Consider the following 115343-nt stretch of genomic DNA (forward strand, 5'->3'; position numbering starts at 1 on the left):
CAACCGTAGCCGCAAAAGATTCCCGTCCCTCTTCCAGGTGCCTGCCGAATGCATCCTCATTTTCAATCGCCAGATATTCCACATATCTGTAATCAAAATATGACAGGAGATTGGCAGTACCGAAGCGCTCGTGCCTTCCGCCCGAGTGGATGGGCAGAACGGGGTTCTCCTCCACTTCCCCCAGCTGATTGACATAGTGTATGATATGATCGAATTTCACCATTCCAGTCACCTCTTTTTTTAACTATATCATAATAACACGCCTGCTCCACGAAATATACTGAAGCGAAAAACAGCCCCTTCCGAATCAGAAGGGGCTGTCCTGCTCTATGCTTTTATAACGTCCGGCCCGGCATCTTCCATCTGATCCCGCTCTTTTTCACGTACTTCTTTTGTGACGATGCGCCCGCCTGAATCCATATCGAAGAAATGGCCTTTATTCATATCGAAGGCGAATTTCACAACATCCCCCGGATGGAGTTCGTTCCTCGCATCGACACGGGAGATGAACTCCTGGTCTTCCAGTTCGGAGTAGAGCATGATTTCGGAACCGAGCAGTTCACTCACTTTGACTTCTGCGTTGAATGCAGAGGCGAGTGCCGATTCCACGAACACGGCCTCTTCCCTGATATCCTCCGGCCGGATGCCGAATTTCAAGGCTTTGTTGTCGTATCCTTCATCGATGAGCATGCGGCGCTTCGCTTCCGGAATGGTGATTTCCGTATTTCCGATCACAAGCTTCCCGTCTTTGATTTCAGCGTCAAAGATGTTCATGGCCGGCGAGCCGATGAACTGTGCCACAAATACATTTTCCGGGAAATCATAAACTTCCTTGGGCGTGCCCACCTGCATGATGTCCCCCTGGTTCATGACGACGATCCTGGTCGCCATGGTGAGGGCTTCCGTCTGGTCATGAGTGACATAGATCGTCGTCGTTTTCAGACGTTTGTGCAGCTTGGTGATTTCCGCGCGCATCTGAACCCTGAGTTTGGCATCAAGGTTGGAGAGCGGCTCATCCATCAGGAAGACATTCGCTTCGCGGACGATTGCACGTCCCAGCGCGACACGCTGCCGCTGTCCGCCGGACAGCGCTTTCGGTTTCCTGTCCAGAAAGTCTGTCAGACCGAGGATTTCAGCCGCTTTCTCCACCCGCTCTTTGATTTCCGGCTTCGGTGTCTTCCTGAGTTTGAGTCCGAAAGCCATATTATCGTACACGCTCATATGCGGATAGAGTGCATAGTTCTGAAATACCATTGCGATATCCCTGTTTTTCGGCTCCACATCGTTCATCCGTTTGTCATCGATGTAAAAATCGCCGTCAGTAATATCCTCGAGTCCTGCAATCATGCGGAGAGTCGTGGATTTACCGCACCCCGAGGGCCCGACGAGCACGATGAATTCACCGTCATGTATTTCCAGATTGAAGTCGTGTACGACCGCTGGACCCTTATCATACGTCTTCTTTATGCTATCGAGTTTCATTTCAGCCATTAGACCACTCCTCTAAGCCCACCACATATCGGCCGGCTCTTCTTTTATGATTACACCCTGCAGGTTCCGGACCGCTGTCTGAAATCCTTCTTCAATGGACATCAGCCCGTCTTCATGTTCTATGGAGACAACATGGTCGTATCCGTACGTCCTGAGCGCACTCATCATGTTTGTCCATTCATCCATGCTGTGGCCGAGGCCGACACTTCTGAATGTCCAGCTCCTGTCCTTAATCTTACCATACGGGTTCATATCCAGATATCCGTGCATATTCAGATTTTCCGGGTCGATGTAAGTATCCTTGGCATGGAAATGATGGATTGCACCCTCACGGCCGAGTATTTTGATGGCCACCACAGGGTCGATCCCCTGCCACCACATGTGACTTGGATCGAGATTCGCTCCGATGTAGGTGTTTGTCCTTCTCCTGAGCTCAAGCATCGTATGCGGTGAATGCACCAGGAAGCCGCCGTGCAGTTCCAGTCCGATTTTCACGTCGTGCGCTTCAGCCAGTTCAGCAATTTCCTTCCAGTATGGCACGAGACGGTTCTCCCACTGCCATTCCTTGATTTCGGAATACTCTTGTGGCCATGGGGTCACGGGCCAGTTCACTGAAGTGTCCGTTTCGTTTCCGGCCGGTGTACCGCTGAACGCATTGACCACCGGGACGCCCATCATGGCAGCCAGTTCAATCGTCTTCCTGAGCACTTCATCAGATTCTTTCCTGAATGCATCATCCGGCGAAATCGGGTTGCCGTGGCAGCTGAATCCACTGATTGAAAGCCCCCGCTTTTCAAATTCGGATAAATATTCACTGCGCGCCTCTTCGGAGCCGAGCAGTTTGTCCACATTACAGTGGGCACTGCCCGGGTAGCCGCCTGTCCCCACTTCCACTGCATCAAGCCCCGATGCCTTCACATAATCCAGCATCTCCAGAAATTCCATGTTTTGGAACAATGGATTAAAAACTCCCAGTTTCATGTATTAAACCTCCTATAGTCTTACACTGCGCTGTTCTTGTGAACTTTTGTATATCGCTTCAATGATTTTCGACACTTCCATCGCTTCATGTGACTTCACCCGCAGCGGAGTGCCGTTTTTCACTGCAGATATGAAATCCTGCGCCTGCAGTCTGCTGTATGGTTCATCGACCTTTATATAGTCGATGCGCATCGTCGTCATCAGGTCTTCATCCGCCTGGTTGACTTTCATATCAAAAACATCGAGGCCGGCATCGACACCAGAGATGCTTATATGATTCTCATCCTCGGGTATATTCGCAGCCCAGCTCGTTTCAAACAGCATCGATGCACCGTTGTCGAAACGGATGAATGCACTCACATGGTCCTCGACTTCAAATGTATCCCTGTTGAAATGTCCCCATTCGTTCACCGTATTCGTCCTGCTGAGATGATTGTATGTGGAACTGGACACTTCCACCGGTTTCACATCCCCCATGAGATACATCGCCAGATCCAGCAGATGGCAGCCGTAATCGATCAGTGCCCCTCCGCCCTGAAGTTCCTGGTTGGTGAATACGCCCCATCCCGGGACTTTACGGCGTCTAAGGCCTTTGACACGCACAACGATCGGAGCGCCGATGATGCCCCTCTCAATAATCTTTTTAGAGGCGATTGCCTCCTTCATGAAACGGTAGTGATAGGCGATATGCAGTTTGACACCATTGCGCTGCTCCGCTTCGATCATCCGGCGGCACTCCTCGGCCGTAAGGGCCATCGGTTTTTCGCAGAGGACGTGCTTTCCGTGGTTCATCGCATCGATGCTGATAGGCGCATGAAATTTATTCGGCGTGCAGATCACCACCGCATCGACGTGCGGGTACATATCTTCGATGGCCGTGTAAACTCCGGGTATTCCGAGTTCTTCCGCCACCTTCACCGCCCGTTCCCGGTCGATGTCCTGCACCGCTGTTATTTCGACTTCATCCAGTGTTCGGAAAGTCGGGATGTGACGGCCGGTCGCAATACCGCCGACACCGATGAAACCCAGTCTTACTCTTGACATCTACAACACCTGTTCCCCAGTAACAATTTTATCTTTCCTGTCCGATTCGAATGCGTCCAGTATGATGCGCACAGAATTTTTAGCATCCGCCGCCGTCACAGGGACACGTTCTCCGCCTTTAAGAGCCGAGATGAAGCGGTCCATGACCTGTGATGACTTGCTCTGTCCGGCATCATCATTCGTCTGGATGCCGCCGTAGTTCTCTTTCAGCACTTCACCGTCCGTCCCTGTAAAGATGAATGAATGCCTGTCATCATTGAGCAGCCGGAGTACACCTTTCTCCCCGTATATCACAGTCGAGTTATCCTCTGCTCCGTAGAACGACCAGCTCGCCTGCAGTGTGCCGATGATTCCGGATTCCGTGCGCAGTACACACACCGCATTGTCATCGACATCCGAGAAGTCTTTGGCCTTTTTGGAAATCATGCCGCCGACCTCTGTCACCTCTTCACCCAGCAGGAATCTGATCAGATCGGCTTTATGCACTCCGAGGTCCCCCATCGCGCCCATGGCCGCCTGATTCTCCTTGAAGAACCAGCTGTCCCTGCCGTCGACGCTCCATCCTTCAGGTCCCCCGTGGCCGAAAGTCGTACGGAAAGAATAAATTTCACCCAGTCTGCCGGAAGCAATCCATTCCTTCGCCACTTCATGCTCTTTGACAAAGCGCTGGTTGTGGCCGACCATGAGCTGCCCCGCCGAACGCTCCTCAGCTTCGATCATCGCATCCATCTCTGAAAGCGTCACACCCATCGGCTTCTCGCAAAGCACATGCTTGCCCGCTTCAAGCGCCGCAATCGCAATTTCGGCGTGCATATGGTTCGGGGTGCATACACTGACCGCATCCACATTTTCGTCGGCAAGGAGCTCCCGGTAATCTTCATAGGCGGCACCGCCATGCAGCACCTTCTGCTCCTCTGCACGCGAATACACCCTGTCACAGAAAGCGACAAGTCTGACATCTACGTTTCCACTGTATTCCGCGATGTGGCGTTTAACACCGATACTGCCACATCCGATGATTCCGACATTAATCATTATGATTCTCCTTTATATCCTCTAGTGGTTGATAATTTCCATAATAGTGGCGCGTTCCTTTGGACGATCCGACCCACTCCACACCATTTTGTATGACCTTCTGCACATTTTCATCATAGTAGGTCGGATGCGTTTCATGTCCCGGGCGGAAATAGAAAATCTTGCCGTTGCCGCGCTTGAAAGTACAGGCGCTTCTGAACACTTCTCCGCCCTCAAACCAGCTGAGCATGATCAGTTCATCCGGAGCCGGAATATCAAAGTGCTCCCCGTACATCTCCTCTTCGGGCAGCTCAAAATACTCCCCCAGCCCAGAGGCAATCGGATGCGCAGGATCCACTATCCAGATCCGTTCCTTCTCATTCGCCTCACGCCACTTAAGGTCGCATGAAGTACCCATGAGCAGCTTGAATGGTTTGGAAAAATGCGCCGAATGGAGCACCACAAGCCCCATGCCCCGAAGGACACGCTGGCGGACCCTTTCCGCAACCTCATCCGACACCTCATCATGTGCCTTATGCCCCCACCATACCAGGACATCCGTCCTATCCAGTACTTCATCAGTAAGACCGTGCTCCTCATCATCCAGCGTAGCCGTTGTCACCTCATGCCCGTTCAGGAAAGAGGCAATCTGCGCATGGATGCCGTCAGGATAGACCCCGCGCACCACGTCAGATTCCTTCTCATGCCTATACTCGTTCCATACCGTCACTTTCATCAGGCATCCTCCTTTTAGTAGATTGACGTTCGATAATCGAAGTCGGGATAATGATATTCTTCTTCAGTTTGTCAGGGTTTCTTATTAAATCGATAATTTCGTTTCCGGCTTCCCTGCCAAGTTCACCCGGGAATATATCCACAGTCGTCTGGGGCGGAGAAGCGAATTCAGTCAAAGGCGAGTCGTTGAATGTGACCGTGGCAACATCCTCAGGTATTCTATAGCCCCCCTGGTACAGCTCTGATACGACCCTTGCATTAACCACACCATCCAGTGTAAGGATTACGTCAGGGCTTCCACCGGAAAAAATCTCCTCCAACACCTTTCTCACAGAGTTGGAATCATTCCGGCACTTCAATATCCTTCCTTCGGGACTGACCCCCCTTTTTTCAAGAGCTCTGGAAAAACCTTTTATCCTGTCTTTTGCAACTGCAAATATATCATTATCTGTAATCATTCTTATATCGCTGTATCCTTCATCCAAAAGATAATCAGTAATCATGTGTGATGCATAGACATTATCATTATCCACGTATATGGCATCCTGAGAGTTCGAAATATCCTTCCCTATGACGACATAGGGGAAATTGATTTCCGTCAGATATTTGGCAACTGGATCTCCCTCTTTTGAATAAAGCAATATGAAGCCATCGACTTGTCTTGAGTTGATCATATCCTTTATTTCGCCGAAAAGATCTTCATCATCATTCGCAGATGTCATAAGTGTTGAAAAACCTTCTTTGCGGCATGCTTCGGACACACCGTAGTTGACTTCGGCAAAGAATGGATTCAATACAGCTTCATGGACTGCACTTTTGATAATCAGTCCGATGGTAAAGGAACGGTTCGTCACCAGATTCCTCGCCGCAATATTGGGTGAGTAACCCATGCTATCCATTATTTTCCTGATGCGTCTTTTAGTATCCATACTTATTCCTTGATGATCTTTGACAACTCGTGAAACTGTCGATGGGGAAACACCTGCTGCTTTTGCCACATCTTTGATTGTCACCATAAACTCACCCCGTCTAACCTTTAGTCGAGCCGGACATCAACCCTGAAATCAGATACCTCTGCAGGAACAGGAACACAATTGCAATCGGCACGGCAATCAGTATCGAGCCGGCAGCAAATCTTGTAAATGTATTTGCAAACTGATCGTTCACCATATTGTAAAGCCCCAGGGCCAGCGTAAAATTTTCCGGGCTCCTGAGTACAATACGCGGCAGTATGAAGTCCATGAACGGAGCCATGAAATTGAACAGTGCCACGACTGCTATGATAGGTTTCGCAAGCGGTATCATAATTGTGAAGAATATACGGAAATGCCCCGCTCCATCCATCTTCGCGGATTCGTCGAGCTCACGGGGAATTGTATCAAAATATCCTTTGACAAGGAAAGCATTCATTGGTATCGACCCGCCTACATAGACAAGTACGAGACCCCAGAGCGAGTCCAGCAGGCCTATGGTATTCAAAAGAATATAGATTGCCACCATAGCCATCAGCACCGGAAACATCTGAAGTATGAGGAATGCGTATAAGCCGTATCGCCTTCCGACAAACCTGTACCTGGAAAATGCATAAGCAGTCAGCGTCACGAATACTACTGAGAAAAATGAAGATGCAGCCGCGACTATAAGCGTGTTTTTATACCATGTCAGATACATGCTCTGAGGATCTGTGAACAGCCATTTATAATGTACGAACGACCAGTTTTCCGGAATCATCTGTGCACCATACAGGTTACTGCCCGGGTTAAGTGAAATTCCAAACGTCCAGAGCAGTGGATAGACAATGACAACAAACATAATGAATAAAATAGCGTACATAGTTATCATTTTGACAATGTTCTTCTGTTTTCTATTCATCAAACCTGCCCCTCCTCTTTCACTGATCTCGTACGGCTGAACTGGAATGCCGCAATCGAGGCGACTATGAGACCTATTATGATGGATATCGCTGCAGCCATGTTGAAGTTCTGAGTCTCAAATGTCAGTTTGTATACCCATGAAATCAATATATCCGTCCCTCCGGCGTTCTGACCGCGTATCGCCGGTCCACCGGCGTTGAACAGATAGATGATATTGAAGTTGTTAAAGTTCCCCGCATATTGCATGATGAGCAGCGGAGCTGTTGCAAACATTATATGGGGAAACGTAATGTTTGAAAATTTCTGCCAGCTGGAAGCTCCGTCTATATCCGCCGCTTCGTACCAGTCATTGGAAATACTCTGCAGTACACCGGTGAACAACGCAAACACAAACGGGAAACCGAGCCAGGTCTGTATCAGAATCAATGCAACCTTTGCCCAGAATGGGTCAGACAGCCATGGTATTGTCAGTCCGAACAACGGCTGCAGTATATCATTATTAATCGCCCCGAACTGGTTATTGAACAGCGCTGAAAATATAAGTATCGTTACAAACGCCGGCACTGCCCATGGCAGAATCAGAATCGTTCTGATGAACCTTTTGAATTTGATCAAAGGGTGGTTTACGATGATGGCCAGCAGCAATGCCAAAGCAATCTGGAGTGTTGTGGCGACCAGCGTCCAAATGATTGTCCATGTGAATACGCTGAAGAATGTATTCCGCCACATGTCCACTTCTATCAGTGCTTTGAAATTTTCAAAACCTACATAGTCCAGAACGTTCCTTGGAGGTGCGTTATACAGGTTATAGTTCGTAAATGCCAGGAAAAACATGTAGAGGAGCGGAAATACTACCAGAAAGATAAGCAGAAATAATCCCGGCCCTACAATGAGATAAGGGAAACTCTTATCCCAGGAATCCCTGAAACGCTGCATCAGCGTTCTGAAATCACCACTGTTGATCAGTTTTGCATCTCTGTACGCATCGATTATATTGACCGTATAGAATAAGACTGCGATCGCTGCAACAAGCAGGGAAATGATTCCCTGTGCAAGCAGAATTCTTGAGTCATCCACTCTCGGAATTTCCCCCAGCGTGAAAAGCCCCCAAAAACCAATGTTCAGGAAGTTATAAAATACTGCAAAAAACGAGATAAAAAGAATAAAGAGAACACCAGCTTTGATGTATCTCTTATTGTATAATTGACCGAGCCCGGGAAGGATGGACAGGGCTGCGGCCAGCTTAGGGTTCTTCATCATCCATTCCTCCTAAAATTTCATAGGTTTATTCTTCATCTTCAGACCCCTGCCCACCTGAGGCTGCTTCAATATCTGATTCAATTTGTGCCTTCGCTTCTTCCAGAACTTCCTCAGGATCATCTCCATTGGATATGAAAATCAGGGCGTCACCCATGGGCTCCCACACTTGTGCCATTTCGGGAATATTCGGCATCGGATTTGCACTTTCCGCCTGATCGCTAAATACTGTCAGTAACTCATTTGAGTTTTCCACATCAGAACGCGGTACAGTTTCCTGAAGCCCTTCAGTGACGAGCGAACTGTTCTCCTGGTTTGTCATGAACTTCAAAAGGTCCTTGGACCAGTATTCTTCCTCAGTATATTCTGAAATCATCCATCCTTTTACTCCCATGAACGGTGTCATCATCTCGCCTTCAAGTTCAGGCAGGGTTGCAGTACCAAGAGAATCCCCTAACGCTTCGGAGTAGTCCGATAACTTCCATGGTCCTGTAAGTGCCACAGCACCTTTTCCATCAGTGAAAAGACCGTCGAGAACATCACCTGTGATATTTTCGCTCAGATAGCCCGCTTCAAACCATTCCTGCATGCGTGTGGCCTGTTCAACCACCCCTTCATTTGCTACCTGCAGATCATCTGCATTATAAGTTGCATCCTCATTTTGGCTGAAGATCTGTTCATCACCGGAGAATAGGAGTGGATATGCAAAATAGAAGTTCGTCGCTTCCATCAGTAAACCATATTCATTATTCGCTGCATCTGTATGTTCCTCCATGATTGCTTCCAAATCTTCGATGGTCTCCGGAGCTTCATCCACAATATCCTTATTGTAGTAGAGTGAAGCGGCTTCAACTGCGAATGGGACGCCCATAAGAGAGCCTTCGTAAGTAAATGCTTCTATTGCGTTATCATTAAATGCTTCCAGGTCGAATTCTTCAGGATCGAGTTCCATGCCAAGACCCTGAAGATAGGCGCTGCCGATCATGTCATGCGGCTGCTGATAAAGGTCCGGCCCCTGTCCTGCCGGAGCATCCAGCGACAGCTGTTCCAACTGATCAGTCATCCCCACTTCTGTGTATTCAACTTTAATCCCGGTTTCCTCTTCATATTTCTCGAAGATTTCACCGTATGTAGCTACTTGATTTTCGCCATCAAGCCATACTGAGAGTGACTCCGGTTTCTCAGGTTCATTGCCCTCTTCTGAATTTTCTCCCCCACCTTCGGCTGAGTCCCCTTCCTCCAACGACTCCGGACGATCCGGCCCGCAAGCCGCAAGTACAAAAACAAGTGACAGTACCAGTACTAAAAACCAGTTGAATTTCTTCATTCTTTTTCCTCCTTTGTTTGTAAGCGGTATCATATACACCTTAATGATAAAGCGATTACACAGAGTAGTCAAGAACTTTTTGCAAACGATTGCATAAAATACTGTACAGTATGGGCAATTGTTTAGATGATTATTATCTCTCTTATTGTTATTGTTATTGCAAACGATTGCGCCAGAGTGTTCACTCCTCCATTTTATCATTCAATTAAAAAACCCGAATTCCAAGTGTCATGGATTTCGGGTCATTATTTACGCCTTCATTCAGATTTCTCTTTTTGTTCCCTGCTGTAATGCTTCAGTATTTCCCGCGCAAAGTCGTTCATATCCCCGACGTACTCGAATGTGCCTTTCAGCACCGGATATATGTTTTTGATACCGGCTTCACCGAGGGTGGATACTATGAATGATATGACGTTCAGCTTCCTCAGTTTGAATACTGTACCGAACAGTGTCGCCAGCTGGCTGAGGTACTCCTTCGATTTCATCCCTGTGTTATCCGTCTTTTTGGCCTTGTTGATGTAATCTGCGGCCCTGGGTATCGCCCTGCCGATTGTTTCGCCATCTTCGGGAGAGACTTCGAAATGTGCTTCTGTCATCTCCTCTATGGAGCGATATGCTCTCTGGAGAATGATATCCTTCAATCCCGGTGATAATAGTTTAGACGCAAGGGTATTGAGCCTTTTATTCAAAAATTTCTCCATGTACTCTGCACTGCCTGCTCTCCTTGCGAACTCCTTGTCCTTCGCTTCGAATATCGGCTGCAGGGCTGCTTTGAGCCCTTCGATGCCGAAATTGTCCCTGACGCTGACGAAATGGTAATTGAGCGGCTGGGCGAGGTGTTTTTTGAAGGTGACATGCAGCTCCGTGTCCTTGTCATGCATGAGCATCTCCTGCCCCCTCGCTCCTGATACGTCGACCAGTGTGTCGGATTTGCTGTAGACGAAGGTGATCCCCGTCTTCCTTTTTGCAAGGAAGCGGATGATTGCCTCATCCGCTTCCCTGATTTTTGATGAGAATACATACAGGACATGGCTGAGATCTGCTTTGCGGATCAGTTTCTTATATTGTTTCGGAGAGTATTCCGTCGTACCGACACCGGGGAAATCGAGAATCTGCCCCCGTTTTCCGTATTTATGGGAAGAGATTGTACGCGTGGCATCGGTCCGGGTGGAAATGTGTGTATCGGCCCCGGCCAGTGCATTGACCAGTGCGCTTTTCCCGGCGTCTACCTGGCCCATCACTCCGATGCGGTAGTCGATCGTGCCCTCGATATACTTATGGAAAGCCTTGACCAGCGGATGTCCTCCGGACATAACACTCACCTCTCTAGTTAAATAGTCTCTTCATTTTTCTTACCCATGTAATAGCTTATCAGGAGCCCTGCGATGAATACGGTGATCGTGGTCAGCCAGGTCAATGGCGTCGCCGGCATCCCCGGATAGATTGCAAAGACGGATCCAAGGACCAGACCGAGTATCGCCGCGTACGTCAGATATGTGTAATGGCGCAGCATATACTGGATGATCCGGCTCGCCACTAGCAACCCGGCCAGGATTCCAAGCCCCGCAGCAAACAGCACAGGCAGCACAGCGAGGTTCAGCGATGTCAGTTCGCTCAGTGAATAGATGATGATGGAGTACGAACCGAGAAGCAGAAGGACGAGTGAGCCTGAAATCCCCGGCAGCAGCATCGTTGCAGATCCGAGCATCCCGCTGAAGAACAGTTTGATGAGGAGCGGTGCTGTAATCGATATCTCCTCTATCGGCACTTCTTCCGCCCGCAGCATCCCCATGATGAAGAGCCCCGCAACAGCAAGGACGACAAGCATATAATGGGGCGCTCTGAACTCCACTTTATAATTGGATATCCGAAGCATCATCGGGACGACGCCCAGGATCAGTCCGATGAAGAACCAGTGCACTGCCATCGTGTGGTTTCTGAGCAGGTAATCGATAAGCGATGACATCGTCAGTATCGCCACTCCCATGCCGATGACAAGCGGAATCAGATAGAGCACGGCATTTTTCCAGTGTTTGGAGACGACTCTGCTGACCGCCCCCAGGAACTGGTCATAGATGCCGAGCAGCAGCGCCATCGTACCGCTGCTCACGCCGGGGATGAGTTCACATATCCCCATCAGGAAACCTTTAAATATATTTACCCATTTCAACATGTTTTAATTTACCTTCCATTTTCACGTAGTCTATTACCATACGATTGTAGCATAATTTTCGTTTCTCTTCGTCCACCGCAGGGGGCCCGGTTTGATAATACGTTTTCATATTGTTATAACTAATCTAACAGATAAATCGATGGGAGATACTGATATGAGAGACCTTGGTATATATTTTGGAACATTCGCACCGTGCCATGTCGGACATTTTGAACAGATCGTGCGTGCCAAACGTGAAAACAGGCATGCGCTCGTCATCGTCAGCGGATATGAAGGAGACCGCGGCAATACATACGGAATGTCACTGGATAACAGGGTAAAGGCGATGCGACAGCTGCTGCGGAATGATGAAAACGTATCGGTCATCAAGCTGGATGAAACGGATATCCCGAGATACCCCCACGGCTGGGAGCCATGGCTGGAAATGCTTGCAGAGAAGATTTCCCAAGGTTTCGATGGGCTGGATTTCAAGGTGGGGAAAATGACCTATTATGTTGGCGAGGAGGAGTATATCGATCCTCTCCGTAATTTCTTTGATGAGAAATGGAGCGGAATCGATACGCGTATAACCATGGTCGACCGTAAGATCCTCGGCATCAGCGGGACAAGCATACGGGAAGAGCCCATATTGAACTGGGATTATGTCACCCGGCCGTTCAGACGGTTTTTCGTGCAGAATGTGCTGGTACTTGGCGCGCCGGCTACGGGAAAATCATCACTGGTCCAGGACCTTGCCCGCAGATATTCCACCAGCTATTCCACAGAGTATGCAAAGGAATACCGCGCTGCACAGCATGTCGCCGCCGATGAACTGGATGTCAAGGATCTTCATGCAGTGGGCATCGGACAGTTCGAGAATAACAAAAGGAATATCCACTCCCCCGGTACACGAAAAGTATTCTTTGCGGATACAGATGTGATGATGACGAAAATCTACATGAAGATGCACGCTGTAGGTGATGAATTCCATCAGTTGAAGTCGGTATTCGACTACTTCATAGATCTTCAGAACTGGTCCCTCGTCCTCGTGCTGCCGCCCCGGGAGAATGACAAGAGTGAATATTCCGCAACCATGCACCAGATGATTCTGGAAGAACTCGAACTTCAGGGGCTGAAGTATGTCACCCATACACTCGAAGGGGAATCCTACAGGGATCAGTACCAGGAGGCTCACAGCCTCGTGGATGAGATTCTCAAAGACGGCAAGGACAATTGAATGAAAACGCATTTATTTGTAAAATTACACAATTGAAGCTGTCACCTCCATATATTGATGGAAAATACAGAAAACTTTGTTATCATAGTTACCATCTATTTAATGGAGGAAGATTTCATGGAACAAAAACTGTTGCTTACACCAGGCCCGACGCCCATTCCGCCCGAGGTTTCAAGCCGTATGGCCGAGGGCATGATCGGTCACCGCTCCAATGACTTCAATAAGCTGATGGAAAGTATCCAGCCCGGATTGAAAACCATACTCGGCACAAAAAACCCTGTTGCCATCCTTTCTTCAAGCGGTACAAGTGCACTTGAAGCTGCGATGGTGAACCTCGTCAGGCCGGACGAATCCATTGTCATCATAGTGAGTGGTTCATTCGGCGACCGCTTCAGGAATATTGCAAAAACATACCCTTTCGATGTCCATGTGTACGACGTCGAATGGGGACAAGCGGCAGATCCGGAAAAATTCGAAGAATTTCTGAACACAAAAGAAAATGTCAAAGCAGTCTTCTCACAGTCATGCGAAACCTCGACAGCGGTAATCCATCCGCTCAATGCACTCGGCGAAGCCGTTAAATCCTATAACAGCGAAACGCTGTTCGTCGTCGACGGTGTCAGCATCGTCGGAGGCATGAAATTCGATATGGAGCAGGATAATATCGATTGTCTTGTAACAGGCAGCCAGAAAGCACTGATGCTTCCGCCGGGACTCGCATTTGTTGCGATGAATGATACAGCGAGGCAGAAGGCGGCTGACAATGAACTGCCCCGCTTCTATCTCGATATCAACCGGTATTTCAAAGCACTGGAAGACCACTCTACGCCATTCACACCTGCAGTCTCCCTGATCCAGGGGCTTGAGAGGGTACTGGAAATCTATCACGAGGAAGGCGTTGAAAATGTATTCGAACGCCACAGAAACATGCAGGATATGCTCCGGGCCGGCCTCAGGGCACTGGGCCTCACGATGCTGGTGGCCGATGAATATGCCTCCCCGACCGTCACAGCTTTCCAATCGGGTGAAGATGAGCTGAAAGTCATCAAGGATCAGCTTAAAAGTGAGCATCAGATCACGATCGCCGGCGGGCAGAAGGAACTCAAGGGCAAAATACTCCGCATCGGGCACATGGGTTACATGTTCCCCCACGATATGATCCGGGTGCTCGCCGCAATCGAAGCGATACTCAGCGATTACAGGAATGAAAATTACTATGGCAGGGCAGTCGCTGCCGCACAGGAGGCGTATTATGGAAAACTATAGAATACTCGTGCTCGACCCTGTAAGCGAAGACGGCATCAAGGAACTCCTCGACCATCCCAATTATGATGTGGATGTAAACACCGGGCTCAGTGAAGAGGAGATTCTGGAAACGGTCCACGAATACCATGCACTGATCGTCAGGAGCCAGACGACCGTAACTGAAGAAATCATCAGATATGCGAGACAGCTCAAAGTCATCGCACGTGCCGGTGTCGGTGTGGACAACATCGATATCGATGCTGCAACGAAGCATGGTGTCATAGTCATAAATGCACCTGACGGCAATACGATCAGTGCGACTGAACATACGATGGCCATGATGCTGTCACTCACACGGGACATCCCCGCTGCACACAAAGAACTTTCAGAAGGTAAATGGAACAGAAAAGGACACAAGGGAACGGAAATGTACGGCAAGACGCTCGGCATCATCGGCGTCGGGAAAATCGGATTGGGTGTGGCCAAACGCGCGCAGAGTTTCGGCATGAGAATCATTGCCTTCGACCCTTATCTGTCGGACGATAAAGCACAGGAAGCGGAAATCGAGAAGATGGAAGTGGATGAAATTGCCGCCCGGGCGGATTTCCTTACCGTCCACACTCCCCTTACCCCCCAGACGAAAGGGATTGTGGGCGAAGACTTCTTCGGCAGGACGAAACCGGGTCTGAAAATCGTCAACGTTGCCCGCGGCGGAATCATCGACGAAGATGCACTGCTCAAAGCCCTGGACGGGGGCAGGGCGGACGGGGCGGCCCTTGATGTCTTCGAAGAGGAGCCGCCCACAGATATGAAACTGCTGAACCATCCGAAAGTGGTGGTCACACCGCACCTCGGCGCTTCCACAGTGGAAGCACAGGAGAAAGTCGCCATCAGCGTTTCCCGGGAAATAATCGACATCCTTGAAAACAACACAATTGTCCATGCCGTCAACGCTCCGCGCATCAGCGAGAATATCAATAAAGAACTCAAGCCGTATATCAACATTTCAAGCCACATGGGGGAAGTCGGCATCCAGCTGATGAACCGTCCCCCTTCCGAAATCAAGCTTAAATACCACGGGGAGCTTGCAATCGATGATACGAGCATGCTGACACGCTCATTCGTCTCCAGCATGCTCAAACCCCACCTCGGGGAGAACGTCAATATCATCAACGCACTCTACCTGCTCCAGGAACAGGATGTCGTCTATAAAGTTGAAAAGAAGGGAAAGGCCCACGGATACAGCAACTATCTGGAGGCAGAACTGATCAATGAGGATGAAACCCTTGTGCTCGGCGCAAGTGTGCTGAACGGCTACGGGGAACGCATAGTCAAGATTAATGAGTTCCAGGTGGACATCAAACCAACGAAACACCTCCTGTTCATAGACCATCAGGACCGGCCGGGTATCATTGGAGAGATGGGCATCACACTTGGTACCCACAAAGTCAACATTGCGAGCATGCAGCTCGGCAGGCACGACGAAGGGGGCAATGCACTCCTTTCCCTCTCACTTGACCAGGGCGTGAACGATGAAGCGATGGAGGAATTGAGCAAAATCAAAGGTTTTAACGGCCTGAAGCAGGTCGACCTGTCATAAACATAAAAACCATCACAATCATTTGTGATGGTTTTTTAGTATGATTTCTTCGGTTTCCAAAACGGACTCTACCATATTTGTCACACCAAGCGTTTCAAAGTCCGGAATGATTTCCTCGCCGGTCAATCCGGTCAGAGTGGCGATGAAATCCGCACCGATTGCCTCAGCGCAGTAGAAATCAGCAATGGAATCTCCGATGATGAAAATTTTCTCTTTGGATACATTTCTTTTATCGACCGCGTCTTCGAAATGCGTTTCATCATGGCCATAAAGACTCCACAGATAACTGTATGGATGTGGTTTTGCCAGGGAAACATCAACACCTTCCACTCCTTCCGCCGCAAGGACCTCAGACGCCGTGGAAACTCTGTTGCTCCTGAAAATATCCATGAGGCCATGCTGGTGGAAAGGAATCAGTGTTTCCTGTCTCGGCCTGCCGGTGGCCACTCCGATCTCCACACCTGCTTCAATGAGCCGTTTCAGCATGGCTTTGATATCCTCCGGGGGACGGATCCATTCCTCATCATTGATGAAGCCTTTCTTTCCTTCCTCTTCAGCCTCCATACCGGTCGATGTTTTGACATCAGCGCTTCCAAGATACCATTCCTGGTACTTGTACTGGCCGGTCGTCCATACAGGGCCATGCATATCGAATACTTCAGGATCTGAAAGCCCGATTCTGCGGCGGGCATATTCAATCAGCTCCGTATAGATCGTATCTTTCGTATAGTTCCCCTCTTTCAGGAAATCCACAACATGGCTGTAGTCCACTTCCACATCACCCAGCATCTCGCCGACTGTGTAGATATCGGAAATGTCCACATTATCCACGTTGATGCTGGAATATTTGATCAAATTTATATAGAGGACGGAAAATGTGACAAAGAGCATATCCCAGTTGGAATTGAGCCCCATTTTCTTGAACCTTTCAAGCACTTCATCATTGCTGAAGATGGATGCCCGTATGCCGTCTATCTCCTCATCTGTATAATCAATCTTAAACTTCTCTTTCTCCAAATTTAAGTATCTGGGGCTGTACAGCATTTCGTGCACTGCAAGGGCAGACACATCAAAGCATCTTTCCTCACTGAGAAACACCCCGTCAACATCGAATAGTACCACAGTCACAGCCGATTCCCTCCTGTTCGCAGTTGTTTTAGGTTAAGTACCAGTTTCTCACACTGGTCCCCATATGTCGACTGAACTTTTACATAATTCAATATATTCACCTGCATGCCAAAATGGCAGATCCAGGTCATATCGTTAAGTGTTTGTTAAAAAATTTTTAAAATTTCATCAAAAGCCACATTATTGCAAATGTAAGAATTTAACCCGGGTTAATTTATTTATTTTAATGCATTTTATTATATTCCATCCTATAATGAGAACCGTAACATGGTATGTAAATTCCAAGTAAAATCAATTAAATTAACGTAAAGGCGCCAAGGTGCCTAATTGGGGGAATATTTATGGAACTCAGTCCGATGGAGGTCATCTTCCTATTTTTAGGCGGGCTAGGTATTTTTCTTTATGGACTTAAAATGATGGGTGACGGACTTCAGGCAGCTGCCGGCGACCGCCTCAGAGAAATCCTGAACCGGATGACTTCCAATCCATTGCTGGGGGTTCTTGCAGGAATCATTGTTACTATACTGATACAGAGCAGTTCAGGTACGACTGCCATTACCATCGGGCTTGTCTCCGCCGGTTTTATGACTCTCAGACAATCCATTGGGGTCATAATGGGAGCCAACATCGGCACTACTGTCACGGCTTTCATCATCGGTCTTGATATCGGTGCCTATTCACTCCCTATTCTTGCCCTTGGGGCATTCATGATTTTCTTCCTGGGCAGCAGACCGCAGGCAAATAATCTCGGAAGGGTCCTGTTCGGTTTTGGTGCCCTCTTCTATGGACTTGAGTTGATGGGCGACGGGGTAAAACCTCTCGCAGACCTGGAATCATTCTCAAATCTGATGCTGGATGTATCCCATAACCCTCTGCTCGGCATTGCTGTAGGAACTGTACTTACAGTCATCGTTCAGAGTTCAAGTGCAACCATTGCAATACTGCAGGGCTTCTATGCAAATAACCTTGTAGAACTCGATGCCGCGTTGCCAATCCTCCTGGGGGATAACATCGGCACTACTGTCACAGCTATACTTGCAGCACTTGTCGGATCCATCGCAGCCAAGCGGGCTGCTGCTGTACATGTGGTCTTCAACGTGATTGGCGCCACAATATTCTTAATCGGCCTCCCCCTGTTCACAAGACTTATCACTTACCTGCAGGGAACATTCGAACTGAATCCTGAGATGACGATTGCCTTCGGCCACGGGTTCTTCAACATCACGAATACTTTGATACATCTTCCTTTCGTCTTCGCGCTCGCCTGGATTGTAACCAAGCTTATTCCAGGCAAGGATTTTTCAGAGGAATTCCAGCCGAACCAGCTTGATCCACTGCTGTTGAAACGCTCTCCGGGCATTGCATTGCAGGGTGCCCAGGCCGAAGTTAAAAACCTTGGAAACCTGACGCTCAGTATTCTCGATGATTCCCAGAGCTTCAGCAAATCAGGAGACAGCAAGAAATATAAAGAGATCAAAGAAAAAATCAATGTCGTGGATACACTGCAGGACAGCATCAAGAAATATCTCATCGATGCCTCGAAATATGACATCAGTGATGAAGATATTGAAAGACAGGCGACATTGCTTGAAATCACACGCATACTGCACAAAGTAAGCATACAGATCAATGAGTACACCGAATCCTACAACAAGAAATTCAGAGAAAAGATCGAGATTTCCGACGAAGCAAAAGAAGGCCTCCAGAACCTTTACGAACATGTATACAAATCATTCAAGAAGGCCATCGATACACTCGACATCTACAGTCCGCAGGAGCTGGAGGAAGTCATCAGACTCAGCCAGAAATCCTATAAGATTGAGAACAAGCTCAGAAAACAGCACGTCAAACGCCTGAACAAGGGAACATGCTCCACGGACGGCGGTCTGCTGTATGTAGATCTCATCAGCAACCTCGAACGGATCGGTTATAATGCCCGTAACATTTCCGAAACCAACCTTGATGAAGACTACGACGAACTTTCCGAAGACACTGTAATCTATGAATAAAGATGAAATCCCGATGCGTCTGCATCGGGATTTCCTATTGCCTCACTGAACACGACTGCATATTCGAAATTCTGGCAGCTGTCGGGATGCTCCAGGCATCGTCGTCCGGAATGACAGGCCTGTAATTTTCCATAACACACCTCTCTTTTATACCCCATTGCCCACGGATGGTTATTTCATACACCAACAGAGCATTGTACATTTTCCCTTGTAATATTAGAATAAAGGAAAAGGGGGAGTTTTATGGATATCCAGGAGAAACTGGGTCATTTTAAAGATGAGATGGGCAAAGTGATCATCGGCAAGGAGAAGGTGATCGAACTCATCTTTGTGAGCATGCTTCAGAAAGGGCATATCCTTTTTGAAAGCGTTCCCGGAACGGGCAAGACCATGCTGTCGAAATCTGTGGCACGGGCGATAGGCGGAACTTTTAAAAGGATCCAGTTTACGCCGGATATACTGCCTTCTGATATTACAGGCATCAATATATATAATCCCAGAACCCAGGAGTTTGAACTTCGCAGAGGGCCGGTTGATACCGATATACTCCTTGCGGATGAAATCAACAGGGCGACACCGAGGACCCAGTCAGCCCTGCTTGAGGTGATGGAGGAGAAGCAGGTGACTATAGACGGGGTGCGCATTCCGGTGGACGAACCATTCATCGTCCTTGCTACCCAGAATCCGATAGAGTACAGGCAGGGCACATTCGATCTGCCTGAAGCCCAGATGGACCGTTTTCTGATGAAAATCGACCTCGGATATCCTTCGAGGGAGGAAGAGAAATTGATGCTCGATGCGCATGGCGCCCAAAATGCGCTGGATGATGTCCGGGCTGTATTTTCCAAAGATGAAATCGTTAAACTTCAGAGCCGGCTGTCAACGGTTGAAGTCAATGATGCGGTACAGGAGTATGTACTCGATATCATACATAGTTCCAGAAACCATGAATATGTCGACACCGGTGTATCGCCGCGCGGTACCATCGCCCTGTTGCAGGCTGCCAAAGGAATTGCACTTATCAGCGGCAGGCATTATGTAACGCCCGACGATATAAAATATATTGCTCCTTTTGTCATCAGCCACCGTCTTGTGCTGAATATCGAAGGCATGGCAGTAACAGAGGCGGATGCGGTGACCCGTGACATCATCAATTCTGCAGAAGTTCCTGTCGAATACGGGGTTTTGCATGATGAAGTTTAAACCGGACTTCAGCGACTCGAAGACGATGAACTTTTTCACAGGGTCTGTGCTCATTTTGTTCATCCTGAACATTTTCTATGGAATCCAACTGAACAGGCTGATCGCCATTTCCCTGGGTCTGTTCATATCCTTCGCTCTGCTGAACTATCTGTATGAAAGGAATGTGGCCGAAAAGCTCAGATTCGAAATCATCGATAAAGAGATCCGGATGTTTAAAAACCAGAATGGTGTCCTCCGTATAAGGGTGTCGCAGGACGGGATGTTGCCGATCCTGGCCGGCAGGCTCACGGTTTCCGCCGGGGACGACATCCGTTTCCAGGATGATATCTCAACCGGTGTAAGACAGCATACCATTACAGCCGTCACTTTCACTGTAATGCCGAAAAGCCGGACACTTATCGAAATCCCTTTCAGCGGATATTCAAGAGGAGTGAGCAAAATCGTCAGATCGGAGTTGAAAATCCCCAGGATTTTCGGGTTCGGTTCGATAGACCTTAAACAGCATGGTAAAACCGGCCATGAGATCATCATCTATCCAGACCGCCATGCCGTCCACAACAGGGAAATGGAAAACCGCATGATGCCCGGGGAGTTTACAGAAAGGAATGCGCTGTTCTCCGACCCTCTGATGACAAATGGCACACGTGTCTATATCCCGGACGACAGTATGCGTGACATCCACTGGAAGGCATCTGCAAAAACCGGTGAACTGCAGACCAGACTGTACGACAAGATGACGCGGGTATCCTGGCTCATACTTATCAACCTGCGCTCTGAAAATTCCTATGCGCCGCCCGGAAACATCGAGACCATATTTGAAAAGATTGCCTTTGTCACCGGCAAGGCAGCTGAAGCGGGTATACCATACAAGATCATTACGAACATGGTGATGCTGGACAGCCGTTCATTTTTCAGTCTTGGGAAAAGTACAGGCAGTCTGCACTACAGACGCACACTGGAGACACTCGCACGCACGGATACCGTCACATATACACTCCATTTCGAACGGCTGCTCAGGCATGTACAGATGCATGAAGAAATACCGACCCATGTCATTTTTACCGGCGTGGCTGATGACCCGATCTCACAAAGTCTCTCTGTCCTTGAAGCAAAAGGTGCCCATGTATTCCAGCTGGATGATTACGGCATAATCCCCTTTGAATCCAGAAAAACCGGGGAGGCGAGAAGATGAGCAGGTTTAAATATACACTACTGTTCGCCCATACATATCTCACTGACATGTTCCTGCTGCTGTTCATTGTGTTGATAATCAATGTCCATAACGGTAAAGAGGCGTTGATCATACCGTTCATCCTCATTGTCCTGGCCGTGATGACAGCCAGTTCACTGATCGTGAGACGCTTCAGGCTGGGCAGGATCTATTTCATGCTGCCATTTGTCCTCATCATTGCGCTCCTGTCCGGCTTCCACTGGCTGGCAGCACTGCTGCTTGCCTATCTGCCGTTACTGAGGCTCGAATATCTGCATGATGATGCCAGGACCACATTCTCCAACGTAACGCTCATCGTTACCTTTCTGCTGCTTATCGGTACAAATGTTTTGACGACAGAGGAGACGGTTGCCCATGCCCTGCATTTTCACCTGATATTTCTCAGCCTTGTCCTGTTCTTTTTCACGGGCAGGATATTCATCCTCCTGATTGGCAATGGCTGGCCGATGCGGAAGAATGCTTATATGTTCACCACACTTTCAGGGCTCTTCATTCTCCTTGGCATTTCTTTGGGACTGGTCTATCACTATATTGTATTTATCGCAAAATATATTGTCTTACTGCTGCTGAATGGCTTCATATTCCTGCTCCGGCCTTTTTTTCATATATTGGAAAATGTCGAATTTGAACGTCCCGCACTGGAGGAAGGAACGATTCCCGATTCAAAGGGGGAGGAGGAGACCAGACCGGAATTCGACCAGGATCCCGCTGTGGCACAGCTTCCTGTCGACACGATAATGGCTGTACTGTTCATCATTGCAGTCATTACAGGGCTGTACATCTATTATAAAAGGAGAAATCCGCCTCAGACTGACAAGAGAGAAATAGAACAGACAATTTCCACTTCAACCCCCACTGCCCCACAGAAAAAAAGGCTGGTAAGAGCCGACGTTCCGGAGGACCGGGTCAGAAAAGTCTATTTTGAGTTTGAAAAATGGCTGGCCGCAAAAAATATGGGTCGTTACCAAAACGAGACAATCCCGGAATGGATCACCCGACTGGGATTGACTGACATCATTGATAAGCAGAGGCTCACAACTTATATCGAGACGCGCTACAGTGATACGAAAACAGCCGACAGAGACTACCATATATATAAGGAGAATATAAAGATGATGAAAAAAGAGATTAATGAATATCTTAAAGAAAAGCAAAAAAACTTGCGGGAATGATTCCCGCAAGTTTTTCTAATATTGGTTCAGATACTGGTTAAGCTCCCACTCGGAAACCTGGGAGCGGTACATGTCCCACTCCACACTCTTATTGCTGTTGAACTGCCTGTATATATGGGCGCCGAGAGCATCCTGTATGACTTCATCTTCCCTTAGCGCCTTGAGCGCAGTATAAAGGGTGGACGGCAGGTCCTTTACACCTACCGCTTCACGTTCTTCGCGTGTCATTTCGTAGATGTTTTCATTGACCGGTGAAGGGAGACCAATTTTATGTTTGATTCCTTCCAGGCCTGCTTTCAAGATGACTGCAAGTGCCATATAAGGGTTTGCAGAAGGATCCACAGATCTGACTTCGGCACGTGTGGAAAGTCCCCTTGATGTTGGAATCCTGAGCAGCGGTGAACGGTTTTTGCCGCTCCAGGCGATATAACTCGGTGCTTCATAGCCTGGCACCAGACGCTTGTAGGAGTTCACAAGCGGATTGCAGACGGCGGTGAAACCTCGTGCATGCTTCAGGATACCCGCCATGAAATATCTCATATCCTGGCTCAGGCCGATGGCATCATCCTCATCATAGAAGGCATTTTCTTTGCCTTTGAACAGGGAGACGTTGAAATGCATCCCATTGCCGTTGATGCCGTACAATGGTTTTGGCATGAATGTCGCATGCAAATTATGCTTCCTTGCCACAGTTTTGACGACAAGCTTGAATGTCTGGATATTATCACACGCCGAAATCGCATCTTCATACTTGAAGTCAATTTCGTGCTGTCCCTGGGCGACTTCGTGGTGGGATGCTTCGATTTCAAATCCCATATCCTCAAGTTCCAGCACTATGTCCCTGCGGCAGTTTTCCCCAAGGTCTGTAGGCGCAAGATCGAAATAGCCGCCCTGGTCGTTCAGTTCTGTTGTCGGGTTGCCGTTTTCATCAAGCTTGAAAAGGAAAAATTCCGGTTCAGGCCCGAGATTGAAAGCGGAATATCCCATGTCCTCCATCTCTTTGAGGACCCGTTTCAGATTGGACCTCGGGTCGCCGTCGAATGGTTTGCCGTCAGTGTCATAGATATCGCAGATCAGCCTGGCTACTTTGGCGTTGCCGGCACTCCAGGGAAAAATTGTCCACGTGCTCAAATCAGGTACCAGATACATGTCGGACTCTTCAATACGCACGAAGCCTTCGATTGAAGAACCATCGAACATCATTTCCCCGTCCAATGCTTTATCGATCTGACTGATCGGTACCTCAACATTCTTGATCGTTCCCAGAATATCCGAGAACTGGAGTCTCAAATATCTGACGTTTTCCTCTTCGGCAATACGCTTGATGTCTTCTCTCGTAAATTTTTTCATAGCTCACGCTCCCGTTAATTATTGAAAAATCTCGATAGATCACCGCGGTTTAAAAGCGGCCTTTGATGCTCTCTGTGCTTCAGGACTTCCGGTGTGTCATATGTTTGAGAGTCATTGAGAATCTCCCCGATCCTTTTCATGGTGAACCCCTTCTCCATGTAATGTCTGATGTTCAGCAGCACATCCAGATCATTCATTGAAAAGAGACGGTGGTTACCCTCACTGCGTTCGGGCACGATGAGGGACAGTGATTCATAATACCTGATCTGTCTCGCTGATAAACCGGTCAATTTCATGGCAGAGGACATGGGGAAAACAGGAGTACTCCTTCTCAATTGATCATTATCCAAAACGATCACCTCAAATCATGTAAAAATATTAGCACAGCTTTTCCTGATTTCCTAATCGATGTCAGAAAAACTGACATGTTTTAATTCTATACTTTTTTACACTTCATTCAAATGAAAAAAGAGAAGGGTAAGCTACCCTTCTCTTCCTGCGGTCATCCAAAGATGCTTACCGCAAACACTATTAAAATGATGACCGGCAGCACAAACCTGAGCATGAAGAGCCAGAATCTGAAGAATCCGAACATGCTGCTGTTCTCATCCACATTCAGCTGCCCCATCGTCACACGGCGGTCGATGATATAACCGACGAATATTGTCGAGATGAAAGCCCCTGTCGGGAGCATAACGTTCGATACCAGGAAGTCAACATTGTCGAATATGGATCGGCCGAAAATGATGACATCACTCAGCACACCGTAGGACAATGCTGAAGGAATCCCGGCCAGGAAGACAAGCAGTCCGAATATATACGCCGTGTTCCTGCGTCTGTTCTCATTGCCCTTGATCGTATTTGCAACGTTTATTTCAATCATCGAAATGGATGAAGTGAGTGTCGCAAACAGGAATGCACCAAGGAACAATATATAGAAGAGCATCCCGAACGGAATTGCACCAAATACCTGCGGGAGAACGATGAATACAAGACCCGGCCCTTCTGCGGCTTCCATATCCAGCGAAGCGATGGCCGGGAATATTGCCAGACCCGCCATGATTGAAATCGCAACGTTCATGATGACGATTGAAAATGCAGATTGTGTGAGATTCTGCTCTTTCCCGAGATATGATGCATATGTAATCATCGTTGTGGCACCGATACTGAGTGCAAAGAACGACTGCCCCAATGCATACAGAAGGCCTTCTGAACTTATCATTGAGAAATCGGGTGTGAGGAAGAATTGTATCCCTTCCACCGCTCCCGGCAGTGTGACAGAACGGATGATGACAATCAGGAACAGAGCGAACAGGAGCGGCATCATCACTTTAGATGCACGTTCCAGGCCTTTCTGCACTCCCTGCGCCACAATGAAGGCGGTCAGGAATATGAATGCACCCTGCGCCAGCAGTGCGTACAGAGGATTGGCTATGATCGTTTCAAATGCAGAGCCGTAGTTGTCTATCTGCAGGAGATTCATCATTTCCCCGATTGCGACAATCATATAGATGAGAATCCATCCGCCGATGACGCTGTAAAATGACAAAAGCAGAAAAACTGCAATATTCCCCAGCCAGCCGAACACTCTGTATGCTTTCTTATTTCCGAGATATTCAAATCCTTCTATCGGGTTCCTCTGGCCCGCGCGTCCGATGACGAATTCAGAGAGCAGCAGCGGCATGCCGACAAACAAAGTAAGAATCAGGAATACAAGAAGAAAAGCCCCGCCGCCATGTTCCGCTGTCATGTAAGGAAAGCGCCACAACGCTCCAAGGCCGATCGCAGAACCTGCCGCAGCAAGTACAAATCCCAGTTTACTCCCCCATTGTGATCTTTCCATAATATTTCCCCTTTTATATTGAGACTTTTTAGTATTTTAGCACAATAACTGCCTGTTTGAATACTTCAAACAGGCCATTCAGGCGTTATGACAGGAAAAGCAGTGCTTCCCTCCACCTCTTCAACCATCAGTTCGGATTATCCTCAAGGTCCGCCACCGGCTTTTCATAATACTGTCTGTCTTTGTTCGCATTGAAATGATCCGCCTTTTCAAGTTTCACATCCACAGTATAGTCCGGCATTTCTGCGAAGTTTTCATATATCCCTTTAGGCACCAGATAATTCCCCTCGGGGAACTGTATCCCGATGTTCCCAGGTTTGATGTCCGCCAGCCTTGCAAACCCCTGGAATACTCCGTTTACGTTATAGATGACAACCGGTTCGCCTTCCTGGATCCCCTGTGATCTGGCATCCTCTTCGCTGATCAGGGCATCGTACCGGCCCATCTCGTTGAATGCATCATGGTCGCCGTACACCATGGAATTAAATTGTTTACCGCGTCTCATAAGCAGCTTGAACTCGCCGGATTTCCTGTTGTTGTCCGGGATATCGATGCTGATCAGGTTCGCCCGTCCGTCAGGTGTCGGACAGATTCCGCCTTCACAGAGCCATGCCCCGCCGTATTGGTACACATCACCGGAATTTTTAAGATGCTGCACACCGTCATACTGCGGATTGGCCTTCGCAATCTCTTCCCGGATCTCCTGTCCGGAGCTGAAGCCGACCAGATGCGCCTCATCGGGTTTCACCCGCCTGGCAAGGTCGACGTAGATCTGCCATTCACTCCGCGCCTCTTTGATGCGGTTGCGGTTCCCTTCGATTTCAGGCGAGAAATAGATCATCCGTTCAGTGGAAGTGGACAATCCGCCGCCATCCTGCTCGTAACGTGTCTTGGCAGGGAGTACGATGACCGTCTCTTTTGCATCCAGCAGCGTGGAAGTATTCAAAATGATATCCTGATGGACACGGATTTCCAGGTTGGCCAACGCTTCTGCCACAAAGTCCGGATCCGGCATCGTCTCCAGGAAATTCCCCCCGGACATATAGTAAAGTTTCAGCTTCCGTTCGTTGTCATCCGGGAGCATGGCATTTTCTATGGTGATGCCGACGGAGTCACCCGGCCATTCAGGCAGTTTGAAGTTCCACACACCTTCAATCCTTTCACGGTTGGCCTCATCATAGTCACCGCCCGGAAGCACAAACGGATCGGCACCCATTTCACCTGATCCCTGGACGCTTGAATGCCCTCTGAGCGGCATCAGACCGTTGTACTTCCGGCCGAGCCATCCGCGGAGAAGCGACAGGTTGCAGACCTGTGAAATGTTATCGGTGGCATGCTTGTGCATGGTCAGGCCGAGCGCCCACACCATCACTCCGTTTTCAGAACGTGCCATAAGTCCGGCAAGCTCGCCGATGCGTTCGCGGCTGATGCCTGAAGATTGTTCAATCTCATCCCAGGACTGGCGGCTGACAGTCTTCTGCAGTTCTTCATAATTATTCACATGATTATGTACGAATTCATGGTTGATGGCGGAACCTTCCACCTCTGCTTCCATTTCAAACCAGTGTTTCATGATTCCGTGCATCATTGCGATGTCCCCGCCGATGTTCACTTCATAGAAGTCATCTGCAATCCTGGTGCCGAACAATGCGGACTCTGTTACCGACGGGACCCAGTATTTCTCCATGGAAGGCTCTTTGTACGGGTTGATCACGATGATCTTGGTGCCGCGCTTTTTGGCCTCCATCATGTACTTGGTGGAAACTGGACTCGAGTTCGCAGCGACACTGCCCCAGAACACAAGGACATCCGTCCCCATCCAGTCCTGATAGTTGCAGGTGGAAGCCCCGACGCCCACGGAACGTTTCATCGCTGTCTTGCTCGGCGAGTGACAGATCCTTGAAGCGTTGTCGATATTGTTCGTGCCCAGGAACCTTGATACTTTTGCGGCCGTATAGTAGGATTCATTCGTGATTCCACGGCTCGTCAGGTAAAATGCATACTGTTTCGGATCGAGGACTTTCATCTTTTCTGCAATTTTATCCATCGCTTCATCCCATGAAATGCGGATGAATTTACGGTCTCCTTTGCGCCGCATCATCGGATAAGGAACACGTCCCAGTTCCCTGAGTTCCCTGCTCGAGAGTTTGCGCAGCTCATCGATATCCTGGTGCAGGATTTCCGGCCTGATCGGCGGCGCCGTGTTCAATCTGAGCACATTGAAACGGGTCGTGCACATATGCGGCCCTTTGAGTGTCTGGTCCTGGAGTCCGCCCACACCGAGCGCACAGCCGTCGCATACACCCTTGGTTATGATGTTCTTCGCATAATTCAGATTGTCTTTGTTATCCCATGCGATTTTGGCTGTATCCCTTATGTGACGGGGTTTCACTTTGGTCAGGCCGAAAGGTACCGGACTTGCCCAGAGGCTGGGGTCCCATTTTTTCGTCTTGCTCATCGGTCCCGGGTGCAGTGTTTTTCCCATATTTACACTTCCTTATTGATATTATATTACTATTGTACCTCAAAGCCCGGCTTTATCAACTCGCTCCTCCGGAGAAATGCTATGTAACCAGGTTAATTTATTGGCAAAACAAATGCTGAATCATGCTATAATGTATGCGCGGTCAGATGCTGCAGTTCGGTTAATGAACATTATATTGAATAAATAAAACGCTTTCAATATATAACCTGTAAAAAAGGAGGGCGTTATTTTGGACATCACTTCGGAAAGGAAAATCGTCAGATATGACAATGGGGCATTCGAAGAGACGAACGATGCGATTGCTGAAGAATTCCCTCTGACGATCTATATAAATGATGTCGAGTTCGCGACACTTGTCTGTTCTCCTGACCACCTGGAGGAACTCATCATGGGCTTTTTGGCGTCTGAGGGGGCCATCCGCAAATACAGTGACATAAAGTCGATGAACCTGGATGACCACGGGGGATTCTGTCATATAGAACTGAGCAACCATGTTCCGACGGATCATTTTACGTATTCCAGGAGAATACTGGGATCCTGCTGCGGGAAGAGCCGGCAGTTCTATTTCCAGAGCGATGTCGATACCGCCAAAGTATCGATGTCAAAAACGACCATAACGCCGGCGCAATGCACTGCTCTGATGAAGGAAATGCAGGACACCAGCACCATTTTCAAGGAGACCGGCGGCATACACAATGCCAGCCTCGGTAACGCCCGGGAGATGATCGTGCACCGCGGGGATATCGGCAGGCATAACGCGCTGGACAAGCTGTACGGATACTGCATTGAAAACAGGATACCCGTTTCTGACAAAGTACTCGTCTTCAGCGGGCGCATCTCTTCAGAGGTGCTGACAAAAGCCGCCAAAATCGGTGTCGGCATCGTCCTCAGCAAATCGGCACCGACAGACCTTGCCATCAGGCTTGCAGAGGACCTGAACATTACGGCAATCGGCTTCATACGAGGGGATTCATTCAATATTTACAGTCATCCATGGCGCGTTGTCCCAACTGATGACAGCATATAGAAAAGCACTCCGTCCGGAGTGCTTTTTACTCTTTTGTATAGTAGTCCCTGTGGAATTCATCCGCTGACAATCCGTGCGCATTATAGTGGCTCTCCATGATATTGCCGATCTTGACCGCCCAGTGTATATCTGTCGCATACAGGTGTTTTCCCGGATTTTCAGGGTTCCACCGCATTGTGTAAAGAGTATCCTGCCCTTTCGATACATAATTTTCACTTATGAAACGGGCACCTCCCATGATAGCTTTCTCAGGGGTTGACCAGTCAGACTCCGCTGCATAACCGGAGCCTTCCGACACAGCCTTTTTATCAAATGCGCCTATGCCGAAGAAATTGTAATAAGTGGTGTCCCCCACTTCGATCCCTCCTGCAAGGGAGGATCTGCCGTTCCCGGTTTCTATCTGCGCATGGCTGATCAGATACAGGGCATTCAGGCCATACTCTTCCTGTGCGGCGTGGAACGTCTCTCCCCGGCCTTCGAGTATTCCCTTGCCTTTAAGGGATTCATCCAGCTGTTCAGGCGTCAGATCGGCTGTTTCATCCAGTTTCAGGAACTGGAAATCGGTGCTGCTCCGCCCGATATCCATTGCATTTCTGATATCCTCCTCATCCGCTTCGACTGCGCCGTCGTCCTCAAGCTTCACATCCTGCGTACTGCTCGCTGCCTGGGTATCCACCGCCGCTTCAAAACTATGGATATATTTTTCCTCCCTGTCCATAAGAGTCGTTTCAGAAATCAGAAAGGCGATGAAGAACACCACCATTACACCCAGCAGTATCAGAACCGGAATATCCTGCTTCATTTTTTGTTTCATTTCTCATTTTCCCTTATTTTAAGTTCACTCATTACACCATTCTATCCCATAACCTAAAAAAAAGTAAGCACCCTGTTCAGATGCTTACCGTTTCCGAATATGTCTGTTTTACAAGTGCATCTATCATTATGCTCAGACGTTCTGTAATCTGCTCATTTTCAAGGATTAACCCCTCGTCCGTTTTCACAAAATCCGAGTCGCACGTCGAAGCCTGGGTGGGGATCACCATTGCATGGACTCCTCTCATCACCATTCTCAGCTGCGTCAGCGGATCGGAGTTCCTCATCCCGCCGCTGTTGCAGAACAGGCCGACCGGTTTCATTTCAAATTCATTTATCGAAAGATGATCCAGAGCATTCTTTAAAATGCCCGAATAGGAAGTATGGTAATTCGGCGTTCCAATCATCATTGCGTTCGCTTCATGTGCAAGACGCTTCAGTTCCCCGACATCCACTGTTTTCCCCTGGCCGAGAACCGGGATGTCCCAGCCGCACAGATCGACCACGGTCACTTTGTGTTCAGGCTGTTCAACCAGGGATCCGATGAGTCGGGCGACCGCATTGGTGTGGGAGCCGGGAAAGGCGCTCCCGGATATGACAAGCAGGTTCATTGAAAGTCTCCTTTTCATAGGTTGCTGATTAAATCAATGGTATCATCCGGCAGTTGCCTTTAAAACCGTCTAAAGTTGTAATAAAAAAAGCCGAGCCCCGGGCTCAGCTGATCAGTTGTTCAATTTATCACTTAACGTCTTGAGTTTTTCAATCGTTTCTTTATCCAACTCTTCATGATCTATTTCTTTGTCGATGATTGATTGAGCGTCATCTATGGAAATATCCACCGCACGACTGATCTGATATGCTGTCAGTTTTTCAGTCAGCAATTCTAAATTCAAGCCTGTATCCATAATTTCACCTTCCCCCAATCAATTCTTCTGAAGCAAGTTCAATTATACCACATGATGAATTATTAACAACGAAAATGAAAACAAGGGATATACTCCCAGACCGGAAACCACATGGGTCCCTTCCGCAAAACGGAACTTTACTGGTCGAATAATGCCCGTTCCAGCATTCCGGCCCTGTCTCTTATCTCCTGATCCAAATCATCGATTTTCAATTTTTCTGCCAACAGATCGTTTGCCGTATCAATGCATATCCCCAGTGCCTCACTGATCTGATACGCCGTCAGCCTGCCCTCTGTAATCCTGGATTCCGTCTCCATCACATCACCCGCTTCACATAGATAATTCAATTATATGGAGAAATGGAAAAATTGCAATGTTTTTTCACAGAATCCATCATATATTCCGCCATTGAAGGGGTTTTCTGCCCTCTGACAGGAGCGGCGCCTTCCACCATATGCAAACCAAAGGTATTTTACAACATTAAAAAGCAGAGGAAATGGGTACCAGTTTACTGTGAGGAGTGGTAAATGATGTATGAATCAATCTATGCCAGACAAAAGCAGTTCTATCAATCAGGAAAATCAAGGGATATAAAGTTCAGGATAGATGCCCTGAAGCAGCTGAAGCGCGGAATCAAATATTATGAAAACGAACTGGCCGAAGCTATGCTTGCTGATTTCAACAAGCAGCAACCTGACACATACATGACTGAAATAGGCATCGTCTACGCTGAAATCAACCACGCAGTAAAGCACCTGGAGGAATGGGCCGGAACAAAGAAAGTCAAGACTCCCATCACCCACATCGGCTCAAAATCAGTCATATATAAAGAACCTTACGGGGTGACTCTGATCATCGCGCCCTGGAACTATCCGTTCAATCTGACAATTTCGCCTCTGATCGGTGCCATCAGTGCAGGAAATACTGCCGTTCTGAAACCTTCCGAACACACGCCCATGGTCGCAGAAGTCATCACCAGGATCATGGAACGCATCTTCCCTTCCGAATATATATATGCTGCCGAAGGCGGCATAGAAACCAATCAGGCATTGCTCAGACTGCCTTTTGACTATATATTCTATACAGGCAGCTCCCATGTCGGTAAGATTGTAATGAAGAAGGCTGCAGAAAATCTCATTCCCGTTACGCTTGAACTCGGCGGAAAATCGCCGGCGATCGTCACTGAGAATGCCGATTTGAAACTTGCTGCAAAGCGGATTGTCTGGGCAAAATTTTCAAATGCCGGACAGACCTGTGTGGCACCGGACTTCGTGTATGCAGAAGAATCCATTAAAAATGCGCTGCTGACGCACTTGAAACACTACACTCGCAAGTTCTATCATGAGGATTTCCGGCACGGCAGATATATGAGCATAGTGAACGACAATCATTTCGACAGGATCAGGGGACTGATTGAAGGGGATGTCGTATACGGGGGCCGTACAGATGCCGGAAACCGCACAATCGAACCTGCGATAATTGACAACGTGGAATTCGACCATCCGGCAATGAAGGAAGAGATCTTCGGCCCTGTACTGCCTGTCCTTTCCTACGGCAGTCTGGATAAAGCCATATTGGATCTGCGTGACATGCAGGATCCGCTTGCATTATACGTTTTCAGCGAAAATGAATCTGAAATTGAAACCGTCATCAGGGATGTACCGTTCGGCGGCGGTGCAGTGAATGACGCCATGTTCCATCTGGCTACACCATATCTGCCTTTCGGCGGACGCGGCAACAGCGGGATGGGAAAATATCACGGCAAATATTCGTTCGATACATTCACCCATGAAAAAAGCATACTGAAACAGACCACGCTGTTTGATATGCCTTTCAGATATCCTGATGCAAAAATTTTCAGGAAGCTCATTCGGCTGATGATGAGATAGAAAGATCCTCCAACTGGAAGTTGGAGGATCTTTTCGTTACTGATTGATCGGCATCCCGCCTGTAATGCCGTACACCTGTCCTGTCGTGAAACTCGCACTGTCCGACGCGAGCAGCACATAAGTGGAAGCAAGTTCCACGGGCTGGCCTGCACGCTTCAGCGGCTCATTCTGGCCGAACTCCGGTATGTTCTCCTGCGGCTGTCCACCCGCCACCTGAAGTACGGTCCAGACCGGTCCCGGGGACACGGCATTGATTCTGATTCCTTTTTCGGCAAGCTGGCCGGTCATCGCAATGACAAACGCGACCTGTGCACTCTTGGTCATCGCATAGTCCGAGAGGAGTCCTGAAGGATTGAATGCCTGTACGGATGTTGTCACAATAACACTTCCCCCTTCCGGGAGATGGTCCAAAGCCTCCTGGAGCATCCACACATTCGAGAAGATATTGACTGTAAACGTGTCTGTCAGCTGATTAGTGGACAGCTTCTTTATGTCCTTTTCAAACTGCTGGATTGCCGCATTCAACACCAGTATATCCAATCCGCCAAGCTGTTCCGCCGCTTCATGGACAAGATTCCTTGCAAACTCCTCGTCCCGCAGATCTCCGGGCAGAAGCACAGCCTTCCGGCCCGCCTTTTCAATGACAGCCTTCACTTCCTGTGCATCCGATTCTTCATCAGGCAGATAGCTTATGGCCACATCAGCGCCTTCTTTGGCATATGCAATTGCTGCGGCACGCCCGATCCCCGAATCCCCGCCTGTGACAAGCGCTTTCCTGTCCGTCAGCTGGCCGCTCGCGGTATATGATTCCTCGCCGCAGTCGGGCACCGGGCGCATTTCATTCTGCACACCCGGATACGGCTGTTCCTGCTTTTCAAACTTGCCATCGTAATGTTTATATAAAGGATTATTCATTTCAGCCATTCAAGTATTCCTCCTATATGATACAGAATACTCTACTATTGCGCGTTTTCTCCGGGTCCAAACATATTTCTTTTCTCAATGGTAAACAGCCGCATGAAAAATCCGGCGGCTGCACATGTCAGACCGAGTGAAATGCCGATCCAGAAACCGTACACCTCAAGTGCTGTGTATGCCGCCAGAAGATATCCGGCTGTGAGGCCGACAAGCCAATATGAGATGACAGCAATAACGGACGGGATGAGAACATCCTTATATCCTCTGAGCACACCCTGGAACAGGGCCTGAAGAGCATCCGACACCTGGTAGATGATGGCGAATAGAAACAGCGGTGAAGCAATGGCCACCACTGCCGGATCATCAGTGTAGAAATATGAAATCTGCTCCCTGAAGATGTACAGCAGCAGGGAAGAGGCAGAAATCAAGGCGAGGCTTGTTGCGAGCCCCATCATTTTATAACGCCTGGCATCATGGAACCTGCCCCCTCCTGCACTGAAACCGATCACGATGGTCATTGCCATCGATATACTCAGCGGCAGCATGAAAAGCATTGTCGTGAAGTTGAGGACAATCTGGTTCGCGGCAATGATATCAGTTGTGAACATGATGCCGATGAGAAGTGTCATCAGTGAAAAAATGCTCGTTTCCACAAATAGAAGCACACCGATCGGGATGCCGATCTTCAGATGGTGGATCATCACTTCCGGTGATGGCACTGCCATCCTCCTGAACAGTTTAAATGCCGCAAGCATTTCAACTTTGAAAGTCATGAATACGGCGATGAAAAAAATGAGCCAGTATGTGATGGCTGTCGCATATCCCGCTCCGATACCACCGAGTTCCGGGAACCCGAAGTTCCCGAAAATCAATGAATAATTGAAGAAGACATTGAGCGGAAGAGACATGGAAATAACGTATAGCGATACTCTTGTAAGCCCCTGCGCATCAATGAAATTCCGTAGCACACTGAACAGGAATAACGGTATTATACCGGTGGACAGTCCAATGAGATAGTGATAGGAGATATCATGTACGTCCGCAGCAAGATCCATCATCCTGAGCAGGTCATCAAGGAAGAACAATCCCGAGAGCAGTACGATCACTGCAATGGCCACTGCAATATACATCGCCTGCGTTACAGTATTGTGCACCTTCTCTTTCTCATCCGCCCCCATCAGATTTGCAACGATTGCTGTCACCGCAAGCAGTATGCCGTTGATGCCTGTGGAAACCGGCGCCCAGAAACTGGACCCTATGGCAACTCCTGCAAGGTCTTCGACACTTGCACGGCCGGACATCATCGTATCGATCATATTCATGGAATAAAGGAGTATCTGGGTGATGAGTATGGGCCATAGTATACGCATAAGAATGGCGTACATTTCCCTTTTTGAATCTGTATGATACATTTTTCTGCTCCGTTCCGGTATTTTTCACTAATAGATCCATTACCGCGGTAATGGATCTGTATGTCCGATCATAGGACAATCCCTGCTATGAAACCAGTCACCAGTACAGGAATATTCAAAAATATGAAGGTTGGGACACATGTGTCCCAAATATGATCATGTTGTCCATCCGCATCGAGACCGGCTGTCGGGCCAAGGGTGGAATCGGATGCCGGGGAACCTGCATCCCCGAGAGCTCCTGCCGTACCGATGATTGCAATGATTGCCGGAATAGAAAGTTCCAGCTCTATGCCCATGGGAACGAATATACTTGCAATGATCGGTATCGTCGCAAAAGATGAACCGATTCCCATCGTTACTACCAGTCCGACCAGCAGCATGGAAATGACAATCATTATTTTCTGGCCGGCCAGGGCTTCCGCTATCCCTTCCACCAGTGACATGACATGTCCCGTTTCAGTAATGACTGTGGCAAAACCGTTGGCTGCAAGCATTACTATGCCTATATATGCCATCATCTGTATGCCGTTTATCAGTTCGGCATCCAGACTTTTCCACTTAAACCTGAACGACAGGAAGAATATCATGATTCCGGCGAGCGCCCCGAATATCATTGAATCCGTCATAATCTGGACGGTGAATGTTGCCAGTATGGACAACACTGCCGTAATGACTGTTGCGGTACTGACTTCCCTTTTCTGGTGCGTGGCAAGCTGAATCGTTTCATAATTCCTTTTCTTCCTATAATAAAACAGAGCAATGACGAGACCGATAACAAAGCCGCTGGCGGGAAGGATCAGGTTCGGGGCGACATCACCGAATGCAATGTCTACCCCGACTGTATCAAAACTCGTCACTATCGTATTTTGGAATATCTGACCGAAACCGACCGGCAGTAAGACATACGGAAATGTCAATCCGAATGTCAGAACGATGGCAATCAGACGCCTGTCGATTTCCAGTTCATTCATCAGACTGAGTATCGGAGGTATGAGGATGGGTATAAAGGCAATGTGTACCGGAATCAGATTCTGGCTCATCACCGCAACTGTGAGCAGTGCGGCAATGATGGAGACCTTGGCGATAATCCTCGCTTTTTTCGACCGGTCTTTATTCAAAGCACCGATGATGAAATCGACCAGTACTTCAGTGATGCCACTGTATGCAATCAGCGCTGCAAATCCACCGAGGAGTGCATAGCTCAGCGCAATTTCAGCACCACCGACAATGCCCCCGGTGAATGTAGTGATGACATCCGCAACCGGCATACCCGCCGTGAGCCCTCCTGCGAGCGCACCGATGAACAGGGCAAGCACTACATTCAGCCTGAGCAGACTCAGGACAATCATGACCAGAACAGCGATTAATACTGCATTCATGATGTTTCCACCTTCCATTTTAATTCAAGCATAATATTGTAATACTAATTATTCAGGGGCCATTTGTCAATCTCAAAAAATATGAATATGCAATGGATAAAGGCAAAGTGTTCCTTATCATGACAAACAATGAAAATGTTGAACAGTACCTTAGATAAGTGACAGTATCAAAGGCCGCTCCCCAAAACCGGGAGCGGATTTTTTATATCATCACGAAAACAAATATTGACAGCATGACAGATACAGCCAGTATCACTGCAAAAGGTTTTGAGGCACGTCGCACCGTATCCCTCAGATCGATGTTCAGCCCGAGGGCGGTCATTGCCATGGCAAGCAGCAGCGAGGTTATGCCTGAAATGCTCTCCATGACCTTTTCGGGGATTGTGATGTAGTCCCCCAGTACATAGCTGTTCAAAATGCTCATCAGCACAAAACCGATGAGGAAATAAGGGAATGGGATTTTTTTGACACTCTCTTCCCCCTCCCTTTTTCTCATGATGAAAATCAGTACGAAACACAGTGGGATCAGCAGAAATACCCTCGATAACTTTGCAAGCAATGCGATGGCTAATGCGTCGGTCCCTGCAGGTTCTGCTGCGAGGGCGACATGGGCGAGTTCATGCAGGCTCAGGCCCGCCCAGGAACCGTACTCTTCCGGTGTCATCGGGAGGTAGGGCCCGAGGAAAATGTAGGCGATTGAAAAAAGCGTCCCCATCAGTGCAATGATGCCGATGCTGATCGCTGTATCTTCATCCTTTGCTTTGAGGATCGGCGCGACAGCAGCTATTGCCGCCGCACCGCACACTCCTGTGCCGACACCCACCAGCATGGATATATTCATGTCTGCCCTTATCATCTTCGCCAGAATGAATGACATTACAATTGAAAAAACAATGACGATGACAGACTGTGCAATAAGCGCCAGCCCCTCTGAAAGTATGACATCTATATTCAGTTTCAGCCCATACAGTATGATTGCCGCCCGGAGCAGGATTTTGGAAGAAAATTGTATCCCGGATGCAATTTTATACGGATAACCAAAAAACTGGCGGTATAGAAATGCTAGGATTATTGCTGTGGCCAGGGGCCCGATGTATTCGAAAACCGGCAATTCGGCAAGCAGTATGCCGAATACGGCGATCATCAGTGTAAAGGATATTCCGGCTATGAAACCTTTTGATTTAACAGTTCTCATCATAATAACGCCTCCATAATTCATGATAGCGCCATATGAAAGATAAGTTAAATAGTATATAATGATGACATTGATAACCATTCGGTTATGAAAGGGGCATGCAGATGATAAATCAGACACTTAAAGTATTCGTCACGGTCGTCGATAAAAAGAGTTTCACCCTTGCTGCGGAATCGCTGCATATGACCCAGCCTGCTGTCTCGAACTATATCAGGAGACTGGAAGAAGAACTCGGCGTCACGCTCATCGACAGATCAGGGAAAATGGTCCGATTAAATCCTGCCGGAGAAATCTATTACCATTATGCCAAAGAGATGATCGGTATCGACGAAAGGATGCAGCACCTTATACAGGACTTGCAGAATGAGTCCAGGGGCCCTGTACACATCGGCGCCAGCTATACATACGGGGAATATATCCTTCCCAAAATCATTGCACAGCTGATCGGAAAATACCCGGGAATCAAACCCGAAGTATCGATAAGCAACTCGTCGTCCATCATTAGGATGGTCAATTCGCACGACCTTGATATCGGCATCATAGAAGATGAGGAACGTGAGACCGATAAAGATCTCAACATCACCCGGCTGATCAGGGACCGGATGTATATCATAGGTGACAGGGAAACCCCGGACTCCCTTGATGATAAAGAACTCGGGGCGGCCACCTGGATTGTCAGGGAAGATGGTTCCGGCACAAGAAGCTATCAGGATCAGCTGTTCACCTCACTCGGCATCAGCCCAAAAACCATCACCCTGAGCAGTACCCAGGCTGTAAAAAGTTCCGTGACGAACGGCCTCGGCCTTACCCTGCTTTCACACCACACCATCGGAGAAGAGCTGAAAACAGGTTCTCTCAAGATCATAAACCGGGAAAGCACGGAGCTCTCCCGTTATTTTCATCTGCTTACTCCGGATGTCAAATTCCATTCCAAAAGTACGCGCACGCTGGTTGATATGTTCAATGAGGACAGCATAGAAACCCATCATTTCAAATCATGAAATCAATTTCAGCCCGACGACTGCGAAAATGATGAGCAGGATGAATGCAATCCGCTTCCAATCCCTGGATTCATCATAGAAGAACATGCCCAGAAGCGCCCCGCCGGATGCACCGATACCTGTCCACACCGCATAGGCGGTACCCATCGGCAATGTCTGGAGCGCATAGGCAAGGAACAGGAAAGACAGACCGAAACTTGTGAGCAATATCAGCAGCGAAGAAATATTTTTATCCCTGTGAAGCTTATTGATTGATAATACTCCTGTGACTTCAAACAAGCCGGCAATGACCAATGAAAACCATGCCATGATTACTGCACCTCACTTTCGTTGTCATCCGTGACCATCTTAAGTCCGATTACGCCCGCAAGAATCAACGCTATCAATATTATCTTCAGCGGTCTGAACGGCTCGCCGAACAATATAATTTCAGACAATACTGTACCGAATGCCCCGAGACCGACGAACACTGCATAGACTGTACCGACCGGCAGGTATTTGCCGGCATCGATCATCAGATAGAAACTGACGTATATTGCGATGAGCGTGAAGATCCATTCATACCAGCTGTCTGCATGTGTCAGTCCGATGACCCAGCCGACTTCGAAGATGCTTGCAGTGACGACTTTTATCCATTGCATATTCATAAGTACCCTCCAGAATGATATAAAAAAGCCCGGGATGAGAATATTATTCTCTCCCGGGCTTTTGTCCCTCCGTGACATGGCAGCATGCCATGAGCCCCCTCTCGGACCTGGCCTGCAGAAGCAGCGGAACCCTAGAGGGCATTCGTTGTTCACTTGGCCCCATTATAGTATATTTTCTTTAGAAATACAAGATAGCGGGTACCTTATATTAAGAAAGCATATAAACAGGAGTGATGTATAGATGCTTATTGCCATAGATCTGCAGAATGACACGTTTGCCGAATCCGGCTCAAGCTACAGTGAGTGGACGACCAGGATAAAGCACGGTATAACCGGACGCATACAAAAGGCGATTGCTGAGAATGAATCCATCATCTACACTAAGAACCTCTATCCCGAATTCGAGCATGGCAACAGGACGACAGAGAGCATACGGTTTGATGAGGAAATCCATTCCGACTTTTCTGCCCTTCTCGATAAATACGGAGATGAATACGTAAAGACCTTCTACGGAATTCCGCCGGAGGAATCAAAAAAAATACAGGAAACATATATTGAGGAGGTGGAAGCCAATCACATCATTGAATTTGTCGGGGTCGAAACAAATATTTGTATACTCGCTAACATCATGGTCATACAGAATATATTTCCTCATGCAGATATCACTATCGATAAAGGACTTATCGCCAGCTCGAATTCGCATCTCCATGATATGACCCTTGAAATACTTTCCAACATGCACATAACCATAAAATGAGTCACACCCGGAAGGTGTGCCCGGATCAGACTCTGGTTCTGTTCTTTTTATTGCCGAGAAGGGCAATCCATTTGACGAACAATCCGGCGCCCAGCAGAAGTCCAACATATCCCATGACCGGATAGACTGTCCCCACCAGATCCGCAAAGCCGGCAAAGCTCAGAATATACCCAAGAACAAGCGACACGGGCAGGAGGATGCTGTAACCTCTGCTTTTGGGGGCAAGAAACCTGATCAGGAATGGGTACAGCATCCCAACAGCTGTATTATAGATGACAAGCAGCATCGCTATGCCCAGCAGAATGCCGAGTGCAGGATGTATTTCGCCACCCAGCAGAAGCATAGGCAGCTCGACGTCATTTACAGCGTCAAGCCGTGACAGTATCCCCAGATTGATCATAAGCATCAGTACAAGGATTATGATGCTGCCTGCGATACCGCCATAGCCGGCCACCTTGCGCGATTTGGAGTCAGCGCCCATCATCGTCAGGAAGCTGAAGGCAACCGCGATGGTGAATCCGCTGTAGGTGATTGCATCCCACCACCAGGCACCGTCGACGGTAAGCTCCGGTTTTGCAAACCGATCCGCTTCGGATAAAGGCATCGGAGAGTTGAAATATGTGACCAGCGCGATGATGATGACGACCCCCAGAAGATACGGTGTGACAACACCTAAAGCGATTACAATTTTATTGAAATTCAAATTCAATGTGATATATACAGCAATCACAAGTATGAGTGAGCCCAGCCATGGAGGCGTGCCGAAACTTTCATAAAAGGTAGATCCGGCTCCGGCAATCATTATGACCGCCACTCCGTAAAGGAAAAACGCCAGTATGTAATCTATGAGACGGCCGAAGAAAGGGCCGAATGTGTTCATGATTGAATCCACATGGGATTCGGCTTCGAGGTCGTAACCTACGTCAGCCGTCCATTTTCCCGTGAACAGTATGAGGAATCCTGATAAAAGAACAGCAATAATACTGATATAACCATTATTCGTAAAGAATTGGAGAATCTCCTGTCCGGTGGAAAAGCCTGCCCCGACCACAACACCGGTGTAGGCAAAACCTATTTTAAGGACATCCTTAACATTCGCCAAAATAACCACTCCGTATGAAATTAGAATTTTTTAAATAATAATTTAATGGTACACTTCTTTACTAAACTTTACAAATATCAAACTAAAAAATAGCACTGCCTGCAGCAGTGCTATGCTTCTATGGAATCCAGGAAATGCAGTATATCTTTGAACAGCAGCTTTTTATCCTTGCCTTTCGTCATAAGATGACCGGTATTCGGATAAACTTTCATATCCTTCGCTTCTGAACCGGTATTTTCGTATATATGATCTGCACTCTCTTCATACAACGCAGCATCTTTACCGCCGTATTTCACAGCCAGCGGCACTGTAATTTCACCAAGCCTGCTGTGCACTTCCTCAATCAGTGATTCAAATTCCGGCAGGGATGCCATGGGTTCCTTTTCCAGTTCCTTCAGCCGCGCATCAATCTCTTCATCATTCCTGCCGACGAATTCCATGAAATTCTCCGTATACGATACCACTCTCTTATTAAGGTCTTCGATATCCTTGCCCTGCGGAACGGACATCGCAACAGCGCCATCTATATCATCCAGCGAGTAGGCAGCCTTCAGGGACAATATACCGCCGAGCGATACACCGGCGATATAAACGCTCTCATGCCCTTTGTCCTTAAGCATTTCATAGCTTTCGACAACGTTATTCCACCATTCGGAAGGGCTTGATTCAACAAGGGGATCCGGTCCCATGCCATGTCCCTCAAATATCGGTATGGACACTGCGTAACCGTTCGAATTCAGATATTCCCCGAGCTCTTTCATGTCTCTTGTGGTACCGGTAAAGGAATGCAGCAGAATGACTGCCCTGTCCCCCTTCTCCAGGTATACCGGATCAGGCTGTGTTATTTTCATCCGTCTTCCTCCTTCTCTTTCATTGCTCTCTCATACAGGTATTCCGCTTCCCGTTTTCCGAGATTGAAATCCTGCATCACTTTCTCAATTGTTTCATTCCTTACTTTACCTTGACTGTCGTACTTCCAAACCTTCCTGATCATTTCTCCGAGACGGTCCTTTCCCGTCGATGCCTTCATAATGTTTCCTATCATTCTGCGGCTTAATATGAACAGGACTATCACAAGCAACATGAGCAGAATGATTATAAAATCCAGATTTTCCATAGTCGTCCTCCCTGCCGGGATTGTAATGACAATCCCCATTTATCTAAATGTTTAAAAGTGTTTGACAAATCCTGAGTAAGTTAGTAAGATGATACTCAATTAAATAATTACTTATCCAGAGCGGTGGAGGGACTGGCCCTATGAAACCCGGCAACCTTTTCAGTAAGGTGCTAACTCCAGCAGGTTTTTTCCTGAAAGATGAGTGAAACGGGAGTCTCCTTATCTTAAAAAGGGAGGCTCTTTTTTATTATTTAAAATTATATGGAGGCGTTAAAATGACTGAAGAATTCCGTTTTGAAACCAAGCAGCTGCATTCCGGCCAGGAAGTGGATCCCGCCACAAATTCACGTGCCCTGCCAATCTACCAGACAACATCCTACACTTTTGATGATACCAAACATGCAGCCGATCTGTTCGGTTTGAAAGATGCAGGAAATATATATACAAGACTCATGAACCCGACGACAAATGCACTTGAAGTACGCGTTGCAGAACTTGAGGGCGGCGTTGCAGGGGTAGGTGTTGCTTCAGGCATGGCTGCAATCACCTATGCAGTGCAGGCTGTTGCAATAGCCGGGGACCACATCATTTCAGCATCCAGCCTGTACGGCGGCACCCACACACTGTTTACACATACGCTCAGAAAATTCGGCATAGAAACCACACTCACAGATACTAAAGACCCGGAGAACGTTTCACGTGAAATAAAGGAAAATACTAAAGCGATATTCGTCGAGACCATCGGAAATCCTGAAGGTAACGTAGAAGACATCAAAGCACTCGCCAAAATTGCAGATGATAACGGCATCATCCTTATCGTCGATAATACGTTTGCCACCCCTTATCTCTGCCGGCCGATTGAGCACGGTGCACACGTTGTCGTGCACTCCGCCACCAAATTCCTCGGAGGCCATGGAACTTCCATCGGCGGTGTCATCATTGATGGCGGAAACTTCGACTGGGATAACGGCAAGTTCCCGGGGCTCACGGAACCGGACCCTTCATATCATGGTCTCGTGTTTACGGAAGCATTCGGTCCTGCGGCACTTGCGTACAAGATCAGGACGACCCTGCTCCGTGACACAGGGGCCGCCCTTTCGCCATTCAATGCCTTCCTTCTGACACAGGGCATTGAAACACTCTCACTGCGCATGGAACGCCATGTTGAAAATTCGCAGAAGGTGGCCGAATTCCTCGAACAGCATGAAAAAGTGGAATGGGTCGATTACGCAGGACTTGATTCCAGTCCGTACCATGAACTGCAAAAAGAATACCTTCCCAAAGGGGCCGGCGCAGTTTTCACGTTCGGTGTCAGAGGCGGGTATGAAGCCGGTATAAAATTCATAGAATCACTGGATCTTTTCTCCATGCTTGCCAATGTAGGGGATGCCAAATCACTGGTCATCCACCCCGCTTCAACGACGCATTCACAGCTCACGGAAGAGGAACAGCTAAAAGGCGGCGTAAAACCTGAAACAGTGCGTCTTTCCGTCGGCCTGGAGCACATCGACGATATTCTGGATGATCTCAAAAAAGGTCTGGATGCGATATAAATGCCTATTAAAGTCATCGAGGGGCTGCCTGTAAGGGAGCTCCTCAAAAAAGAAGATGTCTATACCATAGGGGCGTCGAGAGCGCACACCCAGGACATCCGTCCGCTCCGGATGCTCATATTGAACCTTATGCCCAAAAAGGAGGAGACCGAACTGCATCTCCTCCGCCTCCTGGGTAATACGCCTCTGCAGATTGATGTCGAATTCCTGTATATGTCCACCCACCAGAGCCGCAACACACCGACCAGCCATCTTCAGAAATATTATAATTCCTTCGATGAAATCAGGGAGCAGAAATTCGACGGCATGATCGTCACCGGTGCGCCGGTTGAAAAACTGGAATATGAACAAGTGGATTATATCGATGAACTAAAAGATATCATCAACTGGGCACAGACCCACGTATATTCCCGCTTCTTCATATGCTGGGGCGCACAGTTTGCACTAAGCCACTATTTCGACATTGGAAAACAGGAACTCCCCGCCAAACTGTTCGGCATTTTTGAGTACAGCAACATTTATCCGGATCATCCTCTGCTCCGGGGATTTGATGATATATACAACGTTCCGCAATCACGGCATACAACGGTCGATCTGAAGGCGCTCAGAAATACACCGGGTCTCGACATCCTTACTGAACATCCCGACTTCGGGCCGGACATCACTGCATCAAAAGACAGAAGGGACCTGTTCATATTCGGTCATCTCGAGTATGAACGCGATACTTTGAAACAGGAATACGAACGCGATGTATCAGACGGGCAGCATATAGACCTCCCCCACAATTATTTCCCGGGTGATGACTCTTCCCTGCATCCCGTCTTCAACTGGAAAAGCCATGGTCATATCCTGTTCAACAACTGGATAAACGAAACATACCAAAATACGTATTACGACCTGGAGAGTATGGTAAAACAGAAACACCGGCAATGATCAAATGAAAAAGATATTCCGGTATGAAAACAGCTCCGCTGCCCGGCAGCGGAGCTGTTTTTACATATTAAAAAGCCGGGCTGTACCCGGCTCTCTCACTATATATTGTTAATGGAGGATTTGCGATTTTTGAGATTTTCATGCTGTCTTTTCCTGGAGAGTGCCATCAGATGCCTGAAAAACGAATCTGCATGCCGTTTTAGAGTTTCATCTGTCAGTCTTCCCACATTCTTCTCAACGACTTCCTCTTCCCTTTCTTCATCGAAAATAGGAATATCATTCCTCTGCTTATACTCCGCTATCTCTGAAGATACACGCATTCTGGCCTCAAACAGTTCCACAAGTTCCCGGTCGATGTCATTAATCCTGGTCCTGAGTTTTTCATGCGATTCCATTGGCATCCCTCCTTTAGTTACTATTGCTGGACGATCGCTTCCATACCGGTCGTCTTCTTCTCGATCTCAAGAAGCATGTTGATGGTTGTCATCAGTTCATCGAACTCATCCGGTGTCAGACACTGCTGACCGTCACTCCATGCATTTTCAGGGTCCTGGTGCACTTCTATCTGCAGACCGTTCGCACCGGACATTACTGCAGCCTTAGCCATGGAAGGGATGATATGTCTGATCCCGGCAGCGTGGGATGGATCGATGACGATGGGAAGGTGGGATTCCTTCTGGATGACCGGCACCGTCTGCAGATCAAGCGTGTTTCTTGTTGCCGTTTCGAATGTACGGATGCCGCGCTCACAGAAGATGACATTTTCATTGCCGCCCGCCATGATGTACTCGGCGGACATCAGCCACTCTTTCATCGTTGCTGACATGCCGCGCTTCAGCAGGACCGGCTTATCCGTCTTGCCGATCGCCTTGAGCAGATCGAAATTCTGCATATTGCGTGCGCCGACCTGGATGACATCCACCAGTTCAACGAAATCATCGAGGTACTCCGTCGACATCAGTTCAGATACTACCGGCAGGCCTGTCTCCTGCTTGGCAGTCTGAAGAATGCGGAGACCTTCAACACCGAGCCCCTGGAAAGCGTAAGGGGATGTCCTCGGTTTGAATGCACCGCCCCTCAGTGTATTCGCCCCTGCAGCTTTCAGACGTTTTGCGAGAGCCACTGTGTCTTCTTCATTCTCGACTGAACACGGTCCTGCACATACCATGAAGTTCTCAGCCCCTACTTTCACACCATCTATATCGATGATGCTGTCGTCTTCATGGAAATGGCGGTTCGCCTTTTTGTACGGTGCCGAAATACGGTGTGCATCCTCTACTACCTGGAATCTCTTCATGTCGTTTTCCGTAATTTTCGAAGTATCGCCGATCAGCCCGATGATGGTACGGTTCTTACCGTCTGAACGATGCACCTCGAAACCCGCCTCCTCAATATTTGCCGTCAGCTCCTCGATCTCCTGTTCCCGTGCGCCCTGCTTTACGTGAATAATCATAAAATAAAACCTCCCATTAAATTTTGATAATAATAAAACCGCCACTTATATCTTAAATAAGTGGCGGTGGAGTTTATAAAATAATATACAGGTACTCTAGCCACTTATTTAGGATAAATGGCCAGACATCACAAAATGCTTTAGCCATCACTTGATACAAACATAAAGGTTCGTTTTACGTTTGTACTCAATGTGATGGGTACAAACGGTATCAAAAATAGCTAAAGTAAAATCGATTATGCTGTTGTTGTTTAGTGAGTAACATATATAATCGCCTCTTTTGAGATGTGTTGAGAGTAATTATATAGCGGCCATATTGTTTTGTCAATACAGAATTATCAGAAATATTGCATTGCGTATAAATTTGTTTACGTTTATACTAATCTAATACATTGGAAGTGGAGGTCCATTCATGAAAATTGTAATTGCAGGACTCGGAAACATCGGCGGGTCATTCGCCCTTGCCATAAAATCGAATGCACCTGAACATGAAGTATATGCAATTGATATTGATGCAGAATCACTCAGGGATGCTGAAGACGGCGGATTGATCAGAAAAGGGTTTGAAAGTCCCGAAGCAATCATCCCGCATGCCGACCTGATCATCTTTTCAGTCTATCCCATGACCCTGAAATCTCTGGTTGCCGAGTATGCCCCCTATTTCAAGGAAAATGTCGTACTGACGGATGTCACGGGAGTGAAACGCTCCATCATAGAAGAAATCGAACCGCTGCTGTCTGACGACGCCGATTTTATCTTTGGTCATCCCATGGCCGGCCGGGAGAACAGAGGCCTTTCATTCGCGAGCGGTGAAGTGTTCCGGGACGCAAACTACCTGTTCACACCCACGCCGGGGAACAAGCCGGAAAATATTGAAATGCTCACTGCGTTCGTCAGGGAAATCGGTTTTAGGAATGTGACATCAATTACGCCGGATTTCCATGATGAAGTCATCGGCTTCACCAGCCAGCTGGCGCACGTCATCGCGGTATCTCTCATCAACAGCGACGACCCGGTCCGGGATACGAAAGCATATACGGGGGACAGCTACAGGGATCTTACACGCATTACCAACATCAACGAGAAATTATGGCCAGAACTCTTCATCATGAATAAAGATCATCTTCTCAATCATATCGACGGCTTCAAAGAGCAGCTCGACCAGCTGACAAAAGCCATTGAAAACGAAGATGTGGAGACGATGCAGGAAATGATGATAGAATCACGGCACCGCTATCATGACCTTCATAACCTGGATGAATCAGACTGGACATAAGAAACGGGGATTGGCTAAAGCCAATCCCCGTTTCTTCATATCAATAGACTTTATCCCCATTGAAAATGGAGTTTTTAACCATTACATAATCCACCGTACGGATCGCCTCAAGGGTGTTTCCCCCTGCATAGGAAATCGATGACTGCAGATCCTGCTGCATTTCAACCAGTGTATCTTTGAGGGGCCCTTTATAATCCACGAACATCTTTTTCCCTTCGACGTTTTTCTTCTCGCCTTTTTGGAATTCAGATGCTGAACCGAAATATTCTTTGTATTTCCTGCCATCCCTTTCAACAGTCTCTCCCGGCGATTCCTCATGACCTGCAAACAGAGAGCCTATCATGACCATCGAAGCACCGAAGCGGACCGACTTGGCGATATCCCCATGTGTCCTTATGCCCCCGTCGGCAATGATCGGTTTTGTGGCAGCCTTTGCACACCAGCGCAGGGCAGCAAGTTGCCATCCACCCGTGCCAAAACCGGTTTTGACCTTGGTAATACACACTTTGCCCGGTCCGATGCCTACTTTTGTCGCATCCGCACCTGCATGTTCCAGCTCACGTACCGCTTCAGGTGTGCCGACATTTCCGGCAATGAGGAATGTTTCCGGTATGTGTTCTTTGATGTATTCGATCATCCTGATTACAGCATTCGAATGCCCGTGTGCGATATCTATTGTCATATACTCAGGGACGAGTCCTTCCGATTGAAGCTGATCGATAAATGCATACTCCTCTTCTTTGACGCCTACACTGATTGAGGCTATCAGATTTTTGGAGTGCATATCATTTATAAAATTGATGCGATCCTCCGGCTGGAAACGGTGCATTATATAGAAATAGCCTTTTTCAGCCAGGGTCAGGGCAATCTTTTCATCAATGATGGTCTGCATATTTGCCGGCACGACAGGAAGTTTGAAAGTATGGTTTCCAAGCGTTATGGATGTATCACATTCCGAACGGCTGTTTACGATACACTTATTAGGAATCAGCTGAATATCTTCATAATCAAATACATTATCCATGGTTTTTACCCCTTTAATACGAATATTATGGCTAGAATCATTAATATTTGTTCGCCATTCGGTATTTTAGGTCATTTCCAGGATAAAGTCAATCCATAGCATATATATAATTATTCCCAGTTTTTAATATAATTTTTATGCAATATTTTAAATATTTATTTGATTTTCAGTGTTTTTATTGTATAATAATTTTTAATTACTTTTTTAGGAGATGATTTCTTGGGGCGGCAAAACAATTAAAACTGGTTAACTTTCAAAGCAGAAACTTTTTAAAGGAATATGACTTTGATAAAGAAGAGCTTGAGACGCTTATCGACTTCGCGGAACATCTTAAAACTAAAGAGAAGCACGGTATCCCGCAGCGATTCATGAGCGGGAAGCAAATTGCACTTATTTTTGAAAAACAGTCCACGAGGACCAGATCCGCTTTCACTGTAGCTGCCGGAAAGCTCGGGGCCACTGTTGAATACCTTAATAAGAATGACTTACAGCTTGGAGCCAAGGAGTCCGTAGAGGATACGGCAAAAGTACTGGGTTCCATGTTCGACGGTATTGCCTTCAGAGGCTTTGAACAGCAGACGGTCGAAGCGCTTGGAGAACATTCCGGCATCCCTGTCTGGAATGCCCTGACCAATGACTGGCATCCGACACAGATGCTCGCTGATTTCCTGACAATCAAGGAACATCTTGGTACTTATCAAGGTAAAACCGTCACGTTTGTTGGCGACGGCAGAAATAACGTGGCACATTCCCTGCTCGTTACCGGAGCGATACTCGGTGTGGATATCAATATTGTGGCGCCTGATTCCCTGCAGCCTGAACTTTCCGTTCAAAAGCTGGCAAAAGAACTTCAGGAAATCTCAGGCAGTAAATCACTGATTACCGCGAATGTCGAGGCAGGCATCATAGGCAGTGATGTAATCTATACCGATGTCTGGTGTTCGATGGGTGAAGAGGAACAGCTGGATGAAAGATATAAACTTCTGAACACATATCAGGTCAACCAGGACATGATTGATCTGACCGGTAAACCAGATACTATTTTTCTGCACTGTCTCCCGGCCATCCATAACACTGAAACCGACATCGGAAAGATGGTATATGAGAAATTCGGGGAAAATGGTTTTGAAGTTTCTGATGAAGTGTTCAGAGCCGGATACTCCAAAGTCTTTGAACAGGCGGAAAACCGCATGCATACGATCAAAGCTTTGATGGCCGTGACATGCGGAGAAGTTTATTAGAAAAGTTTCTATAGGAACACAAAAATGGACCGTGCCCCTTATGGGAGCTGCGGTCCATTTTCATCTCTCATGCCTTTTTCTGTTGTAAGCAGTACATAGAAGATGCTGCCGAGAATCCACCACTGCATAAGTGTCAATGCCAGTATACTCTCTCCGTTGAAAATGAAGAAGCGGATGACCATCTGCGCGATGAAAAGCGTTATGAACACCATCAGTATTGCCCTGAACCTGTTCCAGGTAAAGTAGATTGCAATCAGGGCGGCAAGCGATGCGACAGCCATGATGATATACGGCGGCTGCGTGATCAGCCTGAGTTCGAACACACCATATAACGTTATGAATGCAACGCTGAAAATGCTGTATGACTCTGCATAGAACAGGCTGTTGGAACGGTATGCCATATAGATGAACATGACAATCATCCCCATCAGCAGTCCCGGCTGGCCACCGTTATAATAAAATACACTTAAAGGCTCCCCAATGAATGCATTCCAATTGAAGATAATATAGGAGAATTTATATATCAGAAAAAGGATGATTGCTGCATTCAGCCAATGACTGAACAGATGTTTCTTTTCTTCCGAATTCCAGATCATCATATAGGAGATCAGGAACGCCGCTGCCAGAGCGACATACATAGATGGAATTTCAAAGGATCCTATTGTAAATGATTCAAGCATTATATCCGTCCTATCCGAAAGTGATGACGTCTCATACATGATGACATTATCCCGCTCTGAAATAAAGCAGTATGCACACACCTATTTCAACCGCTTCATACCTTCTTGTATTACAAAGTCATAAGCCGCGGCAGGAAGCAGCCTGCCCAGAGCTGTCAGACCGAGTGACCCTTTCGTCGTCCTGTATATGGGCTTGACCTTTTCCCCGACAAGCGCCCTGACCATGACATCCCGTGTCTCTTCAGGCCCCGGTGCCCGCTGTAATGCACTAAGCATGTACTGCTTCACTTCTTTCATCAGAGGGGCATACGCCCCGCCTTCTGTATTGATATAGTTTTTATCCAGGGCCACAGTGCCGAAAGGTGTATTCACCACACCCGGCTCAATCATTACGACATCTATGCCGAATGACTTCACTTCCTGTCGCAATGCAATTCCCAAAGCTTTGATGCTGTGCTTTGTTGCAGCATAGTACCCCATCCCCGCACTCGATACATGTGCAGCCGTTGAACTTGTGATGACGATGCGTCCCCCCTTCTTCTTTCTCATGCCGGGAAGTACAGCACGGATCGTTTCCACTGCACCGAAAACATTGACCTCAAACTGCCGGAGTACAGCTTCTTTTGGAACTTCCTCCACAGGGCCATACACCCCGTAACCTGCATTGACGAGCACAGCGTCTATCTCCCCCACCTCATCTTCTATCTTTCGTCTGACCGAGTGCACCTCAGCACTGTCCGTTACATCCAATGGAAAGGCATATCCTCCCTCTTTGACAAGGATATCCAGCAATTCATGCCTTCTGGCACTGACACAAATTTTATGTTCCGTATTTCTCAGCAGTTTCAGCGCAGTCGCCATGCCAAACCCACTCGAGGCACCGGTTATCCAGATTACCTTTTTCATTTTCAGTTCTCCTCCCCTTAAAAATTAAAACGTCCTCTTTAAACAAAAGGACGTTCGCCAATAATCATGCTCTGCCGGACAATGTTTTGTAAATACTTCTTCTGTAACGCCATAAGTTCTTTACCCCCGCTTTCGCTTTGACTACTGCGTAAAAAGGTATGGCAGTGAGCATTCCTGCAAAGCCTGCGATATTGCCTGCCGCCAGCACTATTGTAATGATGGTCAGAGGATGCAGATGGAGCTTCTGTCCCATAACGTTGGGCGTTACTATATTGCCGTCTATCTGCTGCGCCACCAAAGTCACTGCCGCCACCCATACCCCCAGCAAAGGATCCTGGATAAGACCCATGATAAGTGCCGGAGCAAATGCAATCCACGGACCGACAAACGGTATGATGTTCATGAACAAAGCAAATAACGCGAGCAGTATGGCGTAATCCAGACCAATGAGAACATATCCCGTATAAAGCATTACAGCAAGGATGATGCTTACCAGGACTTGTCCCTGTATGAATGCCTTCAGTGTAAAATCTATATCAGACAGAAGCTCATTCAGGAATTGTCTGACCGTCCCGCGGAACGGGGACACCACTGCAGGTATGAATTTTTCATGATCCTTCAGCATGAAGAACAAAAAGAAGGGCACGAGGATAAGCATCACCAGCACCCCTGCCGTGTTGGCCAGGAATGTAATGATTTTTGCCGACAGACCCTGCATTATTTCATTTGCCTGACCGACTACCTTATCCACCTGTTCCCTGACATCAAACGGCAGACGTTCTCTCTGTGACATCAGAAATTCGAAAAGTTCTTCGAATTCATTCAGCAGATAAGGAGTCCTCTCCATCAAATGCTCGGCTTCGCTGACAATCATCGGCACAATGATCGAACCGAGTCCTGAGAGAACCAGCACAACCAGTATGAAAATCATGATCGTGCTTAACAGACGTCCTGCTTTATGGTGCTCGAGGAACCTCTGGACCGGCTCGGTTATATAATACAGCAGACCTCCCAGAAGCAACGGATAAAATACCGTCATCAGTGTTATATATACCGGTTCGAATATCACCTGGACCTGTATCGTCAGAGCGACGATTACCAGTGTGATGATTATTGCTATTCCCGTCTGAAACCAGTTCTTCTGCATCATATAGTCTGCTTCCTTTATCGATATTGCAGTCCGATTCCATTCGTCTGCTATTTCTTGAAGATGCTGAATAACTTACTGAAGTATCCCCCTTTTTCCTCCTCTTTTCCGGCATCTGTATCTTCTTCACGATCGTTTTGTTCCCTGTCCTGCCCTTCATCGTTGCCATAACTGCTCATATCAATATTGGAAGCCTTGGAATCTGCAGCCGTCTCCGGTTCTTCAGCCGGAATATCTTCTCTGACAATCTCTTCCTGCGGGATCTCCTCAGCTTCCTTCTGTACAGAACTTTTTTCATCCGCCACTTCTTCCATGGACTGGCCTTCATCCAGTTCTGCTGAAACCTCTGCGTCCTCCCAGTCCGGGGACTGCTCTCCATCAGAACTGCTGCGATATTCAAGAGACAAAGGCTCATTATATTTACTGTAGGCTTCGAGCCTTTCAACAAGATGATTTACATTATGTTTCAGTTCACGGTTTTCCTGCTGCATTGTTTCGAGTTTGTCCATCACAGCACCGATCATTCTGTTTATATCGTTATTAGTAACGCTCGCAGGCGCATTTTCCCCTTTCTCATAAACAATATGCGGTACTTTCTCAATGATTTCATCGGCTGCTGTCTCCAGTGTATAGCCGGGCTGTTTTGCAAGCTTTATGAATTCTTTCAGCACAGCGATATCTTCCTGTGAAAAAAGGCGTCTGTTATGTTCATCTTTTGCGACTTCATATTTTCTCTCTTCGAGCATTCTTACATATTTACGAACATTCTGATCGGAAAGTTCCACCATATCTTTTACTTGAGCTGTTGTGTAATATACTGCGTGATTAGTTTCTCTCATATGTAACCAGTCTCCCATTATTTTATCGTTATTTAATATTATAACTTTTATAAGCAGTCTTTTCCACCTTTTGTTCAAATCATAATATAACTTAGTTTATAATGATGTTATTATGATGGTGCGACCGGCGTTACTTATTTCGATTCAAAGGCTTTATAAAGGCTTTTAAGGACGATATAAAAGGTTTTAAAAAATATTTTTCAGTTGTTTTTGTAATGTTTGTTAAGCATTGGATATGTTGCCGAAAAAAATGATTTTTGCCGTTTTCATTGTGCGCACGGCATTATATTCTTTCGTTTCGGATAATTTGAATTTATCAGATAATACCATTGACTTTATCTATTTTAATTTGTATATTAATCTAAACTTACAGTTTAAATATAAACTTAAACGGCATAGATGGGATGAGTAGTTGCCGGGACAATTCACAGAGAGCTGCCTAAGGCTGAAATGCAGCATTGTCGCGGAAATGAACATGGTCCCTGAGCTGCAGCTGATTATGCCGCGGGTCCGCCCAATACAGCGGTACAGTACTGATTGATACTGTGTGAGGCTGGAACAGTGATGTTCCAGTGAATATGAGGTGGTACCGCGATGGGCTTTCGTCCTCCTGATCCTGTTTGAAAGCAGTAGGGATGTCGAAGGCTTTTTATATAAAGGAGGTTGTGATAATGGAAACGAAATTGGCACAAATAGGACTTAACACTGACCCCACAGGGGCAACCACCAATCCAATTTACACTGCTACAGCATACGAACACAGAAGTGTCGGGGCATCCACAGGCTATGATTATACCAGAACCAGTAATCCGACACGGTCGCATTTCGAGGAGGCGTTTGCAGAACTTGAAAATGGTATTGCTTCATTTGCAACATCCAGCGGTATGGCCGCGATTCAGCTTGTATGCGGCCTTTTCCGGCCTGGCGATGAGATATTGGTCAGTTTTGACTTATACGGCGGCACTTTCAGGATTTTTGATTTTTATGAATCCCAGTACGGCGTGAAATTCAAGTATGTGGATTTTGACGACCTTCCCGCAGTTAAAGGGGAGATTAACGGAAATACAAGGGCATTTTTCATCGAGCCCGTAACAAATCCGTCGATGATAGAAGTACCGCTTAAACCATTATATGAACTGGCATACAACCGGGGCATATTAACGATACTGGACAACACTTTCCTGACGCCGTATTACTATACACCCCTTAGCGATGGGGCGGATATTGTGCTGCATTCTGCTACCAAATATATCGGCGGCCATAACGATGTACTTGCAGGCGTCGTTACAGTAAAGGATGCGCACCTCGCAGAAACATTTTCAGCACACCACAATATGGCAGGGGCAACATTATCTCCTTTTGACAGTTATCTGCTGTTGAGGGGACTGAAAACACTTCACCTTCGCATGGAACGTGCAACAGGGAATGCCAAAATTCTTGCAGAGCATTTCACTGCAGATAAAACAGTCGACAAAGTGTTATACTCGGGCCGGACAGGTATGCTGAGTCTGCGTCTTAATGAGGCGTACAGCGCGGCCAAGGTGCTTGAAAATATAAAAGTCTGTACGTTTGCAGAAAGTCTGGGCGGCACAGAAACATTCATCACTTTTCCGTTCACACAGACGCATGCTGATATGCCTGATGAAGAGAAGGGCAGAAGAGGTATTGATGAGCAGCTGCTGAGGGTTTCAACAGGTGTTGAAGATGTAGAAGATATCAAAGCCGACCTGATACAGGCTATAAATAAATCGAAAAGGGGATAGACATGGATACCTCAATCGAAACAGACATGATCATCGACAATAAGCGGGGCAGGGAGTATGACACTGCCAACCAGCCGCTTTACTATTCAACCGCATTCATACGCAAGAGCCTTGACGACGAAGAAGCCCACCTTTATGTAAGGAACAGCAACCCGAACAGGGAGAAATTGGAAGAAAAACTTGCACGCCTTGAGAATGGAAATCACGGGTTTGCATTCAATTCGGGAATGTCGGCAATAGCAGCTGCACTGATGACATGTTCCCCGGGAGACCATATCATAATGCCTGCCGATATGTACGGCGGCACTTATGAACTCAGCAAAACCATATTGAAACGTTATCAGCTCAGCTTTTCAGCAGTGGATCAAACAGTTGCTGACAACGTTACAAACGCCATTACAGAAAATACGAAAGCAATATATATCGAAACACCTTCCAATCCGACATTAAAAGTGACGGACATCAGAAAAATCGTTGAAATAGCGGGAAAAAACAACCTGATCACCATAGTGGACAATACATTCATGACGCCCCTTGGACAGAACCCGCTCAGCCTCGGTGCTGATATCGTCGTTCACAGCGCCACAAAATTTCTCGGGGGACACAGCGATGTGCTGGCAGGCGCAGTCATTTTAAATGACGAAAACCTTAAGACGAGTGTCCAGGAAATGCAGGTCGTCATGGGCACGGGACTCGGCACGTATGATTGCTGGACACTGGGCCAGCATTTGAAAACACTGGCAATCCGCTGGAAGCAGACCACGGAAAACACGGAAAAGCTTTATCAGTTCTTCGACTCTCATGAAGGTGTCGGCGATATCTACTATCCAGGGAGAGACCCACTTCATCTGTCCCAGGCAAGTCATGGAGGAGCTGTAATAAGCTTCCGGATAAAAGACGAGTCGAAGGCGCAGGAATTCGTGGATAAACTGAATATACCTCTCGTTTCTGTAAGTCTGGGAGGGGTAGAATCCATATTGTCCCATCCGAGGACCTCCAGTCACCTGGCACTCACTGAAGATGAAAGACAGGACAGGGGCATTACTCAAGGGTTATTCAGACTTTCAGTTGGCATTGAGAAGTCTGACGATCTCATTGCAGACATAAGACAGGCACTCGACAGCATATAAAAACGGCATCCGGTCAATTGACCGGATGCCGTTTTTATTATATGTTTCATGGGAAAACTCCTTCAACTCCCATTTTTCCAAGCAGCTCTTCCACCTGAACTTCTGTACGCTGTACCAGTTCCTCATCCTGTATAGGAAAGGCTGAAGTTTTATCAATCTGGCTGTCCAGATAATACACCCTTCAGTGTAGTGCCTTTCAGCGTCGAAATCAGCGGTTTAAGTGCATACTCCAGGGCCAGCAGATGGGATATACTGCCTCCCGACATTACCGGGAGCACCGGCTTGTCCTTCATGATATCCTGCGGAAGGATATCAAACAGACTTTTCAGCACTCCGGAGTAGGCTGCCTTGTACACCGGGGAGCCAACTATGATCCCTTTTGCATTGCGGATTTTTTCTGAAGTACCGGTTACTTCGGGGCTGTTGAAATTTCCAAACATCAGGTCTTCTCCGGGAATATCCCTCACTGATATATGACCGATGGACAGACCTTTCTCATTGAGCCTGTCACCAATGTACCCGAGTACTTTCTGAGATCTGGAGTCAACGGACGGGCTGCCTGAAATGATTACAATATCATGCATGAAATCTTCCTTTCTGACCAATAATCAGCCTTATGCCTTTACATTTCCGGCTTTTTCTTTTGTATAACGGTTTTCCCTGAAGTCAAGTCCCAGATTTTCTCTGAGCGTCTCTCCGGAATATTCACGTGTATAGCTGCCTTCCTCTTCAAGCAAAGGTATGACATGTGCCAGAAATTCATCATACTGGCTGCCGAATGTCTGGGGTGTAAACACAAAACCATCTGCCGCTCCATTTTCCACCCATTCAATCATCTTATCTGCCACATGTCGGTAGGTCCCGGAAAAAACATCTTTCGGAGACGCTGTTTCCAGTGCCACCTCGCGGAGAGTGGAACCATGTTCATGAGCTTTCCTTTTTATATTGTCAGTAGTGGACCGGAAGCTGTTTTTACCGACGTCCCCGATATCAGGAAAAGGCTCATCCAGCGGATGTACACTGAAGTCATAATGATCGAAAAATCTTCCCAGCACTTCCAGGGCCTTATCGATGGTAATCAGGTTCTTTATCTCCTCATGTCTTGCTGCAACGGCTTCTTCGGTTTCACCGATGATCGGGGACAGCGATGGGAGGATCAGCACATCTTCTTTCTTCCGGCTATTTTTAACAGCCTGGTCTTTGATGTCATCATAGTACTCCTTGTTGGTTTCGAATGAATGCGCATGGGTGAAGACCGCTTCACCGTACTTTGCCGCAAACGCTCTTCCCGTTTTTGAAGCACCCGCCTGAAAGATCACCGGCTGTCCCTGTCTGGACCGTTGAATGTTCAGCGGTCCTTTGATATTGAAAAAATCCCCTTTGTAGTCCAGTGTATGAAGTTTTTCCCTATCAAAAAATTCTCCGGTCTCACGATTTCTGACAAAGGCATCATCCTCCCATGAATCCCAGAGCCCCTGGGCGACTTCTATATATTCGCCTGCCATTTCATACCTGGTCGAATGCTCCGGATGATTCCCTTTGCTGAAGTTTCCGGCACTGCCTTCAAGAGGCGTTGTAACGACGTTCCATCCCGCACGGCCATGGCTTATCTGATCGATTGTTGCCAGCTGTCTTGAAATATTGTAGGGTTCGCTGTATGTGGTCGATACAGTACCTGCCAGACCGATCCGCGAAGTGAGCGGGGCAAGTGCTGACAGAAGTGTCAGAGGTTCGAAACGGTTGAGGAAATGCGGTATGGACTTCTCGTTGATATGGACACCGTCCGCTATAAACAGAAATTCAAAACCTGCCGCTTCCGCTCTTCTTGTAACATCCAGATAGTGTTCAAAATTTATACTGCCGTCTGTAACGGTATCATCCGCCCGCCAGGAATAGGGATGTGAACCCGGTCCCTGGACGAGAAGTCCCAGCTTGATCTGCTTTCTGCTCATGGTTAAACCACTTCCCATTCATAATTTTTCCCTGCTCTTTAGCGCTACGCTTCATAGGGTTTGTTGATTCTTGCTTCATACCATTTCTGAAGCCAGCTGTAGAGTATGGTCATACCCCAATATATGATGCCGACTGCGAGATACGCTTCAAAAAATTGTAGCGTTGCCGTAGCGAGAAGCTTCCCCTGCGCCAGCAGTTCTGTAACACCGATTGTGAAGGCCAGGGAAGAGTTCTTTATCAGACCTATGAACATGTTTCCGGTAGCCGGGACTGCATTTCTTACTGCCTGGGGCAGTACAATGCCCCATACCGCCTGGCGATATGTAAGGCCGGTCGATATTGCCGCTTCGGTCTGTCCTTTATCCACGGATGTGAGTGCCGCCCTGAATATCTCTGCGAGATAGGCTGAAGTATTCAGGCTGAACGCGATGATTGCGGCATTCACTGCCGAAATTGAATTCAGCCACGGGAAGAGCTGGGGCAGTCCGAAGTAGATCATCAGAAGCTGTACAAGGACAGGCGTACCCCGGAAGAAAGAGATATACAGTTTTGACAACTGTACGGCCGCAGGGATTTTATTGACAAGGATCAGTGACAGCGCTATACCGACGATAACTGCGATGATCATAGATACGATTGCAAGATATAGAGTGATCGGAATATACACCAGCAGCTCAGGTAATATTTCAATCATATATCTGATATCAAAATTCATGGGATGCCTCCTTTTAAACTGTTAACAGCTCCGGTTCATTTTCTTCCTGCGAGCCCACTGTCTGCTGTGTTGTATAATTCTTCAGGAATTTCCTGGTCCGCTCATTCTGAGGGTCGTCGAATACTTCTCCCGGATGTCCTTCTTCGACGATGTTGCCGTCGGCCATGAATATCACCCTGTCGGCGATTTCCCTGGCAAAATCCATTTCATGTGTCACTATGATCATCGTCTTGTCATTTTTGGATATATCCGAAATCACCTTCAGCACTTCGCCCACCCACTCAGGATCAAGCGAGGATGTAGGTTCATCAAACAATAATGCATGAGGGTCCACAGCCAGTGCCCTTGCTATGCCAACCCTTTGCTGCTGACCGCCGGATAAAGACACCGGATAATGTTTTGCTTTGTCCAGGATGCCCACCTGTCTGAGCAGTCTTTCACCGATTTTCACAGCTTCTTCCGAGCCTGCTTTTTTTGAAGCTGCCAGAGGGTAGGTGATATTATCCAAAGCCGTTTTGTTTTTGAACAGATTGTAATGCTGGAAGACCATTGCGGTCTCCATTCTCAGTCTGTTGATTGTCGACTTCTTCACTTTTTTTGTCTCAGCCGTGACCCCGCCTATGCTTATGAGCCCTGCATCAGGTTTCTCCAAATAGTTCAGGCATCTTAGCAGAGTTGACTTCCCCGATCCAGACGGACCGATTATGGCTACCGTTTCTCCGTCATTCACTTCAAAATTGATATCCTTCAGCACCTCGATATTGTTGAATGCTTTCTTAAGACCCGAGACTTTGATCACAGAACCCCTCCAAATTCCTACCCAAAAAGTATGATTAATGATGCCAAGTATACCACCCTGCTTGCTGAGGGACAAGATGCCGTATTATAGTTTTTTCATTTTCACTTATAGAGAGTGTCTATAATTGCTGTTTCGGCTGGCACGTCATAAGCGGTTTCCCCGATGATGCTGATGACTTCCTTTATGCTGGCTGAGTCTGAGTTCTCCCGATAGATCATATCCGTCTTCAGTGCAACGTCGGTCAATTGAGGTATGTCGATTGCATGCAGTAGTCCTCCCTCAATTTCCCTCCGGACACTGAGTTCCGGTAAAAACCCAATGGCCGAGTGGTTCAAAATGATGCCTTTGGCTGTCTCCATGCTGTCCACTTCATATTTGATATCAGGCTGTCTTTCCAGTTTCATAAACAGATTATTCACCATTGTCCAATCCATCGATCCGCAGGCAAAAAATACGATTGTGTGCCCACTGAGCTTCTCTGCATCCGGCTGACTTCCTATGAATCCATGTCCCTGTGGCACAATGAGCCTTATTGGACTCTCCAAGGCTCTGTGTATGCTCAATCCGGGTGCTGATACATTGCTTGCAAAACCGAGGTCGGCTTCTCCTCGCGAAACCATGCGTACGACCTCTTCACTCGGTGCAGTAATTATCTTTACATTCAATTCAGGAAGCACTTTTTTAACTGCGGCAAGAATGTCTGGAAGAAGATAACAGGAAGCCAGACTGGAACTGGCGACAGTGAGCCTGTTGTCATTCCTGCTGTCATCCAGATAGGCTTTTCCTTTTTTCAGAGTATCCACCATATTTTCTGCAAAAGGCAGAAATCCCGAACCTTTTTCAGTCAGTATCAGCCGGCGCCCACTGCGCTCAAACAGCTGTGCACCAAGTTCACGTTCAAGTGATTTTATTCTTGAGCTAACAGAAGGCTGGGACAGAAAGAGTACTTTGGAAGCTTTGTTGATACTTCCGAAATGATTGACATGTACAAATGCTTCCAGATTTTCTATATTCATAGCGACGCCTCCTCAATAATTCTCTACAGGTTTTGTATCCACATTGATATCATATTATATAAATAGGAATTAAAAGTGTAAACAGTTTGATTTTTTTAAATCAGTAGCAATATGGTATATTTGATGATAAGAGGGTATTTATCAAGTAGGCTTTATAGAAGGAGGAATTCAAAATGTTATCTGAGAAATTGAAAGAAGCTTTGAATAACCAGATGAACAATGAATTTGCAGCTGCGCATGAATATATGGCAATGGCAGCATATTGTGAGTCCAGAAGCTATGATGGTTTTGCCAATTTTTATATCCAGCAGGCCAAAGAGGAACGATTCCATGGCACAAAACTTTATGACTACCTGAATGACCGGGGTGTTCACGCGATTTTCAAGGAAATCCCGGCACCTGCAACTGACTATAATTCCATCCTTGATACTTTCAAGGCCGGGCTTGCACAGGAGAAGGAAGTGACGAAATCATTCTATAACATCTCTGATATCGCCACTGATGAAAAGGAGTACGCAACATTATCCTTCATCCGATGGTTCCTTGATGAGCAGGTGGAGGAAGAGGCGACATTCGAACGCCATATCGACTATATCGAAAGGATCAAAGATGATGCCAATGCTCTGTTCATTTATGAAAGAGAGCTTGGGAAGCGGGATTTCAATGAAGCGTAGGCGTCAAAAAATGGACCGGCACTGCCGGTCCATTTTTATATCTCTTTCACATCATTGACAGCTGCATGACAATTTTCCTGAAGCCTTCCTCCTCATGCTTCATGCTGCCCTGTATGGTCGAACCGACCGACGTCTTGATCTGACCTTTCAGAACCTCTCTCCTAATTGAAATTTTCCTGGCTGGATGCATTGTAAGGCGTAACCATGATTCTGTCCTGTACACTTGTATAATGTTATAATCTGCCTCAGGGAGGCCATACCATGAATGACCTTAACATGATGTTCCGCAAGCGGATCCGTTTACAGACAAATTTCCAGATTGCATTCGAGAACCTTGAAAATGTTCTTGAACTGACGGCACAGGCACTGCCGTTTGAAAACACTGCCGTCATGTTCAACCGGACGAATGCCATCAGCCGGGATAACCTGATTGAAAAGATGCTCATACAGAACGAAGGGGGACTCTGCTATGAACTGAATCCACTGTTACACTTGTTTTTATCGGAAAACGACTTCGATTCTGCAATGTATTACGGCAGAGTTCATAACGGCACGGACTTCGGTACTAAAACACATGTCATGTTTCTTGTGAAACATGGGAGGAGAGCCTATCTCATCGATACAGGTTTCGGTGGGAACCTGCCGCTCAGACCGGTTCCTATGAATGGTGATACTGTGCATTCCAGAAACGGATCGTTTAAAGTCACTGAAGTGTCAGACGGCCATGTTCTGATGATGAACCTTGCCACATCTCAAAAAGGGTGGATACCCGGTTATAAGTTCTACCTCAACGATCCAGTAGCGGGAATCGGGGAACTGGATCGTGTTCAGAAGATCATAAAAGAGAGCGAAACTTCCCCGTTCAATAAAGAGCCGCTTATTACAGCATTCACAGAAGCTGGCAGACACACGCTTACCGATAAAAATTATACGATCTGGGCGGATGGTCATGTTAAAAAAACAGAAGTCCTGCCCGGGCAATTCTATGAATTAGCAGAAAAATACTTCAACCTGAAAATTTAGATCTGATTAGGAGCAGAAACATGAATATGTTTTTCATTTCATTCCTGGTACTGCCGGTACTTGCCTTCATCACCTTATTGCTGCTGACTGACAGCCTGGTCTATGCAATCATTGCATTGCTCATCACAGACCTTGTCTTCACAATATTGTTCATAAAGAACAAAAAACAGATGAAGAAGTAGCGGAATACACCATTTGACATATCCCACAAGGTATAGTAAAGTGTACCCAAGCTATTTTGCATAACAAAATAGCTTTTATTCCACCTCGCTATCATGTAATGCAAAGTAGGTGAAGACGTGAACAGAACCCAGATTCTAAAAGGCCTCATGGAAGCCTGCATCCTTAAGATAATCCATGATGATATCGTATACGGATATGAATTATCGGAAAAGCTTCAGAACCTTGGCCTTGCCGATGTAAGCGAAGGGACAATCTATCCTATACTGCTGAGACTCCAGAGAAACAATTATATTTACAGTGAGAAACGCACATCTGATTTCGGACCAAAAAGAAAATACTACTTCATTACCGAGGAAGGAAAAAACGCACTGAAGCTCATGACCGAAGAGTGGGATAGAATCCTCGGTCCAATCGATTCGATACTCAAGGAGGACACACAGCATGTCAGAAAAACCACTGATAAAAGAGAACAATAGGCTGAGGGAAAAACTGAATCAGCACAACAAAGAAGTCTACGAGGATATACTGGTCTATATCAGACTGAATTACACTTCCAAAAATGAAGAGACCGAGGAGATACTGAACGACCTTCTTAACCACATAATAGAAGCTCAGAGGAATGGCAAAAAAATCGAAGAAGTTACCGGAAAAGACTATAGGACATATGCCGACAGCATCATCGAGGAACTGCCCAGGAGGAATGTATGGAAACTTGCCGGAAAGATAGCATTGGTTTTCCTTGGGGTCATGTACCTGTTTTCATTTTTGACAGATCTGGTATTCAATATTATTGATGGTGCACCGTTATCCGTCACAATCGATGTTGCAGCAGAGGTCTTTTACATTGTCATCATGTCGTTGGGCGGGGTCGGATTTGTATTCCTCATTTTCCATGCAATACAGTATACCCTGTTCAGGAATTGGCCCGCATGGAAAGAATATGGATTGGTTTTCATAGGTGGCGCAGTCTCTTTTTTGATTGTCATGATTCCGGTTTTTTTGAAGAATGCCATCGATATCGGCCCGTCACTTGAAATGAGTCTTTGGATACCTGTACTGCTTGGCATTATCCTTGCGGCATTGGGATTCTACCTGCTTTTCAAACCTGAAAGCAACGCCGGGCGATACAGAAGTGAATAGCACATATCGATACAAAAAGCAGACCCCCGCAATGAAATTCATTACGGAAGGTCTGCTTTTTAGTAATTATTGGAGCTACTTGTCTATACCACCTGCACAATAGTTGAAACATGAATATGATAACCGGCATATCACTAAAAAGTTTATATACAGTTTATCTTATTTTTATATTCGCTTTATACGTTGGGTGTAGAGTAGGGTTCAAACATTGAGAAAGGAACCCTGAATATGAAACTCGCATTAAGAGAACTTAAGTTTTACAAATTCAAATATGTGCTTGTCACACTGATCCTTTTCCTGCTCGCATTTCTTGTATTGTTCATTTCTGCCCTTGCACAAGGGTTGGCCAAAGAAAATGCCTCGGGTGTCGAAGCCTGGAATCAGGAGTATTTTGTCATATCGGAGGGTGTCGATGATTCATTGACACAATCAAATATCGAAGAGCAGCTTGATCGGATTGAAGGAATAACAGATGAAGGGCACAACATAGAGTTTTCCGCAAACAGCCTGACCACACCGGAATCCACCATCGATGCGGTATTCACCAATACGGATGAAAATATTGTCCCTCAGGCCGACGAAGGTCGGCTTCCCGAGAATTCCGATGAAATTCTATTGAACTATAAATTGACTGATGAAGGATACAGTATCGGGGATACCGTAGAACTGGAAGATACGGATGTGACCTTCGAAATTACAGGCTTCACCGATGACATCATGTATGCACACACTTCCATGGCATACGTTACAGACGGCGGTATGGAAAGGCTTGATTCCACCAGTATCGCGGCCGTTGCGCTGCCTGAAAACATGAGCTTTATTTCTGACGATATCAATGATATCCAAGATGTAAAGATGGTCAGTGAAGATGATATCAAACAGGCGATACCTAGCTATCAGGCAGAGCAGCAGCCTCTCAACCTCATGATTGTCTTCCTGTTCATCATTTCAGCGATCGTGCTGTCTGCTTTCTTCTACGTCATAACGATACAGAAGTCATCACAAATCGGCATTCTGAAAGCAATAGGAACCAAAAACAGTGAGCTGGTTAAAGCGATACTCATACAAGTCATGCTCATCACACTCACCGGAGTCGTCCTGTCTGTGGTCATCATGTTCGCACTAAATAATGTCATTCCGGTATCCATGCCGTTCTACCTGAATACCGGTCTCATGGTGATCGTTTCCGGACTGTTCCTTGTGGTGGCATTCCTTGGTGCCATACTGTCACTCGTACGTATCATCAAAATTGATCCATTAGATGCTATAGGAGGAGAATAATATGGGATTAGTCATAAATAACCTGACCAAATCATTTGGAAAAGGTGATATAGAAACGCAAGTGCTGAAGGGAATCGATATGGAAGTGGGTCAAGGGGAGCTGGTCATACTGAAAGGTGCTTCCGGTTCCGGTAAGACGACACTGCTTTCAATTATCGGCGGGCTGCTTAGCCGCTCCGGTGGTGATGTATCCCTGAACAATGATGACTATCTCGACATAAAACAGAAGGACCTCACTTCAATGAGACTCAAAGGGATCGGATTCATATTCCAATCCTCCCACCTGATCCCTTATATGAAAGTCATTGATCAACTGGCGTTCGTAGGGGAGCAGGCCGGGCTGACTTCAAAGGATGCCAGACAGAGGGCGGAAAAACTTTTGAAGGAAATCGGGCTCGGTCACAGGTTGAAAGCTTATCCGAATGTCCTGTCCGGCGGAGAGAAGCAGCGCGTCGCAATAATGAGGGCATGGATGAACGCACCAGTAATGATTCTTGCCGATGAACCGACAGCAAGTCTCGATGCCAAAAGGGCCACAGAAGTGATGGGAATGATACGTGACAATATCAGAGTCAACAACTCTGTTGGGTTGATGATCACCCACGACGAAAGACTTTTCGACTACGCCGACAGGATCTATACACTTGAGGACGGGCACATTGCGCCTGAGAAGAAAAACGAAGAGAAGGAACCGGTATATAACTAAAAACACCCGGCAGTTCGAATGAACTGCCGGGCTTCGTCAATCAGCTGAGAAGGACACCTTCCTCATGTGTATTCAGGCCGAGATTTCTCGAAACCTTTTCGTCAATTTCCCTGAAATATTCCGGGTTGTCGGTCAGTGAAATGCCGAATGAAGGAATCATCTCTTTAATCTTATCTTTCCACTCCGGAAAATCTTCCTTGAAGCATCTGCTCATTACATCAAGCATTACATCAACTGACACAGAGGCACCCGGCGACGCTCCGAGCAGTGCGGCAATGGAACCATCTTCTGAAGTGATGACTTCAGTACCGAACTGCAATGTGCCTTTACCGCCTTTGTCCGTGTCTTTGATAACCTGTACACGCTGTCCGGCGGTCACCACATCCCATTCACCGCTTCTGGCTTCCGGAATGAATTCACGCAGATCTTCCATCCTCTCTTCTTCGCTCAACAGCAGCTGCTGAATCAGATACTTCGTCAGACCCATCTCCTTGGCACCTGCAGAAAGCATTGTCAAAACGTTATACGGCTTCACCGAGCCCAGAAGATCCATATTGGAGCCCGTTTTCAGGAACTTGGGCGAGAACCCCGCGAATGGTCCGAAAAGAAGAGACCTCTTACCGTCGATATAACGTGTATCAAGGTGGGGCACGGACATCGGCGGTGCACCCACTTTCGCTTTACCGTATACCTTGGCATTATGCTTCTCAACAACCTCAGGGTTCTGACACACCATGAACAGACCGCTTACAGGGAAGCCACCTACATTTTTTGATTCCGGTATACCGGTCTTCTGCAGAAGTGGAAGGCTGCCGCCGCCCGCACCGATGAATACGAACCTTGAAGTATGGTATTCATGTTTCCCGGTCTTCAGGTTTTTGACCTTGACCTGCCACTCTCCACCTTCTGTCCTGCGGATATCCTCGACGCTGTGTTCAAAATGGATATCGACCTCCTTTTCTCCCTGGAGCACGTCAAACAGCTTACGTGTCAGGTTGCCAAAGTTGATATCCGTACCCGATTCAATTTTAGTCGCTGCAATCGGTTCTTCCGTGCCGCGGCCTTCCATCATCAATGGAATCCATTTCTCCAGTGTCGCCTCATCGTCGGCAAATTCCATGCCTTCGAAAAGAGGGCTGCCAGTGAGCGCTTTTACGCGCTTTTTCAGAAATTCGACATTTTTGTCTCCTTCAACGAAGCTTAAGTGGGGCACGGGCATGATGAAATCATTCGGCTTTTCAATCAGTCCCCGGTCAACCAGATACGACCAGAACTGCTTGGAAAGCTGGAACTGCTCATTGATTCTGATCGCTTTCGTAATATCCAGCGAACCGTCCGCCATCTCGGGCGTATAGTTCATCTCACATAGAGCAGAGTGACCAGTCCCTGCATTATTCATCGCATCCGAACTTTCCTGGGCGGTCCTGTCAAGTTTCTCGAACACTTTGATATCCCATTCCGGTTTCAATTCTTTAAGCAATGTCCCCAGGGTGGCACTCATTATCCCGCCACCGACCAGGATGACATCCGTTTTGTTCAATACACTGTTCATAATAACCACAATGCTCCCTTGTATATATAATCAAGACCAGAAGCTCATAAACGTTACAGAAATCACAAATCAGACCGCAAGAACCTCTGTTTCTACAATCAATAGACACCATACCAGAATTAGTATAGCGTATATTGAAGTTTCAAAAATATTTATTACTCTTAATTATACTCCTTTTCACTGAGATATAAAAGAATATTCTCATTAAATATGACATACAATTTAAAAATGTGTCATACCAATCAGCAGGGGGCAGCAATATCATCCAGTCAGAAGCAATGGGTATAAAAGACACTAATCTGTTAAACTGACACTATATTAAACAAGGAGCATTTTTAAATGAGAAATCTAACCGTATTCATCATCGCCCCGGTATTCCTGTTCATCTTCCTGCTCTTCATCACTGATGCTGCAAACGCCGCCGGCGGTGTGCTGATCTTCTACCTCGTCATGCTCGCAAGCAGGGCTTATGAGAAATACAAAAGGACAAAGGCAGAAAAGGACCAGCACCGGTGATGTTTCTCCGGCTCTGGTCCTTTAACCTTTATTTCACTTTTTCGTTGACGTAATCCGCAAACTCCTGCAGATTGCCCTCTGTAACATCGATCATGGCCACTTTGCCCATGCCTTCCGGGAATTCAATATACAGGGTGTTCTCCTCAACGAGCGCCCGTACGATATCCTGATAACTGAACACCCGTTTATACGGTTCACCGTTCATGTCCACACTCATTATCATTCTCTCGTTCGTGGTGATGTATGCTCCTTTAAAATGCGTCTGCTCCCCAACTTTGTAGATGATCGTCCCTTCCACAGCCGGGCCGGTTTTCTCCGTCGGATACAGCTCATTCTTATCTATGTCAGTCAGACTCATGTGCAACGCCTCCATTATTTTTCTTCATCTGTCAATTTTACCATTCCAAACAGACAGGGGCTAATAAATGAACCGGCTAGTCCCGGTGGATCGTCCAGTTATTTTTGGAAGCGACAGCAAGCAGCTCAGGATCGGGTTTCACTGCCACCGGCCTTCCCACGAGTTCGAGCATCTTCAGATCCGAGTAGCTGTCACTGTAGGCCTCGCTGCTTTTCCAGTCGACCTCACGGCCCTTGAAGTGATTTCTGATGATATCTATTTTCCTCTCTGCGTGAACGCGTTCGAACTGCGGTTTGACATCCAGTCTGCCGTCTTTGTAGTGCACTTCAGAGCCGATGATGCAGTCGATGTTGAAACCCTTGAATATCGCTTCGAGCAACGGTACAAATGCACCGGATATCAGCATGATGTAGTAGTGGTCCTTCTGCAGCTGCCTAATTTTCCGGACCAGGGAGTCCCTTAGCTCCAGAGCCATGTCATTGGCGACATCGCTGAAGAACTGCTCTATTTCCGGTTTGGAATTATGCTTGAAGGAACGGATATAGTATTCCATTGCTTTATGCTGCATCTTCGTCTTTTTGACAAGTTTCAATTTATAGCCTATATAGAAAGGAGCAAAATTCCTGATGAACCTCCTGTAGTTCTTACCGAACTTCGGATGGTGTTTCAGACGCTCCATCAGTATCGTGAATGTTTCATGCGGATACAGTGTGCCATCGAAATCAAATAGGGCAACTTTCATATTCGATGTTCCTTTCCTAATCGTAATCGTCCTGTCCAAAACACTGGAATACAGTTATTATTTTATCACAAAACCATTATTTCCAATATATCATTGCCCGGTCAATTTATTATGAAAACGCTGCACTTTTATATATGATTGAAGTAACAACTATTGGGAGGGAAAAGAAAGATGGAACTTACAATATATCTGGCTGGACAGATACACGATGATTGGCGGGATACGGTCGTACAGAAAGCAAAGGAAAAGGATCTGCCGCTGACCTTCACAGGCCCGCAGACGGATCACGATCTTTCCGATAATATCGGTGAAAATATCCTCGGCGAGCAGCCCGGAAACTATTATAAGGATGATGCAGCTTCTGCCATAAACAATCTGCGTACCCAGGTGCTGATGCAGAAATCCGACGTTGTCATTGCGCTGTTCGGCGAAAAGTATAAACAGTGGAACACCGCAATGGATGCAAGCACCGCCGTTGCGCTTGGCAAACCGTTGATCCTCATTCGCCCGGAAGAGCTGATCCACCCGCTCAAGGAACTGTCGAACAAGGCAAACGTGACGGTCGCGACAGTGGATCAGGCAATGGAAATCCTTGAATACATTTATAAATGATCAGCTCATATGGCGGATCGTATGCTGCAATTCTTCCAAAAAGAGCTTGGCCATCGTGCTGAGCTCTGTTTTTTTGTTGACCACCCATCCGACTTTGATGGTATCCTCTGCCACAAGCGGCACCTGTACAATTTCAGAGTCATCCAGATCATCACTCAGGATGCCGGTGGAGATGGTATAGCCGTTAAGTCCGATCAGCAGATTGAAGAGTGTGGCCCGGTCGCTGACCTGGATGCTTTTCGGACTCGGCAGGGTGCTGTAAATCTCCTCGGAATAATAGAACGAATTGAACTGTCCCTGCTCAAATGTCAGTCTCGGATAAGCTTCAAGGTCCCCGAGTGCCACCGCATCCTTTTTGGCCAGCGGGTTTTTCTGACTGATGAAAATATGCGGCGTTGCCTCAAAGAGTTCATTGAACAAAAGCCCCTTATCCTTCATCAGCTGCAGAAGTACCTTCTCATTGAAAGCACTGATATACATGATACCAATCTCACTTGTCAGGTTTTTCACATCATCGATGATTTCATACGTTCGTGTCTCCCTGATTGTGAACTGGTATTTATCCCCGCCGTATTTGCGGATCGTCTCGACGAAAGCATCCACTACGAATGAATAGTGCTGGGAAGAAACAGAGAACAGCTGCTGTGAAGGCTGTTTATCGAAGTATCTGCTCTCGAGCAGCTCCACCTGTTCGTTGATCTGACGGGCATAACTCAAAAACTCCGCTCCGTCCTGTGACAGCGAGATGCCGGTGGAGGTTCTTGTGAATAAAGTAAAACCCACTTCCTTTTCCAATTCCCTGATTGCTTTTGACAGTGTCGGCTGGGATATGTACAGCCGACGCGCCGCTTCATTGATGGAGCCGCTTGATACGACTTCTATAAAATATTTCAGCTGATGCAGTTTCATCGTTTTCCTCCGTCCCCGTTATAACTTTTTGTTATAGCATACTATTACCTTTAACAGTTACCCTATATCTTACATACATGATAGCATTTAAACAATATTAAAAAGGAGAGGATTCTGATGACAGTAACGCAGGCAAAAAAAGTATACAGGGCCGACCACGTGGGCAGTCTGCTCCGTTCTGAAAAGATCATGGAATCACGCAGGCTGCATGAAGCGGGCGAGCTTTCCGCGGATGGCCTGAGGCAGGTGGAGGACGAAGAGATCGCAAGAATTGTCCAGAAACAAAAGGACATCGGCCTTCACGCGGTGACAGACGGGGAGTTCCGCCGTGCCTGGTGGCATTTCGACTTTCTTGAAAATCTGATCGGTGTCGAAGGGTACTGGGCCGGGGGCGGAATACAGTTCAAGGAACAGCAGACAAAATCCCGGGGCATCAAAGTGAATGGAAAGCTGGATTTCGGCGACCATCCTTTCCTTGCGGATTTCAAATATCTCAAAGAACAGGCAGGAAGCCACACAGCGAAGTTCACCATACCCAGTCCGAGCATGCTGCATTTCCGGGGTGAAATCGACAGACAGGCCTATCCTGATGAAAAGGACTTCTTCAGCGATCTGGCTGCAGCATATAAAAAAGCCATCCGTGCATTCTACGATGCAGGATGCAGATATCTCCAGCTTGATGACACAGCCTGGGCGTATCTCTGCTCCGATGAACAAAAAGAGCAGCTGAGAGAAAAGGGTATGGATCCTGGTTATCTGGTCCGAAAATACCTGGAGACGATAAATGAGGCAGTTTCTGACCGGCCCGATGACCTTAGGATCACTATGCATATATGCCGTGGAAACTTCCGATCAACATGGATTTCCTCCGGCGGATATGAGCCGGTTGCCGCTCATATCTTCGGCAGTCTCGACATTGACGGGTTCTTCCTTGAATACGACACAGACCGTGCCGGTGGTTTCGAACCGCTGCGCCATGTTGACAGGGATGACCTTACAATCATACTGGGACTCATCACCTCCAAGCATGGAGAACTCGAGGATAAGGAGGAAGTGAAGAAACGCATTGATGAAGCGGCAGGTTATGTTCCGCTGGAACAGCTCGCCCTCAGTCCACAGTGCGGTTTCGCTTCGACAGAAGAGGGGAACCTGCTGACGGAAGATGAACAGTGGCAAAAACTTGAACATATCGTGAAAATTGCAGAGGAAGTCTGGTCGTAAACAGACTGGATCGAAAATAAAAAGCAACCTGATGGTTGCTTTTTGTCTTTTTATACAATTGACAGCATACGCTCCAGGCTGACCTTCGAGTAGTGAGCGGTACGCTCATCCACCTTGATGATGTTCGCCCGGTCTCCCTGTACAATCTTATCCAGACACCACGCAAGGTGGGGCAGGTCGATGCGGTTCATCGTCAGGCACGGGCACATGATCGGGTTGAGCGATTCCACTTCCAGATGGGTATAAGTATCCTTCAGCCTGCTGACGAGGTTCATCTCGGTCCCGATTGCCCATTTCGACCCCGCCGGGGCATCCTTCAGCATATCGATGATGTATTTCGTCGAGCCGCTGTAGTCCGCTTTCTGGACGACTTCAAAAGTGCACTCCGGATGCACCAGTACATTGACATCCGGTTTCTTTTTGCGGATCTGGTCGATATGGGCGGGGAAGAACTTCTCATGAACCGAACAATGCCCCTTCCAGAGGATGATGCGCAGATCTTCATCGTCACCTTCATATTCGAGCTTTTTATGGATCGGGTCCCAGACTGCCATATGCTCAAGCGGCACTCCAAGATCGTATGCCGTGTTCCTGCCAAGATGCTGGTCCGGCAGGAATAAAATCCGCCGTTCCTGTTCGAGCGCCCACTGGATGACTTTTTTGGCATTGCCGCTGGTCACACACGAACCGCCCTTCTCTCCGACGAATGATTTTATTGCAGCGGTCGAATTGACATATGTCACCGGCAGTATACCTTCTCCCAGCCTTGCTGTAAGCCTTTCATAACCTAGCACGGCCTGGTCGATATCCGCCATGTCCGCCATGGAACAGCCTGCATTCAAGTCGGGCAGGTACACCGTCTGGTCATCGTCCGTCAGTATATCCGCCGTTTCAGCCATGAAGTGGACACCGTTAAAAACGATATGCTCCGCCTTTTTATTATCCCTGCTGATGCGTGCCAGCTGGAGGGAATCACCCATTATATCGGCAAACTGTGCCACCTCATCCTTTTGATAGTGGTGCGTGGGCATGAAAAGTCTGTCACCCATCTCTTCTTTTATCGCCCTGATTCTTTCTTCCAGTTCTTCATTCGTTGCCTGTATGTAGTACTCCGGAATTCTTTTTGGGATTGTTTCTGTTGGATTGAACATTCAATATACCACCTTTAATGAAAAATCTAGTGCCTGTTGCTGATGGAAGAGGGCACCGATTGAAATATAATCGACCCCAGATTCCGCATAAGCCCGCAGAGTGTCTTCAGTTATACCGCCGGATGCTTCGGTACTGATTGTGTCAGGGACTTTGCCGATGTGTGTTTTGATCCACTCCGGAGAGCAGTTATCAAACATGATGATGTCCACTTTGTTCGTGATTGCCGCTTCAAGCATCCGGGCGTCTTCTATTTCAACTTCGATCCTGTCCATCGGCCCCCGGATCTCTCTTGCCCTTTCCACTGCCCGCGTCATCGATCCCATGAAAGAAATATGATTGTCCTTCAGCATGATGCCGTCATTCAGTGTCCTCCTGTGGTTCTTCCCACCCCCTGCCGTCACTGCATATTTCTCGAACATGCCAAGACCCGGTGTCGTCTTCCGGGTATCTATGACAGTGGCCTCTGTACCTGCAGTGATATCATTCAGTCTTTTTGTCATTGTCGCGATACCGGACATGCGCTGCACCAGATTCAGAACGATACGTTCTGAAGTGAGAATAGAGCGTACATTGCCGCGGATGCGGGCAATTTCATCACCGTTTCTGATTTCTGTTCCATCGGCAGCAAACAGTTCGACAGTCACTTTATCGCCGGTCAGCCTAAAACCCTCTTCAATGATCAAGCCGCCGCAGAAGATACCATCAGATTTAGCAATCAGGGTCGCAGTCCCCCTGGCATCACTGTCAAAAATTCCTGATGCAAGGTCCCCGTAATGATTATCCTCAATATAAAAGCTTCTGAGCTTCTCTCTGATTTTCAACACGTTCAGCAATGAGTTCTTCTCCTTTCATGACTATCTGGATTTCCTGGTTTCTCAATTCTTCATTCTTTTCCGGAAAATCTATGCGGTTATGGCATCCCCGGGTTTCCTCCCTCTGTAAACATCCATGAATCATACTGTAAAAGGTCATGATTTTACAATAGCGTTCCCACCCGCCCAGATCCGTCCTGCGGGGCTCTGCCTGGTCAAGAAGCGCCTGCACTTTATCAAGCATCCTCTTCAGTTCTTCTCCGGACCTCGTAAAACCGATTGTTTCTGTCACTTCATTCAATATTGCATCACACAGCGACGGATCCAAATACGGAATTTCCGGCATTACCGGAGCGATATCATCATGTATATGCCGCTCCGTCCCATTGACGGCAAGTGCCGCTTCGCTGCCGGTGACCAAAGCTTCGAGCAGGGAGTTGCTCGCCAGCCTGTTCGCACCGTGGAAGTTCGTGCCGGCCGCCTCGCCTATGACCCTCAGGCCCGGGATGCCGGTCCACCCGTCGATACCGGCCATGACCCCTCCCATCGTATAGTGCGCCCCTGTTGTAACGGGTATTTTCGCGCATTTCATCTCAGCAGGGAAATACCTCTGTGCAGTCTCATATATGCCCGGGAACCTCCCTTTGAAATCCGCAATCCGGCCTATATCCAAATGGCACCGGTGTCCTTTCCTCTCCTGCCGGTATACTTCAAGGCTTGTGACGTCCCGCGGCGCCAGGTCCTTCAAAGGGTGCACAGTATCCATGATGCGCTCGCCGTCATCATTGACAATCACCGCACCGGCCCCTCTGACTGCTTCGCTGACGAGGCCATGAGTCCGGTTCCGTGACCCCAGCAGAGTCGGGTGGAATTGGACCATTTCCATATGGCGCAGCCGCGCTCCGGCACGCAGTGCCAAAATGTGCCCGGTGCCCATCGTTTCCGATGCTCCGGAATTCGGCGTGAACAAGCCGCTGTATCCACCGGTCGCCAGTACTACCTCCCGCGAAGGATAACGCCGGGCGTTACCGTATTCATCCATTGCAACGACGCCTTTCGCACCATTTTCACCATCCGTCATGATATCGATCACAGTATGCCCCTCATGTATTTCTACAGCACGGTTTTTGAGCCTGTCCAAAAAGAACCGGGTCATCATCTCGCCGGTCCTGTCACCGCCTGCATGGAGAATCCTCGGTATACTGTGTGCGCCCTCCAGCCCATATGCCAGTTCATTTTGTCCATTGCGGTCAAAAATCATGCCATCATCCAAGTAACTCTGTATGAGCCCATGGCTTTTTTCAATCATCTTCCGGATGATTTCCCTGTCCCCCATACAGGACCCGGCTTCGTATGTATCCGACATGTGGCTTTCACCATGATCATCTTCATGGAATGAATAGCAGACGCCGCCTTGTGCGAGTCTGCTGTTATGATCATCAACTCTGTCCTTTGTAAAAAGGAGGACCGTTCTGTTTTCATCCAGAGCGTCGATGAAACTGAGTGCAGCAAGCCCGGATCCAACAACAATTACATCATTCATACATTTACACCTTTATTTACATCATATTTTACATTAATATTGACATTAAATGATGTTGATTACAATACCAAAGGAGAAAATATAATGATTTATTTGGATAATGCAGCAACTACAAAGCCGGATGCACATGTATTGGAGGCATATGCAAAACTGTCCGGGGACATGTTCTATAACAGCGAAAGCCTCCATGGAGGGGGACTCGATGCGAACAGTCTCCTGGAACAGGCGAGAAATTATATAAAGAAGTATTTTGACAGCGGTAAACAGGTTATTTTCACAGGAAGCGGCTCACATGCGAATGAAATTGCGATACAATTGTTGTTGAAGGAAAGAAAGCCGGGCCGTATCCTGATCTCTCCGTATGAACACCTTTCCATCGAGGCAGCCCTTGAACCATATAGTGATATTTACAGCTTCACCATGATGCCGCTCGATCGGAACGGACACATCGACCTGGATAGACTTGGGGAAATGATGGAGGGCGACATTGCACTTGTCGTCATGCAGCATGTGAATTCCGAAACAGGATACCGGCTGCCGGTGGAAGCGGTGGGGGATATGTGCGGTGCCCGGGATATACCTCTCCACACAGACGGCGTACAGGGCGCACACAAAGACGGTATAGACATCGACCGGATCCCCGGCAGCTACAGCTTTTCCGCCCATAAGATCCATGGCACGAAAGGCACCGGCGCGCTGATGATGGACTACCGGTATATGAACGTGCTCAACAGTCATTTCCATCACGAATCAGGTACACAGAACGGCACCCTGGATGTTCCGGGCATCGGGGTGATGGCGATGTGTCTCTCCTCGGCCCCAGGCATAGAGCGGATGCAGAACGTCAGACAATATTTGATAGCAAAAATGAAAAGCATCGGCGTTATAACGCTCGATTTCGACGTCGCTGCCCCGCATATCCTTGCATGTGCAACGCCTTCTATTGAGGGGCAGTATGTGATGCAGGGCCTCTCAAGCAAGAATATATACGTATCCACCGGCACAGCATGCGGCCGGGGACGGGTGGTGAGCAGGGGGCTTGAAGCGTTGCTTGGAGGCAGATACGGGACATCAGGAAATCATTATATAAGGATATCGATTTCAAAGAATACGACACCGGATGAGATTGATACACTCGTTTCCCATATGTATCATATACTACAGGAGGTAAGACAATGACCACAGCAGAAAAGAGAAGGGCGGAAATACTCAAACAGCTGAAAAACACCGGCGATTCCATCAGTGGAACAAAACTGGCTGAGCAGTATGATGTTTCCAGGCAGATAATCGTCAGGGATATTTCAATATTGAAGGCTGACGGACATCCCATCGTTTCCACGAGCAGGGGGTATGTGCACCGGCCGGCTGAACGGCCGGGTAAGCCTTTCAAACGCACGATTGCCTGTCAGCATAACTTTGAACACATGGCAGAGGAACTGCAGATCATCCTCGATAACGGTGCGATGATCGATAATGTATCCATCGATCATCCTGTCTATGGGGAAATGACCGGCGAACTGATGATTGCGACAAACGAGGACCTGACCATGTTCCTCACCCGCATGCATAAAGAGAAAAGCAGGATGCTCGCCAATCTCACCGATAACATCCATCTGCACAGAATATCTGCAGACACAAAAAAAATCCTGGATAATGCCGTCCGTGATCTGATTGAACACGGCTACATCATCCAGGACTGAAATCGTACAAATGCCGAAGGCAGATGCCTTCGGCATTTATGGTCTTTCCTGTCAGCCAAGCTGCTGTTTTTCTTTCTTCCTTATATCGATGAATATCTTCGTCTCTGCTACAACCACACCTGACAGGCCGAGCAGGCCGATGAGGTTCGGTATCGCCATCATAGCGTTGAATATATCGCCCAGATTCCAGACGGTCTGAAGAGACATCGTCGCTCCCGGTATTATCGCCAGTACAAAAATCAGACGGTATAGATATGTGAATTTATCCCCGACTAGATAGGTGAAGCACTTTTCACCAAAGTACCCCCAGCCAAGGATCGTTGAGAAGATGAATGTAAGCAGTGTGACGGCCACTATAAGGTCGCCGTATCCCCCCGGCAGCAGCATTTCAAATGACTGCGCTGTGAGTGCTGCCCCTTCTGCACCAGATGTATACATGTCGGCCATCGTCAGCGATACGCCGGTTATGGAACATACCACTATGGTATCAATGAAAACCTGGGTCATCGATACGAGCGCCTGGCGTGCAGGTACATCCGTACGTGCAGATGCCGCTGCTATACCGCCGGTGCCGAGTCCCGCTTCGTTCGAGAAGAGACCGCGGGCGACGCCCATGCGGATTACAGTACCAAGTGCACCGCCGGCAACGGCCTGTCCTGTAAATGCATCTGTGAAAATAAGTCCGAAAGCAGCCGGGACTTTATCAAAATGAAGAATGAGTATGGCAATACCTGCAATTAAGTAAAATGCGACCATGAATGGTACGAGTATGCCCGCTGTCCGTCCGATGCTCTTGACTCCGCCAAGTATGACCATTCCGACAAGGACAGCCATCACCACTCCTGTCACCCATGTCGGTATGCTGAATACATCAAGTGCAACATCAGACGCTGCATTGGCCTGGATCATGTTGCCGATACCGAATATCGCTGCGAATACTGCAAAGAAGGCGAACAGGACACCGAGCCACTTCTGTCCGAGACCGTGTTCCAAATAATACATCGGTCCACCGGACATTTCACCCTTGTCGTTCCTCTGACGGTATTTTACCCCCAGAACCCCTTCCGAATACTTCGTCGCCATTCCAACCAGCGCAGTCATCCACATCCAGAATACCGCCCCAGGGCCACCGAGGACGACAGCCGTCGCTACCCCGACGACGTTACCGGTACCCACTGTTGCCGCAAGAGCGGTCATCAGTGCCTGGAAGTGTGATATATCCCCCTCACTCTTATCGTCCGACTTGCTGAAAGCCATTTTCAGCGAATAGGGCAGCATCCTGAAAGAAAAGAATGTCAATCTGATAGTCAGGAACAGACCAGTTCCCACAAGAAAGATGATAAGGGGAAGCCCCCATACAAAGCTGCTGACATCTGCTGTAAAATCCGTAAACCATGCACCCAATGTTTTTTCCTCCCTTTATTTGACAATATGCTTAAAATTTATATGAATTTTCTGATAAAGTCAATATAAAATTAATCCATTGTGTTAAAGGAAGGGATTTCTATTAATTCCAGTAATTAAAAAACCGCTCATTGAGCGGTTTAAAGTTTACCTGTGGCATCAAAGTCACTTTTGCGGACTCGGTAATTCCTGAAGATATAGCTTCCGATAAAGCCGGTTATTCCCGAAATGACTGCGACAATGACAGCGTATAACACCACCTGTGAAGCCGGATTGAAACCGAACAGGACAAGCAGTCCCGCAGTCGGAGTCGCTGTGCCCGGCGCATCATTGATAAGGCCGGAATAGGCGATGACCATACCGCTTAAGGCCCCCCCTATGAAATTCGTTGCATAAACCGGAATAGGGTTCGCACTGACAAGATCCGCCTTGGACAGGGGTTCTATGGCTACGGAAATGACAGATTTCAAATCACCGATTTTCAGCTTATGGAAAATCACGCTATTAATGAACGCAGAACCGAACGCCGCCAGGCTGCCGACGGCCATCGGTATGCCTGTAAGACCGAGAAGGGCGGTAAGTGCCATTGAACTGAGCGGCGAGGTACCGACAACGGTGATGATGCCGCCGAGCATCAGCCCCATGATGAGCGGGCTTGTATCGGTGGCTGTTTCAATGATGGTACCTATCTGGAGCAGGGAAGCATCCACCAATGGCGAGATACCCATCCCGATCAGACGTGTAAGCGGCACCAGTAAAATGACGACCAATATGAAATCCAGGCCGTTTGGAATCTTTTTTTCAAAGAATTTAGCCACGAATGAAACTATGTATGCGGCAATCAAACCCGGAATGAGTCCGAGTCCCCCCATGGACACCGCAATTATGGCGGAATTCTGCGCATTGACCTTCATGGTGAGCGCGACAAGGAATGCAACAATCACCCCGCTGAGGAGTCCTGCTTCAAGCCCTGTCTCCTGGAAGAATTCAATCCCGAAAATATCTCCAATGACGAATCTCTGCAGAGCCTCGACCAGAAACGTCGCAATTGCGGCTCCGGCCAGTGCACCCATGACATCCGCCCCGTAAGGTGCGTAATAAGTAAATATGGTAAAGAACACAAGTATCACAAGAAGCAATAATATTCCGGTTATCTGTTCCATTAATGTTCCCCTATCGAAAAAGCATACAGCAAAGAAGATTATTCTTTGCTGTCACCATTCAAGTAATTTATCGCGGCACTTCCAACCGCCTGTGCTGCAATGAGCAATGCATCTTCGTTGATGTCGAATTTCGGATGATGATGCGGGTATACGTCGCCGTCCGGCGCCGCACCAATGTAAATAAAGCAGGAAGGCAGTTCTTTCGTATAATAGGCAAAATCCTCAGATGGCGGCTGCGGCTCACATTCCTCCACAGAAGTGACAGTAGGCAGATCTGCCGCTTTTATCGCCGAAGCAATCTGACGTGTAAGTGCCGGATCATTGTAAAGAGTAGGGTAGTCATCCTTATACTCGAGTACATTCGTAACACCGAAAGTCTCTTCCAGGCCAGAAGAGATACTTTTGATTTCACTCTCTATGGTTTTCTTCGTCCTATCCCCCATTGCCCGGACATCACCTTCAAGCACCACCTGGTCCTTGATGACATTGAAGACGCCTTTACCATCAAATGATCCGATGGTCACCACACCGGACTCGAAAGGATTCAGTCTCCTGGAGACGATCGTCTGGATTTCAGACACGAAATGGGCGCCTGCTACAATCGGGTCATTGGCAAGATGCGGCGAAGAGCCATGTCCCCCGGATCCCTTTATCGTAAGCTTGAAAAATCCGCGTCCTGTCATCGATTCCTCTTCCCGGTATAGAACTTTCCCGGTTTCCATGTTGCTCATTACATGGGCCCCAAGCACATCGTCCACACCATCCAATACACCATCAGCAATCATCTGCCGGGCCCCGCCCGGCGGAAGTTCCTCGGCATGCTGATGGATGATGACAATCCTGCCCTGAAGTTCATCCTTCATTTCTATCAGAGTCTCTCCCAGTATGAGCATATATGCGGTATGTGCATCATGTCCGCATGCATGCATGACGCCTTCATTTTTGGAGGCGAAATCCAGGCCGGTCTCTTCAAAGATTGGCAATGCATCAAAATCTGCTCTGAGAGCAAGTGTCCTGCCGGGTTTTCCGGTATCTACCGTCACCTTGACTCCATTGCCGCCGACCCCTGTCTCGACTTCGGCATCTTTATCCTTGTAAAAATCAGCGATATATCTGGCAGTTTCAGTTTCCTGAAATGAAAGTTCAGGATTTTCATGCAGATACCTCCGTATGGCGATCATACGCTCTTCCTTTTCCTTCAGACGTGCCAACAGTTTCCCGAGTATCATTAAACTCCCTCCAACCTTATAATCATGGATTTTACAATACATATTAATAAATAATTTAGTTCTAAAGCAAAGCTTTCGCCATCAATGTAAACAACAATACCAAAGTTCAACTTATAAATACAGCAAAAATACAAAAAATTCGTAAATATGAAATTTTATATCAAATAAAACAGCTCAAAATGACAATGAAAAAACGTCATGACATAACAAAAGGCCGGAGATTTTCATCCCCGGCCATCATTCACTCTTATTCAATTTCGAATGCAGGTTCCAAATGCCCGTCCTCTTCAAGCCCGGAAAGGAAGTCATGGACTTCCTGCGATGTGAATGCTTCTTTCGCTGCCTGCACCGCTTCGCTGTCCTGATTATCTTCACGGGCTACAAGCTGTATTGCGAATGTATTATCCTCATCCTCCTCAAGGAATAAGGCATCATCCGGCGTCAGTCCGACACTTTCTATATAAGTAGGGTAGTTGAACACAAGCTCAACCCCGTCTTCATATGCGCCCGTCAGGTTAAGCAGGTCGATATGTGTGAATTCAAGATTATGTGGATTCTCTTCAATATCATCCACCGTCGCCTCATGGCTGACATCCGCAGACAGGGTGATCAGATCATGCTGTTCAAGTATCATCAGTGCACGCGCCTCATTCGTTGCATCCGCCGGGATCGCCACCTCGGCACCGTCCTCGATATCCTCGATGGAATCATATACCGGTGAGTAATAGCCTACAATCGCATTATAGATTGGCTGCAGTGCAACAAGGTTCCCGTCTTTTTCATTATTGAACACTTCCATGAAAGGTTCGTGCTGGGCAAAACTTGCATCCACCTCTTCATTCAGAAGTGCCTCATTGTATTGAATGTTGTCGGATACTTCAACAAGTTCAATCTCGTAAGGCTCCTCGATCGCATCACCTGCAATCTCAACAACATCCGTCATCGGCGGAAGGTGTGAAGCGACTTTGACGACATTGTCCTCTTCAGAGGCATTCTCTTCTCCGCCTCCGCCGCATCCTCCCAGCAATAGTGCAACTCCTGTGAAAAACAACCCTTTTTTCAACATATATGATTCTCCTCTTTAAATTTGATTTATCTTTTATCCAGCCTGGCTGCGAGTTTCAGTCCGAGCCACTGGGCAATGATTACAAATACGATGATGACAGCGATAGCGCTATACATGATATCCGTTTCATAACGCTGGTAGCCGTAGCGTATGGCAAAATCACCGATACCGCCGCCGCCGACTACACCCATGATGGTGGAGTAGGATATGAAACTGACGAATGCAGTGGTAAAACCGATGATAAGGGAACTCCTCGCCTCCACGTACAGGAATTTCCAGACCAGCTGCGGCGTCGTCACGCCCATGGATCTTGCTGTTTCAAGCACCCCTTTCGGAATATCATGAAGGGACTGTTCCACGAATCTTGCATATAATGCAATCGCGATGAGCATCATCGGGAATGATGCGGCGACGGGATCGCCTGTAGCGCGTCCGTAAAAATAGCGGATGAGGGGCTGCATGACCACTACAAGCAGCAGGAACGGGAATGAACGGACGATATTGACGAAGATGTTCGCAACCTGATACAGGAATTTATTTTCAAGCGGCTTGCCTTTGGATGCGAGATAGAGCAGGGTGCCGAGAGGCAGGCCGAGCAGGATTGCAGCAACCATGGCGAATATCATCATTATCCCTGTCTCGTACAGGCTTTCGCCAAGACGGGGGGCGTATTCGATGACGCGTTGTATGTAGACTTGCAATGCTTCAGGCATCCTGCAGCACTTCCAGTACACGTTCATGATATGACAGTTCCGGACGTCCCCTCACCGAACGGTTCACTTCAATGGTGTCAATCAATCTTCCGCGCTCCATTACCGCTGCCCGCCGGCACAGCTGCTTAATCACACCAAGTTCGTGCGTTACGATGACCACCGTCATGTCAAACTCCTCCTGTGCCCGCCTCAGAACATCCACAATCTCATCGGTCGTATTTTCATCGAGGGCTGAAGTGGGTTCGTCACATAGCAGTATTTTCGGCCTCGTCACCAGAGCCCTTGCGATTCCCACGCGCTGTTTTTGTCCCCCGGACAATTCCGCCGGGTAGCTGTCCCGCTTATCGTCCAGGCCGACAAATTCGATCACCTCATCGACTGACAGGGGTGTTTTATACTTGTGGAGTGTGAGAGGCAGCCTGATATTGGCCTTGACTGTCTTGTTACTCAGCAGATTGAAATGCTGGAAGACCATGCTGATATCCTTCTGGTGCTGCCGCAGGGCTTTCTTACCGAGCGTAACGACATCTGTACCGTCTACCGTCACCTGCCCCGAATCTGGCGTTTCAAGCGCGTTGATGAACCGCATCAACGTTGACTTCCCGGCACCACTTTCGCCGATTATACCGAATATTTCCTTGTTCTGTATCGACAGTGTAATGCTGTCGACCGCTTTAAAATCTCCATTTTTACCGGCAAAAGATTTTGTTGCCGCTTTAATGTCAATCAAACCACAACCACCTTCCATTACTGTTCCCAATTGATAGTCAGTATCATTTATAATATCATATCCGGTTACTTTCCGGACCCTCCAAAGATAAAAAATACCCGGCCGAAAGTATGAATTTCGCAAACCGGGTCCTCATAAGATTCTAATCATCGTCATTGTCGTTTTCGTCGTCTTCGTCATAACTCTCTCCGGAGCCATCATCTCCGCTGTCATCATCAAATTCTATATAATAGTTGTTCTGATACTGGGTGCTGTACTCCTGGAGCTGGCGGGCAAATGCTTCAATATCAGCGATTTCATTGAAATCTGCCTGAAACCATAAAATGTTCATCGCTTCCCCGTCTATTGCATCCACCGTCACAAGCGCACCTTCATCATCATCCTCGACCAGCTGGATGATCTGATACTGCTGCGGATGCGTTTCCTGATTCAGCGTCAGATGAACGAATTGCCCGCCCACTTCACCAGAGGCAATGTTTTTCGCCTCATCTTCCGTGATCAGTGTGTCTGTCTTTTCTTTCTCTTGCTGCCCGCTGTCTTTTTCCACATCTGTTTTTTCTTCAGAAGACTTTTCTTCAGAGGTCTCCTCCGAAGTTTCTTCTCCGCTGCCGGATGCCGTATCACTACTCCGGTCTTCATTTTTTTCAGTTATGATATCCTCGATGCCTGCATCTTCACGGCTTACTGTAATCTCATACCGGTATTCCTCATTCGCCAGAGTTACAATATAGGATTGTCCGTCTTCAGTATGTGAAATGTTTTCGATTTCCCCGCCGTAACGGTCCGTGACCATAGCACGCACTTCTTCTTCACCGATGTTATCACCGCCTGAACGGCTTATCAGCAGAATGCCGATCGCTATGCCTGCAATGACAGCGGCAGCCGCTATCAGCAGCTTATTCAGTCTCTTCATTTTTCTTCACCTTTTTAATCGTCAATTTGAATGTCGTTCCCACATTCACCCGGCTTGTAACATCAATGCTGATATCATTTAAATTTGCCAGCTCCTGTGCAATGGACAGACCGAGACCGGAGCCGCCCGTTTTCCGTGCCCGTGCCTTGTCCACACGGTAAAATCTTGTAAATATATGACCGATATCCTCTTCCGGTATGCCGATGCCTTTGTCCGCTATCGTTACTTCGACGTTATTTTCCAGTTCCCGGATATTGACGGATATACTGTCCGAACTGTATTTGTAGGCGTTATCCAGGAATATCTTTAACAGCTGATCGAATGTGTCCACATCCACGAGTCCCAGCACCTCTCCATTATAAAAGGCGAGTTCTATCTGTCTGTCATATACGGTTTCAAGACGTGCCGTCACGTTTTTGATCAGCTTCACGATACGGATCGGCTCCACTTGAAACGTCTCATCCTCCCGGTTCACCTTCGCAAAACTGAGAAGCTGCTCCGTCAGATATTTCATCCTTTCTGTTTCATCGCTGATGGCATGGATGCTCTCATCCAATACGTCCTCACGCGTTTTGCCGAAGCGTTTGAGCATCTGGCTGTACGAACTGATGACGGTGATCGGCGTCTTCAGTTCATGGGAGGCATTCATGATGAATGCCTGCTGGTTCTCGTCATGCGTTTTCAGGTCCATCATCATTTCATTGAACGCTTCGGACAGTTCCCTGAGCTCTTTCGTGTCTTTTTGGTTTATATCGATCATCGTATATTTACTTGTATCATCGGTCTTTTTCATCTTGTCGATCAACTTGTTGACCGGTTTCAGGATGGCATTGGTAATGACCCGGTTCAGCAGGAAAATCACGGCCAGTATGATGAGTGTCGAGACCACCAGAATCCATTTCAGCACTTCGAATGTATCATAGAGAAAATATACATTTTCATAGATCTGAAGGCTGTAAACCTGTCCGTCATCCCATATTACAGGCAGGGAAACCATCACAAACTCCATACCTTCATGGGATATGGATTTTTTATACTGACTTGTGCTGTAAGGTTCATCCAGACCTGCATATTCAGTCTCGGTTGCGATACGGACCACGGGGTCCTCTTCACTGTCGATGACCCTGACATAACCGTCCGACAGCAGGAAAGCCTGCAGTACCGCTTCACTGCTGACATTATTTGCATTGGCTTTCTGGAGTTCCTCCATGATATTCGCCCCGCGGTTTTCGAGCTGGTCCATTTCCGCATTCAACGAAAAATTCTTATAGGAATAATAAACGAACAGATTGATCAGTATGACGACAATGACCGTCATGACCGTTGTATATAATTGTATTTTCGTCCCTAGTTTCATCCTGTCAGTCCTTCATCATATATCCAATACCCCTGACACTCGCGATAATGGATGGTTTGTCACGGTCGAGCTTTTTACGGATGTATCTTACATAGACATCAACGGTATTCGTATCTCCGTAATAATCAAAGCCCCATACCGCTTCAATGATCTGTTCCCGTGAGAGTGCCTGATTTTTATGCTCGATCAGGAAATACAGCAGATCATATTCCTTCTGGGTCAGATAGACCAGTTCCTCACCGATATAAACTTCCCGCGCCATCGGAACAATTCTGAGATGACGGTACCCAATATCTTCCGGGACCGGTTCCGAAACCGCAGACTTCTGTTTCAACTGCGTGCGTATGCGGGCAAGCAGCTCTTCGATCTCAAACGGCTTCGTCATATAGTCGTTGGCGCCGGAATCCAGGCCGCTGACTTTATCCATTACAGCATCTCTTGCCGTAAGCATTATGACTCTCGTATCCTCATCCTTCTGTCTTACCCTGCGCAGCACCTCCAGGCCATTCAGTTCCGGAATCATGACATCAAGCAGTATCAGATCGAATGCATCGCTCTCATAACGCTCCAGCGCTTCCTTTCCCGTGTAGGCAATCGCCACTTCATACTCTTCAAACTCCAGCTCCAGCTGGATGACGCGTGCAATCTTCTCATCATCTTCAACTATCAGTATCTTATCCATATGTGATTCTCCTTATGACAGTCACTGTGTTTATGAATACTATTACACCGATTATAGCATGACGGGAATATGGAACTTCGTTAGAGAATTATTAAAATTCAATTAAAAAAACCGGGAGCATGACTCCCGGATTCAAAGTTCAGAGCGGGTACTAGTCATCTGTGTCAATGATCTCCCCGGTTTTCGCATCCAGTTCAACTTCGACCTCTTTGCCGTCCGCTTCCAGTTCCACTTCATATTCAGCATCGTCATCGTCGAAGTCCCATTCGACGGCCTCTCCGCCCGTTTCTTCTTCTGCGATCCGGACCGCTTCTTCAGAGGAGATCATGCCGCTGTCTGCTCCGTCCTGATCATTTTTGTCGTCATCGTCACGACCTTCAGCATCTTCTTCGCGTTCTTCAGCGTCGTCTCTGTCATCTTCTTCGCGTTCCTCTGCGTCATCATCGTCGTCTTCACGTCCTTCAGCGCCTTCTCCGTCATCATCGCGGTCGAAATCTTCTTCAAGAATTTCCAGTGTTTCTGCATTGATGTCCACTTCATATTCTTTTTTGCCGTTTTTCATCTCGATTTCGTAGTAATGTATACCGTCGTCTTCATCCAGTTCGACATCTGTGACTTTGCCGTCAAAGTTCTTTTTCGCCTCTTCCACTGCCTTCTGCGCATTCTGCTTCACCTTGTCCGTCTCCACTTGCTCGGAGGTTACTTCAGCCGTCCCCTCTTTGCCGTCTGCTTCCCAGTCCAGATCCGTATCCGCACTGACGCTTGAACATGCTCCCAATAGTAGTGCTGATGCGATACCGCCTGCCAGTAAATATTTCTTGTTCATCATTTGTAACGCCTCCTGTGTTATTTGTTAATTTCATTATAGGAAGCGGCAGCTAAAAGAGGGTTAATGAAAAATTAAAAAACGGTTAAAGAATGGAGTGTTTTCTTTAACCGTTCGAAGGCTTCTATCATTCAACTATTATTTTACGAGTTCGAGCCGGGCTTTGTAGCATTTCCGGCACACAGGCACATATTCCTCATCACCCATCTGTATCGTTTCACCGACGTTGATCGGTTCCCCGTCCAGCATGCGCATATTCATCGTTGCCTTCTTGTTGCAGAACTGGCATATCGTCTTCAGCTCGTCGATTGCATCCGATAGCTCCAGCAGCACTTTGCTGCCTTCAAAAAGTTCCCCCCGGAAGTCGGTCTTGAGGCCAAAGCAGATGACCGGAATATCCAGGTAGTCCGCAATATCACTCAGATTATGGATATCCTTCCTCGACAGAAACTGGGCTTCATCCACAACAACGGCATGAACTCTTGCAGTTTCATTGATTTCCCTTACCTCATCATAGATATGTTCATGTATATATTCACAGACCAGTTCAAGTCCGACTCTGGATCTGATCTTTTTGAAGCCGCTCCGCGTATCAATGGGTGTCGAATATGCAAGGCACTGCTTTCCCTGCGTCGTATACTGATGGTGTGTCGTTATGATCTGATTGCTTTTGTTACTCTGCATCGTGCCGTATCTGTAATAGAGCTTTGCCATGGAATGCACCGTCTTCCTTTATGTATTGCTTCGTCATTTGTCTGTTTTAGGGGGACTCTATCCCCGGAAATCATGATATCACATTTCTTCATCTCTGCCTTCTGCTAAATATGAACTTTGCAGAAATTAATACCTAGTATGTAAGTCGGAATGATTGACCGGAATTGGCCGCAGTTATACAATCACTCATATATTCAGAAAAATCTTATACATAGGAGTGGTGTCATGGAGTTCGGCATATTAAATCAGAGTCCTGTTCTTGAAGGCGGGGATGTTTCTTCCTCCCTCAATGATACAATCGAACTTGCACAAAAGGCCGATGAGAGGGGCTACAGACGCTATTATGTCTCAGAGCATCACAACGAACCGCTTGCCGGTACGGCACCCGAAATCATGATTTCCCATCTGCTGGCTTATACGGAGCGGATCAATATCGGCTCAGGCGGTGTGATGCTCCAGCATTACAACCCCTTCAAAGTGGCGGAACAGTTCCATCTTATGAGTCATCTGGCGCCCGGGAGGGTGGACCTCGGTATCGGCAAGGCACCGGGAGGTCTCGGTCTGTCCACGGCTGCTCTGCAATCCGAACTTGCGGAGAATGGACCATCCTTTGATGAGAAATTCAGGGCGCTGACCGGGTTTGTGAACCAGACACAGACGGGTGAATTCAAAGATCTGAAAACTTCTCCAGACAGTTCAAATCCGCCGGAAATCTTCCTTCTTGGCTCCAGCCCTGGTTCCGCCCACTTCGCCGCCCGTGAAAATGTCAATTTCATTTACGCACATTTCATCAGCAATGACCGAAATAAGCTTGAAGACAGCATCAGTGCTTACAGGAAAAACAACGATAAAGGCAGCTTCATTGCAGCACTGTCCGTCGTCGTCACTGACGATAAAGAGGTCCAAACGCGGCTGAAGGAAGAGAACGTTCTGTATGAACTGCAGCATGACAGCGGAAGAATACTGAGGGTCAAAGGTGAAGCGCGGGCCTTGAGTGCAATCGCATCCTCAGAGGAGCCTGTGACAGCAAAAAGGGTGGAGGCGGATATCATCATCGGCACAAAGGAAGAGGTGCTTCAGAAACTTGAATGGTATATAGAAAATGACGGGATAGATGAACTGATGTTCCATCTCCCCACCAATGATAAAAAACTGCGTCACCAGACAATCGAGGCACTGGCACCCGTGGATATTCTCCAAAAAAATTCGGCAATGCCTGCGGCAAAGTGAATCTTCCCCGGGAAATCAGATCTCTTCTCAATAGCCAGCCCTTTCGGAGTCCTTGATTTGGCGGCCGGCCTTTCTTAATATTAGAGTGTATGAATCAAGGAGGAGAATGTATGAAGAAATTTATCAACGCCCGTATTTACGGCCGGGGGGAAGCAGACGAAATACTGGTGGAAAACGGGAATTTCAAAGCAATCGGGAAAGATCTGGGGGAAGCGGATGAGGTAATCGATCTCGCAAACAGGCTTGTATTGCCTCCCTATGTGGATCCCCATCTTCACCTGGATTATATTTTTTCCGGACTCGGAGAAGGGAACGCGAACATTTCGGGCACTTTATTCGAAGGGATCCAGAGGTGGAGTGACAACAAGAAGACACTGACAAAGGAAATGGTGCGCGAGCGTGCCATGGAAGGCATACAAAAAGAAGTCAGCCATGGTGTACAGTACATCCGTTCGCACGTGGATATCACAGATCCTGAATTGACCGGCATGGAGGCACTGCTCGAGCTCAGGGAAGAACTGAAGGACATCGTTACACTGCAGCTCGTCGCGTTCCCCCAGGAGGGATTCTTCCGCTACGAAGGCGCAGAAGCGCTGCTTGAAAAAGCCCTCGAAATGGGCGCTGATGTGGCAGGCGGCATCCCTCATTTTGAAATTTCCTATGAACACGGGGTGGAGTCGCTGAAACGGATTGTGGATCTTGCAGTCAAATACGACGTGATGATCGATATCCACTGTGATGAGAATGACGACCCGAACAGCCGCTTCCTGGAAGTCCTCAATGCGCTTGTAATGGAGAAGGATTACGGCCGGAAGACAACAGCCAGCCATACATGCAGCTTCGGATCGGCCGATAACAGCTATGCCGCAAAAATGATGGGACTCTTCAGGGAATCCAACATCAATTTCATATCCTGTCCGACAGAGAATGCACATCTGCAGGGGAGGACGGACAGCTATCCGAAGCGGCGCGGACTCACACGGGTGAAAGAACTGCTTGAGAACGGCAACACCGTTGCATTCGCCCAGGACTCCATCGCCGACTACTGGTATCCGCTCGGCAACGGCAACATGATGAACATTCTCGACAACGGCATGCATCTCGCCCATTACACGCATATCGATGAAATCAACAAGGCATTCGATCTCGTCACATTAAACGGCGCCAAAGTCATGCAGCTCGAGGCGCAGTACGGCATTGAAGCCGGCAAACCGGCCAACTTCATCGTGCTTGACGCCGGTGATGCCTATGAAGCGATACGTGAACGTGCAGATGTCCTCTCCTCAGTCCGGAATGGTGAATATCTGTTCAAAAGAGCACCCAGGACAAATGAAATCGCACATGATTTCCTGAAATGATCTTCAACTTAAAAGGAGCGCTATGCTCCTTTTTTACTTGTGTAAATATAATTTCTTATAAATATAAATTATAAATCAATTGATTTCATATATTGAATGATGTAAAATTACCATAACAATAGAATAGCCAGCCAGTCGTAAAGAGTCACCTAAAAGAGGGAGGTGAGTATGATGAGCAAGGCAGTCAAGATGCTGTTTACAGTCTGTGTTGCACTCGTCGCATTCGCAGGGGCAGCCGGTGTTGCCGAGGCCTCTGAAGATACATCTCAGCAGTCAGAGGGGGCATACTACTATTATAACGGCTATACGGGCTATGGCGATGACGGCGAATTCGTCCTTGATCAGACATTCATCAACGCAATTGCCAGCAATAACTTCAAACTGAACGGCTATCAGATTGATATGACGGAAGAGGCATTTTTAGAACACAGAGATGAAGCGACAGTAACAGCTGTTTATGACCAGCACATCCATGTAGTCGGTGAAGGCGCAGTCTTTGCAGACATGCCGATCAACCCGGGCGCAGTCACAGAGGCTGAAGTGCTTGACGTATATGGCGACCCGGCCCATTCTAATTACGGGGAACAGGGCGACAACACCCATTATTATCAGCTGAAGGGCATGCAGATTACGTTCAATGTCAACGACGGTTACGTGACCTCCGTTTCAGTCGGCGGCACACATGTCACTGAGTAAAACTGAATATGCCTGAAACAGGAACCGCACCCCGACGGGGTGCGGTTTCTTCATCGTGCAACGATTCCAGTATCTGGCGGGCGGTCTTTACAAATGTGATAATTTTTATATTCAATCGTGATTAAAGGGGGGCATTTAAGGATACAGTATAATATTACGGAATAAAGGAGAATCATGAATGAAAGATCAAACTAGACAATATATAAACGGCGAATGGGTGGAAAGCTCAAGCGGCAAGACAATCGATGTCATCAATCCTGCGACAGGTGAAGCTTTCGGCAGGATTGCCAAAGGGAATGCCGACGATGTGGATAAAGCTGTGAATGCGGCCCATGATGTTTATATAGAATTTCGTAACACACCTGTAGAGGAACGCCGCGAGATGCTCGACAGAATTGTCAATGAGTACGAAAACCGCAAAGATGATCTGATAGAAGCAATTACCGATGAACTCGGTTCTCCGATAGATAAATCTGAAAAAGTCCATTATCAGATGGGTCTGAACCACTTTGCTGCAGCACGTGATGCACTGGATTCTTTCGAATTTGAGGAACAGCGTGGTGAAAACCTGGTGGTCAAGGAAGCAATTGGTGTTGCCGGTCTGATTACACCGTGGAACTTCCCGACCAACCAGACTTCACTCAAGCTGGCAGCTGCATTCGCAGCAGGCAGCCCGATTGTGCTGAAGCCCTCCGAGGAAACACCGTTCGCCGCTGTGATACTGGCTGAAATCTTCGATAAGGCCGGCGTTCCAAAAGGGGTCTTCAACCTCGTGAACGGTGACGGCGAAGGAGTCGGCAACCCGCTCAGCGAACATCCCAAAGTGCGCATGATGTCCTTCACCGGCTCCGGCAGAACCGGTGCGAAAATCATGGAGAAGGCAAGTGTCGATTTCAAAAAAGTGTCCCTTGAACTCGGTGGCAAGTCGCCGCTGATCATTCTTGAGGATGCGAATGTGGATGATGCAGCCTTCACAGCTGTGCAGAAAGTCGTCAACAACACCGGCCAGGTATGCACAGCCGGCACACGGACACTGATTCCGGAATCCATGAAAGACGAATTCCTGGAGAAAGTAAAAGAAAAAATGGCAGATGTGAAAGTTGGCAATCCGCGTGAGGAAGGCGTCAAAATGGGTCCGCTCATCAGCAGGAAACAGTATGATACGGTCCAGTCCTATATCAACAAAGGCGTAGAAGAGGGCGCCACGCTTTATCACGGCGGTGCCGGCCAACCCGAAGGGATGACTGAAGGCTTTTATGTAAAACCTACCGTATTCAGTGACGTAGATAATAAGATGACCATCGCCCAGGAGGAAATATTCGGCCCTGTCATGTCCGTCATCGCCTATAAAGATCTGGATGAAGCGATTGCGCTTGCAAATGATACAAAATACGGCCTCGCAGGCTACGTCTTCGGGGAAGATGCTGAAACACTCAAAAAAGTGGCGCGTTCCATCGAGGCCGGCACTGTGGAAATCAACAATGCCAAAGGCGGTGCCGACCTGCCGTTCGGTGGCTATAAGCAGTCCGGCATCGGCCGCGAGTGGGGCGATTTCGGCATCGATGAATTCCTCGAAGTGAAATCGATCAAAGGATACTTCAAATAATTGCCGTGAAATAATTGCACCCCAATCTTGTCCAGCAGGGTTGGGGATTCATTTATGACAATCAGGCGAGGAGGAGACAGTTTTGAAAAAACTCATTAATGAAAAAGAGCATTTCCTCGGGGATATGCTGGACGGTCTGAAGTTTCACGATGAACGTGTGGAGGTAATCGAGGGTACTGTTGTCGTCAGGAAGGATAAAAAGAAAGAGGGGGCGGCCATCGTCTCCGGCGGCGGAAGCGGGCATGAACCCGCCCACGCCGGCTATGTGGCCGAGGGCATGCTGGATGCCGCCGTGTGCGGGGAAGTGTTCACCTCCCCCACACCGGACAAGGTGCTTGCAGCGATCAGACACGTGGATAACGGTGACGGCGTGCTGCTGGTCATCAAAAATTACGCCGGTGACGTGATGAATTTCGAGATGGCGCAGGAAATGGCTGAATCAGAAGGCCATAAAGTTCAGTCGGTCATCGTCAGGGATGATGTGACCATAGAGAATGAAGAACAACGCCGCGGGGTGGCGGGCACGGTACTCGTCCATAAGTACGCCGGCTACCTGGCATCACAGAACGCCCCTCTTGATCAGATTAAAGAGAAGGTCGAAAAGATGATGGAGTCCCTTTATTCCGTAGGGATGGCTGTACAGCCATGCATGGTGCCGACGACCGGCGAATATGGTTTCGAACTTGGTGAGGATGAGATGGAAATCGGCATCGGCATCCACGGCGAGAAAGGTATATACCGAGAAAAACTCGCTTCTGTGAATGAAATCGCAGACCGGCTGCTGGATGAATTATTCAAGTATACAGACAGCGAGACACTCATTCTCATGATCAACGGCATGGGCGGCACGCCTGACAGTGAACTCAACATTGTGACAAAATATGTGATGGAATCCCTTGAGAAGCGAAACAGGAAAGTATCCAAACTGCTCGTCGGCGACTATATGACCGCACTCGATATGCAGGGCTTTTCACTGACGGTTGCAGATGATGATGAAGAGCTGATCAAGGCAATCAATGCACCGACGGAATCAAAACACTTTTAAGGAAGAAGGATATATATGGATTCAGAAAAACTTCTGGCACAGCTCCATGGCTTAAAGACAGTATTCGATGAAAAGGAAAGTGAACTGACGGCGCTCGACCGCGAAATCGGTGACGGCGACCATGGCGTAAACATGAAACGCGGCTTCAATGCTGTGAATGAAAAGGTGTCTGAAGGCAGTACAAAAGAGATACTGAAGCAGACCGGCATGACGTTGATGAGCTCAATTGGCGGGGCAAGCGGTCCGCTGTACGGATTCAGTTTTGTCAAGATGAGCGACGCTGCCAATGATGAAATTGATGCGGACAACCTGGCCGAAATGCTGGATATTTTCACCGGGACCGTCGCTGAAAAAGGAAAAGTCGAAGGCGGCGAGAAAACCATGTATGACGTCATTTCAAAATCCGCCGGTGTTTTACGTGAAACAGGCGGTTTGAAAATGGAGGATGTACAGAAGCTCGCCGACGATACAGAAGATATGATCGCTACCAAGGGGCGTGCCGCGTATTTCAAGGAAAAATCCAAAGGCACGGTTGACCCGGGCGCACAAAGCGCAGTCTATATCATCCATGCCCTCGGAGAGGGTGTTGGCAATGGCTGATATCCTTATCATAAGCCACAGCAGCAAAATTGCCGAAGGGACGAAGGCGCTGGTGGAACAGATGGCGAAAGATGTCACCATCCATGCTTCCGGCGGAGTGGACGGCGAAATCGGTACTAACATCGACCAGATCAGTGAAATGCTCGGTTCAACAGGAGATGATACGATTTGCTTCTATGATATCGGCTCCAGTCTAATGAACCTGGAAATGGCTGTCGAAATGTATGACGGTCCGCACTCCGTCCACATATCCAAGGCACCACTCGTGGAAGGAAGTTTTCTGGCAGGGGTCGAAAGCAGTGTGGGCACCGGCACGGAAGACATTCTGGAAAAACTGGATGAGATGAAGAAATAAAGGAAACCCCGGATCATTGTGGTCCGGGATTTTATGAAGACATTTAAGAATTATTTAATATTCATTTTAGAGTTTGATAATTTTCATACGGTAGATTGGTCATAGTCAATAATCAGGAAAAGAGGAATAGACTATGGCCACTAATACAAAGCACCTGAACCCCGGATTGATCCTGACACTTGCGCTGATTGCGCTCGTCAGGCCATTCATGAGCATAACGGGTATTTCGGAAGCCATTGGAAAGCCTGTTGCAAGCATTACGGCGACAGCCATCATATCAATACTCTGGGTTGCCGCAACCGTCATACGCAAAGAAACACAACCTGTACTCACGCTGGTCGCCGCAGGTGTTGCGTATGCAGTGTTTGCAGTCATCATCAGCGGAGTACTGTCTCCGATTTTGGCAGGGTCGCTCCAGGGACCTTTGACCAGCCCTTTTGCAATTGTCAGTGTGCTTCTGACCAATATCATATGGGGGCTCGTCACAGGGAGCATCGCTGCATTACTTCTGAATTTAAGACGATAACAAAAGCCGCAATCCGGTTTCCGGATTGCGGCTTAACTATTTCCCGGGCAATACATTAATGCCCTTCATGATCGTCATGTGATTCTTCGTGCGATTCGGCGCCGCCGCTGTTATCCTCGTGATCTCCGCCGCCGTGATCATGCGTGAAGCCGAATGACATGGTGAAGAGGGAGCCCGCCACAACGATTGCAGCAATGACGAAGGCATGGAACATCATATTCCACGGGGCATGTGTGGCTCCCCGTTCTGTGATATGCATGAACATGAACAGCTGGATGCCGGCCTGGATGACCGCCAGTGCCATGATGGCAATGATGATCCACATGACAGGCAGGTCTGATGACAACGCCGTCCACGCCGCAATGATGGTAAGCGTGATGGACAATGCAAAGCCGATTATATGATTGATTGGATATTTATCCTGTTTCTTCTCCATTTAGACCACCATCCCAATCATGTAGACGCTTGTGAAGATGAAAATCCAGATTACATCAAGGAAGTGCCAGTACAGGCCGACGATGAATACTTTTCTGGTTGTTACCGCAGTCAGTCCGCGCTGTTTCAGCTGGATAAGAATCGCTATCATCCAGCCGATACCCAGGGTGACGTGGACACCGTGCGTGCCCGTCAGTGTAAAGAAACCTGACCAGAAGGCACTGGAACCGATTGTTGCACCTTCATGTGCGTAATGTACGAATTCGTATATTTCAAATCCGAGGAATCCGAGGCCGAGCAGCAATGTGATGCCGAGCCAGACCATGAGACCTTTAAGCGAGCCCTCCCGCATATTATGGATGGCGAGGCCGCATGTGAAACTGCTGGTAAGCAGGATGAATGTCATGATCAGCACCGTGCCGGCTTCAAATAATTCCGCCGGCTCAGGCGCGCCTGCCGTTCTTCCGAACAGCACGGCATATGTTGCAAACAGTGTGGAGAACAGCGAGATCTCCGCAGCAAGGAAGATCCAGAAACCGACGATATTCATCTGTCCCTGGTGCGTGCTGTACTCGAGAGCTACATCATCCGTCTTTTGTTCACTCATCGGTCATCCCCCTCGCTTTCTTTTCAGTTTCTATGATTTCATCCACTTCAATATGATATCCCTCGTCGTAATCGAAGGAGCGGATGATCATCATGACGATGATGCCCACGAGACCGATCACTGCAAGTGTAATCCATTCGAACACCAGCGCGAAACTTGCAAAGAACATGATGGCCGCCATGATGAACGGCTGTCCTGTGTAGCTCGGCATATGAATCGGCTCAAGTTTGTCCCTGTCGAAAGTGGTCTGTCCTTTTTCCTTCATGTCGATCAGGGCATCGTGACTTTCAATCTCGGGCAGAGTGGCAAAATTGTATTTTGGAATCGGTGTAGGCGTCGCCCATTCCAGCGTCCTGCCATAACCCCAGGAATCCCCTTCGATGTTCCTCGGACTGAAGCGGAAACTGTAGATGACACAGTGAACAAATACGATGAAACCGAGTCCCATCAAGAATGCGCCCATTGTCGATATGAAGTTCAATGTGAACCATTCCGGTCCGACAGTGAAGATCCTTCTCGCCATGCCGTCAAGTCCCAGGAAGTACTGAGGGAAGAAGCAGAGATGGAAGCCGATAAGGAAAAGCCAGAAAGCCCATTTACCGATACGTTCATTGAGTTTGTGTCCGAACATCTTCGGATACCAGAATATGAGTCCTGCAAAGCAGGCAAATACCGTTCCCGGAATCAGCACATAGTGGAAGTGGGATACAAGGAAGTATGTGTTGTGATACTGATAGTCGGCTGCTGCCATACCGAGCATTACGCCGGTCACACCGCCGATGGTGAAACTTGGGATGAACGCAAGCGACCAGAGCATCGGTGCCGAGAATACTATCTTGGACTTATAGAGCGTCGCCAGCCAGTTGAATATCTTCACCCCGGTCGGTATCGCAATCATCATGGTCGTTATCGAGAACACGGAGTTCACGAACGCGCCTGCGCCCATCGTAAAGAAGTGGTGCACCCAGACTACGAAGCTGAGCCCGGCGATGATGACGATTGCCCCCACCATGGCCTTATAGCCAAAGATCTGCTTCTGGGCGAACGATGCGATGACTTCCGAGAATATGCCAAATGCAGGAAGTATGACGATGTACACCTCAGGGTGCCCCCACATCCAGAACAGGTTGGCCCACATCATCGGCAGTCCCTCGCCGGTCAGGGTGAAGAAGTGTGAACCGAATATCCTGTCGATGGTCATCAGTGCCAGAGCGACTGTGAGGATCGGGAAAGCGAAAATGATGATGAATGTCGTAATGAGGGTGGACCAGGTGAAAATAGGCATTTTCATCAATGTCATTCCCGGTGCTCTCATCCTCAGTATCGTTACCATAAGGTTGATGCCTGTTGCCAGTGTACCGATACCTGATAATTGAAGGCCAAGCAGGTAGAAGTTGATGCCCGGCCCCGGACTGAGTTCCGAACCTGCCAGTGGTGCATAGTTCGTCCAGCCGGCATCCGGCGCCCCGCCTATTACGAAAGACAGGTTGAACAGCATTGCACCGAAGAAGAAGGACCAGAAACTGACTGCATTCAGGAATGGAAACGCAAAGTCCCTTGCCCCGATCTGCAGCGGTACGATGATATTCATCAGTCCGATCAGGAAAGGCATCGCCATGAAAATGATCATGATCGTACCGTGTGTCGTAAAGACTTCATTATAGTGCTGTGAATTTAAAAAGTTCATATCCGGGAAAGCGAGCTGTGTACGCATCATCAGCGCATCAACGCCGCCGCGGAATAACATTGCGAGTGCTGAGAGTATATACATGATACCGATTTTTTTATGGTCGACCGTGGTCAGCCATTCCTGCCAGAGCCATTTCCATCTTTTGAAATAGGTCAACAGAAAGATTACTGTCGCCGATACAAGTACAATAGAGACCATACCCGCATAGATCAGCGGCTCACCGGTAACAAAAAATTCATCTAATTGCATCACTGCCTACCTTCTTTCCGTTATTGTTGAATTTCATCGGGAGCCCATCCAGGTTTGTTTTCCAGGTGAAGACCCTCGTCATATTTATCCCCATGGCGCTCTACAGAATAATCCCTGCCTTCGTTTGAACCATGGTCGACCCATTCAAGATGGGTGGAAGAGAATGACATCGTCTCATCCAGTAAACCGGGAGCGAGTATTTCATCATATTTATCCTGGGTCAGTTCCGGTGCTTCCTCGCTGACGGATGCTGCCCAGTCATCGAATTCATCCTCGGATTGGGCGGTAACGTTGAATGTCTGTCCGGTGAAGCCTTCACCGGTGAAGTTGGCGTTTCTGCCTTTGAAGACGCCTTCCTCATCCGCCTGCAGATACAGAGTATTTTCCATGCCCGCCATGTTGTATTTCTGCCCACCGAGCTGCGGCACCCAGAATGATGCCATGGAGTCAGCGGAAGACAGACGGAATTCAATCGCCCTGTCCGTAGGGATATGAAGATAGTTCACCGTCTCAATATCCTGTTCAGGATAAGTGAATATCCACTTCCAGTCCGCTGCAGTGGCGTAGACCACAAGCGGTTCCTTTTCCTGACTGGATTCCGGAGGTTTTTCAAGGTCGTACAGCGTCGTAACCGTCGGAATGGACAGTGCAGTGACAATCAGTACAGGAATTACGAACCAGACGACTTCGAGCTTCACATTACCATGATGGTCCGGCCTGTAATCCTCCGGTTTCCGGTTCGGGTTGTTTGCCCTGTATTTGAAAACCACAATCGCAAAAATGGTAAATACCACCACAATGATTCCCAGCATAAAAATGACAGCATACAATATCAGGTTCTTCTGGCTTTCGCCTGCAGGGCCCACAGGGTCAAGCACAGCCATTTTATCGCATCCTGTCATCAGTATTGCCAAAAGAACAGGGAGAAGAGTGAACCATTTTTTTTGCAATGAAACTTTCTTTCCTTTCATCCCAATCACTCCAAGTTAAGTAAAATACATACAAATATAATAAGATCCATAGTTCATGTATTGTCCTACTGTAACAAAAATATCGTGTCTAATAATTCGTTAACATCAAAGTTCATACAATTTTTACTTAATCGTAATATTTTATGAAATAAATCGACAAATTTTTTCCTGAATATTCCTCGTTTTCCTGTTGTCCATCAAATCAGGTGAAAACATATGCTCTGTGATTCATACATCACCCTCCATTTTGATACATACATGCATCTTTCCCCTCATTTATGTTTTTAACACGCAAAATAGGGATATATTTTAAATAAATGTCTCATTATAATGGCAAGCAGTAAAAATATGCTGTTTTTCATCATTTCCGTAATGGGAACATCCATTTTTGAAAGGAGTGCTTTATCATGCTGCACTATCTGTTCAACGCATACATCGGTAAATCGATGATTGAAGGCGGGATGCAGAAGGTCGAGAATAAAGGGCATATGGGGGAAGACTTCGAAACGATGTTCAATGTCGACTCGAACCAGATGAAGGTCGCCGGCTATCTGGAGACAATCGGCTCTCTATTCCTCCTGGCCTCGTTCCTCGGCAAATCGTTCACCAGAATGGGCACCATCATGCTGAACATCGTCCTCGGTGTCGCGATCATCAAACACCTGAAAGCCGGTCATGGATTTGAAGGAAGCAAGAACGCCCTCAGACTTTTCGGTCTGAACACTGTCAGCTACTTAGAGACTTTCCGTAAAAAATAACGGTATATGGAATTATATAAATAAGACACGCGCCCGAATTTGGATGCGTGTCTTATTTATCCAGATGGCGGTATAATGTCGCACGACTGATGTTTGTGGCTTCTTTAATCTCGTTCAGTGTGTACCGCTTCGTCATGTACATCTCTACTGCCCGCTTGATATTATCATCACTGCGCTTGGGGCGGCCCATCTGTTTTCCTCTGACTGCCGCTTCCGTCATCCCTTGTCTGGTCCTGAATTTTACGACATCACTTTGGAAATCAGAGATGTGATTCAATACGCGTAGAAATGATAGGTCCGTCGATCCATCAATGACTAAATCGATATTGAGGATGTGGACGATTACATTCTCTGCTTCTGCATGACTGATAATATCCAGCAGCTGTTTTGTAGAGTCTGCCAGTATGCACAGGTCGGTAACGACGATGGTATCGCCACCCGTGACCGTTCCATTCAACAATCTTTCCAGTTCATGCCGCTTTTTATTATGTGTATGACTTTCTTCAAATAACTCATCTGTATTATTAAGCTTCAATTTCTGCTGTTCGGCAGTATCATATAATCCTAAAGGTCTTATATAACCATATCTCATTTGCCAACACTCCTATCACCAAAATTATACCACTGATATTCTCAAAATGGGGTATACTTATGAAACTTTTCTGCTATAATGGCTATAGTTATTTTATAAAACAGGAGTGTACAAATGATAGAAAAAATTAAAAAAGAATGGTTTTCACAACCTGGTACAAATATACTGGCCGGTATCGTGGTCGCACTCGCTTTGATTCCCGAAGCGATCGCTTTCTCGATCATCGCGGGCGTGGACCCGATGGTGGGACTTTACGCCTCTTTCATCATCGCAGTCGTCATATCCTTCACTGGAGGCCGTCCTGCAATGATATCCGCAGCTACCGGGGCAGTCGCTTTAGTGGTCACTCCACTCGTCAGGGAACATGGTGTGGAATATCTCCTCGCAGCCACGATACTCATGGGAATCATCCAGGTTGCACTGGGTGTTCTGAAAGTCGGACGCCTGATGAAATTCATACCGAACTCGGTGATGATCGGATTCGTCAACGCCCTCGCCATCATGATCTTCATGGCCCAGCTTGAACACATCTTCGGCATCTCGCTCGATACATACGTATATCTGGCCATCACACTGCTGATCGTCTATCTCTTCCCGAGGCTGCTCAAAAAGATTCCGGCGCCATTGATTGCCCTCGTCGTATTGACCGCAGCCTATCTTATGCTCGGTTCGGATGTACGGACAGTAGGTGACCTGGGGCAGATAGAGCGTTCCCTCCCGGGCTTCATCATTCCCGATGTGCCCTTTACTCTGGAAACACTGCAGATCATCCTGCCTTTCTCTCTTTCCATGGCAGTGGTGGGGCTGGTAGAAAGCCTGCTCACTGCAAGGATTGTTGATAATGCCACTGATTCATTCAGTAATAAAAACAGGGAGTCCCGCGGGCAGGGGATCGCCAACTTCATCAACGGTTTCTTCGGAGGCATGGGCGGATGTGCGATGATCGGACAATCTGTAATCAATGTAAGATCAGGCGCCACGACCCGCCTGTCCACATTTACAGCAGGTGCGTTCCTGATGTTCCTGATCATCGTCCTCGGAGACTGGGTCGTACAGATACCTATGCCGATCCTGGCCGGCATCATGGTCATGGTTTCCATCGGAACATTCGACTGGGGTTCGTTCAAATATGCGCTGAAAGCCCCGCGGACTGATGCATTCGTCATGATCCTCACAGTCATCATCGTCCTGTTCACGAGCAACCTGGCTCTCGGAGTCATCATCGGCGTCATATTCAGCGCATTGTTCTTCGCCACAAAAATCTCCAGAGTCGACGTCCATACCGAAACAGCGGGAAGTACCATCTATTACCGCTTCCACGGCCAGATATTCTTTGCATCCATCGATTCGATGATGAACCAGCTCGATTTCAATGTCCATGACAAAGATATCGAACTGGACTTCTCGGATGCGCATCTCTGGGACGATTCGGCTGTGGAGGCGATTGACACGGCCGTCAAGAAGTTTGAGGAAAAGTCAAACAAGGTATATGTGAAGCAATTGAACGCTGACAGCAGAAAAATAGTCCAGGAACTGAGCAGATTAAACGAGCAGCACCTCATGCAATAATTAGTTGGAGGGACTTTTATGTACAAAACACTTCTGTTGGCTGCAGACGGCTCGGAGAACAGCTTCAGAGCGGCAAAGGAAAGCATGAATTTCATTGATGCAAATACACGTGTCACCATACTCAATGTCGTGGGCACCGATGATGTAAAAAACGAGGTGCTGCATGGTTCCCAGTCGGGAAACGTCACAGCAAGGAGAAAGGAAAAGCTTTCCCGGATCCTCGACTTTTACGAAAAGAACGGAATAACATATGAAGTTGTCTTCGAACACGGATCACCGTCTGATACTGTCGTCAACGTGGCAAACAACGGCGCTTTCGAAGCCCTCGTACTCGGTACAAGAGGCTTGAACAACTTCCAGGAAATGATGCTCGGCAGTGTCAGTCACAAGGCAGCCAAACGCGTGACCATACCGGTGCTGATAGTCAAGTAGGAACATGGATACCTTTTGGCTCCGCCGGATATTACAGTAGGACAGATGGATGATTGAGCTGCACCGTGCAGGGTAGATATATATTGAGAAGGAATTTTTTACCTCCGGCAACTATAAACCTTCAGATATGATGATGCGGCAGGAAAAGACGAAAACTCCCGCTTAATATTTATAAAGGAGGGTCGTTTATGTATAAAACCCTATTGTTCGCAACTGATGGTTCTGACAACAGCTTCAGGGCGGCAAAAGAGAGTTTGAACTTCATCGATGATCAGACGACCGTAACGGTTTTGAATGTTGTCACTGCAGATGATGTCGATCAGGAGATGCACACAAGCGGTCTCCCCGAAGGGATGTCTTCTGAAAGGAAAGAGCGGTTGGCCAAGCTGGAAAAATTGTTTTCAGATGAAGGTGTTTCCTACGAAATCCTGTTCGAACGCGGAGTCCCCAAAGAAACAGTAGTGAACTTTGCCAACAGCGGTGACTACCAGGCATTGATTTTAGGTTCAAGAGGATTGAATAATTTTCAGGAAATGGTGCTCGGCAGTGTCAGTCACAAAGCAGCCAAAAGAGCAAAAATACCGGTAATCATAGTTAAATGACCAAAGCATGATGCGGATTCGCATCATGCTTTTTTACCGGCCCTGCATATTATCAAGGATGTTAAACGCCGTTTCCATGTAATCAATGATTCCGGAAGCTGTCATGGATGAGGCGGCAATCCCACGCTCCAGGAGATGATCAGCGGTATGACCATGCATAAAGACCGCGCTCGAAACCGCAGTCTGGACATCATCATAATGTGCCAGGAACGACAGGATGATGCCTGTAAGTGCATCCCCTGTTCCGCCTTTTGCCAGTCCTGAATTACCCGTGATGTTGACGAAAGTCCTTCCATCCGGTGTCGCAACGATTGTATATGGCCCCTTCAGGACAACGTAGATACCATTATTCCGGGCATATTTTTCTGCAGTTTCAAACCTCGCTCCATTTACCTTGGCCGGTGTCGAATCAATCAGCTTCGCCATTTCACCGGGATGGGGTGTAATGACAGTAGGGGCCTTCCGGTTCCTTACAAGCGGCAGTATGTCCCCGAACTGATTCAGGCCATCTGCATCGATCAGGAGCGGTCCATCAAAGTTATCGACCAGATCCACAACCATTTCCCTGCTGTCAGAACCTGTACCTATACCGGGACCCACAGCCACGGCATCTTTCCCTTTATAGAACCCTTCAAGTGATTGATCCCTGTCATAGAATGTCGCTTCAGGCAGCCGTGAAGCAATGACGGGCACTGCACTTTTCACCGTGTTGACCATTGTCAGGCCTGCGCCGCTTTTGACCGCAGCACCGGCAGACATGACCGCAGCACCAGGCATCATATCATTTCCGGCGATGAGTCCCACTTTGCCGTGGCTGCCTTTATGCGACGAAGCAGACCGTTTCAGCCAATGCTTCCCGGTGTCCGCCAAAGTCCATTCAAATCTGTGACTGTGTGCCACCTCATCAATCGCTCTTTTGGGAATTCCGATCTGCAAGACTTCACTGTCACCGTAATAATCACGCGCAGGATAGAGATAAAAGCTCAGTTTCGGCTGCTGGAGTATGATTGTATGATCCGCCCTGAGCGCAGATTCCGGAACCGTTTCTTCTGCAGCGGGAACCCCGCTTGGAAGATCGATGGAAACGACCCGTTTTCCTGAATCTGTGACATCTCTGATGACAGTTAAGTACGGTTCCCTGATTTCACCGTATAATCCGGTACCGAGCATCGCGTCCACGATGATATCAGCCTTTTCCAGGTCCTCCCTGTCATACCGCTTCCATCCAAATCCCGACTTCTCCAATATCGTCTTATGGTACTCCGAATCTCCACTGAACCTGTCTTCACCGGGAATGATGCATACTGTCACCTCGAACCCCGCTTCAAGCAGCGTGCGGGAAATCACGAAACCATCGCCTCCATTGTTTCCACTGCCAACCAGGACAGTAAATTTCCGCCCCGCATAATCCTCCATCAGCCTGAGCGCAGCAGCACGCCCCGCGTTCTCCATCAGAATCCTGCCGTCCAACCCGATATGATCCATCGTATATTGATCTGCGTTTTGCATTTCGCCACCCGTAACGATCCTCACCTGATACCCCTCCTGTAAATGGCTATCTTTTGCATTGGTTCAAACACTTGTGAATAATATATTTATAGCCTTTTCCCCTAATTCCCATCATCAAATCTTTTGAGGAGGAATAATATGAAAACTGTATACAGCAAAGATCAGGAAGCCGCCTACCAGACGCTGTCACTAACGATCGAAGCCGCTCCCCGGGACATATTCCATTACCTGGGCACGACTGAAGGAATCAGCCAGTGGTTCCCGCAACTCGCTTTTTCAACAGAGGATAACATCCTCAAGCTCATCTTTGATCTGGGTGATGGCAATTATGAAGAAATGACAGTGGAGGAATACGACGAACCGAACGCCATCGGTTTTACCTGGGATACCGGGTATGTCCGCCTGATCCTTGAACCAGACGGACAAAACACCATTCTGACACTGGAAGAAAGACTGCCTTTTGAATTCGGAAACATTCCGCAGGACTTCACGGGGTGGCAGTTCCAGGTCCGGAACATAAAACATATTTCCGAAACTGGCAGCCCAAAAGAAATGGGTGATGCGGACTTCAAAGAACAGGAAGCGAAAGCGGCCAAAGAACTGGACCTGTGACCAATTTTACTGACGATGTGCCCCGCTTCATATCGTCTTTTTATTTTGCCTTGCAATTATTTGAATGTTCATTTAAAATATTAAATATATATTCAAGAAAGAGTGAGGGAATGTCATTTATACAGGAGCAGAGAAGAGAACAGATTTTAAAAACATGCATTGAAGAACTTGCCGAATCCGGATTCAGGAACCTTACGTTTAAAAATATTGCAGAACGCGCAAACATCAACCCAAGTCTTGTGTCCTATCATTTCAAATCAAAGAACACTTTATTATTCGCTCTGCTGGAATATATTTTCAGCCATAAGGTGCAATATGTCGCAAATGCTGTCTCAGACGATAGACCCGCCATGGAAAAAATCAGGCAATATATTGATGCGTCGCTAAAATACCAGAGAAAATTCAGGTCACTGAACATCGCCCTTATAGAAATCATATTCAATGCAAGAACCGAAGAAAACAAAGCCTTTTACCTGATGGAGGAGGATGAGCCTGATGGCCTGTACATGATTCTCATCCCGATTATCGAAGAAGGCATGAACAACGGGGAGTTCAATCCCGATACAGATATAAGAACAGTAACGCGGATCATCAATGGTGCCATAGATGAAATGATACTCGCTTCCGGGAACAGTACAGAGAGTGACAAATACGGGGCGGTGCTTTTCTCCATGGCCGAGAGGTATTTAAGCACTGAAGGGGAGAGTAAGGATGAACAGTGAAAAACTGGGGCTGAATGCTGTCGAAAAGGCACTTATAATAACGATTCCGATTGCAGCGGCTGTCATTTTCTATTTTCTTCCGTCATTGCTGCTGCTGGCCAAAAAGATTCCATTTTTGTCCGACAACCAATTCGTCAACTTCATCGCAGGAGTTGACAACGGATGGGTACACTGGCTGCTCGCAGGCTTCGGGCTTGTCGCAGGTGCTCTTTTCTCCGTCTATATATACACAGAGATTCTGAAGATTGAAGTAGCAAGAGATCACATCGTGATAGACATTCATGACAGGAAGTCAGAAATGCACAGGCCAGATATTGAAAGCATCTTCAAAGACGGGAAGATGCTGGTGATTACAGACAATGCCGGACTTGAACTTTTGAGGGAAGCGACTGATTATCCGCCCGGGCGCCTCAAGGATGCCTTTCAAAAATACCATTATCCATGGATGGACCAGGACCCCCGTTCAACAGAATTTTTTGAATGGACGACAGACCACGAAGATTTGAGTGAAAGGGCGAATGACATCCTTTACAACAGACGCCAGGCCAAAAGGGATGACGAAGAAAAGAGAGCCGGAGATCTCAGGCAGGATCTGATGGAAATCGGCATAGTGGTCAAGGATAAAAATGGCAGACAATACGTACGTACCGCAGACAGACGGTAATATAATCTTTTACGCGGGGAGTATTTGATATGACTGGAACAAACCAGAAGAAAAGGGCGCTCTCCTTAGACCTGGCCAGGGGGTCGATGCTGTTTTTGATCATTCTGGCCCATGTCCCATTATTCCTGTATACGATTGAACCGGGGGTAATCACGAAAGTCGCCCCGGCCAATGTCTTGGAGGAAATCGTGAATTTTCTCATGGAAATCATCGTGGATAACCGGGCACGGCCGCTGTTCGCTGTATTGTTCGGGTACGGGCTTGTGATGATCTACCGTAAACAGTCAGAGCGAAGAGGCGAAAATGAAGCAAAGCGCATCATCAGAAAACGGTGCTGGTACCTCATGCTGTTCGGAGCCATTCTTGCCGGCATAGCCGGCGGCCAGGACATTCTGATGACATATGGCATAGCCGGACTGATACTGGCCGGCAGTCTCAAAAAATCCAATGGTAAGATCATGAAACGCATCATAATATCAACCATCATCTGCCTTGCCTACCTGCCGGTACTATGGGGCGGTGTACTCACCGGTATTGGCGATTACGGCCTGCCGATATCATACACGGGGGATGAAACATACTTCGGAAACCTGGCGGCACAGCTCATCTCAATACCCATCGTGCCGTTGTTCACACATCTTTTCTTCCCGATAATTCCATCAGTATACATGGGAATATGGATGGGCGATAAAGAGCTTCTCATCAAACCGCATAAACACACCGGCCTGTTGAAACGCCTTACTGTGTGGGGCCTTGTGATATCGGCAGCCGGTGCAATACCCCTTGTTCTCATCGATGACTACTGGTTCCCCGGGCTGTTCACAGCCGGCCTAATATACGGCCTCCACATGATGGCCGGTCTTGCTGCCGGCTTCGGCTATGCAGGTGCATTCGGGCTGATCGGGATGGCGATTCAGTACCGCGGGAAAATCGTCGGATCCGTTGCTGCAATGGGGAAACGCTCTCTGACATTTTTCATCCTGCATGAATGTCTGATTATCATAACCATGTCCCCGGTCGCCTTCAATCTCGGTGCTTACCTCAATATAGCGACTTCAGTAATACTGGCGTCAGCCATATGGATTGCAACGCTTGTCGTCGCTGACATCATGGAAAAAAGACAGATGGCAGGCCCCTTGGAAAAATTGATGCGGAACCTCACTTACAGTGTTACAAAATAAAACAAGGCGGCTGGAATTCCAGCCGCCTTGTTTTATTCGATCTAAACTGCCGGGCCATCTGTAATTTTTGTCAGTCGCCCATTGATATCAAATATTTTGGCATTCACTTCAGCAATACCGAAAGATTTGAGTCTCTTTGCATGCATATCCAGATATTTCTTCGCGTTTTCCTTCGTATCAAACGCATAGATGCCGCCTGCCTCTTTGTTCTCTGCATCCTCTGTCCAGATTTTCCAATGGAAGCCGCGCTCTTCATTGATACTTTCTGCAAGCTCTTCGAATTGCGATGCCATTTCCGAGCCGAAAGGCCCCTCCATACTGAAATCCACCTGAAGTATAACAGACATCTGGCTTCCTCCTTATTTCAACGTGATATAAAGTTCGCCCAGGGCTTCCCTCCGGTCATATTTTCCTGCGTCCAGTTCACTCTCGATGAATGCCTCCACTCCGGATTGCTCCAACCCGTAAAGTTCCTCGATCTCTTTGGAGAAGATCACTTTTCCCCGTGCGAGAACACCGCCAAGGGGAGGAATGGCTCCGGGTTCCATTTTCTCCTCAAGCATACGCTCCAAACCTTCGACATAAGTTTCCAGCGGACGTGCACCGACAATTTTAACACCCTGGTTATCTTCATTGACCAGGACGATTGTCGGGAATCCCCTGACACCAAGGCTCGCTGCCAGACTGAAATCTTCATCCAGCAGGTTTTGTGCATCCGCTGATTTTTCAACAATCGAATCCCCGTGAAGTCCGAGTCCATCCACAATCCCGGCCAGCACTTCATCTCTCGAGATATTTTTATTGAATACGAATACTGCCTCTCTCGTACGGCGCAGGTATTCGGTTGCCAATTCGTTCCCATGCTCCTTCTGGATCACTTTGAAGACTCTGGAAGCGGGGAAGGAAGACTGTACAGGATCATCGATCATTACGCTCCCGTCAATCGGCATTCTGGAATGTTCACCGACTTCCCTCCAGTGCGGAGCCACATCCGCAGGCTTGTATATGCCATTTGCCGGGTCGATAGGGCCGTCGTGCCATTTCTCAAGCAGGCCGCCCATAACCTTGTTCACATTCACATATCCGCCGTACAGTTCAATGAACTTATTGAAGACCGGCTCTATCGCCCAGCAGTGTGAACACATCGGATCCGTCACATAATAAAGGTCGACCTTCTTCTGCGGCTTGTTGAAATCCATCATTTCAAGCGTGCCGCTTTCTGCAGCGCCGTCCGCCGGCCCGCATATGCCTGTCTCCATATCACAAACCATGTTTTTGTTATCGGTCATCCATGTTTCCTCCTCAGTATTTCTCTTCCTGATTCAATGGTAAGTTATGACACGCAGAATTAATACCAATAGATTTCATAAAATGTCGTGTATACGACAGATTTACAAATGTGTTGTAAAATCAAAGATATATGAATCAGGAAAATTTACTGAAAGGGGGATTGGCATGGCAAAAGAAAAGATCGATCCGCGCGTAATGCGGACGAGGAAACTCATCATGGATTCCTTTATATCACTTTCGGGGGAAAAGGAATTCAAGAACATCACCGTCAAGGATATTACCGAAAAAGCGATGATAAACAGGGCGACATTCTATTATCATTTTGAAGATATATACGATCTGCTTGAAAAGGCATTATCCGAAGTCCTCATGGTAAACCTCGGACGGAAAGCGTATGAAGATCACATTGTGGAAAGTGACACGATTGCGGACATCTTCCAGGCAGTCACCGATTTCCAGGAGTCACTGTCGAGCAGATGCCACAGGGGATATGAAGATACCATTGCAAGGATCATAAGGGATCAGATTGAAGTCATAGTATATGATATGCTGCTCAATCAGAACGCAGAAAACGGCGGGGAACTGAGAACCGTTGCAGTCATGTTCAGCTGGGCCCTGTACGGGGCCTCCGAAGAATGGAAGAGACATTCGCGCAAAACCGAACCAAGGGAGTTCATCAAAAACGCAGTGCCTCTTCTGGGGGAAAACATCAGGATATGACTTCCTGACGGGCTATATGATAACGCCCGGCGATATGACAGAAACACTGTCAGGACGGCGATTAACAGCATGATATAAAGATGGTGTAACGCATAGGATACAGTTTCCATACAGCCGGAAATTAATTAACAGGGTCCCGGAGCCGGGGCCCTGTTATTTTTTTGATTTCAGATGCATTACATAATCATAAGCAGTAATGCCGTATATACTTTTAAAATGTCGGTTTAAATGTGTAAGATCGAAGAATCCGCATTCCGCCACTGTCTGGTAGATGTCATTATTTCTCTCCAGTGACTTCCTTGCCTGTTCCACTTTACTGTTCAGGAAATACTGGTAGGGTGTGATGCCTGTTTGTGCTTTGAACTTCCTTATGAATTGGAATTTTGAAAGGTTGAGCAGACTGCTCACTTCTTCCAGCCTGAATGTATTCCCCTCAATGGAATGGAGTATATCTTTGGCGTCTTTGACCGCCAGATCATCTTCGTAATGATCCAAAGGAATTTCTTTTTTTGCAAAGCTGTCCGACAGATTCAGAAACAATTCATTGATAACAGCCTCATCCCGGCCGGTTAATATGGAATTGGATAAATTGAGCACCTTCTGTCTGATATTCCGATTATATATGACCGGATTGGTGAACTTGAACATCTCTCCGATTTCCGACGCTTCCATCAGAAGTTCCGGTTCGATATACAGCATGACGTATTCGAGCCCGGTTTCATCATGCGCTTTCCCATCGTGTATCTGTTCGGGATTGAAAAACATTACACCTTCAGGATGGGAAAGCTGCCGGCTGCCTTCAAGGTCATATTCCTGAATGCCTTTCAGGGTAACACCGATTGCATACTCGTGGTGGGAATGCTTCTTATACGTGAATTCATCCAATCTGGCCGACAAAGCGGTAATATCCCCCGCTTTCTTGTATATGAAATTATCCACTCTATCACCCCATATCTGCTTATAGCCACACCATGACTGCTGCATATAATAAAAACAGTGCCATCGCTACATTCACAACCCTCTCGTGTCTCTGCAGGAACTTCCTGAAGACTGTGCCAAAAACCACCCATATATTGAATGCCATGAAACCCATCAACACAATTACTGAGACATAAAAAATGACGGGCAGAATTTCGTCGTAATACGGTAATATGAAAGTGGGAATGACCGTCATGACGAAAGTGAGGACTTTAGGATTCAGGAATTGCAGCAGGAACCCTGACCGGAAACTGTTTTCATCTTCTTTAATATTATCGCTGCCGCCGCTTTTGAAAATGATATAAACAAGATACAGCATATAGAGGCTCCCCAGAATCTGCATGACCAGCAGCAGTTTCGGCATCACGGAAACAAGCATGACATTCAGCACTGCAGAAATCAGCAACAGAAGACCGAAAGCGAGTGTTGCGCCATATGTGTATTTCATCGCTCTCCTGGTACCGTAGTTATTCACTGTCGATAATATATCTATGTTGGTGGGACCGGGTGTGACGGTCACGATGAAACAATATGTCAAAAATGGAATAATACTCATTGGCCACAACTCCTCAGGTTTTGCTCTTGAGTATATACCTCCATGATTTTTCCATATAGTACGATATTGCAGAAAAAAAGTGACCCGGAGGTCACTCATTCGAACTCAGAAAATCTGAAAGCTTATCCGACAGTGCGTTTACAGCGACTATGAACACCGGCGGAACGATAAAGATCAGCGATACTGCACCGAGAATCGGCATCAGGAAAATCAGTGCAAGTACTGCTCCGAAAATAATTAGAATTGAAGTACTTTTATCCATCTCTGCCTCCTGCATTGCTATGTAAACTGTTTTGCCGTAATCAATGACATGGATGTCTTTTCTTAAAGTTGATAAGTAAGCTGTCACAATATAATGTATCACAAATAAAAAGATATATCACGGCAATATAGGTTTATAATATAATAACGGTATGCGATACTATAGAAAGCCTTTGTCATCAGTGTCTACACGATTCGATGGAGCACCGATGTAACGCCCGGTTTTTACGTGTTGAGTCCATTGATTACAAAATCCAAATTGCACTCAGTGTGTAAATTTGGTATTCTCAATAGGTTATTCTTTTACAGGCAAGTAAAAATAATGGATATCACAAGGTATCCTGCAAATATTAAGGAGCAGATTAATGAAGGATTCTTCAAATTCCACCGGCAATAAATCCTCAAAAGTCTTTATATATTCAGTAATCATAGTCGGGTTACTTGTAATCATCGGAGCCGTCAATCCGGACAGCTTCGGAGCCGTGGCCGGCTCCATTTCAAATTGGGTCAGCAATTATTTCGGATGGTACTATCTGATCATCACTTCCGCCATGGTGTTCTTCTGTATCTTCCTTGTCTTCAGCCCCATAGGGAAACTGAAGCTCGGAAAGCCGCATCATGAACCGGAGTTCAGCACGCGTTCCTGGCTTACCATGCTGTTCAGTGCCGGCATGGGAATCGGGGTTGTTTTCTACAGTACCTCCGAACCCATTTCACACTTTATCGCACCGGCCACAGCGGATCCCGAGACTGAGGAAGCCATACTTGAGTCCATCAGGGCCACCATTTTCCATTGGGGCGCACATGCATGGGGCATGTACGGTGCTGTAGCACTGGCGCTCGCCTACACTCAGTTCAGAAAGGGTGAAAGCGGACTCCTTTCCAAAACTCTGCGGCCGATACTTGGTAGCAAAGTGGACGGCCCGATCGGCATACTCGTCGATATACTTACGGTATTTGCCACCGTTATAGGGGTCGCAGTATCACTTGGTGTCGGTACGACACAAATCAATGGGGGACTGAATTACTTATTCGGTGTGCCAATCAGCCTGACAGCCCAGGGGCTGATCATCACTGTGGTCACGATATTGTTCCTTGCCAGCGCATGGAGCGGTCTCAGCAAAGGGATCAAATACCTGAGCAATATAAATATGGTGCTGGCATCGATACTGCTTCTCTGTGTCCTTATACTGGGACCGACAATGCTCATATTGAACATGCTGCCGACAGCAGCAGGGGATTATCTCAATACATTTGTTGCGAACACACTGGATGCAGCACCTCTGAACCAGCAGAAGAATGACTGGCTGCAATCGTGGACCATCTACTACTGGGCTTGGTGGCTGAGCTGGAGCCCATTCGTCGGCATCTTCATCGCCCGGGTGTCCAGAGGCCGTACCGTGCGTGAATTCGTCATGGCACTCCTGATTGTGCCGACTACTATCGGCATCATCTGGTTCACTGTATTCGGTGTCACCGGCATAGAAGTGGCCAGCCGCACACCGGAAATATTCAATTTCGGCCCGGAGACACAACTGTTTGCGATCTTTGACGAGATGCCGCTGAGTATACCGTTATCTATTTTAGCGATCATTCTCGTATCGTCATTCTTCATCACATCCGCGGATTCAGCGACATTCGTCCTCGGAATGCAGACATCTAACGGATCGCTCTACCCGTCGGCAAGAACCAAAATCGTCTGGGGTATCGCCCTGTCATCCATCGCCTACGTCCTGCTCCTGTCAGGCGGGGAGACCGGGCTTGAAGCGCTGCAGTCCGCCGCCATCATCGCCGCGCTGCCATTCAGTTTCGTCATCATACTGATGATGATTTCATTCTATAAGGATGCGAACGAAGAGAGGAAGTACCTTGGACTCACAATCACTCCGAACAAGCACCGCATGCAGGAATACCTCGATAAAGAGGAGAAAGAGTACAGGGAACAAAAAGAAGCGGGTGTGGATGAAAGTGAACTTTGATCCAGACCGTCAGGCATCGGGACCTCCCGGTGCCTTTTGTTATGACCGGAGCTTTTGATTGCACTTTCCGGTTTTATACATAACAATTGAGATGACAATAATTTTAGTGGAGGGTGTTAACATGTTCCATGAACTCAGTAAAGACAACTATTTCTATGCCATGTCAAAAGATAATGGACCGAAACTGAAAGTGGATATTGGGGATACTGTCAAAATCAGTTCCCACGATTGCTTCACCGGTCAGATCACTTCCGAGGAAAATGCATTCGAAGGATTCTCCTGGGACGGGATCAATCCCGCTTCCGGGCCCATCTATATCAATGATGTAAAGCCCGGTGACGTGCTGAAAGTCACGATAGAAAAAATCGATATCGCAAATACCGGCGTCATGGTCACAGGACCCGGGATGGGTGTCATGGGAAACAGGCTCAAGGACATGAACGTACGGAAATTCGATGTGGATAATGAGAAAGGTACAGTGGATTTTGACGGCCTTCGGTTACCGGTCAATAAAATGATCGGCGTCATCGGAGTCGCACCGCCCAACGCCGCCGTCAACAACGGCACACCCGATACGCATGGCGGGAATATGGATTCGGTAAAAGTGACAGAGGGTGCAGTACTCTACCTTCCCGTGTATCACGAAGGCGCACTCTTCGGGCTCGGAGACGTGCATGCAGCCATGGGAGACGGGGAAATCAGCGTATCAGGGCTTGAAGTCGAAGCGGATGTTACAGTAAAGCTCGAAAAAGCAGAAACACTCAGAACCTATCATCCTGTCATCACAGACGAAGACGGCGTCTACATGATGGTGTCAGACAAAGACCTCAACCTCGCCGTCGACCAGTCGGTCCATAAGATGACAGATTTGCTGCAGCCCCACACCAATCTACCACTGTCAGAAATGACCATGCTCATGAGCCTCGCCGGCCAGACACAGATCAACCAGGTCGTCGATCCGAAGAAAACCGCACGGTTCTTCGTTCCACGGTACATTCTCGAACATTACAATGTTGAATTGAAATAAAGAATAACAGTGGCATTCCCTTGGAATGTCACTGTTTAATTTATCCATTCAATTATTTTCTCAGACGCTTTTTGAGCATCTATTTCAGTTACATCAAGCCTTAAATAATTTTGTTCCTCGATTTCTCCTGGTAAGGAATTTAAGCGGTGATTTTCCACAGAATGTAAAAGTTCTTTCTTAGAGAGATCTATATCTCGTTTCGACGGTTTCTTTTCCAAACGGTAACTTGATCCATTCCTTTTCAATCTTTCCTCTAGGCTCGCTTCAAGCTCGACAAAATATAATTTATGATGTTTATCGGAAAATAACGATTTCAGTTTGTCTATGTATTTCCAATCATCTTTCAAGTCAAATCCCCACACAAAAGTAAAAACAATACCCGGGTGATCCCCATCTTTAGAAATATGATCAAAAATATCCATCCGCAGTTGATCTGATAATTCGAATGTGCGCTCATTCCAGCCGATATACGGCCATATAGCATCCAGTGTTACATGATTATGAAATAGAGGCAGACCAAGTGATTCACCGACCTTTTCTCCTATAGTCATCTTGCCAACTGCCTGTGGACCGAAGATAAGTATAATTTTCATGCAGCCACTCCTCATGAGGAAATTTTATTAAGCATATCATT

122 protein-coding genes and 2 riboswitches (1 of these 124 cut by a window edge) are annotated in these 115343 nt (G+C 47.5%); of the genes, 49 read left to right on the forward strand and 73 right to left on the reverse strand.

Annotation, left to right across the window (positions count from 1 at the left end; all coding sequences use genetic code 11):
* The 12 genes from WN59_RS11900 to WN59_RS11955 all read right to left on the reverse strand — a co-directional run.
* Positions 1-223, reverse strand: the beginning of a protein-coding gene (locus tag WN59_RS11900; RefSeq protein WP_046517613.1) for a VOC family protein. 464 nt of this gene lie to the left of the window's left edge; the window shows 223 of its 687 coding nt (coding positions 1-223); its start codon is at positions 221-223; the stop codon falls past the left edge of the window.
* Positions 224-327: 104 nt separating this feature from the next.
* A complete protein-coding gene (locus WN59_RS11905; protein WP_046517615.1) occupies positions 328-1491 on the reverse strand; it encodes an ABC transporter ATP-binding protein in 1164 nt (387 codons plus the stop codon).
* Positions 1492-1503: 12 nt separating this feature from the next.
* The gene (locus tag WN59_RS11910) at positions 1504-2472 is read right to left on the reverse strand and encodes a sugar phosphate isomerase/epimerase family protein (RefSeq protein WP_046517617.1); all 969 of its coding nucleotides are present in this window, start codon (positions 2470-2472) and stop codon (positions 1504-1506) included.
* Between the two features lie 12 nt (positions 2473-2484).
* On the reverse strand, positions 2485-3516 hold the full coding sequence (locus tag WN59_RS11915; protein WP_046517620.1) for a Gfo/Idh/MocA family protein: 1032 nt from the start codon (positions 3514-3516) through the stop codon (positions 2485-2487).
* Positions 3517-4551: a Gfo/Idh/MocA family protein gene (locus WN59_RS11920; protein ID WP_046517622.1), complete on the reverse strand. Its 1035-nt coding sequence runs from the start codon at positions 4549-4551 to the stop codon at positions 3517-3519.
* A complete protein-coding gene (locus tag WN59_RS11925) occupies positions 4544-5266 on the reverse strand; it encodes a ThuA domain-containing protein (RefSeq protein ID WP_046517624.1) in 723 nt (240 codons plus the stop codon). Before WN59_RS11925 ends, WN59_RS11920 begins: the two co-directional genes overlap by 8 nt.
* Positions 5238-6263, reverse strand: a complete 1026-nt coding sequence (locus WN59_RS11930) for a LacI family DNA-binding transcriptional regulator (protein ID WP_197073421.1) — start codon at positions 6261-6263, stop codon at positions 5238-5240. Before WN59_RS11930 ends, WN59_RS11925 begins: the two co-directional genes overlap by 29 nt.
* 31 nt (positions 6264-6294) lie before the next feature.
* Entirely contained in the window at positions 6295-7137 is an 843-nt protein-coding gene (locus tag WN59_RS11935; protein ID WP_046517629.1) for a sugar ABC transporter permease, read from the reverse strand.
* Entirely contained in the window at positions 7137-8396 is a 1260-nt protein-coding gene (locus WN59_RS11940) for a sugar ABC transporter permease (RefSeq protein ID WP_156172438.1), read from the reverse strand. The genes WN59_RS11935 and WN59_RS11940 overlap by 1 nt, the downstream gene beginning before the upstream one ends.
* Positions 8397-8424: 28 nt before the next feature.
* Positions 8425-9723 (reverse strand): extracellular solute-binding protein, encoded by a 1299-nt coding sequence (locus tag WN59_RS11945; protein ID WP_046517633.1) that lies wholly within the window; start codon positions 9721-9723, stop codon positions 8425-8427.
* A gap of 257 nt (positions 9724-9980) precedes the next feature.
* Positions 9981-11036 carry a GTPase domain-containing protein gene (locus WN59_RS11950; RefSeq protein WP_046517636.1) on the reverse strand — a complete coding sequence of 352 codons (1056 nt, stop codon included), beginning with the start codon at positions 11034-11036 and terminating at the stop codon, positions 9981-9983.
* 17 nt (positions 11037-11053) lie between these two features.
* Entirely contained in the window at positions 11054-11896 is an 843-nt protein-coding gene (locus WN59_RS11955; protein WP_046517638.1) for a DUF368 domain-containing protein, read from the reverse strand.
* 154 nt (positions 11897-12050) lie between these two features.
* Here WN59_RS11955 and WN59_RS11960 point away from each other — a divergent pair, with 154 nt between their 5' ends.
* The 3 genes from WN59_RS11960 (at position 12051) to serA (ending at position 15957) form a co-directional block, all read left to right on the forward strand.
* On the forward strand, positions 12051-13112 hold the full coding sequence (locus WN59_RS11960; RefSeq protein WP_046517640.1) for an AAA family ATPase: 1062 nt from the start codon (positions 12051-12053) through the stop codon (positions 13110-13112).
* Positions 13113-13229: 117 nt separating this feature from the next.
* Complete coding sequence (locus WN59_RS11965) at positions 13230-14378, forward strand: pyridoxal-phosphate-dependent aminotransferase family protein (protein WP_046517642.1); 1149 nt, start codon at positions 13230-13232, stop codon at positions 14376-14378.
* Entirely contained in the window at positions 14365-15957 is a 1593-nt protein-coding gene (gene serA, locus WN59_RS11970) for a phosphoglycerate dehydrogenase (RefSeq protein WP_046517645.1), read from the forward strand. The genes WN59_RS11965 and serA overlap by 14 nt, the downstream gene beginning before the upstream one ends.
* An 18-nt stretch (positions 15958-15975) precedes the next feature.
* Here serA and WN59_RS11975 read toward each other — a convergent pair whose 3' ends face one another.
* Complete coding sequence (locus WN59_RS11975; protein ID WP_046517647.1) at positions 15976-17085, reverse strand: HAD family hydrolase; 1110 nt, start codon at positions 17083-17085, stop codon at positions 15976-15978.
* A 341-nt stretch (positions 17086-17426) separates the two neighbouring features.
* On the opposite strand from WN59_RS11975, the gene WN59_RS11980 reads away from it, so the two are divergent.
* From WN59_RS11980 to WN59_RS11995, 4 genes are all read left to right on the forward strand, one after another.
* Positions 17427-19094 carry a Na/Pi cotransporter family protein gene (locus tag WN59_RS11980; RefSeq protein ID WP_046517650.1) on the forward strand — a complete coding sequence of 556 codons (1668 nt, stop codon included), beginning with the start codon at positions 17427-17429 and terminating at the stop codon, positions 19092-19094.
* Positions 19095-19337: 243 nt separating this feature from the next.
* Positions 19338-20297, forward strand: coding sequence for an AAA family ATPase (locus WN59_RS11985; RefSeq protein ID WP_046517653.1), 960 nt, complete (start codon positions 19338-19340; stop codon positions 20295-20297).
* Entirely contained in the window at positions 20287-21489 is a 1203-nt protein-coding gene (locus WN59_RS11990; RefSeq protein ID WP_046517655.1) for a DUF58 domain-containing protein, read from the forward strand. The genes WN59_RS11985 and WN59_RS11990 overlap by 11 nt, the downstream gene beginning before the upstream one ends.
* Positions 21486-22700, forward strand: a complete 1215-nt coding sequence (locus WN59_RS11995; RefSeq protein WP_046517657.1) for a hypothetical protein — start codon at positions 21486-21488, stop codon at positions 22698-22700. The genes WN59_RS11990 and WN59_RS11995 overlap by 4 nt, the downstream gene beginning before the upstream one ends.
* 15 nt (positions 22701-22715) lie before the next feature.
* Here WN59_RS11995 and glnA read toward each other — a convergent pair whose 3' ends face one another.
* From glnA to WN59_RS12015, 4 genes are all read right to left on the reverse strand, one after another.
* A complete protein-coding gene (glnA, locus tag WN59_RS12000) occupies positions 22716-24050 on the reverse strand; it encodes a type I glutamate--ammonia ligase (protein WP_046517659.1) in 1335 nt (444 codons plus the stop codon).
* A gap of 14 nt (positions 24051-24064) precedes the next feature.
* Entirely contained in the window at positions 24065-24400 is a 336-nt protein-coding gene (locus WN59_RS12005) for a MerR family transcriptional regulator (protein WP_046517662.1), read from the reverse strand.
* A 152-nt stretch (positions 24401-24552) separates the two neighbouring features.
* Entirely contained in the window at positions 24553-25893 is a 1341-nt protein-coding gene (locus tag WN59_RS12010) for a sodium-dependent transporter (protein ID WP_082099299.1), read from the reverse strand.
* A gap of 127 nt (positions 25894-26020) precedes the next feature.
* On the reverse strand, positions 26021-28378 hold the full coding sequence (locus tag WN59_RS12015) for an FdhF/YdeP family oxidoreductase (protein ID WP_046517666.1): 2358 nt from the start codon (positions 28376-28378) through the stop codon (positions 26021-26023).
* A 229-nt stretch (positions 28379-28607) separates the two neighbouring features.
* Here WN59_RS12015 and fdhD point away from each other — a divergent pair, with 229 nt between their 5' ends.
* On the forward strand, positions 28608-29405 hold the full coding sequence (gene fdhD / locus WN59_RS12020; protein ID WP_046517668.1) for a formate dehydrogenase accessory sulfurtransferase FdhD: 798 nt from the start codon (positions 28608-28610) through the stop codon (positions 29403-29405).
* 25 nt (positions 29406-29430) lie between these two features.
* Here the strand turns inward: fdhD and WN59_RS12025 are convergent, their stop codons facing one another.
* The 4 genes from WN59_RS12025 to WN59_RS12040 all read right to left on the reverse strand — a co-directional run bounded on the left by WN59_RS12025 (position 29431) and on the right by WN59_RS12040 (position 31440).
* Entirely contained in the window at positions 29431-30219 is a 789-nt protein-coding gene (locus WN59_RS12025) for an N-acetylglucosaminidase (protein ID WP_052747429.1), read from the reverse strand.
* A gap of 76 nt (positions 30220-30295) precedes the next feature.
* Entirely contained in the window at positions 30296-30829 is a 534-nt protein-coding gene (locus WN59_RS12030; RefSeq protein ID WP_046517670.1) for an NADPH-dependent FMN reductase, read from the reverse strand.
* A 111-nt stretch (positions 30830-30940) separates the two neighbouring features.
* The gene (locus tag WN59_RS12035) at positions 30941-31123 is read right to left on the reverse strand and encodes a hypothetical protein (protein ID WP_046517672.1); all 183 of its coding nucleotides are present in this window, start codon (positions 31121-31123) and stop codon (positions 30941-30943) included.
* Positions 31124-31260: 137 nt separating this feature from the next.
* Positions 31261-31440 (reverse strand): hypothetical protein, encoded by a 180-nt coding sequence (locus WN59_RS12040; RefSeq protein ID WP_046517674.1) that lies wholly within the window; start codon positions 31438-31440, stop codon positions 31261-31263.
* Between the two features lie 213 nt (positions 31441-31653).
* Here WN59_RS12040 and WN59_RS12045 point away from each other — a divergent pair, with 213 nt between their 5' ends.
* Complete coding sequence (locus WN59_RS12045) at positions 31654-33012, forward strand: aldehyde dehydrogenase (RefSeq protein WP_046517676.1); 1359 nt, start codon at positions 31654-31656, stop codon at positions 33010-33012.
* Between the two features lie 36 nt (positions 33013-33048).
* Here WN59_RS12045 and WN59_RS12050 read toward each other — a convergent pair whose 3' ends face one another.
* The 4 genes from WN59_RS12050 to WN59_RS12065 all read right to left on the reverse strand — a co-directional run bounded on the left by WN59_RS12050 (position 33049) and on the right by WN59_RS12065 (position 37919).
* The gene (locus tag WN59_RS12050) at positions 33049-33936 is read right to left on the reverse strand and encodes an SDR family oxidoreductase (protein WP_046517678.1); all 888 of its coding nucleotides are present in this window, start codon (positions 33934-33936) and stop codon (positions 33049-33051) included.
* Between the two features lie 35 nt (positions 33937-33971).
* Positions 33972-35342 carry an MATE family efflux transporter gene (locus WN59_RS12055; RefSeq protein WP_046517680.1) on the reverse strand — a complete coding sequence of 457 codons (1371 nt, stop codon included), beginning with the start codon at positions 35340-35342 and terminating at the stop codon, positions 33972-33974.
* A 68-nt stretch (positions 35343-35410) separates the two neighbouring features.
* Positions 35411-36721, reverse strand: a complete 1311-nt coding sequence (locus tag WN59_RS12060; protein ID WP_017547601.1) for a Na+/H+ antiporter family protein — start codon at positions 36719-36721, stop codon at positions 35411-35413.
* A 202-nt stretch (positions 36722-36923) separates the two neighbouring features.
* A complete protein-coding gene (locus tag WN59_RS12065; protein ID WP_052747431.1) occupies positions 36924-37919 on the reverse strand; it encodes a YeiH family protein in 996 nt (331 codons plus the stop codon).
* A 101-nt stretch (positions 37920-38020) separates the two neighbouring features.
* Between WN59_RS12065 and WN59_RS12070 the strand changes: the two genes are divergently transcribed.
* Entirely contained in the window at positions 38021-38917 is an 897-nt protein-coding gene (locus WN59_RS12070) for a LysR family transcriptional regulator (RefSeq protein ID WP_052747433.1), read from the forward strand.
* On the opposite strand, the gene WN59_RS12075 is transcribed toward WN59_RS12070, so the two are convergent.
* The gene (locus WN59_RS12075) at positions 38912-39226 is read right to left on the reverse strand and encodes a DMT family transporter (RefSeq protein WP_046517685.1); all 315 of its coding nucleotides are present in this window, start codon (positions 39224-39226) and stop codon (positions 38912-38914) included. The two genes, WN59_RS12070 and WN59_RS12075, sit on opposite strands and share 6 nt — an antisense overlap.
* 2 nt (positions 39227-39228) lie before the next feature.
* On the reverse strand, positions 39229-39564 hold the full coding sequence (locus WN59_RS12080) for a DMT family transporter (protein WP_046517688.1): 336 nt from the start codon (positions 39562-39564) through the stop codon (positions 39229-39231).
* A 48-nt stretch (positions 39565-39612) separates the two neighbouring features.
* Positions 39613-39710: riboswitch (guanidine-I (ykkC/yxkD leader) on the reverse strand.
* Between the two features lie 95 nt (positions 39711-39805).
* Between WN59_RS12080 and WN59_RS12085 the strand changes: the two genes are divergently transcribed.
* Positions 39806-40321, forward strand: coding sequence for a cysteine hydrolase family protein (locus tag WN59_RS12085; RefSeq protein ID WP_046517690.1), 516 nt, complete (start codon positions 39806-39808; stop codon positions 40319-40321).
* A 25-nt stretch (positions 40322-40346) separates the two neighbouring features.
* Here WN59_RS12085 and WN59_RS12090 read toward each other — a convergent pair whose 3' ends face one another.
* From WN59_RS12090 to WN59_RS12100, 3 genes are all read right to left on the reverse strand, one after another.
* A complete protein-coding gene (locus WN59_RS12090; protein WP_231577232.1) occupies positions 40347-41432 on the reverse strand; it encodes a YkvI family membrane protein in 1086 nt (361 codons plus the stop codon).
* A 101-nt stretch (positions 41433-41533) separates the two neighbouring features.
* The gene (locus WN59_RS12095; RefSeq protein WP_046517693.1) at positions 41534-42274 is read right to left on the reverse strand and encodes an alpha/beta hydrolase; all 741 of its coding nucleotides are present in this window, start codon (positions 42272-42274) and stop codon (positions 41534-41536) included.
* Positions 42271-42540: a hypothetical protein gene (locus WN59_RS12100; RefSeq protein WP_046517695.1), complete on the reverse strand. Its 270-nt coding sequence runs from the start codon at positions 42538-42540 to the stop codon at positions 42271-42273. Before WN59_RS12100 ends, WN59_RS12095 begins: the two co-directional genes overlap by 4 nt.
* Positions 42541-42648: 108 nt before the next feature.
* Positions 42649-42745: riboswitch (SAM riboswitch) on the forward strand.
* 70 nt (positions 42746-42815) lie between these two features.
* Between WN59_RS12100 and WN59_RS12105 the strand changes: the two genes are divergently transcribed.
* Both WN59_RS12105 and WN59_RS12110 read left to right on the forward strand, forming a co-directional pair.
* Complete coding sequence (locus WN59_RS12105) at positions 42816-44093, forward strand: O-acetylhomoserine aminocarboxypropyltransferase/cysteine synthase family protein (RefSeq protein ID WP_046517699.1); 1278 nt, start codon at positions 42816-42818, stop codon at positions 44091-44093.
* Complete coding sequence (locus WN59_RS12110; protein ID WP_046517700.1) at positions 44094-45026, forward strand: homoserine O-succinyltransferase; 933 nt, start codon at positions 44094-44096, stop codon at positions 45024-45026.
* Positions 45027-45124: 98 nt separating this feature from the next.
* On the opposite strand, the gene WN59_RS12115 is transcribed toward WN59_RS12110, so the two are convergent.
* Positions 45125-45421: a chorismate mutase gene (locus tag WN59_RS12115; RefSeq protein WP_046517703.1), complete on the reverse strand. Its 297-nt coding sequence runs from the start codon at positions 45419-45421 to the stop codon at positions 45125-45127.
* Positions 45422-45441: 20 nt separating this feature from the next.
* Positions 45442-46479 (reverse strand): 3-deoxy-7-phosphoheptulonate synthase, encoded by a 1038-nt coding sequence (aroF, locus tag WN59_RS12120; RefSeq protein ID WP_046517706.1) that lies wholly within the window; start codon positions 46477-46479, stop codon positions 45442-45444.
* A gap of 412 nt (positions 46480-46891) precedes the next feature.
* On the opposite strand from aroF, the gene WN59_RS12125 reads away from it, so the two are divergent.
* Positions 46892-47755, forward strand: coding sequence for a prephenate dehydrogenase (locus WN59_RS12125; RefSeq protein ID WP_046517708.1), 864 nt, complete (start codon positions 46892-46894; stop codon positions 47753-47755).
* Between the two features lie 40 nt (positions 47756-47795).
* On the opposite strand, the gene guaC is transcribed toward WN59_RS12125, so the two are convergent.
* Complete coding sequence (guaC, locus tag WN59_RS12130; RefSeq protein WP_017547587.1) at positions 47796-48779, reverse strand: GMP reductase; 984 nt, start codon at positions 48777-48779, stop codon at positions 47796-47798.
* Positions 48780-49021: 242 nt separating this feature from the next.
* Here guaC and argF point away from each other — a divergent pair, with 242 nt between their 5' ends.
* On the forward strand, positions 49022-50020 hold the full coding sequence (gene argF / locus WN59_RS12135; protein WP_046517710.1) for an ornithine carbamoyltransferase: 999 nt from the start codon (positions 49022-49024) through the stop codon (positions 50018-50020).
* Between the two features lie 38 nt (positions 50021-50058).
* On the opposite strand, the gene WN59_RS12140 is transcribed toward argF, so the two are convergent.
* The 4 genes from WN59_RS12140 to WN59_RS12155 form a co-directional block, all read right to left on the reverse strand.
* On the reverse strand, positions 50059-50700 hold the full coding sequence (locus WN59_RS12140; RefSeq protein ID WP_040608662.1) for a hypothetical protein: 642 nt from the start codon (positions 50698-50700) through the stop codon (positions 50059-50061).
* A gap of 81 nt (positions 50701-50781) precedes the next feature.
* Positions 50782-51606 carry an SDR family NAD(P)-dependent oxidoreductase gene (locus WN59_RS12145; RefSeq protein WP_046517714.1) on the reverse strand — a complete coding sequence of 275 codons (825 nt, stop codon included), beginning with the start codon at positions 51604-51606 and terminating at the stop codon, positions 50782-50784.
* A 64-nt stretch (positions 51607-51670) separates the two neighbouring features.
* Entirely contained in the window at positions 51671-52756 is a 1086-nt protein-coding gene (locus tag WN59_RS12150; RefSeq protein ID WP_046517716.1) for an AI-2E family transporter, read from the reverse strand.
* 47 nt (positions 52757-52803) lie between these two features.
* Entirely contained in the window at positions 52804-53592 is a 789-nt protein-coding gene (locus WN59_RS12155; RefSeq protein WP_046517718.1) for a MerR family transcriptional regulator, read from the reverse strand.
* A 668-nt stretch (positions 53593-54260) separates the two neighbouring features.
* Between WN59_RS12155 and WN59_RS12160 the strand changes: the two genes are divergently transcribed.
* A complete protein-coding gene (locus WN59_RS12160) occupies positions 54261-55355 on the forward strand; it encodes a PLP-dependent transferase (RefSeq protein WP_046517870.1) in 1095 nt (364 codons plus the stop codon).
* A gap of 2 nt (positions 55356-55357) precedes the next feature.
* Complete coding sequence (locus WN59_RS12165; RefSeq protein WP_046517721.1) at positions 55358-56485, forward strand: trans-sulfuration enzyme family protein; 1128 nt, start codon at positions 55358-55360, stop codon at positions 56483-56485.
* Positions 56486-56637: 152 nt separating this feature from the next.
* Here the strand turns inward: WN59_RS12165 and ssuE are convergent, their stop codons facing one another.
* The 5 genes from ssuE to WN59_RS12190 all read right to left on the reverse strand — a co-directional run bounded on the left by ssuE (position 56638) and on the right by WN59_RS12190 (position 60968).
* Positions 56638-57069, reverse strand: a complete 432-nt coding sequence (gene ssuE, locus WN59_RS12170) for an NADPH-dependent FMN reductase (protein ID WP_331386424.1) — start codon at positions 57067-57069, stop codon at positions 56638-56640.
* A gap of 30 nt (positions 57070-57099) precedes the next feature.
* Positions 57100-58437, reverse strand: coding sequence for an LLM class flavin-dependent oxidoreductase (locus WN59_RS12175; RefSeq protein WP_046517724.1), 1338 nt, complete (start codon positions 58435-58437; stop codon positions 57100-57102).
* 44 nt (positions 58438-58481) lie between these two features.
* Positions 58482-59153 (reverse strand): amino acid ABC transporter permease, encoded by a 672-nt coding sequence (locus WN59_RS12180; RefSeq protein WP_046517727.1) that lies wholly within the window; start codon positions 59151-59153, stop codon positions 58482-58484.
* Between the two features lie 13 nt (positions 59154-59166).
* Positions 59167-59952: an amino acid ABC transporter ATP-binding protein gene (locus WN59_RS12185; protein WP_046517729.1), complete on the reverse strand. Its 786-nt coding sequence runs from the start codon at positions 59950-59952 to the stop codon at positions 59167-59169.
* A gap of 101 nt (positions 59953-60053) precedes the next feature.
* A complete protein-coding gene (locus WN59_RS12190; RefSeq protein ID WP_052747435.1) occupies positions 60054-60968 on the reverse strand; it encodes a LysR family transcriptional regulator in 915 nt (304 codons plus the stop codon).
* A 173-nt stretch (positions 60969-61141) separates the two neighbouring features.
* Here WN59_RS12190 and WN59_RS12195 point away from each other — a divergent pair, with 173 nt between their 5' ends.
* Entirely contained in the window at positions 61142-61642 is a 501-nt protein-coding gene (locus WN59_RS12195; RefSeq protein ID WP_017547575.1) for a ferritin, read from the forward strand.
* 46 nt (positions 61643-61688) lie between these two features.
* Here the strand turns inward: WN59_RS12195 and WN59_RS13650 are convergent, their stop codons facing one another.
* A complete protein-coding gene (locus WN59_RS13650; RefSeq protein WP_156172440.1) occupies positions 61689-61832 on the reverse strand; it encodes a hypothetical protein in 144 nt (47 codons plus the stop codon).
* Positions 61833-61903: 71 nt separating this feature from the next.
* On the opposite strand from WN59_RS13650, the gene WN59_RS12200 reads away from it, so the two are divergent.
* The 6 genes from WN59_RS12200 (at position 61904) to WN59_RS12220 (ending at position 65975) form a co-directional block, all read left to right on the forward strand.
* Entirely contained in the window at positions 61904-62665 is a 762-nt protein-coding gene (locus tag WN59_RS12200) for an arylamine N-acetyltransferase family protein (protein WP_046517732.1), read from the forward strand.
* Between the two features lie 20 nt (positions 62666-62685).
* Complete coding sequence (locus tag WN59_RS13655) at positions 62686-62847, forward strand: hypothetical protein (RefSeq protein WP_156172441.1); 162 nt, start codon at positions 62686-62688, stop codon at positions 62845-62847.
* 117 nt (positions 62848-62964) lie between these two features.
* Positions 62965-63324 carry a PadR family transcriptional regulator gene (locus WN59_RS12205; RefSeq protein WP_017547571.1) on the forward strand — a complete coding sequence of 120 codons (360 nt, stop codon included), beginning with the start codon at positions 62965-62967 and terminating at the stop codon, positions 63322-63324.
* Positions 63290-63988 carry a DUF1048 domain-containing protein gene (locus WN59_RS13355; protein ID WP_052747437.1) on the forward strand — a complete coding sequence of 233 codons (699 nt, stop codon included), beginning with the start codon at positions 63290-63292 and terminating at the stop codon, positions 63986-63988. Before WN59_RS12205 ends, WN59_RS13355 begins: the two co-directional genes overlap by 35 nt.
* Before the next feature lie 228 nt (positions 63989-64216).
* Entirely contained in the window at positions 64217-65269 is a 1053-nt protein-coding gene (locus WN59_RS12215; protein WP_046517735.1) for an ABC transporter permease, read from the forward strand.
* Between the two features lies 1 nt (position 65270).
* Complete coding sequence (locus tag WN59_RS12220; RefSeq protein ID WP_046517737.1) at positions 65271-65975, forward strand: ABC transporter ATP-binding protein; 705 nt, start codon at positions 65271-65273, stop codon at positions 65973-65975.
* 40 nt (positions 65976-66015) lie between these two features.
* Here WN59_RS12220 and mqo read toward each other — a convergent pair whose 3' ends face one another.
* The gene (gene mqo / locus WN59_RS12225; RefSeq protein WP_046517740.1) at positions 66016-67527 is read right to left on the reverse strand and encodes a malate dehydrogenase (quinone); all 1512 of its coding nucleotides are present in this window, start codon (positions 67525-67527) and stop codon (positions 66016-66018) included.
* A 339-nt stretch (positions 67528-67866) separates the two neighbouring features.
* Here mqo and WN59_RS13660 point away from each other — a divergent pair, with 339 nt between their 5' ends.
* Complete coding sequence (locus tag WN59_RS13660) at positions 67867-68043, forward strand: hypothetical protein (protein ID WP_156172442.1); 177 nt, start codon at positions 67867-67869, stop codon at positions 68041-68043.
* 28 nt (positions 68044-68071) lie between these two features.
* Here the strand turns inward: WN59_RS13660 and WN59_RS12230 are convergent, their stop codons facing one another.
* Together WN59_RS12230 and WN59_RS12235 are read right to left on the reverse strand one after the other, a co-directional pair.
* Positions 68072-68401, reverse strand: coding sequence for a hypothetical protein (locus WN59_RS12230; protein ID WP_046517742.1), 330 nt, complete (start codon positions 68399-68401; stop codon positions 68072-68074).
* A gap of 76 nt (positions 68402-68477) precedes the next feature.
* Positions 68478-69143, reverse strand: a complete 666-nt coding sequence (locus tag WN59_RS12235; protein WP_046517744.1) for an HAD family hydrolase — start codon at positions 69141-69143, stop codon at positions 68478-68480.
* Between the two features lie 171 nt (positions 69144-69314).
* On the opposite strand from WN59_RS12235, the gene WN59_RS12240 reads away from it, so the two are divergent.
* Positions 69315-69755 (forward strand): YtoQ family protein, encoded by a 441-nt coding sequence (locus tag WN59_RS12240; RefSeq protein WP_046517746.1) that lies wholly within the window; start codon positions 69315-69317, stop codon positions 69753-69755.
* On the opposite strand, the gene WN59_RS12245 is transcribed toward WN59_RS12240, so the two are convergent.
* A complete protein-coding gene (locus tag WN59_RS12245; protein ID WP_046517749.1) occupies positions 69756-70664 on the reverse strand; it encodes a LysR family transcriptional regulator in 909 nt (302 codons plus the stop codon). It lies immediately after the preceding gene.
* A gap of 117 nt (positions 70665-70781) precedes the next feature.
* Between WN59_RS12245 and WN59_RS12250 the strand changes: the two genes are divergently transcribed.
* Positions 70782-71885, forward strand: a complete 1104-nt coding sequence (locus WN59_RS12250; RefSeq protein WP_046517751.1) for a 5-methyltetrahydropteroyltriglutamate--homocysteine S-methyltransferase — start codon at positions 70782-70784, stop codon at positions 71883-71885.
* A 50-nt stretch (positions 71886-71935) separates the two neighbouring features.
* Here WN59_RS12250 and nadA read toward each other — a convergent pair whose 3' ends face one another.
* The 3 genes from nadA to WN59_RS12265 are packed head-to-tail and all read right to left on the reverse strand — an operon-like array spanning position 71936 to position 75392.
* Positions 71936-73036 (reverse strand): quinolinate synthase NadA, encoded by a 1101-nt coding sequence (gene nadA, locus WN59_RS12255; protein ID WP_046517754.1) that lies wholly within the window; start codon positions 73034-73036, stop codon positions 71936-71938.
* A complete protein-coding gene (gene nadC / locus WN59_RS12260; RefSeq protein ID WP_197073422.1) occupies positions 73037-73870 on the reverse strand; it encodes a carboxylating nicotinate-nucleotide diphosphorylase in 834 nt (277 codons plus the stop codon).
* Positions 73821-75392: an L-aspartate oxidase gene (locus WN59_RS12265; protein ID WP_046517756.1), complete on the reverse strand. Its 1572-nt coding sequence runs from the start codon at positions 75390-75392 to the stop codon at positions 73821-73823. The genes nadC and WN59_RS12265 overlap by 50 nt, the downstream gene beginning before the upstream one ends.
* 84 nt (positions 75393-75476) lie before the next feature.
* Between WN59_RS12265 and WN59_RS12270 the strand changes: the two genes are divergently transcribed.
* Positions 75477-76571, forward strand: coding sequence for a cysteine desulfurase family protein (locus WN59_RS12270; protein ID WP_046517758.1), 1095 nt, complete (start codon positions 75477-75479; stop codon positions 76569-76571).
* Positions 76568-77092 carry a transcription repressor NadR gene (locus tag WN59_RS12275; protein WP_046517760.1) on the forward strand — a complete coding sequence of 175 codons (525 nt, stop codon included), beginning with the start codon at positions 76568-76570 and terminating at the stop codon, positions 77090-77092. The genes WN59_RS12270 and WN59_RS12275 overlap by 4 nt, the downstream gene beginning before the upstream one ends.
* A gap of 51 nt (positions 77093-77143) precedes the next feature.
* On the opposite strand, the gene WN59_RS12280 is transcribed toward WN59_RS12275, so the two are convergent.
* The 3 genes from WN59_RS12280 to WN59_RS12290 form a co-directional block, all read right to left on the reverse strand.
* Positions 77144-78496, reverse strand: coding sequence for an alanine/glycine:cation symporter family protein (locus tag WN59_RS12280; protein ID WP_017547555.1), 1353 nt, complete (start codon positions 78494-78496; stop codon positions 77144-77146).
* A gap of 140 nt (positions 78497-78636) precedes the next feature.
* Positions 78637-79659, reverse strand: a complete 1023-nt coding sequence (locus WN59_RS12285; RefSeq protein ID WP_046517763.1) for a PTS sugar transporter subunit IIC — start codon at positions 79657-79659, stop codon at positions 78637-78639.
* Between the two features lie 38 nt (positions 79660-79697).
* Positions 79698-80888, reverse strand: coding sequence for a M20 family metallopeptidase (locus WN59_RS12290; protein ID WP_046517764.1), 1191 nt, complete (start codon positions 80886-80888; stop codon positions 79698-79700).
* Between the two features lie 80 nt (positions 80889-80968).
* Between WN59_RS12290 and WN59_RS13975 the strand changes: the two genes are divergently transcribed.
* The gene (locus tag WN59_RS13975) at positions 80969-81253 is read left to right on the forward strand and encodes an IS630 transposase-related protein (RefSeq protein ID WP_156172447.1); all 285 of its coding nucleotides are present in this window, start codon (positions 80969-80971) and stop codon (positions 81251-81253) included.
* Here WN59_RS13975 and WN59_RS12295 read toward each other — a convergent pair.
* The 8 genes from WN59_RS12295 to WN59_RS12330 form a co-directional block, all read right to left on the reverse strand.
* Entirely contained in the window at positions 81136-81954 is an 819-nt protein-coding gene (locus tag WN59_RS12295) for a MetQ/NlpA family ABC transporter substrate-binding protein (protein WP_156172443.1), read from the reverse strand. The two genes, WN59_RS13975 and WN59_RS12295, sit on opposite strands and share 118 nt — an antisense overlap.
* 26 nt (positions 81955-81980) lie before the next feature.
* Complete coding sequence (locus WN59_RS12300) at positions 81981-82667, reverse strand: methionine ABC transporter permease (protein WP_046517767.1); 687 nt, start codon at positions 82665-82667, stop codon at positions 81981-81983.
* Positions 82660-83397: a methionine ABC transporter ATP-binding protein gene (locus tag WN59_RS12305; RefSeq protein ID WP_046517769.1), complete on the reverse strand. Its 738-nt coding sequence runs from the start codon at positions 83395-83397 to the stop codon at positions 82660-82662. Before WN59_RS12305 ends, WN59_RS12300 begins: the two co-directional genes overlap by 8 nt.
* A gap of 142 nt (positions 83398-83539) precedes the next feature.
* Positions 83540-84310 carry a hypothetical protein gene (locus tag WN59_RS12310; RefSeq protein ID WP_046517771.1) on the reverse strand — a complete coding sequence of 257 codons (771 nt, stop codon included), beginning with the start codon at positions 84308-84310 and terminating at the stop codon, positions 83540-83542.
* Positions 84294-85667 carry a sensor histidine kinase gene (locus tag WN59_RS12315; protein WP_046517773.1) on the reverse strand — a complete coding sequence of 458 codons (1374 nt, stop codon included), beginning with the start codon at positions 85665-85667 and terminating at the stop codon, positions 84294-84296. The genes WN59_RS12310 and WN59_RS12315 overlap by 17 nt, the downstream gene beginning before the upstream one ends.
* A gap of 4 nt (positions 85668-85671) precedes the next feature.
* Positions 85672-86349: a response regulator transcription factor gene (locus WN59_RS12320; RefSeq protein WP_046517774.1), complete on the reverse strand. Its 678-nt coding sequence runs from the start codon at positions 86347-86349 to the stop codon at positions 85672-85674.
* Positions 86350-86500: 151 nt separating this feature from the next.
* Positions 86501-87178: a PepSY domain-containing protein gene (locus tag WN59_RS12325; protein ID WP_046517776.1), complete on the reverse strand. Its 678-nt coding sequence runs from the start codon at positions 87176-87178 to the stop codon at positions 86501-86503.
* A gap of 135 nt (positions 87179-87313) precedes the next feature.
* Positions 87314-87889, reverse strand: coding sequence for a thymidine kinase (locus WN59_RS12330; RefSeq protein ID WP_046517777.1), 576 nt, complete (start codon positions 87887-87889; stop codon positions 87314-87316).
* A gap of 225 nt (positions 87890-88114) precedes the next feature.
* Here WN59_RS12330 and WN59_RS12335 point away from each other — a divergent pair, with 225 nt between their 5' ends.
* The 8 genes from WN59_RS12335 (at position 88115) to WN59_RS12370 (ending at position 95305) form a co-directional block, all read left to right on the forward strand.
* A complete protein-coding gene (locus WN59_RS12335) occupies positions 88115-89119 on the forward strand; it encodes an MsnO8 family LLM class oxidoreductase (protein WP_046517779.1) in 1005 nt (334 codons plus the stop codon).
* Between the two features lie 110 nt (positions 89120-89229).
* Positions 89230-90477 (forward strand): amidohydrolase family protein, encoded by a 1248-nt coding sequence (locus WN59_RS12340; protein ID WP_046517781.1) that lies wholly within the window; start codon positions 89230-89232, stop codon positions 90475-90477.
* Positions 90478-90648: 171 nt separating this feature from the next.
* Positions 90649-91173, forward strand: coding sequence for an immunodominant staphylococcal antigen IsaB family protein (isaB, locus tag WN59_RS12345; protein WP_046517782.1), 525 nt, complete (start codon positions 90649-90651; stop codon positions 91171-91173).
* Positions 91174-91351: 178 nt separating this feature from the next.
* The gene (locus WN59_RS12350) at positions 91352-92779 is read left to right on the forward strand and encodes an aldehyde dehydrogenase family protein (RefSeq protein ID WP_046517784.1); all 1428 of its coding nucleotides are present in this window, start codon (positions 91352-91354) and stop codon (positions 92777-92779) included.
* A gap of 82 nt (positions 92780-92861) precedes the next feature.
* Positions 92862-93824: a dihydroxyacetone kinase subunit DhaK gene (gene dhaK, locus WN59_RS12355; RefSeq protein WP_046517785.1), complete on the forward strand. Its 963-nt coding sequence runs from the start codon at positions 92862-92864 to the stop codon at positions 93822-93824.
* Between the two features lie 15 nt (positions 93825-93839).
* Positions 93840-94424: a dihydroxyacetone kinase subunit DhaL gene (dhaL, locus tag WN59_RS12360; protein WP_046517786.1), complete on the forward strand. Its 585-nt coding sequence runs from the start codon at positions 93840-93842 to the stop codon at positions 94422-94424.
* On the forward strand, positions 94417-94779 hold the full coding sequence (dhaM, locus tag WN59_RS12365) for a dihydroxyacetone kinase phosphoryl donor subunit DhaM (RefSeq protein ID WP_046517788.1): 363 nt from the start codon (positions 94417-94419) through the stop codon (positions 94777-94779). Before dhaL ends, dhaM begins: the two co-directional genes overlap by 8 nt.
* A gap of 133 nt (positions 94780-94912) precedes the next feature.
* Positions 94913-95305, forward strand: coding sequence for a hypothetical protein (locus WN59_RS12370; RefSeq protein ID WP_046517790.1), 393 nt, complete (start codon positions 94913-94915; stop codon positions 95303-95305).
* A 55-nt stretch (positions 95306-95360) separates the two neighbouring features.
* Here WN59_RS12370 and qoxD read toward each other — a convergent pair whose 3' ends face one another.
* From qoxD to qoxA, 4 genes are read right to left on the reverse strand one after another with little or no spacing between them, the layout of a single operon-like run.
* Positions 95361-95741, reverse strand: a complete 381-nt coding sequence (gene qoxD, locus WN59_RS12375) for a cytochrome aa3 quinol oxidase subunit IV (protein ID WP_046517791.1) — start codon at positions 95739-95741, stop codon at positions 95361-95363.
* Complete coding sequence (qoxC, locus tag WN59_RS12380; protein ID WP_046517793.1) at positions 95742-96347, reverse strand: cytochrome aa3 quinol oxidase subunit III; 606 nt, start codon at positions 96345-96347, stop codon at positions 95742-95744.
* Complete coding sequence (gene qoxB, locus WN59_RS12385; RefSeq protein ID WP_046517795.1) at positions 96340-98286, reverse strand: cytochrome aa3 quinol oxidase subunit I; 1947 nt, start codon at positions 98284-98286, stop codon at positions 96340-96342. The genes qoxC and qoxB overlap by 8 nt, the downstream gene beginning before the upstream one ends.
* Positions 98287-98306: 20 nt before the next feature.
* Positions 98307-99257, reverse strand: a complete 951-nt coding sequence (gene qoxA / locus WN59_RS12390) for a cytochrome aa3 quinol oxidase subunit II (protein ID WP_046517797.1) — start codon at positions 99255-99257, stop codon at positions 98307-98309.
* 407 nt (positions 99258-99664) lie between these two features.
* Between qoxA and WN59_RS12395 the strand changes: the two genes are divergently transcribed.
* Positions 99665-100015, forward strand: coding sequence for a hypothetical protein (locus WN59_RS12395; RefSeq protein WP_052747439.1), 351 nt, complete (start codon positions 99665-99667; stop codon positions 100013-100015).
* A 52-nt stretch (positions 100016-100067) separates the two neighbouring features.
* Here the strand turns inward: WN59_RS12395 and WN59_RS12400 are convergent, their stop codons facing one another.
* Positions 100068-100607, reverse strand: coding sequence for a recombinase family protein (locus tag WN59_RS12400; RefSeq protein WP_046517801.1), 540 nt, complete (start codon positions 100605-100607; stop codon positions 100068-100070).
* Positions 100608-100721: 114 nt separating this feature from the next.
* Between WN59_RS12400 and WN59_RS12405 the strand changes: the two genes are divergently transcribed.
* From WN59_RS12405 to WN59_RS12415, 3 genes are all read left to right on the forward strand, one after another.
* Positions 100722-102176 carry a SulP family inorganic anion transporter gene (locus WN59_RS12405; protein WP_046517803.1) on the forward strand — a complete coding sequence of 485 codons (1455 nt, stop codon included), beginning with the start codon at positions 100722-100724 and terminating at the stop codon, positions 102174-102176.
* Positions 102177-102194: 18 nt separating this feature from the next.
* Positions 102195-102608 (forward strand): universal stress protein, encoded by a 414-nt coding sequence (locus WN59_RS12410; protein WP_046517805.1) that lies wholly within the window; start codon positions 102195-102197, stop codon positions 102606-102608.
* Between the two features lie 188 nt (positions 102609-102796).
* Positions 102797-103210, forward strand: a complete 414-nt coding sequence (locus WN59_RS12415; protein ID WP_046517807.1) for a universal stress protein — start codon at positions 102797-102799, stop codon at positions 103208-103210.
* 33 nt (positions 103211-103243) lie between these two features.
* On the opposite strand, the gene WN59_RS12420 is transcribed toward WN59_RS12415, so the two are convergent.
* On the reverse strand, positions 103244-104743 hold the full coding sequence (locus WN59_RS12420) for a bifunctional ADP-dependent NAD(P)H-hydrate dehydratase/NAD(P)H-hydrate epimerase (protein ID WP_046517809.1): 1500 nt from the start codon (positions 104741-104743) through the stop codon (positions 103244-103246).
* Positions 104744-104857: 114 nt separating this feature from the next.
* Between WN59_RS12420 and WN59_RS12425 the strand changes: the two genes are divergently transcribed.
* From WN59_RS12425 to WN59_RS12440, 4 genes are all read left to right on the forward strand, one after another.
* Positions 104858-105331 (forward strand): SRPBCC family protein, encoded by a 474-nt coding sequence (locus tag WN59_RS12425; RefSeq protein WP_046517811.1) that lies wholly within the window; start codon positions 104858-104860, stop codon positions 105329-105331.
* Between the two features lie 110 nt (positions 105332-105441).
* Entirely contained in the window at positions 105442-106053 is a 612-nt protein-coding gene (locus WN59_RS12430) for a TetR/AcrR family transcriptional regulator (RefSeq protein WP_046517813.1), read from the forward strand.
* Positions 106043-106717 (forward strand): YqeB family protein, encoded by a 675-nt coding sequence (locus tag WN59_RS12435; RefSeq protein WP_046517815.1) that lies wholly within the window; start codon positions 106043-106045, stop codon positions 106715-106717. Before WN59_RS12430 ends, WN59_RS12435 begins: the two co-directional genes overlap by 11 nt.
* Positions 106718-106746: 29 nt before the next feature.
* The gene (locus tag WN59_RS12440; RefSeq protein WP_046517817.1) at positions 106747-107898 is read left to right on the forward strand and encodes a DUF418 domain-containing protein; all 1152 of its coding nucleotides are present in this window, start codon (positions 106747-106749) and stop codon (positions 107896-107898) included.
* A gap of 41 nt (positions 107899-107939) precedes the next feature.
* On the opposite strand, the gene WN59_RS12445 is transcribed toward WN59_RS12440, so the two are convergent.
* Entirely contained in the window at positions 107940-108245 is a 306-nt protein-coding gene (locus WN59_RS12445; RefSeq protein ID WP_046517820.1) for a monooxygenase, read from the reverse strand.
* 12 nt (positions 108246-108257) lie between these two features.
* Positions 108258-109187 (reverse strand): DsbA family oxidoreductase, encoded by a 930-nt coding sequence (locus WN59_RS12450; RefSeq protein WP_046517822.1) that lies wholly within the window; start codon positions 109185-109187, stop codon positions 108258-108260.
* Positions 109188-109353: 166 nt separating this feature from the next.
* Between WN59_RS12450 and WN59_RS12455 the strand changes: the two genes are divergently transcribed.
* Entirely contained in the window at positions 109354-109908 is a 555-nt protein-coding gene (locus WN59_RS12455) for a TetR/AcrR family transcriptional regulator (RefSeq protein WP_046517825.1), read from the forward strand.
* A gap of 153 nt (positions 109909-110061) precedes the next feature.
* Here WN59_RS12455 and WN59_RS12460 read toward each other — a convergent pair whose 3' ends face one another.
* From WN59_RS12460 to WN59_RS13670, 3 genes are all read right to left on the reverse strand, one after another.
* Entirely contained in the window at positions 110062-110847 is a 786-nt protein-coding gene (locus WN59_RS12460; RefSeq protein ID WP_046517827.1) for an AraC family transcriptional regulator, read from the reverse strand.
* 19 nt (positions 110848-110866) lie between these two features.
* Positions 110867-111442 carry a LysE family translocator gene (locus tag WN59_RS12465; protein ID WP_046517830.1) on the reverse strand — a complete coding sequence of 192 codons (576 nt, stop codon included), beginning with the start codon at positions 111440-111442 and terminating at the stop codon, positions 110867-110869.
* 91 nt (positions 111443-111533) lie between these two features.
* Positions 111534-111704, reverse strand: coding sequence for a hypothetical protein (locus tag WN59_RS13670; RefSeq protein ID WP_156172444.1), 171 nt, complete (start codon positions 111702-111704; stop codon positions 111534-111536).
* A gap of 364 nt (positions 111705-112068) precedes the next feature.
* Here WN59_RS13670 and WN59_RS12470 point away from each other — a divergent pair, with 364 nt between their 5' ends.
* Both WN59_RS12470 and WN59_RS12475 read left to right on the forward strand, forming a co-directional pair.
* Entirely contained in the window at positions 112069-113682 is a 1614-nt protein-coding gene (locus WN59_RS12470) for a BCCT family transporter (protein ID WP_046517832.1), read from the forward strand.
* 121 nt (positions 113683-113803) lie between these two features.
* Entirely contained in the window at positions 113804-114709 is a 906-nt protein-coding gene (locus WN59_RS12475; RefSeq protein ID WP_046517835.1) for an acetamidase/formamidase family protein, read from the forward strand.
* 35 nt (positions 114710-114744) lie between these two features.
* Here the strand turns inward: WN59_RS12475 and WN59_RS12480 are convergent, their stop codons facing one another.
* Positions 114745-115302 (reverse strand): DEAD/DEAH box helicase family protein, encoded by a 558-nt coding sequence (locus WN59_RS12480; RefSeq protein ID WP_046514430.1) that lies wholly within the window; start codon positions 115300-115302, stop codon positions 114745-114747.
* Positions 115303-115343: the final 41 nt, after the last annotated feature.

The organism is Salinicoccus sediminis (assembly GCF_000986795.1).
GTDB classification, from domain to species: Bacteria; Bacillota; Bacilli; order Staphylococcales; family Salinicoccaceae; genus Salinicoccus; species Salinicoccus sediminis.

Coding starts and splice junctions, on each gene's coding strand:
- WN59_RS12100 (WP_046517695.1), bottom strand. CDS start 42,540: ATGGAAAATCTGGATTTTATAATCATTCTGCTCATGTTGCTTGTGATA.
- WN59_RS12235 (WP_046517744.1), bottom strand. CDS start 69,143: ATGAAAGTTGCCCTATTTGATTTCGATGGCACACTGTATCCGCATGAA.
- WN59_RS11920 (WP_046517622.1), bottom strand. CDS start 4,551: ATGATTAATGTCGGAATCATCGGATGTGGCAGTATCGGTGTTAAACGC.
- WN59_RS12035 (WP_046517672.1), bottom strand. CDS start 31,123: ATGGATACAGGCTTGAATTTAGAATTGCTGACTGAAAAACTGACAGCA.
- WN59_RS12050 (WP_046517678.1), bottom strand. CDS start 33,936: ATGGCTGAAATGAATAATCCTTTATATAAACATTACGATGGCAAGTTT.
- WN59_RS12145 (WP_046517714.1), bottom strand. CDS start 51,606: ATGAAAAAGGTAATCTGGATAACCGGTGCCTCGAGTGGGTTTGGCATG.
- WN59_RS12190 (WP_052747435.1), bottom strand. CDS start 60,968: ATGAATATAGAAAATCTGGAAGCATTTGTACATGTCAATCATTTCGGA.
- WN59_RS12195 (WP_017547575.1), top strand. CDS start 61,142: ATGTTATCTGAGAAATTGAAAGAAGCTTTGAATAACCAGATGAACAAT.
- WN59_RS11995 (WP_046517657.1), top strand. CDS start 21,486: ATGAGCAGGTTTAAATATACACTACTGTTCGCCCATACATATCTCACT.
- WN59_RS11960 (WP_046517640.1), top strand. CDS start 12,051: ATGAGAGACCTTGGTATATATTTTGGAACATTCGCACCGTGCCATGTC.
- WN59_RS12155 (WP_046517718.1), bottom strand. CDS start 53,592: ATGAGAGAAACTAATCACGCAGTATATTACACAACAGCTCAAGTAAAA.
- WN59_RS12450 (WP_046517822.1), bottom strand. CDS start 109,187: ATGACCGATAACAAAAACATGGTTTGTGATATGGAGACAGGCATATGC.
- isaB (WP_046517782.1), top strand. CDS start 90,649: ATGAGCAAGGCAGTCAAGATGCTGTTTACAGTCTGTGTTGCACTCGTC.
- WN59_RS12025 (WP_052747429.1), bottom strand. CDS start 30,219: ATGAAACAAAAAATGAAGCAGGATATTCCGGTTCTGATACTGCTGGGT.
- WN59_RS12315 (WP_046517773.1), bottom strand. CDS start 85,667: ATGAAACTAGGGACGAAAATACAATTATATACAACGGTCATGACGGTC.
- WN59_RS12040 (WP_046517674.1), bottom strand. CDS start 31,440: ATGGAGACGGAATCCAGGATTACAGAGGGCAGGCTGACGGCGTATCAG.
- WN59_RS11955 (WP_046517638.1), bottom strand. CDS start 11,896: ATGTTGAAATGGGTAAATATATTTAAAGGTTTCCTGATGGGGATATGT.
- WN59_RS12310 (WP_046517771.1), bottom strand. CDS start 84,310: ATGAAGAGACTGAATAAGCTGCTGATAGCGGCTGCCGCTGTCATTGCA.
- WN59_RS12245 (WP_046517749.1), bottom strand. CDS start 70,664: ATGAAACTGCATCAGCTGAAATATTTTATAGAAGTCGTATCAAGCGGC.
- WN59_RS12065 (WP_052747431.1), bottom strand. CDS start 37,919: ATGATGAGAACTGTTAAATCAAAAGGTTTCATAGCCGGAATATCCTTT.
- WN59_RS12015 (WP_046517666.1), bottom strand. CDS start 28,378: ATGGGAAAAACACTGCACCCGGGACCGATGAGCAAGACGAAAAAATGG.
- WN59_RS11910 (WP_046517617.1), bottom strand. CDS start 2,472: ATGAAACTGGGAGTTTTTAATCCATTGTTCCAAAACATGGAATTTCTG.
- WN59_RS12415 (WP_046517807.1), top strand. CDS start 102,797: ATGTATAAAACCCTATTGTTCGCAACTGATGGTTCTGACAACAGCTTC.
- WN59_RS12150 (WP_046517716.1), bottom strand. CDS start 52,756: ATGATGCAGAAGAACTGGTTTCAGACGGGAATAGCAATAATCATCACA.
- WN59_RS12045 (WP_046517676.1), top strand. CDS start 31,654: ATGTATGAATCAATCTATGCCAGACAAAAGCAGTTCTATCAATCAGGA.
- WN59_RS12430 (WP_046517813.1), top strand. CDS start 105,442: ATGTCATTTATACAGGAGCAGAGAAGAGAACAGATTTTAAAAACATGC.
- WN59_RS12370 (WP_046517790.1), top strand. CDS start 94,913: ATGGCCACTAATACAAAGCACCTGAACCCCGGATTGATCCTGACACTT.
- WN59_RS12475 (WP_046517835.1), top strand. CDS start 113,804: ATGTTCCATGAACTCAGTAAAGACAACTATTTCTATGCCATGTCAAAA.
- WN59_RS12095 (WP_046517693.1), bottom strand. CDS start 42,274: ATGAAAATAACACAGCCTGATCCGGTATACCTGGAGAAGGGGGACAGG.
- WN59_RS13670 (WP_156172444.1), bottom strand. CDS start 111,704: ATGGATAAAAGTACTTCAATTCTAATTATTTTCGGAGCAGTACTTGCA.
- WN59_RS12285 (WP_046517763.1), bottom strand. CDS start 79,659: ATGGAACAGATAACCGGAATATTATTGCTTCTTGTGATACTTGTGTTC.
- WN59_RS12125 (WP_046517708.1), top strand. CDS start 46,892: ATGAAAATTGTAATTGCAGGACTCGGAAACATCGGCGGGTCATTCGCC.
- WN59_RS12075 (WP_046517685.1), bottom strand. CDS start 39,226: ATGGCATGGTTTTCATTGGTCATTGCCGGCTTGTTTGAAGTCACAGGA.
- WN59_RS12265 (WP_046517756.1), bottom strand. CDS start 75,392: ATGAATGATGTAATTGTTGTTGGATCCGGGCTTGCTGCACTCAGTTTC.
- WN59_RS12350 (WP_046517784.1), top strand. CDS start 91,352: ATGAAAGATCAAACTAGACAATATATAAACGGCGAATGGGTGGAAAGC.
- WN59_RS12335 (WP_046517779.1), top strand. CDS start 88,115: ATGGAGTTCGGCATATTAAATCAGAGTCCTGTTCTTGAAGGCGGGGAT.
- dhaM (WP_046517788.1), top strand. CDS start 94,417: ATGGCTGATATCCTTATCATAAGCCACAGCAGCAAAATTGCCGAAGGG.
- WN59_RS12080 (WP_046517688.1), bottom strand. CDS start 39,564: ATGAATATGCAATGGATAAAAGTCGTCACTGCAAGCATCTTCGAAGTC.
- mqo (WP_046517740.1), bottom strand. CDS start 67,527: ATGAACAGTGTATTGAACAAAACGGATGTCATCCTGGTCGGTGGCGGG.
- WN59_RS11940 (WP_156172438.1), bottom strand. CDS start 8,396: ATGAAGAACCCTAAGCTGGCCGCAGCCCTGTCCATCCTTCCCGGGCTC.
- WN59_RS12085 (WP_046517690.1), top strand. CDS start 39,806: ATGCTTATTGCCATAGATCTGCAGAATGACACGTTTGCCGAATCCGGC.
- aroF (WP_046517706.1), bottom strand. CDS start 46,479: ATGATTATTCACGTAAAGCAGGGCGCACGGGAACAGGAGATCGAGGAG.
- WN59_RS13650 (WP_156172440.1), bottom strand. CDS start 61,832: ATGCATCCAGCCAGGAAAATTTCAATTAGGAGAGAGGTTCTGAAAGGT.
- WN59_RS12435 (WP_046517815.1), top strand. CDS start 106,043: ATGAACAGTGAAAAACTGGGGCTGAATGCTGTCGAAAAGGCACTTATA.
- WN59_RS11980 (WP_046517650.1), top strand. CDS start 17,427: ATGGAACTCAGTCCGATGGAGGTCATCTTCCTATTTTTAGGCGGGCTA.
- WN59_RS12140 (WP_040608662.1), bottom strand. CDS start 50,700: ATGCTTGAATCATTTACAATAGGATCCTTTGAAATTCCATCTATGTAT.
- WN59_RS12105 (WP_046517699.1), top strand. CDS start 42,816: ATGACTGAAGAATTCCGTTTTGAAACCAAGCAGCTGCATTCCGGCCAG.
- WN59_RS12325 (WP_046517776.1), bottom strand. CDS start 87,178: ATGATGAACAAGAAATATTTACTGGCAGGCGGTATCGCATCAGCACTA.
- WN59_RS12055 (WP_046517680.1), bottom strand. CDS start 35,342: ATGTATCATACAGATTCAAAAAGGGAAATGTACGCCATTCTTATGCGT.
- WN59_RS12070 (WP_052747433.1), top strand. CDS start 38,021: ATGATAAATCAGACACTTAAAGTATTCGTCACGGTCGTCGATAAAAAG.
- nadA (WP_046517754.1), bottom strand. CDS start 73,036: ATGTTCAATCCAACAGAAACAATCCCAAAAAGAATTCCGGAGTACTAC.
- qoxD (WP_046517791.1), bottom strand. CDS start 95,741: ATGGAGAAGAAACAGGATAAATATCCAATCAATCATATAATCGGCTTT.
- WN59_RS12400 (WP_046517801.1), bottom strand. CDS start 100,607: ATGAGATATGGTTATATAAGACCTTTAGGATTATATGATACTGCCGAA.
- WN59_RS12340 (WP_046517781.1), top strand. CDS start 89,230: ATGAAGAAATTTATCAACGCCCGTATTTACGGCCGGGGGGAAGCAGAC.
- WN59_RS12480 (WP_046514430.1), bottom strand. CDS start 115,302: ATGAAAATTATACTTATCTTCGGTCCACAGGCAGTTGGCAAGATGACT.
- WN59_RS12470 (WP_046517832.1), top strand. CDS start 112,069: ATGAAGGATTCTTCAAATTCCACCGGCAATAAATCCTCAAAAGTCTTT.
- WN59_RS12425 (WP_046517811.1), top strand. CDS start 104,858: ATGAAAACTGTATACAGCAAAGATCAGGAAGCCGCCTACCAGACGCTG.
- WN59_RS12200 (WP_046517732.1), top strand. CDS start 61,904: ATGAATGACCTTAACATGATGTTCCGCAAGCGGATCCGTTTACAGACA.
- glnA (WP_046517659.1), bottom strand. CDS start 24,050: ATGAAAAAATTTACGAGAGAAGACATCAAGCGTATTGCCGAAGAGGAA.
- WN59_RS11985 (WP_046517653.1), top strand. CDS start 19,338: ATGGATATCCAGGAGAAACTGGGTCATTTTAAAGATGAGATGGGCAAA.
- serA (WP_046517645.1), top strand. CDS start 14,365: ATGGAAAACTATAGAATACTCGTGCTCGACCCTGTAAGCGAAGACGGC.
- WN59_RS12115 (WP_046517703.1), bottom strand. CDS start 45,421: ATGGAATCGCATGAAAAACTCAGGACCAGGATTAATGACATCGACCGG.
- WN59_RS12030 (WP_046517670.1), bottom strand. CDS start 30,829: ATGAACCTGCTTGTCATATCCGGGAGCGCCTTTCCCGGCTCCCACACC.
- WN59_RS12215 (WP_046517735.1), top strand. CDS start 64,217: ATGAAACTCGCATTAAGAGAACTTAAGTTTTACAAATTCAAATATGTG.
- WN59_RS12180 (WP_046517727.1), bottom strand. CDS start 59,153: ATGAATTTTGATATCAGATATATGATTGAAATATTACCTGAGCTGCTG.
- guaC (WP_017547587.1), bottom strand. CDS start 48,779: ATGGATAATGTATTTGATTATGAAGATATTCAGCTGATTCCTAATAAG.
- WN59_RS12230 (WP_046517742.1), bottom strand. CDS start 68,401: ATGAGTCTGACTGACATAGATAAGAATGAGCTGTATCCGACGGAGAAA.
- WN59_RS12290 (WP_046517764.1), bottom strand. CDS start 80,888: ATGATACTCGGGAAACTGTTGGCACGTCTGAAGGAAAAGGAAGAGCGT.
- WN59_RS12250 (WP_046517751.1), top strand. CDS start 70,782: ATGACAGTAACGCAGGCAAAAAAAGTATACAGGGCCGACCACGTGGGC.
- WN59_RS12320 (WP_046517774.1), bottom strand. CDS start 86,349: ATGGATAAGATACTGATAGTTGAAGATGATGAGAAGATTGCACGCGTC.
- dhaL (WP_046517786.1), top strand. CDS start 93,840: ATGGATTCAGAAAAACTTCTGGCACAGCTCCATGGCTTAAAGACAGTA.
- WN59_RS12405 (WP_046517803.1), top strand. CDS start 100,722: ATGATAGAAAAAATTAAAAAAGAATGGTTTTCACAACCTGGTACAAAT.
- WN59_RS12270 (WP_046517758.1), top strand. CDS start 75,477: ATGATTTATTTGGATAATGCAGCAACTACAAAGCCGGATGCACATGTA.
- WN59_RS12440 (WP_046517817.1), top strand. CDS start 106,747: ATGACTGGAACAAACCAGAAGAAAAGGGCGCTCTCCTTAGACCTGGCC.
- WN59_RS13355 (WP_052747437.1), top strand. CDS start 63,290: ATGTCAGAAAAACCACTGATAAAAGAGAACAATAGGCTGAGGGAAAAA.
- WN59_RS12395 (WP_052747439.1), top strand. CDS start 99,665: ATGCTGCACTATCTGTTCAACGCATACATCGGTAAATCGATGATTGAA.
- qoxA (WP_046517797.1), bottom strand. CDS start 99,257: ATGAAAGGAAAGAAAGTTTCATTGCAAAAAAAATGGTTCACTCTTCTC.
- WN59_RS12330 (WP_046517777.1), bottom strand. CDS start 87,889: ATGGCAAAGCTCTATTACAGATACGGCACGATGCAGAGTAACAAAAGC.
- WN59_RS11935 (WP_046517629.1), bottom strand. CDS start 7,137: ATGAATAGAAAACAGAAGAACATTGTCAAAATGATAACTATGTACGCT.
- WN59_RS12175 (WP_046517724.1), bottom strand. CDS start 58,437: ATGAGCAGAAAGCAGATCAAGCTGGGACTTCTCGTCCAGGGACCGGGT.
- ssuE (WP_331386424.1), bottom strand. CDS start 57,069: ATGCATGATATTGTAATCATTTCAGGCAGCCCGTCCGTTGACTCCAGA.
- WN59_RS11945 (WP_046517633.1), bottom strand. CDS start 9,723: ATGAAGAAATTCAACTGGTTTTTAGTACTGGTACTGTCACTTGTTTTT.
- WN59_RS11990 (WP_046517655.1), top strand. CDS start 20,287: ATGAAGTTTAAACCGGACTTCAGCGACTCGAAGACGATGAACTTTTTC.
- WN59_RS12445 (WP_046517820.1), bottom strand. CDS start 108,245: ATGTCTGTTATACTTCAGGTGGATTTCAGTATGGAGGGGCCTTTCGGC.
- WN59_RS12455 (WP_046517825.1), top strand. CDS start 109,354: ATGGCAAAAGAAAAGATCGATCCGCGCGTAATGCGGACGAGGAAACTC.
- WN59_RS12275 (WP_046517760.1), top strand. CDS start 76,568: ATGACCACAGCAGAAAAGAGAAGGGCGGAAATACTCAAACAGCTGAAA.
- WN59_RS12110 (WP_046517700.1), top strand. CDS start 44,094: ATGCCTATTAAAGTCATCGAGGGGCTGCCTGTAAGGGAGCTCCTCAAA.
- WN59_RS12240 (WP_046517746.1), top strand. CDS start 69,315: ATGGAACTTACAATATATCTGGCTGGACAGATACACGATGATTGGCGG.
- WN59_RS12165 (WP_046517721.1), top strand. CDS start 55,358: ATGGATACCTCAATCGAAACAGACATGATCATCGACAATAAGCGGGGC.
- WN59_RS12060 (WP_017547601.1), bottom strand. CDS start 36,721: ATGAATGCAGTATTAATCGCTGTTCTGGTCATGATTGTCCTGAGTCTG.
- WN59_RS11915 (WP_046517620.1), bottom strand. CDS start 3,516: ATGTCAAGAGTAAGACTGGGTTTCATCGGTGTCGGCGGTATTGCGACC.
- WN59_RS12465 (WP_046517830.1), bottom strand. CDS start 111,442: ATGAGTATTATTCCATTTTTGACATATTGTTTCATCGTGACCGTCACA.
- qoxB (WP_046517795.1), bottom strand. CDS start 98,286: ATGCAATTAGATGAATTTTTTGTTACCGGTGAGCCGCTGATCTATGCG.
- qoxC (WP_046517793.1), bottom strand. CDS start 96,347: ATGAGTGAACAAAAGACGGATGATGTAGCTCTCGAGTACAGCACGCAC.
- WN59_RS12295 (WP_156172443.1), bottom strand. CDS start 81,954: ATGTTGAAAAAAGGGTTGTTTTTCACAGGAGTTGCACTATTGCTGGGA.
- WN59_RS11925 (WP_046517624.1), bottom strand. CDS start 5,266: ATGAAAGTGACGGTATGGAACGAGTATAGGCATGAGAAGGAATCTGAC.
- WN59_RS12410 (WP_046517805.1), top strand. CDS start 102,195: ATGTACAAAACACTTCTGTTGGCTGCAGACGGCTCGGAGAACAGCTTC.
- WN59_RS12300 (WP_046517767.1), bottom strand. CDS start 82,667: ATGCCTGAAGCATTGCAAGTCTACATACAACGCGTCATCGAATACGCC.
- WN59_RS12010 (WP_082099299.1), bottom strand. CDS start 25,893: ATGGAAAGATCACAATGGGGGAGTAAACTGGGATTTGTACTTGCTGCG.
- WN59_RS11950 (WP_046517636.1), bottom strand. CDS start 11,036: ATGTCCGGAGGACATCCGCTGGTCAAGGCTTTCCATAAGTATATCGAG.
- WN59_RS11905 (WP_046517615.1), bottom strand. CDS start 1,491: ATGGCTGAAATGAAACTCGATAGCATAAAGAAGACGTATGATAAGGGT.
- WN59_RS13655 (WP_156172441.1), top strand. CDS start 62,686: ATGAATATGTTTTTCATTTCATTCCTGGTACTGCCGGTACTTGCCTTC.
- WN59_RS13660 (WP_156172442.1), top strand. CDS start 67,867: ATGAGAAATCTAACCGTATTCATCATCGCCCCGGTATTCCTGTTCATC.
- WN59_RS11965 (WP_046517642.1), top strand. CDS start 13,230: ATGGAACAAAAACTGTTGCTTACACCAGGCCCGACGCCCATTCCGCCC.
- WN59_RS12220 (WP_046517737.1), top strand. CDS start 65,271: ATGGGATTAGTCATAAATAACCTGACCAAATCATTTGGAAAAGGTGAT.